The organism is Rhodococcus sp. IEGM 1366, assembly GCF_033142425.1.
Lineage (GTDB): Bacteria > Actinomycetota > Actinomycetes > Mycobacteriales > Mycobacteriaceae > Rhodococcus_F > Rhodococcus_F globerula.
On record NZ_JAWLRZ010000002.1, the window covers coordinates 574,617 to 689,959 of the forward strand.

Annotated in this window: 90 protein-coding genes (2 of these 90 cut by a window edge); 67 read left to right on the forward strand and 23 right to left on the reverse strand. The window is 61.3% G+C overall.

What is annotated here, in order from left to right:
- Positions 1-519 carry the 5' end (the start) of an SMP-30/gluconolactonase/LRE family protein gene (locus tag R4P64_RS08630; RefSeq protein ID WP_317820290.1) on the reverse strand. 1,080 nt of this gene lie to the left of the window's left edge, so the window shows 519 of its 1,599 coding nt (coding positions 1-519); it begins with the start codon at positions 517-519; the stop codon falls past the left edge of the window.
- 705 nt (positions 520-1,224) lie between these two features.
- On the opposite strand from R4P64_RS08630, the gene R4P64_RS08635 reads away from it, so the two are divergent.
- A complete protein-coding gene (locus R4P64_RS08635) occupies positions 1,225-1,383 on the forward strand; it encodes a hypothetical protein (protein WP_165826276.1) in 159 nt (52 codons plus the stop codon).
- Positions 1,384-1,403: 20 nt separating this feature from the next.
- On the opposite strand, the gene R4P64_RS08640 is transcribed toward R4P64_RS08635, so the two are convergent.
- The 3 genes from R4P64_RS08640 to R4P64_RS08650 form a co-directional block, all read right to left on the reverse strand.
- Positions 1,404-1,784 carry a VOC family protein gene (locus R4P64_RS08640; RefSeq protein WP_219111927.1) on the reverse strand — a complete coding sequence of 127 codons (381 nt, stop codon included), beginning with the start codon at positions 1,782-1,784 and terminating at the stop codon, positions 1,404-1,406.
- Complete coding sequence (locus R4P64_RS08645) at positions 1,781-2,191, reverse strand: VOC family protein (RefSeq protein WP_317820295.1); 411 nt, start codon at positions 2,189-2,191, stop codon at positions 1,781-1,783. The genes R4P64_RS08640 and R4P64_RS08645 overlap by 4 nt, the downstream gene beginning before the upstream one ends.
- Positions 2,192-2,282: 91 nt before the next feature.
- Positions 2,283-2,843: an XRE family transcriptional regulator gene (locus tag R4P64_RS08650; protein WP_317820296.1), complete on the reverse strand. Its 561-nt coding sequence runs from the start codon at positions 2,841-2,843 to the stop codon at positions 2,283-2,285.
- A 64-nt stretch (positions 2,844-2,907) separates the two neighbouring features.
- On the opposite strand from R4P64_RS08650, the gene R4P64_RS08655 reads away from it, so the two are divergent.
- Positions 2,908-3,585, forward strand: a complete 678-nt coding sequence (locus tag R4P64_RS08655) for an AzlC family ABC transporter permease (protein WP_287162720.1) — start codon at positions 2,908-2,910, stop codon at positions 3,583-3,585.
- Positions 3,582-3,902 carry an AzlD domain-containing protein gene (locus tag R4P64_RS08660; protein WP_317820301.1) on the forward strand — a complete coding sequence of 107 codons (321 nt, stop codon included), beginning with the start codon at positions 3,582-3,584 and terminating at the stop codon, positions 3,900-3,902. Before R4P64_RS08655 ends, R4P64_RS08660 begins: the two co-directional genes overlap by 4 nt.
- Here R4P64_RS08660 and R4P64_RS08665 read toward each other — a convergent pair.
- Positions 3,888-4,526 (reverse strand): TetR/AcrR family transcriptional regulator C-terminal domain-containing protein, encoded by a 639-nt coding sequence (locus R4P64_RS08665; RefSeq protein ID WP_092800554.1) that lies wholly within the window; start codon positions 4,524-4,526, stop codon positions 3,888-3,890. The two genes, R4P64_RS08660 and R4P64_RS08665, sit on opposite strands and share 15 nt — an antisense overlap.
- 139 nt (positions 4,527-4,665) lie before the next feature.
- On the opposite strand from R4P64_RS08665, the gene bioB reads away from it, so the two are divergent.
- Together bioB and R4P64_RS08675 are read left to right on the forward strand one after the other, a co-directional pair.
- A complete protein-coding gene (gene bioB / locus R4P64_RS08670) occupies positions 4,666-5,694 on the forward strand; it encodes a biotin synthase BioB (RefSeq protein WP_317820304.1) in 1,029 nt (342 codons plus the stop codon).
- Positions 5,691-5,915 (forward strand): hypothetical protein, encoded by a 225-nt coding sequence (locus tag R4P64_RS08675; RefSeq protein ID WP_141484428.1) that lies wholly within the window; start codon positions 5,691-5,693, stop codon positions 5,913-5,915. The genes bioB and R4P64_RS08675 overlap by 4 nt, the downstream gene beginning before the upstream one ends.
- A gap of 18 nt (positions 5,916-5,933) precedes the next feature.
- On the opposite strand, the gene R4P64_RS08680 is transcribed toward R4P64_RS08675, so the two are convergent.
- Positions 5,934-7,100 (reverse strand): TDT family transporter, encoded by a 1,167-nt coding sequence (locus R4P64_RS08680; RefSeq protein ID WP_045070202.1) that lies wholly within the window; start codon positions 7,098-7,100, stop codon positions 5,934-5,936.
- A gap of 121 nt (positions 7,101-7,221) precedes the next feature.
- Between R4P64_RS08680 and R4P64_RS08685 the strand changes: the two genes are divergently transcribed.
- From R4P64_RS08685 to R4P64_RS08695, 3 genes are all read left to right on the forward strand, one after another.
- Complete coding sequence (locus R4P64_RS08685; protein WP_317820307.1) at positions 7,222-7,791, forward strand: DUF2567 domain-containing protein; 570 nt, start codon at positions 7,222-7,224, stop codon at positions 7,789-7,791.
- 50 nt (positions 7,792-7,841) lie between these two features.
- Positions 7,842-9,215, forward strand: coding sequence for a DUF2252 domain-containing protein (locus tag R4P64_RS08690; protein ID WP_411742652.1), 1,374 nt, complete (start codon positions 7,842-7,844; stop codon positions 9,213-9,215).
- Between the two features lie 220 nt (positions 9,216-9,435).
- Complete coding sequence (locus R4P64_RS08695; RefSeq protein WP_317543682.1) at positions 9,436-9,768, forward strand: SDR family NAD(P)-dependent oxidoreductase; 333 nt, start codon at positions 9,436-9,438, stop codon at positions 9,766-9,768.
- 15 nt (positions 9,769-9,783) lie between these two features.
- Here R4P64_RS08695 and R4P64_RS08700 read toward each other — a convergent pair whose 3' ends face one another.
- Positions 9,784-10,512, reverse strand: a complete 729-nt coding sequence (locus R4P64_RS08700; RefSeq protein ID WP_033230933.1) for an NUDIX hydrolase — start codon at positions 10,510-10,512, stop codon at positions 9,784-9,786.
- A 102-nt stretch (positions 10,513-10,614) separates the two neighbouring features.
- Between R4P64_RS08700 and nadA the strand changes: the two genes are divergently transcribed.
- From nadA to nadC, 3 genes are read left to right on the forward strand one after another with little or no spacing between them, the layout of a single operon-like run.
- A complete protein-coding gene (nadA, locus tag R4P64_RS08705) occupies positions 10,615-11,652 on the forward strand; it encodes a quinolinate synthase NadA (protein WP_033230932.1) in 1,038 nt (345 codons plus the stop codon).
- Complete coding sequence (locus R4P64_RS08710; protein ID WP_092800504.1) at positions 11,649-13,223, forward strand: L-aspartate oxidase; 1,575 nt, start codon at positions 11,649-11,651, stop codon at positions 13,221-13,223. The genes nadA and R4P64_RS08710 overlap by 4 nt, the downstream gene beginning before the upstream one ends.
- Positions 13,220-14,092 carry a carboxylating nicotinate-nucleotide diphosphorylase gene (gene nadC / locus R4P64_RS08715; protein ID WP_095886469.1) on the forward strand — a complete coding sequence of 291 codons (873 nt, stop codon included), beginning with the start codon at positions 13,220-13,222 and terminating at the stop codon, positions 14,090-14,092. Before R4P64_RS08710 ends, nadC begins: the two co-directional genes overlap by 4 nt.
- 57 nt (positions 14,093-14,149) lie before the next feature.
- On the opposite strand, the gene R4P64_RS08720 is transcribed toward nadC, so the two are convergent.
- Positions 14,150-14,602, reverse strand: a complete 453-nt coding sequence (locus R4P64_RS08720; RefSeq protein ID WP_033230929.1) for a GNAT family N-acetyltransferase — start codon at positions 14,600-14,602, stop codon at positions 14,150-14,152.
- A 112-nt stretch (positions 14,603-14,714) separates the two neighbouring features.
- Here R4P64_RS08720 and R4P64_RS08725 point away from each other — a divergent pair, with 112 nt between their 5' ends.
- The 3 genes from R4P64_RS08725 to R4P64_RS08735 all read left to right on the forward strand — a co-directional run bounded on the left by R4P64_RS08725 (position 14,715) and on the right by R4P64_RS08735 (position 18,450).
- A complete protein-coding gene (locus R4P64_RS08725; protein WP_317820314.1) occupies positions 14,715-16,601 on the forward strand; it encodes a glycosyltransferase family 39 protein in 1,887 nt (628 codons plus the stop codon).
- 47 nt (positions 16,602-16,648) lie between these two features.
- On the forward strand, positions 16,649-17,833 hold the full coding sequence (locus R4P64_RS08730; protein ID WP_317820315.1) for a hypothetical protein: 1,185 nt from the start codon (positions 16,649-16,651) through the stop codon (positions 17,831-17,833).
- Positions 17,834-17,901: 68 nt separating this feature from the next.
- Positions 17,902-18,450, forward strand: coding sequence for a GbsR/MarR family transcriptional regulator (locus R4P64_RS08735; RefSeq protein WP_084703020.1), 549 nt, complete (start codon positions 17,902-17,904; stop codon positions 18,448-18,450).
- Between the two features lie 28 nt (positions 18,451-18,478).
- Here the strand turns inward: R4P64_RS08735 and R4P64_RS08740 are convergent, their stop codons facing one another.
- Together R4P64_RS08740 and R4P64_RS08745 are read right to left on the reverse strand one after the other, a co-directional pair.
- Positions 18,479-19,513 (reverse strand): iron-siderophore ABC transporter substrate-binding protein, encoded by a 1,035-nt coding sequence (locus tag R4P64_RS08740; RefSeq protein ID WP_045070188.1) that lies wholly within the window; start codon positions 19,511-19,513, stop codon positions 18,479-18,481.
- Between the two features lie 146 nt (positions 19,514-19,659).
- Positions 19,660-20,115, reverse strand: coding sequence for a MarR family winged helix-turn-helix transcriptional regulator (locus R4P64_RS08745; protein WP_084703018.1), 456 nt, complete (start codon positions 20,113-20,115; stop codon positions 19,660-19,662).
- 85 nt (positions 20,116-20,200) lie between these two features.
- Here R4P64_RS08745 and R4P64_RS08750 point away from each other — a divergent pair, with 85 nt between their 5' ends.
- The 7 genes from R4P64_RS08750 (at position 20,201) to R4P64_RS08780 (ending at position 27,686) form a co-directional block, all read left to right on the forward strand.
- A complete protein-coding gene (locus R4P64_RS08750) occupies positions 20,201-21,463 on the forward strand; it encodes a multidrug effflux MFS transporter (RefSeq protein WP_317820319.1) in 1,263 nt (420 codons plus the stop codon).
- Positions 21,464-21,773: 310 nt separating this feature from the next.
- Positions 21,774-22,055 carry a hypothetical protein gene (locus R4P64_RS08755; protein ID WP_033230926.1) on the forward strand — a complete coding sequence of 94 codons (282 nt, stop codon included), beginning with the start codon at positions 21,774-21,776 and terminating at the stop codon, positions 22,053-22,055.
- 39 nt (positions 22,056-22,094) lie between these two features.
- A complete protein-coding gene (locus R4P64_RS08760) occupies positions 22,095-22,508 on the forward strand; it encodes a hypothetical protein (protein WP_033230925.1) in 414 nt (137 codons plus the stop codon).
- A 113-nt stretch (positions 22,509-22,621) separates the two neighbouring features.
- Positions 22,622-23,998, forward strand: coding sequence for an MFS transporter (locus R4P64_RS08765; RefSeq protein ID WP_411742653.1), 1,377 nt, complete (start codon positions 22,622-22,624; stop codon positions 23,996-23,998).
- Positions 23,985-25,499 carry a pyridoxal phosphate-dependent decarboxylase family protein gene (locus R4P64_RS08770; RefSeq protein WP_317820320.1) on the forward strand — a complete coding sequence of 505 codons (1,515 nt, stop codon included), beginning with the start codon at positions 23,985-23,987 and terminating at the stop codon, positions 25,497-25,499. Before R4P64_RS08765 ends, R4P64_RS08770 begins: the two co-directional genes overlap by 14 nt.
- Before the next feature lie 183 nt (positions 25,500-25,682).
- Positions 25,683-26,972: a cyclopropane-fatty-acyl-phospholipid synthase family protein gene (locus tag R4P64_RS08775; RefSeq protein ID WP_317820321.1), complete on the forward strand. Its 1,290-nt coding sequence runs from the start codon at positions 25,683-25,685 to the stop codon at positions 26,970-26,972.
- 21 nt (positions 26,973-26,993) lie between these two features.
- Entirely contained in the window at positions 26,994-27,686 is a 693-nt protein-coding gene (locus R4P64_RS08780; protein ID WP_202025942.1) for a DUF1345 domain-containing protein, read from the forward strand.
- A 15-nt stretch (positions 27,687-27,701) separates the two neighbouring features.
- Here R4P64_RS08780 and R4P64_RS08785 read toward each other — a convergent pair whose 3' ends face one another.
- The gene (locus R4P64_RS08785) at positions 27,702-28,331 is read right to left on the reverse strand and encodes a LysE family transporter (protein ID WP_033230922.1); all 630 of its coding nucleotides are present in this window, start codon (positions 28,329-28,331) and stop codon (positions 27,702-27,704) included.
- 161 nt (positions 28,332-28,492) lie between these two features.
- On the opposite strand from R4P64_RS08785, the gene R4P64_RS08790 reads away from it, so the two are divergent.
- Genes R4P64_RS08790 through R4P64_RS08800 form a run of 3 tightly spaced genes read left to right on the forward strand, consistent with a single transcriptional unit; the run spans position 28,493 to position 30,860 of the window.
- On the forward strand, positions 28,493-29,605 hold the full coding sequence (locus tag R4P64_RS08790; protein WP_317820324.1) for a GGDEF domain-containing protein: 1,113 nt from the start codon (positions 28,493-28,495) through the stop codon (positions 29,603-29,605).
- Positions 29,606-29,661: 56 nt separating this feature from the next.
- Positions 29,662-30,318: a nitroreductase family protein gene (locus R4P64_RS08795; protein WP_317820326.1), complete on the forward strand. Its 657-nt coding sequence runs from the start codon at positions 29,662-29,664 to the stop codon at positions 30,316-30,318.
- Entirely contained in the window at positions 30,312-30,860 is a 549-nt protein-coding gene (locus R4P64_RS08800; protein WP_317820328.1) for a dihydrofolate reductase family protein, read from the forward strand. The genes R4P64_RS08795 and R4P64_RS08800 overlap by 7 nt, the downstream gene beginning before the upstream one ends.
- A gap of 8 nt (positions 30,861-30,868) precedes the next feature.
- Here the strand turns inward: R4P64_RS08800 and R4P64_RS08805 are convergent, their stop codons facing one another.
- From R4P64_RS08805 to R4P64_RS08815, 3 genes are read right to left on the reverse strand one after another with little or no spacing between them, the layout of a single operon-like run.
- Positions 30,869-31,309 carry a nuclear transport factor 2 family protein gene (locus R4P64_RS08805; protein ID WP_095886460.1) on the reverse strand — a complete coding sequence of 147 codons (441 nt, stop codon included), beginning with the start codon at positions 31,307-31,309 and terminating at the stop codon, positions 30,869-30,871.
- Between the two features lie 8 nt (positions 31,310-31,317).
- Positions 31,318-32,604, reverse strand: a complete 1,287-nt coding sequence (locus R4P64_RS08810; protein WP_317820330.1) for a glycoside hydrolase family 1 protein — start codon at positions 32,602-32,604, stop codon at positions 31,318-31,320.
- A gap of 49 nt (positions 32,605-32,653) precedes the next feature.
- The gene (locus tag R4P64_RS08815; protein ID WP_411742661.1) at positions 32,654-35,893 is read right to left on the reverse strand and encodes an arabinosyltransferase domain-containing protein; all 3,240 of its coding nucleotides are present in this window, start codon (positions 35,891-35,893) and stop codon (positions 32,654-32,656) included.
- Between the two features lie 269 nt (positions 35,894-36,162).
- Between R4P64_RS08815 and hisD the strand changes: the two genes are divergently transcribed.
- From hisD to hisF, 11 genes are all read left to right on the forward strand, one after another.
- The gene (hisD, locus tag R4P64_RS08820; RefSeq protein ID WP_033230917.1) at positions 36,163-37,485 is read left to right on the forward strand and encodes a histidinol dehydrogenase; all 1,323 of its coding nucleotides are present in this window, start codon (positions 36,163-36,165) and stop codon (positions 37,483-37,485) included.
- Positions 37,482-38,618, forward strand: coding sequence for a histidinol-phosphate transaminase (locus tag R4P64_RS08825; RefSeq protein WP_045070174.1), 1,137 nt, complete (start codon positions 37,482-37,484; stop codon positions 38,616-38,618). The genes hisD and R4P64_RS08825 overlap by 4 nt, the downstream gene beginning before the upstream one ends.
- Positions 38,615-39,229, forward strand: coding sequence for an imidazoleglycerol-phosphate dehydratase HisB (gene hisB / locus R4P64_RS08830; protein WP_033230915.1), 615 nt, complete (start codon positions 38,615-38,617; stop codon positions 39,227-39,229). The genes R4P64_RS08825 and hisB overlap by 4 nt, the downstream gene beginning before the upstream one ends.
- Positions 39,226-39,375: a hypothetical protein gene (locus R4P64_RS08835; RefSeq protein ID WP_033230914.1), complete on the forward strand. Its 150-nt coding sequence runs from the start codon at positions 39,226-39,228 to the stop codon at positions 39,373-39,375. The genes hisB and R4P64_RS08835 overlap by 4 nt, the downstream gene beginning before the upstream one ends.
- 62 nt (positions 39,376-39,437) lie before the next feature.
- Complete coding sequence (locus R4P64_RS08840; RefSeq protein WP_317820334.1) at positions 39,438-40,592, forward strand: MFS transporter; 1,155 nt, start codon at positions 39,438-39,440, stop codon at positions 40,590-40,592.
- Complete coding sequence (locus R4P64_RS08845; protein ID WP_317820336.1) at positions 40,579-40,875, forward strand: DUF2470 domain-containing protein; 297 nt, start codon at positions 40,579-40,581, stop codon at positions 40,873-40,875. The genes R4P64_RS08840 and R4P64_RS08845 overlap by 14 nt, the downstream gene beginning before the upstream one ends.
- Positions 40,876-40,912: 37 nt before the next feature.
- The gene (gene hisH, locus R4P64_RS08850) at positions 40,913-41,548 is read left to right on the forward strand and encodes an imidazole glycerol phosphate synthase subunit HisH (RefSeq protein ID WP_033230912.1); all 636 of its coding nucleotides are present in this window, start codon (positions 40,913-40,915) and stop codon (positions 41,546-41,548) included.
- The gene (locus R4P64_RS08855; protein WP_033230911.1) at positions 41,545-41,808 is read left to right on the forward strand and encodes a membrane protein; all 264 of its coding nucleotides are present in this window, start codon (positions 41,545-41,547) and stop codon (positions 41,806-41,808) included. Before hisH ends, R4P64_RS08855 begins: the two co-directional genes overlap by 4 nt.
- A 19-nt stretch (positions 41,809-41,827) precedes the next feature.
- Positions 41,828-42,562, forward strand: coding sequence for a bifunctional 1-(5-phosphoribosyl)-5-((5-phosphoribosylamino)methylideneamino)imidazole-4-carboxamide isomerase/phosphoribosylanthranilate isomerase PriA (gene priA / locus R4P64_RS08860; protein ID WP_033230910.1), 735 nt, complete (start codon positions 41,828-41,830; stop codon positions 42,560-42,562).
- 9 nt (positions 42,563-42,571) lie between these two features.
- Positions 42,572-43,405 (forward strand): inositol monophosphatase family protein, encoded by an 834-nt coding sequence (locus R4P64_RS08865; RefSeq protein ID WP_095886456.1) that lies wholly within the window; start codon positions 42,572-42,574, stop codon positions 43,403-43,405.
- Positions 43,402-44,175, forward strand: coding sequence for an imidazole glycerol phosphate synthase subunit HisF (gene hisF, locus R4P64_RS08870; protein WP_033230908.1), 774 nt, complete (start codon positions 43,402-43,404; stop codon positions 44,173-44,175). Before R4P64_RS08865 ends, hisF begins: the two co-directional genes overlap by 4 nt.
- Here the strand turns inward: hisF and R4P64_RS08875 are convergent.
- Positions 44,172-44,801, reverse strand: coding sequence for a TetR/AcrR family transcriptional regulator (locus R4P64_RS08875; protein ID WP_084703054.1), 630 nt, complete (start codon positions 44,799-44,801; stop codon positions 44,172-44,174). The genes hisF and R4P64_RS08875 overlap by 4 nt on opposite strands.
- 77 nt (positions 44,802-44,878) lie before the next feature.
- On the opposite strand from R4P64_RS08875, the gene R4P64_RS08880 reads away from it, so the two are divergent.
- From R4P64_RS08880 to R4P64_RS08895, 4 genes are all read left to right on the forward strand, one after another.
- Complete coding sequence (locus R4P64_RS08880) at positions 44,879-46,360, forward strand: flavin-containing monooxygenase (protein ID WP_092800447.1); 1,482 nt, start codon at positions 44,879-44,881, stop codon at positions 46,358-46,360.
- A 126-nt stretch (positions 46,361-46,486) separates the two neighbouring features.
- Complete coding sequence (locus R4P64_RS08885; protein WP_317820340.1) at positions 46,487-49,819, forward strand: protein kinase domain-containing protein; 3,333 nt, start codon at positions 46,487-46,489, stop codon at positions 49,817-49,819.
- 134 nt (positions 49,820-49,953) lie between these two features.
- Complete coding sequence (locus R4P64_RS08890) at positions 49,954-50,430, forward strand: DUF3558 domain-containing protein (protein WP_411742662.1); 477 nt, start codon at positions 49,954-49,956, stop codon at positions 50,428-50,430.
- A gap of 57 nt (positions 50,431-50,487) precedes the next feature.
- The gene (locus R4P64_RS08895) at positions 50,488-50,826 is read left to right on the forward strand and encodes a hypothetical protein (RefSeq protein ID WP_172936152.1); all 339 of its coding nucleotides are present in this window, start codon (positions 50,488-50,490) and stop codon (positions 50,824-50,826) included.
- 306 nt (positions 50,827-51,132) lie between these two features.
- Here R4P64_RS08895 and R4P64_RS08900 read toward each other — a convergent pair whose 3' ends face one another.
- A complete protein-coding gene (locus R4P64_RS08900) occupies positions 51,133-51,669 on the reverse strand; it encodes a universal stress protein (protein WP_317820343.1) in 537 nt (178 codons plus the stop codon).
- A gap of 130 nt (positions 51,670-51,799) precedes the next feature.
- Here R4P64_RS08900 and hisI point away from each other — a divergent pair, with 130 nt between their 5' ends.
- The 4 genes from hisI to R4P64_RS08920 all read left to right on the forward strand — a co-directional run bounded on the left by hisI (position 51,800) and on the right by R4P64_RS08920 (position 53,577).
- A complete protein-coding gene (gene hisI, locus R4P64_RS08905; RefSeq protein ID WP_033230902.1) occupies positions 51,800-52,144 on the forward strand; it encodes a phosphoribosyl-AMP cyclohydrolase in 345 nt (114 codons plus the stop codon).
- Between the two features lie 25 nt (positions 52,145-52,169).
- Positions 52,170-52,463: a DUF1905 domain-containing protein gene (locus R4P64_RS08910; protein WP_033230901.1), complete on the forward strand. Its 294-nt coding sequence runs from the start codon at positions 52,170-52,172 to the stop codon at positions 52,461-52,463.
- Positions 52,464-52,487: 24 nt separating this feature from the next.
- Positions 52,488-53,114 carry an SRPBCC family protein gene (locus tag R4P64_RS08915; RefSeq protein WP_317820346.1) on the forward strand — a complete coding sequence of 209 codons (627 nt, stop codon included), beginning with the start codon at positions 52,488-52,490 and terminating at the stop codon, positions 53,112-53,114.
- A gap of 73 nt (positions 53,115-53,187) precedes the next feature.
- Positions 53,188-53,577 (forward strand): DUF2784 domain-containing protein, encoded by a 390-nt coding sequence (locus R4P64_RS08920; RefSeq protein ID WP_045070148.1) that lies wholly within the window; start codon positions 53,188-53,190, stop codon positions 53,575-53,577.
- 8 nt (positions 53,578-53,585) lie between these two features.
- On the opposite strand, the gene R4P64_RS08925 is transcribed toward R4P64_RS08920, so the two are convergent.
- The 3 genes from R4P64_RS08925 to R4P64_RS08935 form a co-directional block, all read right to left on the reverse strand.
- A complete protein-coding gene (locus R4P64_RS08925; protein WP_033230898.1) occupies positions 53,586-54,197 on the reverse strand; it encodes a glyoxalase in 612 nt (203 codons plus the stop codon).
- Between the two features lie 128 nt (positions 54,198-54,325).
- Positions 54,326-54,913: a DinB family protein gene (locus R4P64_RS08930; RefSeq protein WP_219111910.1), complete on the reverse strand. Its 588-nt coding sequence runs from the start codon at positions 54,911-54,913 to the stop codon at positions 54,326-54,328.
- Between the two features lie 25 nt (positions 54,914-54,938).
- The gene (locus R4P64_RS08935; RefSeq protein ID WP_033230896.1) at positions 54,939-55,364 is read right to left on the reverse strand and encodes a nitroreductase/quinone reductase family protein; all 426 of its coding nucleotides are present in this window, start codon (positions 55,362-55,364) and stop codon (positions 54,939-54,941) included.
- 103 nt (positions 55,365-55,467) lie between these two features.
- On the opposite strand from R4P64_RS08935, the gene R4P64_RS08940 reads away from it, so the two are divergent.
- From R4P64_RS08940 to R4P64_RS08955, 4 genes are all read left to right on the forward strand, one after another.
- Positions 55,468-55,881: an ArsR/SmtB family transcription factor gene (locus R4P64_RS08940; protein ID WP_092800418.1), complete on the forward strand. Its 414-nt coding sequence runs from the start codon at positions 55,468-55,470 to the stop codon at positions 55,879-55,881.
- Positions 55,878-56,897, forward strand: coding sequence for a cation diffusion facilitator family transporter (locus tag R4P64_RS08945; RefSeq protein ID WP_317820348.1), 1,020 nt, complete (start codon positions 55,878-55,880; stop codon positions 56,895-56,897). The genes R4P64_RS08940 and R4P64_RS08945 overlap by 4 nt, the downstream gene beginning before the upstream one ends.
- A gap of 98 nt (positions 56,898-56,995) precedes the next feature.
- Entirely contained in the window at positions 56,996-60,142 is a 3,147-nt protein-coding gene (locus tag R4P64_RS08950) for a multicopper oxidase family protein (RefSeq protein WP_317820350.1), read from the forward strand.
- 132 nt (positions 60,143-60,274) lie between these two features.
- A complete protein-coding gene (locus R4P64_RS08955; RefSeq protein ID WP_317820352.1) occupies positions 60,275-61,591 on the forward strand; it encodes an HNH endonuclease signature motif containing protein in 1,317 nt (438 codons plus the stop codon).
- Positions 61,592-61,801: 210 nt separating this feature from the next.
- On the opposite strand, the gene R4P64_RS08960 is transcribed toward R4P64_RS08955, so the two are convergent.
- From R4P64_RS08960 to R4P64_RS08970, 3 genes are read right to left on the reverse strand one after another with little or no spacing between them, the layout of a single operon-like run.
- Positions 61,802-62,773: an antibiotic biosynthesis monooxygenase gene (locus R4P64_RS08960; protein WP_317820354.1), complete on the reverse strand. Its 972-nt coding sequence runs from the start codon at positions 62,771-62,773 to the stop codon at positions 61,802-61,804.
- Entirely contained in the window at positions 62,770-65,475 is a 2,706-nt protein-coding gene (locus R4P64_RS08965) for a molybdopterin-dependent oxidoreductase (protein ID WP_317820356.1), read from the reverse strand. Before R4P64_RS08965 ends, R4P64_RS08960 begins: the two co-directional genes overlap by 4 nt.
- Positions 65,472-66,296, reverse strand: coding sequence for an FAD binding domain-containing protein (locus R4P64_RS08970; protein WP_033230890.1), 825 nt, complete (start codon positions 66,294-66,296; stop codon positions 65,472-65,474). The genes R4P64_RS08965 and R4P64_RS08970 overlap by 4 nt, the downstream gene beginning before the upstream one ends.
- A gap of 244 nt (positions 66,297-66,540) precedes the next feature.
- On the opposite strand from R4P64_RS08970, the gene R4P64_RS08975 reads away from it, so the two are divergent.
- The 3 genes from R4P64_RS08975 (at position 66,541) to R4P64_RS08985 (ending at position 95,471) form a co-directional block, all read left to right on the forward strand.
- Positions 66,541-93,390 carry a non-ribosomal peptide synthase/polyketide synthase gene (locus tag R4P64_RS08975; protein WP_317820544.1) on the forward strand — a complete coding sequence of 8,950 codons (26,850 nt, stop codon included), beginning with the start codon at positions 66,541-66,543 and terminating at the stop codon, positions 93,388-93,390.
- Positions 93,391-93,503: 113 nt separating this feature from the next.
- Entirely contained in the window at positions 93,504-94,547 is a 1,044-nt protein-coding gene (locus tag R4P64_RS08980) for an alpha/beta hydrolase (RefSeq protein ID WP_045070131.1), read from the forward strand.
- 93 nt (positions 94,548-94,640) lie between these two features.
- On the forward strand, positions 94,641-95,471 hold the full coding sequence (locus R4P64_RS08985) for a helix-turn-helix domain-containing GNAT family N-acetyltransferase (protein WP_317820360.1): 831 nt from the start codon (positions 94,641-94,643) through the stop codon (positions 95,469-95,471).
- On the opposite strand, the gene R4P64_RS08990 is transcribed toward R4P64_RS08985, so the two are convergent.
- Entirely contained in the window at positions 95,465-95,944 is a 480-nt protein-coding gene (locus R4P64_RS08990) for a carboxymuconolactone decarboxylase family protein (RefSeq protein ID WP_317820361.1), read from the reverse strand. The genes R4P64_RS08985 and R4P64_RS08990 overlap by 7 nt on opposite strands.
- Before the next feature lie 461 nt (positions 95,945-96,405).
- Here R4P64_RS08990 and R4P64_RS08995 point away from each other — a divergent pair, with 461 nt between their 5' ends.
- From R4P64_RS08995 to R4P64_RS09075, 17 genes are all read left to right on the forward strand, one after another.
- On the forward strand, positions 96,406-96,555 hold the full coding sequence (locus R4P64_RS08995; protein WP_317820362.1) for a hypothetical protein: 150 nt from the start codon (positions 96,406-96,408) through the stop codon (positions 96,553-96,555).
- A 552-nt stretch (positions 96,556-97,107) separates the two neighbouring features.
- The gene (gene gabT, locus R4P64_RS09000) at positions 97,108-98,451 is read left to right on the forward strand and encodes a 4-aminobutyrate--2-oxoglutarate transaminase (RefSeq protein ID WP_317820364.1); all 1,344 of its coding nucleotides are present in this window, start codon (positions 97,108-97,110) and stop codon (positions 98,449-98,451) included.
- Positions 98,452-99,066: 615 nt separating this feature from the next.
- The gene (locus R4P64_RS09005) at positions 99,067-100,629 is read left to right on the forward strand and encodes a PucR family transcriptional regulator (RefSeq protein ID WP_317543966.1); all 1,563 of its coding nucleotides are present in this window, start codon (positions 99,067-99,069) and stop codon (positions 100,627-100,629) included.
- A 236-nt stretch (positions 100,630-100,865) separates the two neighbouring features.
- Positions 100,866-101,795, forward strand: coding sequence for an ABC transporter substrate-binding protein (locus R4P64_RS09010; protein ID WP_317820366.1), 930 nt, complete (start codon positions 100,866-100,868; stop codon positions 101,793-101,795).
- Positions 101,792-102,697, forward strand: coding sequence for an ABC transporter permease (locus R4P64_RS09015; protein WP_317543761.1), 906 nt, complete (start codon positions 101,792-101,794; stop codon positions 102,695-102,697). Before R4P64_RS09010 ends, R4P64_RS09015 begins: the two co-directional genes overlap by 4 nt.
- On the forward strand, positions 102,690-103,451 hold the full coding sequence (locus R4P64_RS09020) for an ABC transporter ATP-binding protein (RefSeq protein ID WP_317543763.1): 762 nt from the start codon (positions 102,690-102,692) through the stop codon (positions 103,449-103,451). Before R4P64_RS09015 ends, R4P64_RS09020 begins: the two co-directional genes overlap by 8 nt.
- Before the next feature lie 12 nt (positions 103,452-103,463).
- The gene (locus tag R4P64_RS09025) at positions 103,464-104,912 is read left to right on the forward strand and encodes a UbiD family decarboxylase (RefSeq protein ID WP_317543764.1); all 1,449 of its coding nucleotides are present in this window, start codon (positions 103,464-103,466) and stop codon (positions 104,910-104,912) included.
- Between the two features lie 7 nt (positions 104,913-104,919).
- Positions 104,920-106,392, forward strand: a complete 1,473-nt coding sequence (locus R4P64_RS09030; protein ID WP_394855616.1) for an NAD-dependent succinate-semialdehyde dehydrogenase — start codon at positions 104,920-104,922, stop codon at positions 106,390-106,392.
- Positions 106,393-106,450: 58 nt separating this feature from the next.
- Positions 106,451-107,803: a Rieske 2Fe-2S domain-containing protein gene (locus R4P64_RS09035; protein ID WP_317543766.1), complete on the forward strand. Its 1,353-nt coding sequence runs from the start codon at positions 106,451-106,453 to the stop codon at positions 107,801-107,803.
- Positions 107,804-107,814: 11 nt separating this feature from the next.
- Entirely contained in the window at positions 107,815-108,333 is a 519-nt protein-coding gene (locus R4P64_RS09040; RefSeq protein WP_317543767.1) for a 3-phenylpropionate/cinnamic acid dioxygenase subunit beta, read from the forward strand.
- Positions 108,333-109,487 carry an NAD(P)/FAD-dependent oxidoreductase gene (locus R4P64_RS09045; RefSeq protein WP_317820371.1) on the forward strand — a complete coding sequence of 385 codons (1,155 nt, stop codon included), beginning with the start codon at positions 108,333-108,335 and terminating at the stop codon, positions 109,485-109,487. The genes R4P64_RS09040 and R4P64_RS09045 overlap by 1 nt, the downstream gene beginning before the upstream one ends.
- Before the next feature lie 14 nt (positions 109,488-109,501).
- Positions 109,502-109,822, forward strand: a complete 321-nt coding sequence (locus R4P64_RS09050; protein WP_317543769.1) for a 2Fe-2S iron-sulfur cluster-binding protein — start codon at positions 109,502-109,504, stop codon at positions 109,820-109,822.
- 50 nt (positions 109,823-109,872) lie between these two features.
- Positions 109,873-110,853: a D-glycerate dehydrogenase gene (locus R4P64_RS09055; protein WP_317820373.1), complete on the forward strand. Its 981-nt coding sequence runs from the start codon at positions 109,873-109,875 to the stop codon at positions 110,851-110,853.
- A complete protein-coding gene (locus R4P64_RS09060; protein WP_317820375.1) occupies positions 110,850-112,583 on the forward strand; it encodes a dihydroxy-acid dehydratase in 1,734 nt (577 codons plus the stop codon). The genes R4P64_RS09055 and R4P64_RS09060 overlap by 4 nt, the downstream gene beginning before the upstream one ends.
- Positions 112,580-113,194 (forward strand): UbiX family flavin prenyltransferase, encoded by a 615-nt coding sequence (locus R4P64_RS09065; RefSeq protein WP_317543774.1) that lies wholly within the window; start codon positions 112,580-112,582, stop codon positions 113,192-113,194. The genes R4P64_RS09060 and R4P64_RS09065 overlap by 4 nt, the downstream gene beginning before the upstream one ends.
- 43 nt (positions 113,195-113,237) lie before the next feature.
- A complete protein-coding gene (locus R4P64_RS09070) occupies positions 113,238-113,987 on the forward strand; it encodes an SDR family NAD(P)-dependent oxidoreductase (RefSeq protein ID WP_317820380.1) in 750 nt (249 codons plus the stop codon).
- Positions 113,988-114,067: 80 nt separating this feature from the next.
- Positions 114,068-115,343, forward strand: partial view of an aldehyde dehydrogenase gene (locus R4P64_RS09075; protein WP_317820381.1) — the 5' portion only. 173 nt of this gene lie beyond the right edge of the window; only the first 1,276 of its 1,449 coding nucleotides appear in the window; the start codon lies at positions 114,068-114,070; its stop codon lies beyond the right edge, outside the window.

The following is a 115,343-nucleotide window of genomic DNA, read 5'->3' on the forward strand; positions in this document are numbered from 1 at the left end:
CACCGGGTAGTACAGCTTGCCGTCGGGACCGACCTCCATGCCGTTGGGCATCGGGAGGTTTTCGAGAAGTATCCGGGGCGCGCCGCCGTCGAGGCTCAGTTCCATCAGACGGCCACCGATGCGGCACTCGTTGACGAACAGTCGCCCCTGGTGGAACGTGATTCCGTTGACTCCGGGGAGGTCGTCGCGCAAAAGCCGCGTGCTGCCGCGTGATTCGCGCACGCTGACCCGGCCGTCGTAGTACTCGGTGATGTACAGGTCGCCGGTGGGATCGAAGGCGACGTCGTCGGGCGCAACGATGTCGCTGCCCATGGCGCTGATGGTCTCGAGGTTGCCGGTGTTGATGTCGAGCGCGCTGATCTGGCTGCCTGCCACCTGTGCCACGTAGACGCGGCCGTCCGGTCCGGTGCGGAGTCCGTTTGCGCCGAACAGCCTGCTCGGGGGAGTGAGCCGGGTGAGATTCCAGCCCTCGGCGAGGGTGAATTGCGCTGGGCTGGTGTAGCGGGCCGCCTGTGTCAAGGAGTGCCTCCTGTGGTGAGGAGAGATTTTTGGGGGTGAGTAGACGGGCCTCGACTGACCGATTGGGTCGTGACGTACGCCACTCTTCGTTGATCGTGAGCTAATCACGGAACCCTAAGCATTTCAAGTATTGCAATCCTTAGGAGGATGGAAGTACGATTCTCGCTATATGTGTGTCTGATTTCCGGTTTTGACGCAGCACTGATCGTGGGCAGTACTGATGACCGCCATGTGCGTATGTGCAGTACGGCGGCTTTGTTCGCTGTGAGTCCGGCGCTGCTGGCCGGCGGGCAAGGGGTTTGACTGTCCTTGGTGGACAGCGACTTTCGTTCGCCCTGACTTTCGATCAATCCGGCACACTTCGGCGATCTGCCGGACGGAGGCATGATCGCGACCGTAAGTCCAGGTGCTGATCTGCCCGAAGGCGGGTTAGCGCGCGACTACCTTTGGGCCGGCCTCGGCGTCACGCGATGCGGTCACTGCATTGCCTACATCCGCGAAGGCATCCACGATTCGTGCGTGGTTGGCCCGCTCTGCGATCACTTTCCACGCTCCTCTGGACGCAACCGTGGATACCGTTTATTCCGGTAACGCGATGGCGTGCAAGACTGGTGGATGAACCGCTGAGTCATCCGTTCCGGATAGGTGCCGTTTCTACGGCAATAGGGTGAAAATCGCGGCGGGTGAAAATCACAAGGGTGGCAAATGTACGAATCGAATTTGTTCTCCGACTCCAGTGCGACGGAGTCGGCCGAGATCGAAAAAACTGCAGAGGAATTGGCGTCCGAACGCACCGCATCTGTGGCGGAACGTTCCAACGCCGACACCGCTGAACAGCGCCAGTCGCAACTGTTCAGCGGGTAGTTTTTCGGCGCCGAGACGGGTCAGGATTCTTTCAGGACGGAGATCACGTTTCCGGCCGGGTCGGTAAACCAGGCGATATCGGGGCCGTTGCCTCGCATGATGCCGTTCTCCTCCTGCGGGAAGCCGTCGTATTTGACGAACTCCACTCCGTGGCCGGTCAGTTCGTCGACCGTACTGTCGATATCGTCCACGAGGAAATTCAGGATCGTGTACGACGCGGGTTCGTGATTCGGCTTGGGATAGACGAGTATTTCGGTCCCACCTGCTAGGTGTAGGCGGATAATTCCCATTTCCTCGTCTGTGACCTTCAATCCAAGGGTTTCGCCATAGAATTTCTTGGCCGCGTCAATGTCGTCGACAGAGAATCCGCTGATGGCTTTTGTGCTTCCGAGTGCACTCATTTCTTGTCCTCGCTCATGGTCGACTCCATCTCGGCTCGGGCTGCCTCGCTGAACTCGATAATCTGGATGTAGTTCCCATCGGGATCGATCGCAGTGGCAAACCAACTGCCGCCGCGGTCTTCGAGCGGGGCGAACCAGGCTCCGCCGAGTGCATCGATCCGCTTCGCAATTGCGCGCGCATCGTCGGTCTCGATATTGAGGAACATTCGGCCGGGTTCTTTGTTGGTGCCGCCGATGTCGTCGCGTTTGTCGATCATCACGTAGAAACCGTTGAAGTCGAGGACGTCGTAGCCGGGTTCTCCGGGTGTTCGGTCGACTTTCGGCGCAAATGCCTGCGCATACCAGTCGCGCAGCCGATCTGGGTTGGTGCTGGAGAGCAAAATGCTCCCGATGCTGGATCCGGACATGCTTCCTCCTGCTGGTAGCCGTACGGGCGAGTCGAGAAGGACTGCCTAGATTTATAGACTGCCCACTTCCGCAAAAGTCATCGCACGATACTCAGATATGTTCGGACACCAGGATTGCCGTCGTGCCGGGTTCGAGCGCTCGGAAGATATGTTCTTCGTCGCCGGGGTAGGAGAGGTAGTCACCCGGACCCAGTTCGACGGGGTCAGTGGTCGGTCCGACTTCGGCTCGACCATGACCGATGACAACGTGTTCGGTGGTTCCGCGTGCATGTGGCGTGGAGATGCGCGGTTCTCCCGGCTCGGCGACTATCCGGTAGAGGTCGCGGCGGGCATTCGGCGGGCTGGGAGCCAGAAGCGTCGCAATGTACGACGCGTTTGCAGACCCAATGGCCGGGCCGTCACCGGCGCGAATCAACTGGACGGGGTGCGACGGGGAGTCGACGAGTTGCGCGAATGGAACACCCAGCGCGTTTCCGAGAGCCCACAACGTTTCCAGGCTGGGGTTTCCCAGGCCGGATTCGAGTTGTGAGAGTGTCGATTTGGCGATGTCGGCCCGTCGTGCGACTTCGGAGATGCTCAGTCCGGCTCGGGTGCGCTCTCGTTTGAGCGCACGCGCAACCAGTTGCTGAGGTGTGCTGTCCCCACTCGCCATTGTTCGATGCTCCGATCATTCGTTCGCCTTGACGAACGGTGTCAGTTCGTTCAGCATAGAATACATGCGTTCTCTATGGCGAACACTTGATCGTGACACTGTCCGGGTGGCCGCGTTGATTTGCGCGTCTGTGGCCGTGGTGGGGGTGTCCTACGGCGTCACTGCCGGGTCTGCCGGATTCTCGCTCTGGCAACTACTTGTGCTTGCGATCCTGGTGCTCGGGGCATCGTCGGAGTTTCTGTTCATCGGGATCATTGCCGTCGGCGGAAGTCCGGTCGCGGCGGTTCTTGCCGGGTTGCTGATCAATTCACGAAATTTTGCCTACGGATTATCTGTCGGCTCATTCCTCGGCCAAGGCTGGCGGCGAGTAGTGGGCGCGCATCTGGTCAATGACGAATCCGTGGCGATTGCCACCGCTCAGTCCACTCTCGCGCGAAAGCGAGCGGCCTTCTGGCTGTGCGGAATCGGAATCGCGATCTGCTGGCCGCTCGGTGCGTTGACGGGCGGAATTCTCGGCTCGGTGGTCCGTGATCCGGCGACGCTCGGACTGGACGCCGCGTTTCCGGTCGTGATTCTCGCGCTGGTGTTGCCGGCATTGAAGGAGAGACTCACGTTGATTGCGGCGTCCGTCGGCGCGGTTGTAGCGGTGGGCACTTCGACCTTCTTGCCATCGGGAATGGCCCCACTTGTGGCCTTGTTGGGGATGGCTGCTGTCCTCCCGTTTCGGGAGAACGCCCGATGAGTGCACTGGGCGTGAGTGTTGCGATCGTCGTATTTGCCTGTGGCACTTATGCCTTGAGGGGCAGTGGAGTTCTGCTCCGGGCTCGGGTTGCACTGTCCGCTGGGGCGCTTGCGTCGCTCGATCGCAGTATTGTGTGTCTGCTGGTTGCCGTAGCGTTGACGTCGATGCTGTTCGACGGCAACGATTTTGGTGGGCCCGCACGTGTCGTCGGCGTGAGCGCCGGGGCGATTGCTGCGTGGTTCAAAGCTCCACTGGTTGCGGTGGTGTTCGTCGCGGCGGGCGTCACCGCATTGCTGCGGTTGTCAGGAATTGCGTAGCGCAGCGTGCGGGTTTGTCAATCGTGCGCGTATTCCGTCGATGAACAGGTCGAGGCCGAACTGGAAGCGGACGGTGGGATCGCCGGCGAGGAGATCGTCGTCGGATCCGCCGCCGATGATCTCCGGGGCGTCGGGGGAGATGGGAGCCCTGGTCAGGGCGCCGAATTCTTCCATTTGGGCGCGAGACTGTTCGTCGACGGTATGCCCGAGGACGTAGTACAGGACTGCGTAGGCTGCGAGTTCGGCATGTTCCCGTGACAGGCCTGACGTGAGTCCGGCCGTCACGAAGTTCTCGCGCACCTCGCTTGTCGTCATCCGTGACGCGAAGGTGGCGCTCACCAACTCGGCGCCGTCGCGGTGCGCCAGCAGAGCGGACCTAAGTCTGTGTGCCAGTTCGGAATAGGATTCTTCCCAGCTCTCGGCGTCGATCGGGGTGTCCACGCCCTCGAGGATCTTGTCGACCACCGCGCCGAGCAAAGTCTGCTTGTTCGGGAAATGCCAGTACAAGGCGCCGGGCTGAACGCCGAGAGACGTGGCGAGTCTGCGCATCGTGAGGTCGGCCAGGCCGAATTCGTCGAGGATCGCCATAGCGCCGTCCAGAACGTCTCCGCGTCGCAACTGCACGTGTTTGCCCCTCGTTTTCTGTGGATCGAACCGATGGCCTCATCGGAGCTTGCCTTTGACAGTATTCCACCTCGTCTCTAACGTGAACACCGTTCAACTTGTACGGTGTTCAATTTTCCAGTCTTGAAGGAGACTCCCGGTGACTCCGACCTCGGTAAGCACGGCGCCCGCTTCGATCGACATCCTCGACCTCGCCCGCGAGCAGGTCCTCGAACGCGGCGAAGGCCTGAGCGAAAGCCAGGTGCTCGACGTACTTCGATTGGGCGACGAACGCCTGGAGGACCTGCTGGCCCTCGCCCACGATGTGCGTATGAAATGGTGTGGGCCCGAAGTCGAGGTCGAAGGCATCATCAGCCTCAAGACCGGCGGTTGTCCCGAGGACTGCCATTTCTGCTCGCAGTCCGGGCTTTTCCAATCTCCTGTGCGTGCGGCATGGCTCGATATTCCCAGCCTGGTGGAGGCTGCCAAGCAGACGGCCAAATCGGGTGCCACGGAATTCTGTATCGTTGCCGCCGTCCGTGGGCCGGACGCGAAGTTGCTGGCGCAGGTCGCGGCCGGAATCGAAGCGATCCGCAATGAGGTCGACATTCAGATCGCCTGCTCGCTCGGCATGCTGACGCAGGAGCAGGTTGATCAACTCGCCGCGATGGGAGTGCACCGGTACAACCACAACCTGGAAACCTCGAAATCGCATTTCCCGAACGTGGTCACCACGCACAGTTGGGACGAGCGGTGGAACACGTTGCGCATGGTTCGCGAAGCGGGCATGGAAGTGTGCTGCGGTGGAATTCTGGGAATGGGCGAGACGTTGGAGCAGCGAGCGGAATTTGCCGCGAACCTCGCTGAACTCGAACCAGACGAGGTTCCGCTCAACTTCCTGAATCCCCGCCCGGGTACGCCGTTCGGCGACCTCGAGGTCCTTCCCGCAAGCGAGGCGCTGAAGTCCGTGGCGGCATTCCGCCTCGCATTGCCGCGCACCATCCTGCGTTTCGCCGGTGGGCGTGAGATCACGCTCGGCGACCTTGGTGCCAAGCAGGGAATCCTCGGCGGCATCAATGCCGTCATCGTCGGTAACTACCTCACGACGCTCGGCCGTCCAGCCGAAAGTGACCTCGATTTGCTCATCGATCTGCAGATGCCGATCAAAGCCCTGAACGACACGCTGTGACCGAGTCGGTCACGGACGAGCGATACAACCCGTACACCGGGCGTCGACTCGTCGAGGGCGTCGAAGACCTGACGCCGGCCGCTGCGTCGCTCGGACTCGAACCACCTCGGTTCTGCGAGCACTGCGGTCGGCGCATGATCGTGCAGATCAGCCCAGACGGGTGGTGGGCAAAGTGCTCACGTCACGGGGTGGTCGACTCGATCGACGCAAAGCTCAGGTAGCGCGCGGTAGGTGGCAACTCACGTCGGAGGCGTTGTCACCGGTGGGAATTTGTGTGCCTTGATCGCCCCAGTCGTCGGAGGTGGCAGGAACAGATTTCCGCGAAGGCTGCCGCGGGCAGTCCGGACTGCCACCAAGCACCACGTGCCCAATAGCCCGACGTAGGCGATGGCAGCGGCATATCGGAAGGCCGGCAATTCGGTATGCAACGCCAATTGTGTTGTGCCAGTGACAAATGTTCCGACCGGAAAGGTCAAACTCCACCACGTCAGGGCAAATGGCATTCCTTGGCGTGCGGTCCGGACTGTGAGCGCTGTGGCCAATCCGATCCACAACACGGCGAATCCCCACACGGGAACTCCGAACAGGATCGAAAAGATTCCCATCCCGGATGCCAACTGCGGTGAAACGGCAAGATGCGCATTCGCTCCGAGCAAGCCGACCGCGGTAATGGACTGGCCCAGCGGACCCAGGACGATCCACAGAGTCGGCACACGAGCGGTTCCGGAGGTACCGAAGTGGGCGAGGCGACTCCACACCATCGTGATGATGATGAACGACGCGAACAACGACAGGCCGAACATGGCGTAACAGCCGTAGAGCATCGTCGTGCGTCCGGTGCCGGGCGGCATATGGGGGATGAGCAGCGCGCCGGTCGCGGCGGAGACCATGGGCGGAACGACGGGCATCAGCCACCCGCCGAAGGCCGCGTCCGCTTCGACCTTGTGCTGAGTGAACATCAGGTAAGGGATGGTCATTGCGGTAAATAGTCCGCCGATGGTTCCCATCGTCCACAGTGCCGCGTCGAGGCCGACAGCAGCGCGTTCCCCGATGAGAGACTTTCCGACCAATAGCGCTCCGGCTCCCACTGTCAGAAATGCCATCGGTGCGGCGCCGTAGAAATGCGCCATCTGCGGGTTGTGTGCATGGCTGCGAGCCACCGTCGGATGGCGTACCCAATGCGCCACCACTGCGACGACGAGAACCACGAGCAAAATCGCGGCGAGTGTCCACATCACCTGTGCAAACACTTGCTGACCCCGAACTTGCACGGGGAGTGTTGCTGCTGCCGTCGCGACAATTCCGGTGCCCATGACGGACGCGAACCAGTTCGGCCCGAGATTGCCGAGGATCTGCCCGGGCGATTGCAGTGAGGAAAGTAACCACGGCTGGTGCGGTGCAACCACGATTGCTCCTCGCTCAGGGCGCCAATTGATATGAAATGGTGCGTCAGGTCAGCGTAGCGGCGCCGGCACTGATTCCGAGAGGTTCTCGACTGATGGACAGGGGAAGGTAGCGTCACACAGTGTGATTTCTCTTCGGCGGACTCGACTACGCACTGCCCTTCTCATCGGTTGCTCAACGGCAGCGGTCAGCGCGCTGATCGGAGTGCTGTGGGCGTTCCTGGCGCCGGCCGAGCATCTGTTGGTTGTCGCCGAGGGCCGCGGAATCGCGCTGACCGGGGAGAGTCTTCATCAGTTCGATGCGGTCGCGATCTTTTTCCTGCTTGCCCTGATTCTCGGTGTTCTCACCGGGGTGGCCGCGTGGCTCGCGAGACTCAGCCGAGGGCCGTACGCGCTCGGCGGGTTGATCGTCGGTTCAGTGCTCGGTACTGCACTGATGGCTGCAGTGGGCGCCGGCATCGCGAAGTTGCGATTTCCGTCCGTCGACAATCCGGCGGTGGGGGAGATCATCGCGCGGGCGCCCGGCATCGGCACGTTGCTGGTGCTGATCGTTCAGCCGTTGGCGGCGTGCATCACGACATTGGTTCTTGTGGCACTGAGCCCGTACGACGACCTCGGGGTTGCCGACCATGCGGACGACGCGGACGTCGAGGCTGATGTGTTGTCGGAGCCCGCGACGCAGGAATTGTCCTGACGGTTGGTCTAGCAGGCGCCTAATTGTCCGTTGTCGTTCATACTCAGCGCGTGCCTGTATTCGAAGCTGACATCGCCCGTCCGCGCGCCACAGTAACCACTCCTGAGGTGTTGCTGGGTGGTAGGTCTGCTCGCAAGGTTGTGACCCGCTCGCAACTAGCGCTGTGGAACGACGCCGAGCGGGGTCACGATTCGCTCGCAACGATACTGGCGCAGAACACGATTCGGGCGCAGGACTTGCTGCCGATCCGGCATGGCCGAATGGCGGCATCTCCGTGGACGTACTTCCGGGGCGCGGCCGCGGTCATGGCCGCCGATCTCGGATCGGGGCCGAACACAGGCATCGGGGTGCAGTTGTGTGGAGATGCGCACGTGCTGAACTTCGGGCTCTGGGCCACCCCGGAACGCAACTTGTCCTTCGATCTCCGCGACTTCGACGAAACCCTTCCAGGCCCGTTCGAGTGGGACGTCAAGAGACTCGCGGCAAGCATCGTTGTCCTCGCCCGTGAGAACGGAGTTTCCGAGGGCCGTGCAGAAGCGGCGACGGTGGCAGCAATGAGGGCCTACCGCGACAAGATCGAGTCCTACGCTGCAACCCCCGAAATCGACATCTGGTACGACCGCATCGACGTTGACCGTCTGCTGGGTTACTTCACTCCGGACACTGCCATGCGCGCCGGGAAAATGATCGAAACCAAAGCTCAGCGTCGAACCAGTCGGGGAGCGTCACGCAAACTCACGGATTTGGTCGACGGTCGGCGACGTATCCGTGAGGAGCCACCGTTGCGCACGCACGTCGGCGACAGTCAGGTCGAACTTGTCACCGAGGTCGTGGCCGGTTACAGCACTTCGGTTCCGGACCATATCTGGAGTCTGCTCTCGCGATATCGGGCATCGGACGTGGTGCGGCAAGTGGTGGGTGTCGGCAGCGTCGGGATGCGTGTCTATCTTGCACTTCTCGAAGAGCGTCGGACCGGCGATCCGTTTTTCCTCCAGATCAAGCAAGCCGGGCCCTCGGTGTACGAGGGATACGTCGAACCGAGTCGATACTCCAACTCCGGTGAGCGAGTTGTCCAGGGGCAACGCATGCTTCAGAGTGCGACAGACATGTTCGTCGGGTGGACCAGTGTTGGCGGCATGGATTTCTACGTTCGACAATTCCGCGACATGAAGGTCATTCCCGACGGCGCAACCATCGGACCATACCTCGCCGAATTCGCAAGTGCGTGTGGGGAAGTGCTGGCTCGTGCTCATGCCCGCAGCGGTGACGCGAGCGCGATCTCCGAATATCTCGGCCAGTCGGACAAAGCCGTTGTGGCTTTGGCGAAGTTCGCGCGCCGGTACGCGGATCAGAACGAGCGCGATCACGCACAGTTGGTTGCGGCGATTGCCCGTGGATCGGTGGCGCGTGCTCCCGGTTGGTGACGGTGGACCGCGCGAGCCACGCCGAGGACGCTCAACGGGTATTTTGCGAACTCGCTGCGAAACACGACGTGGCCTTGGTCAGTGGAAGCCAAATGCTACCGATCATTCGTCCTTCCTAGGCCGAATCCCCAGAGTTCTCACAGAATGAGCACAACGGCAGCACAAGATTGTGGGCTTACATAGGAGTCACAGTGATTGATTCCTCGAAGGAGATGCCGCAATGAGTGCTCACACAGTTGATCTCGACCGGGGAGTGGTGTTGGTGACCGATATCGGCCGCGATCACGGAACGCGTGTTGCCGCCGAGTTCCTTGCTGCCGGCTGGAATGTGGCAGTGACGGCTCGCAGCGTCACGGAACTGGTTCGGATCATGTCTGGCAAGCCGGCTCATCGGTTCTTCGCGGTTGTCGCGGACCCGACGGATCGTTGGCAGGCAGATCGTATCCTCGATCGGGTGACGGTGCGTTTCGGTACGATCAACAGAATCGTCGATCCAGCGGGCGTTGTCGCATCAGTCTGGCATATGCGGGAAAACGTCGATGCTGTTGCCTGACAGTGATATTCGCAGTCAGCTTGGTGGTCGTAGAGCCGCAAACTCGTCCGTCACGCGCAGCGTGGAGTCGGTGAAGCGGTAGAGCGCCGGCGGACGGCCACCTGATTTCCCGGACGGCGCCGTGTTTCCGGTGGCCGTGAGCACACCGCGTCGGCAAAGGACTCGATGCAGATTGGTTGCATCCACCTGATATCCAAGTGCAGCGCAATAGATTTCACGCAGAGTCGACATCGCGAACTCGTCTGGAGCCAGGCCGAAGCCGATGTTCGTGTAGGAGAGCTTGGCGGCCAGTCGGTTGCGGGCGTGCCGAACAACAGTGCCGTGGTCGAAAGACATCTCCGGCAGCTGTGACACCGGGTGCCACGCAGTGTCGGACGGAAGTTGAGGGTCCGCGCTCAAGGGAACCAGTCCCAGGAAGGTCGACGCGATGCGGCGCCCACCCGGAACGCGCTGAGGATCGCTGAAAACGGACAGTTGTTCGAGATGTGCGACCTTACGCAGATCGACCTTGTCGGCGAGGAGTCTGCGAGCCGACGTGGTGAGGTCCTCGTCGTCACGCAGGGTGCCGCCGGGCAGTGACCATGTGCCCTTCTGTGGATCGAGCGCGCGCTGCCACAGCAGGACGGCAAGTTCTTCACGTTCATCGGTGCTGTGAGCGCCGTCACCTGCGGTGATGTCAGTGGGAAAGGCTCGAACCTGGAACACCGCTGTGAGCACTTCGTGGGTGGTGTTACTATTGGGCACGTTTTCGATCCTAAGTCGAAAACCTCGATAACGGAAATCCGGGCCAGCCCGTTCGGATTTGAACTGGGTGATGAGCCTGGGTTCACGGTGAAGGAGAACGCCATGACGACCACGACGTTGTGGGAGGGATCGACCTCGCAGATTCACGACGGCCCCGGCGGTTACGCAGGAGTCGAAGCGACCCCCGAGTGGGCTGCCGAGGTCAAACGTCTGGCTCGCGAACGCGGTGCCACGATTCTGGCGCACAATTACCAGCTTCCCGCTATTCAGGATGTCGCCGACCATGTCGGTGACTCTCTTGCCCTCTCGCGTATCGCGGCGGAGGCCCCCGAAGACACGATCGTGTTCTGCGGCGTCCACTTCATGGCCGAGACCGCCAAGATTCTGTCGCCGTCCAAGACGGTGCTGATTCCGGACGAGCGCGCCGGTTGCTCGTTGGCTGATTCCATCAACGCGGAGCAACTTCGCGAGTGGAAGGCGGACAACCCGAACGCCCTCGTCGTGTCATATGTCAACACCACGGCCGAGGTCAAGGGCCTGACGGACATCTGCTGCACGTCGTCCAATGCAGTCGACGTGGTCAACTCCATTGATCCCGACCGGGAAGTTCTCTTCCTCCCGGACCAGTTCCTCGGAGCCCACGTCAAGCGCGTCACAGGCCGCACCAACATGCAGATCTGGGCCGGTGAATGCCACGTCCACGCGGGTATCAACGGTGACGAGTTGACGGCGAAGTCCAAGGCTCACCCCGATGCCGAGCTTTTTGTGCACCCTGAATGCGGTTGTGCCACTTCGGCTCTGTACTTGGCCGGCGAAGGTGCGGTTCCGGCGGACAAGGTCAAGATCCTCTCCACCGGTGGCATGCTCGACGCTGCCCGCGTCACGAAGAGCAAGCAGGTTCTGGTCGCCACGGAAATCGGCATGCTGCACCAGTTGCGTAAAGCCGCACCGGATGTCGACTTCCAGGCGGTGAATGACCGCGCGTCGTGCCCGTACATGAAGATGATCACTCCGGCCGCGTTGCTTCGTTGCCTCCTCGAAGGCAAGGACGAGGTTCACGTCGACCTCGAGATGGCCAAGCGTGCTCAGAAATCGGTGCAGCGCATGATCGAGATCGGTAATCCGGGCGGCGGCGAGTGACGAGCCCCGCCGGGCGCTACGCCTGGGAGGCGCATGCCGATCTTGTTGTGGTCGGCGGCGGCGTTGCGGGGCTCACAGCCGCGCGCGTCGCGTCGATGCGCGGGTTGAAGGTGCTCACTGTCAGCAAGGGCGGTCCGACCGATACGTCGACGCAGTATGCGCAGGGCGGGATTGCCGTCGTGGGCGACTTGAGTACCGATTCGGTGGATTCACATGTCGCCGATACCTGCGAAGCCGGTGTCGGACTGTGCGACGAAGCAGCGGTGTACTCCGTTGTGGAAGCCGGGCACGAGGCAGTCGCGGCACTGGCCGCGCTCGGTGCAGTGTTCGATCGTGGGCGTGACGGCGAAGTGTCCCGTACCCGCGAGGGTGGCCACAGCACCAGGCGAATCATCCACGCCGGTGGAGACGCCACCGGCGCGGAAGTGCAGCGGGCACTCAACGCCGCTGGTCTCCCGGTCCTGTTCGGCGCCGCTGCCGTGCAGGTAGTCACCAATCGGCGCGGTGTGTGCGGGCTTGTCGTGTCCTCCCCGGACGGCCTGGGCGTGATCCATGCGCCTGCTGTTCTGTTGGCGACGGGTGGTCTCGGCCAGTTGTACTCGTGCAGTACCAATCCGCCCGGTGCAACCGCTGACGGTATCGCGCTGGCGCTCGCAGCTGGTGCGTCGGTCGCCGACCTCGAATTCGTGCAGTTCCACCCGACGGTTCTGTTCACTCCCGGCGGCCTCGGTCGACGGCCGCTGATCAGTGAGGCCGTACGCGGTGAGGGTGCAATTCTTGTTGACACCAACGGTGATTCGGTGACTGCAGGAGTTCACCCCCTTGGTGATCTGGCGCCCCGTGACGTCGTCTCGCGGGCAATTGCCGCGCGTCTGCGTGACCTGGGCAGCGATCATGTGTACCTCGACGCTCGAAAACTCGACGGGTTCTCGACGCGATTCCCGAACATCACGGCCTCGTGCCTCGAAGCGGGCATAGATCCTCGGACGCAGCTGATTCCGGTTGCTCCCGCCGCCCACTACTCGTGTGGTGGTGTCGCGACGGACGTCCACGGACGTACCGGAGTTCCGGGACTCTATGCGGCGGGAGAAGTTGCCCGTACCGGTCTGCACGGTGCCAATCGCCTTGCATCCAATAGTCTTCTCGAAGGATTGGTCGTTGGGGAGCGAGCCGGGATCGCCGCCGCGGAGCGACGTGAGGTTCACGCCGAGGTTGTCAACGTCGCCAGCGCACCGCTGCCGATATTGCCCCGCGAGGCCGTTCAGACGATCATGACTACTCACGCATCGGTTGTTCGAGACGGCGCCGGCCTCGAAGCTGCACGCACCGGCCTTGCGAATGCGGAACTCACTCTTGCAGTGAATGCCGAGGAACTCGAGGACGCCGCGTTGACGGTGACTGCGACGGCACTGGTTGCGGTCGCCGCTGCACGTACCGAGAGCCGCGGGTGCCACACCCGCACCGATTACCCGGAAACCGATCCCGATCAGCGTCGCAGCATCCGCATCAAGCGCGGTGCCGATGGCGAGATGGAAATACACGACATGTTGTTGACAGGAGCCCACCGATGACCGCGCAGAAGACCTTGCCGGCCCCCCTCGAGCTTGACGAAGTCCTGACGCTGGTTCGACTCGCTTTGGACGAAGATCTTCGCTACGGACCAGACGTCACCTCCGTTGCGACAGTTCCCGCTGACGCGGCCGCGAAAGCGTCGGTTGTCTCGCGCGCCGAAGGGACGGTTGCGGGAATCGATGTCGGACTGCTTGTCCTCGACGAAGTGATCGGCGCGGGCAACTACGACGTTGTCGATCGTGTTGCCGACGGCACCCGTGTGGTTCCCGGCCAATCGGTGCTAACCGTCGAAGCGCCTACCCGCGGACTGCTCACGGCGGAGCGGACGATGCTCAACTTGGTGTGCCACCTGTCCGGAATCGCCACCGCTACAGCGGCTTGGGTTGATGCCGTTGCCGGCACCGATGCGAAGATCCGCGACAGCCGCAAGACCCTTCCCGGTCTGCGCGCGCTGCAGAAGTACGCCGTCCAGGTCGGTGGGGGAGTCAATCACCGCATGGGTCTCGGTGACGCGGCTTTGATCAAGGACAATCATGTTGCTGCCGCCGGATCTGTCGTCGCAGCACTGCGGGCTGTGCGTGAACTTGCGCCGGACATCGAGTGCGAGGTCGAGGTAGACACCCTCGAGCAGCTTGATCTGGTGCTTGCCGAAAATGTCGAACTTATTCTGCTGGACAACTTCCCGCTGTGGCAGACCCAGATCGCGGTGCAGCGACGTAACACCGCGTCGCCCGCGACCAAGCTCGAATCTTCCGGCGGTCTGAGTCTCGACGTTGCCGCCGAGTACGCGGGTACCGGAGTCGATTACCTGGCGGTCGGTGCCCTTACGCACTCTGTGACGGTTCTGGATCTCGGTCTGGATATGTGACTCTCATGGCCGCCGCCTGTTCGGGGGCGGCCATGAGAGCATGTGTGGGTTCGGCCGTCAGGTCGTCAGGCGAAGCTGGATCAAAACGTGGTCGGTCTCGGCATCGGTGTAGCGTCCCGTTTCCTCGAAACCCATGATGTCGTAGAAGCGTCGTGCCGATCCGTTGAGTTCGTAAACCTCGAGCGTTACCGCTCCGTGCAGTGTCGTTGCATGCTCGACGAGCAGCCGCCCGATTCCGAGTCGTTGAGCCTGAGGTGACACGAACAGGCCGCCGATCTCTGCTCCCAGTAGGCCGAGCAGGCCTACAACCTGCTCGTCGGTTTCGGCAACCCAGTTGTCTGCCTTCACGAGGTAGATGTCGCGCATCTTCGCCTCACGTGCACCTTCGCCCTCGCCGTCGATAAAGGGGTGTGCGAGTTTTGATGCCTGCGACCACAATTCGATGACGGCATCCTCGTCGGAGGGCCGATAGGGTCGAATCTTCACGATGTTGGCGCCTGTTGAGTCCACGGCATCACCCTAGGTCATCTCGAGTTCACAGGAATCTCGCAGCCACTGTGCAGTGGTGTCGCGGGTCCGCGCGCGAAGGTAGTGAATATCACCACCTGTGAAGGGACTCATGATGACCGCAGTTCTGAATCCGGCGCCGCCGCGGCCGCCGGCGCCCCCTGTCCATCACGGCGACCCGTCACAGTCGTGGATTCGTACCCGCGGCGCCGCATCGGCCTTGACTGCGCTTCTCGTAGGCACCGCAGTTCTCTACCTGTGGAACCTGAGCGCAAGTGGTTATGCCAACACCTTCTATGCGGCAGCGGCTCAGGCAGGTTCGCAGGACTGGAAAGCTTGGTTCTTCGGATCGCTGGACACGTCCAACTTCATCACCGTCGACAAACCACCCGCGTCGCTGTGGGTAATGGGGTTGTCAGGACGAATCTTCGGATTCTCGAGCCTGAGTCTGCTTGTGCCGCAGGCGTTGATGGGAGTTGGTTCGGTTGCGCTCGTCTACGCGGCAGTGAAACGCGTCGCGACTCCGACAGCGGGGCTCATTGCGGGCGCCGTTCTCGCGGCAACACCCGCGGCTCCGCTCATGTTCAAGTTCGACAATCCCGATGCCTTGTTAGTGCTCCTGATGACACTGGCGGGTTACTGGGTGGTTCGAGCAGTCGAGACGTCGGTGGGCCGACGCGCCGCGATGTGGATTGCTCTCACCGGCATTGCTCTCGGCTTTGCATTCCTCACCAAGATGCTGCAGGGCCTGATGGTGCTGCCCGCGTTCGGCCTTGCGTATCTGGTTGCCGGACAGGCCAGGTTGCGCGCCCGAGTTCTGCACCTTGCGATCGGTGTTGGTGCGGTGATCCTGGCGGCCGGGTGGTGGGTGCTGGCCGTGTGGCTCTGGCCCGCAGATTCGAGGCCGTACATCGGGGGCTCGACCAACAACAGCGTCATGGATCTTGTCCTCGGGTACAACGGGCTCGGTCGGATTTTCGGGAATTCCGGTGGCGGAGGCGGCGGAATGAGTGGCGGCGCTGCAGGTTCGAGCTTCGGCGGGACCACGGGCCTCGATCGGTTGTTCGGAAGTGAGATGGGAATTCAGATCTCGTGGCTGATCCCCGCTGCGCTGATCGCACTTGTTCTCGGACTGATAGCGCGTGGTCGTGCCCCGAGAACCGATCTGTTGCGGGCGTCGATGATCGTCTGGGGCGGCTGGTTCCTGGTGACGGGGCTGATCTTCAGCTACATGTCCGGCACCATCCATCCCTACTACACCGTGGCGTTGGCTCCCGCGATTGCCGGAATGATCGCAGCCGGCGGCTACGCATTGTGGTTGGAACGGTCGCGGTGGATCGGGCGACTCGGCCTGGCATCAATGATGCTTGCTGCGGGAATCTGGAGTTGGGTTCTCCTGCATCGCAATTCCGACTGGCTACCGGCTCTCGAATGGATCGTACTGGCAGGGACTGTCGTCGGCGCGGCACTGATTCTCCTCGGCGCCAGGAATCGGTTCCGGAAGTTGGTGATCGCGGGGCTGGTCGTCGGATCGTTGGCCGGCATCGGAGGCTCCGCCTCGTACTCAATCGCCACCGCAGCAACAGCTCACGGTGGATCCATCCCCACGGCCGGCCCGGCCGGTGCCGTCTCAATTGCGCCGACCCCATCGGCCGGCACGGGTGCCAACAGTTCCGAGCTGACAGCCATGCTGATCGGCGCAGGCACCCGCTGGTCCGCGGCAACCAACGGTTCGCAGAGTGCCGCGACGTACGAGTTGGCGAGCAAAACTGCCGTGATGGCGATCGGTGGTTGGAGTTCGGACCCAGCACCCACGTTGGACCAGTTCATCTCCTATGTCGCGAACGGCGATGTCCACTATTACGTCGCTGGTGGTCAGGGCGGTGGCCGCGGCGGCGGTGACAGTACGTCGAGCGCAATCCAAGCCTGGGTGGAAGCCAATTTCGAAGGCACAACCGTCGGGAATGCAACGGTTTACGACCTCAGTGGCTACACCGACTAGGCGGGGCAGGTGCCCGGTCGCCGGACACTGTCGGTCATGATCGAACAATGCCTGGGACAGAAGAGCGCCCGCCGAAGGATCGGCGTCAACGATGGACGTGGCGCGACACCGCGTTTATCGCGGTCGTCGTGTTGTTGGGCGCCGGTGCGGCGCGCCTGACGCAGGACGACGGCCCGGCTGCGATTCCCGGTTGTGAATCCGTCGAAGCGGCCGGGGAGGTGGAGAGTTTTCTGGTCGCCACGATCGGGGGTGACGACCCCGGGTACAACGATCCTGACTATCCGTGGTTCTCCAAGTCGAAAGCAGACGCGATGCGTAGGGCGGTGACTGAGGCACTACCGGTGGACGCCAGACTTGAAGACCCGGGATTCGCCTTCATATTTCCGCCAGTGCACAACTTCGGCGAGGCCCGGTCGCCCGAATCGGCGGAGGAATTGACCCTCGGTGGTTCGACCACTGCACTTGGTGACATAGCCCGCGGTGATGCGCGAGCAACGGTCTCGGTGGATGTTCGAGAATGGACAGGACCGATTCCGTCGTGTGTCGAAGGTTCCGTAGATCGGCGTGAAGTGCGTGCCGACGGAACAGTTCTCGACTTCTACGAGGCGAAAGACGCTGCCAGTCCATATGCTCAGGACTTTGTCGTAGTCTACGTCCCCGGTGTCAGTCGCGTCTTCGCCTCGGTAACCGGATTTGACGGATCGGACGCGCAAGTCCTGTCGACGGACGAGTTGGTCGACGTCGCTCTCGCGCCAGGTTTTGCTGTGACAGAAGATATTCCGCCGGCGACATTCTGTGGCATTCTCACGGTGATGGACGAGGGTGGGGTGGACGAAGACGACGTGTCGAGGCTCAACGCCGTACTTGACGAGCGATGGCGGTGGCTCGGAACAACCGGCGTCACGCTTGACCGTCCGTTGGGTTCGCTGGTGCCAGACGACTCGGGCAGCGGCCTGTGCGCGGACGTTGTCGTGAGCGCGCCGGGTGCGGCAGCGAACCTGCAAATCTCGATTACCCGGAACGAATTCCGCTTGCTCGAGAACGCCGTAATCCTGCCCGACGATACGTTGATCAGTCGCACCGAGAACCCCGGCACAAGTTCGGTGGCCGTCCAGCATCCGTCCGGCGAGACTGTTGTTGTGCGAACGGTGACGCACACTGTGTCGCCGCTTGTAATCGAGCAACTCGAGTTGATTGCGACGTCACCCGGTCTCGAAATTGCGCCGAGCTAGGGAAGGTTCGATGGAACTGGCAGAATCAGAGGGTATTTGCCGCTTCGACTAGCTGGAGGCAACAAAAAATGGGCGACGTCAGCCCGGCGCGGGGTGGGGACTTTTCCGCGTGGTTCATCGACCAGTTTGCGACGTATTGGCAGTCGGGCGGTGGTGCTCGCATCGAGGGCCGGATCGCCGGCTATCTGCTCATCAGTGAATCACCGGGAGTCAGTGCCGAGGAGTTGGCCATTGCTCTCGACACCAGTCGTGGATCTGTCTCCAACTACATTCGACGGCTTATCGATCGTGGATTTGTGAAGCTCGTTCGTAAGCCTCGCGATCGAACTCATTATTACGTCATGGATTCCGACGTGTGGGGCGGCTTCCTCGAGAACGAGCACCAGTACCTCGAGAATCAGCGCACGCTCGCGACCGAGGCACTCCAGTATGCAAACCCCAACGGCCCCGCCTACATTCGTGTGCTGAACATGCGCGACTACATGGGCTGGATCATCGACAATCGCATGCTGGGCAGTGAATGGGCTCGATTCAAGGAAGTGCGGGACGGGGCAGTTCAGGACGAGGCAGTTCGGGACGAGGCAGGACAAGATAGAGCAGGGCCCGCACCTGAATAAGGTACGGGCCCTGCGGGTCTCGCCGGATTTATTTGTTCAGTTTTGCGACTGCCTCGTCGATCATCGGTGCGTAGCGCTCGAGTGACCACGGGACGGTCAAGGGATTGATCATCGATGATCCCGTCACAAAAGGCTGGTCCGTCGGGGCGATGATAGTTCCTCGTGCGACGGCCGGAATCTGCTGATAGGCGGGCTGCGCTTCGATTTCGGCCCGGTTCGCGGGATCGGAGTAGAAGGTGAACAGCAGATCCGAATTGTTCAGGAGGTGAGCATTCTCGAGGCCGATCACTGCAGAATCGGTACCTTCGGACTCGGTCAGCGTGTTCACGACTGGATCAACCTGCAAGCCCAGTCCGCGAACCATGGCAACACGCTGCTCTTCGGCGAAGAACACGCCGAGTGTTCCTGGGCCGGTGTTGTAGATGAACGAGAAGCTTACGTCTGCGTAATCGGGATGTGCTGCAGACGATTTCGCGAACTGGTCTTTGATCTTGTCGATCTCGGCGGTGGCTTTCCCGGTTTCGCCCATGGCCTTTCCGATCACGTTGATCTGCTCTTCCCACGTGATGGTCCACGGGCTTTCCTCGTACGCAACGGTGGGTGCAAAGGCGTTGAGGGAGTCGAACTGCTGCTGGGTGATACCGGACCATGGTGCGAGGATCAGATCGGGATCAAGAGCGATGATCGCTTCGATGTTCAGATCGGCTCCGCCGGTGAACTGCTCGGGGAGTTCACCGCCTTGTTCGGTGACTGCCTCGTGAACCCAGGGGAGGTAGCCGGATTCGTCACTGCCCCACGAATATTTCTCGACGCCGACGGGAATGGTACCCAGCGCGATGACTGTCTCGGCGGAACCCATGCCGAGCGTGACGATCCGCTCCGGCTTCTCGGTGATGACTGCCTTGCCGAGAGCATGCTCGATAGTGACGGTCTCGAAGTTGCCGGTATTGGTGTCGGTGGTGTCGCTGCTACTGGTACTGCAACCGCCGATTGCCAGGGCGGCGATGACAAGTCCACTCAGGAGCGCAGACCGGCGGAGGGATCGCACGGGGGCGTATCGCATGAAGAGCCTTTCGGTGTCGAGGCGCCGGAGTGCTCTTGTGGCTCTCGTGGATCACCGAGCAAGATGGACTAGCGCACAGGAAGCATAGTCTAGCCTTCCCTGAACTTTCAAGTCAATTGAAAGTTCAGACCGCCTGCACCGGTTGTTCAGTCCGTCGGCATGGATCCCAGGCGGGCCAGGAGTGGCGCCGCGTCGACAAGTTTGGCCGCGTCGTCGGGATCCATTCCCGCCAAGAGGCTTCGAATGCCGTCGGCCCACATTTGGTCGATCTTCTGGTTGTTGCGGGTGGCCACTGGGGTTTGGTGCAGGCGGAACGAGCGTCCGTCGCTGGGATCGGATCGCTTTTCGAGTAGGCCTTGGTCCACCAGTCGGCGAACCGTTGTGCTGACGTTGCTGCTTTGCAAGTTCAAGGCGCGCGCGATCTCCGACACCGTACTGCCGGGATGTTCCTCGATTACGCGGAGGACTTCGATCTCGGAATGGGGGAGTCGGGACAAGCCTGCCTCCTTCTCGCCGAAGCGCCGCAATGCCCACACCACTGAACGCGCCGTATGCGCCAAGCGCTGGACGTCGTCATCTGTTGCAACCGATTTGTTGGACACGCACCCAGTCTAGACGTTAAGATATATATATATCTATATCTATTTCTAGATATAGCCGTAGTGCAAAACTGGATGAAGGATCAATGTGAAACAGCACGTGCAGGAAGCAGACACCATGGTGGAGTCCGACCCGGTGTCTGTGTCGGACGCGGGACACGCGACACATCTACCCGCCAAGATCATCGCAACATTGGCTCTGTTGGCGGCTGTGGCACCACTGGCCATCGACATGTATCTGCCGGCATTCCCTGAGATGTCGGTGGAGTTCGATACCAGCGCGTCAGCCGTACAGCTGACACTCACAACCTTCCTGGTCGGTCTTGCCCTTGGACAGCTTGTGTTCGGCCCGCTCTCCGATCGGTACGGTCGACGGCCGTTACTTCTCATCGGGACTGCGGCTTGCGCCGTCTTCAGTGCGGGTGCCGCACTGGCGCCGAGTATCGAACTTCTGGCCGCAGCGCGCTTTGTGCAGGGCTTTGCCGGGGCGGCGGGAATTGTCCTGGGCCGCGCAGTGATCTCCGATCGTGCCTTCGGTGCCGCTGCGGCAAAATTGTTCAGCCTGCTCGTGGTGATCAACGCAGTAGCACCGGTAATCGCGCCGCTACTCGGCGGTGTTGTTGTCACTAATTTCGGGTGGCGTGGCGTGTTCTGGGTTCTGACAGTGCTGTCCGCGTTGATGTTCGTGTGCGTCCTTGCATTGGTATCGGAAACGCTCCCGAAGGAATTGCGCACCACCGGCGGCGCTGCCGCGATGCTGGGTGAGGCTCGAAACGTTCTGCGGAACCGCCGGTACGTCGGGTTCACCCTCGCGTACGCCTTCGCTTTTGGTGTCATGTTTGCGTACATCTCTGCGTCACCGTTTGTCCTGCAGAATGTGCACGGACTCTCCACTGCTTGGTACACAGTCGTTTTCACCGTCAACGCGGTCGGCCTTGTGATCTTCAGCGTCGCCAACGGCGGGGTTGTCGCGAAACTAGGTGACCGGCTGACGTTGCGGATCGGTCTCACCTTGCTCGCGGTGTTTTCGACAGTCATGCTGATCAATGCGCTTGCCGGGCCCGTTCTGTGGATCACTCTGATCGCGTTGTGGTGCACGATGGCCAGCCTCGGCCTTGTCATCGCCAACGCCACAACCTTGGCGCTCGGTGAGGCGCGGCAGGCCGCCGGTACCGGATCGGCAGTGCTTGGTGCGCTGCAGTTCCTGCTCGCTGCTGCGATTTCCCCGCTCGTCGGGATCGGCGGGGAGGGCACCGCCCTGCCTATGGCCATCGCAATGGTCGTCAGTGCGCTCATCGCGCTGTCGGCGCTTGCCCTGACGAGAGGGAACGCTTCAGCAGACGCGCAGTAATCTGTGCCGAACTCGCCACAGCCGACCCGGGACACCACCAGTCCCGGGTCGGTTTTTAGGTGGAAGGAAGCGAAATTTCACCCTCGGCGGGTGATGTCCGACCGCCAGTGGCCGGATACATTTCAGCTACCCGTTTCCTCGAAGTAGAAGTGCGCGAAGTAGAAGTGCGCGAGAGAACAGTGCAGGTTGAAGCAAGGCGGTCAGCGGATTTTGCTCAATTCACCGACGGATAAACGGACATATGGGAAAGATTGCGCGAAAGCGTCGTGTTCGGTTCGCGGAGTACGCCTAGCTGAAAGGGCTTTGCCTCATGCTCATCATCGGAATGATCTTGTTCGGAACCGTCATCGGCGCGGGTGCCCAGTTGATCCTCGGTGGCAACACTCGACGATTGGACTGGCCCTTCGCTTTCATCGCGGGAATTGGTGGATCGCTGGTCGGTGGCTTGCTCGTGAGTCTGATTGCGGGTGACGGACTTTCATTGCGTCCCAGTGGAATCATCGGCTCGCTGGTCGGAGCTGTCCTGATCACCGCAGGTTGGCAGTGGTACCGCCGGACTTCGAGCAACGCTGCGCATTCCACCGATCGCTAACTTTCATCGTCGACATCTCCTTCTGCGAGAGGCAAGAATATGACCGACACATCGTCACCGTCACACGCTCATCCGGTGCGCAGTGGCATCGCGACCGGCACAAATTTTGCAGCAGCAGCCCTTCTCTTCATTGTCGGCATCATTTCTCTCCTTCAAGGGATTTCGGCTGTCGCGAACGACGACCTTTTTGTTGTCGGGGTCAACTACGTCTACGAATTCGATGTGACGACGTGGGGTTGGATTCACATTGCCCTGGGCGTCGTTGGCCTAGCGATTGCCATCGGAATGATGATGGCTGCCACGTGGGCGCGTATCGCTGCGATCCTGATTGCAGCGCTCTCGATCATCGCGAACTTCCTGTGGCTTCCGCATTATCCGCTCTGGTCGATCCTGATCATCGCGCTCGATGTCATTGTTATCTGGGCCGTAGCCACCTGGGATGCCGAGGACTGACCGAGCGAGGCTCGAAGCGTCTCGGCAGAAGGTGCCTCGAGGTGTTTTCCGAGTTATTCGTGTCTCCCGGCTTTTGCTCTTGAGGATGCACGTCGCCATCTAGTGTGTGATTGGTGACCACAGAAAAGCCCATACAGGGCAGCGGACGCCGCGCGGGCGGACGGTTGTCGCGGGGGGTTGTTGCCGCCTACGCCGCGGGAAGTGTCGGGACGGGTGGTTTTGGCGTCCTGCCAGGATTGGTACTGGCGTACTACCTCACCGACACCTTGGGCGTCGCGGCTGGTTTGGCGTCGCTGGTAGTAATTGTTCCCAAGATTGCGGACGTACTTGTCGATCCGCTGATCGGCACGGTCAGCGATCGAAGTTCGCATCGAACGGGCACGCGCGTACCCCTGATGTTGGCGGGTTCGCTTGCCCTTCCGTTGCTCTTCGTACTCACCTTTGCTGCACCGGTGTCAGCCGGCCCGGGTGTCGGCGCGGTGTGGGTACTGGTGTTCTTCCTGCTGGCAGCGAGCGCCTACAGCCTGTTCCAAGTGCCGTACATCGCCCTGCCTACGGAACTGACGGGCGACTATCACGAGCGCACTCGATTGGTATCCGTCCGAATAGCGGTACTGGCCTTGGCAATTCTTGTGATCGGTGGCGGGGGACCAGCACTGCGCAACGCTGCTGGAGGTGGGGCTGCGGGCTATCTGGTGATGGCCGTGGGCGTGTCGGCGTTGATGTGCGGGGCAATGCTCTGGGCGGTATTCGGCGCGGCGCGGCGCACGGTGACACGCGCCGATGCCCCGGTGGGCTCATTGCTCTCGCAGTATCGCGACGGATTCGACGCAGTTCGCAGTACGCGATCGTTCCGTTTGCTCGTGATCGTGTTTGTCCTGCAAGCCCTCGCGACAGCCGTGATGTTGGGCGGTGCCCAGTATCTCGCGACGTATGTCATGGGGAACGAAGACGCCATCACGGGGCTGTTCGCGGCGTTGGTCGGCCCGGCGCTGGTCATCATGCCGCTGTGGTACCGCTATTCCCATCGCCACGGCAAGCTTCGCGGATACGTTGTCGCATCGACGGTTTTTGTTGTCGCCACACTGCTTTTGGCGTTCGCTGCAGTTGACGCCGGAGCGTGGATCTACGGTGCGGTCGGACTGGCGGGCGTCGGCTACGCCGGAATGCAGGTATTTCCGTTGGCCATGCTTCCCGACGTAATCGAAGACGATGCCCGCATCGGCGGACGCCAAAGAGGCGGCTCGCTCAGCGGGATCTGGACGGCAGCAGAGACTGCTGGTCTTGCACTCGGACCAGCAGTGTTCCTGCTGTTTCTGGCGTCGACAGGCTTTGTGTCCTCGCAGGCAGGGGAGACGGTTGACCAGCCCGACTCCGCGATCACCGGCATCGCCCTCGGATTCTCGCTGGCCCCGGCCGCTCTGGTCGCGATCAGCCTTGTGTTCCTACGCGCATACAGCAGTGAACAAGAGCACGATGACCGCCAGTGACACCAACTCTTTTCTTGGTAATACCTCGATCGAGCAACGGTCTGCGGAGGTGCTGGAGAGACTCCGCAGCCTGCGTGAACAGGACGCCCCCACACACGGTGGGCGAGTTTTGTCTTACGTGTACGACAGCGGACTGGCAGCGCTTGATCAGTTGGCCATGGACGCAGCGCAATTAGTACAACCCGTCAACGGGCTTGATCCCACGGTGTTTCCGTCCACCGCGGTGATGGAACGCGAACTTGTCGGGTTCGTTCGCGGATTCCTCCACGGAGATGGCGATGTTATCGGCAATGTCACCAGCGGTGGTACCGAAAGTTGTGTGCTGGCCGTCAAAGCCGCCCGCGACCTGCGCGGCCTTCCGCCGGGAAAGGGATCGATAGTCCTGCCTACCACCGCTCATGCTGCTTTCCACAAGGCGGCGCACCTACTCGGTCTCGAACTGATTCTCGTCGCCGTCGATCCCAATTCCGGTCGTGTGCGCGCCGCCGACATTGGATCGGCTCTGCGCAGCGACACGGTGCTGATCGTGGCGTCGGCACCGAGCTATCCGTTTGCTGCTCTCGACCCGATTGTCGAGATCGCGGAGATTGCCCGTACACAGTCGGTTCCGTTTCACGTCGATGCCTGCATCGGAGGGTTTGCCCTGCCCTGGTGGGGTGAACTGCCGGCCTGGGACTTCCAGGTTCCCGGTGTCACCAGTATCTCGGCCGACGTACACAAGTACGGCTACTCGCCAAAAGGTGCGTCGGTTCTTCTGTACCGGGGGCGAGATCTGCACCGTAAGCAGTACTTCGGTCTTACAGCGTGGCCCGGATATCCCGTGGTCAATCCGACCTTGATGGGGTCGAAATCCGTTGCCGCCCTGGCCGGAGCCTGGTCCATCACCCAAGTGCTGGGCGAATCGGGTTACGCCGACCTGGTTGCGCGCGCTCACCGGGCAACTGCCTCGCTCGTGGACACGATTGACGGCATCGACGGTTTGCGCGTCGTCGGAACGCCGGTCGGCCCACTCTTCGCAGTAGCGGCGGATGGGGGAGTGCCGCCGGACCGGCAGGTCGATCCACATCGCTGGGCCACCGCCGTCGGAGTTCGAGGGTTTGTGCTCCAGGGGCAACCCGCGTCGACGCAACCCGACGGCACTGCATTGCCGCGAACCACACATCTCACGATCACACCCGTCACGGACAGTGTGCTGACCGAGCTGACCACGGCATTGTTGTTGGGGGCCGACGATGTTCGCGGCCTTCCCGCGGCCGGGCCGCCGCCCGCGCTGGCCGAGCTGGCCGGCGCGTTCGAGCGCGGTGACGTAAGTGTCGACGACGTTCGCGCATTGCCGAGTGAGGCTGTTGCGGCAGCGCTCGTGTCGGCCGGTCTGGATCCGAAGGGTGCAGGCGACTCGCCCCTCGACATGGCTGCGGTCCTCGCCGCCGTCGAGTCCTTGCCCCGCGAGGTCACGACGCGACTGCTGGTGGAGTTCCTGGCTGGACTCGTGGAACCCTGATTCGGCTGATGGTCCTCTACCCTCTTTTTTGAGCGAAAGGTACATCCATCGCCGTGAACGCGCCGAAAGGTACGTTCGCTCCGAAAGGGGATGCACCAAACCTCACATATGCCGCGAAATTTCGTTGTCCCGGGCGTAGATTTCGAGTATCGGAGGCTGTCGTTTCGGGGAAGGGACGAATGGGTGACTGGTGCCGCAACCAAGGTTCTGACACTGTTCGAGGAATTGGTGGGGATCGAACTCCCAATCCAGGTGCGCTGTTGGGACGGTTCCCAAGCCGGCCCTGCCGACGCAGCGGCTCGGGTCTTTTTCCGGAACCGGCGGGCGCTGCGGAGGGTTCTCTATTCGCCGAACGAATTGGGTTTGGCGCGGGCGTACGTCTCCGGAGACTTGGACGTCGACGGCGATATCTTTGCGCTGCTGGATGTTCCGGAACTTGTTTCGCGGATTGGTGAGCATCGTCTGGCCGGGATGTCGGCACGCACGATTGCCCGGTCGGTGGTGACTTTTGTCGGCTTGGGCGCGGTCGGGCTTCCGCCGTCGCCGCCCGAGATCGAGATGCGCTCCAAACGGGGAAAGCGCCACAGCAAGTCTCGTGATTCGGCGACTGTCTCTCATCACTATGACGTCGGAAATCGTTTCTACGAGCTGTTTCTCGGACCGAGCATGGTGTATTCGTGCGGGTACTGGCCGGACGGCACTGTGTCACTCGAGGACGCGCAGCGAGAGAAACTTGATCTGATCTGCCGGAAGTTGGATTTGAAGCCGGGAATGCGCCTGCTCGACGTCGGGTGTGGGTGGGGATCGATGGCACTGCATGCGGCGCAGAATTACGGCGTCGACGTTGTCGGTGTTTCGCTCAGCCGCGAACAGGTGGAGTACGCCAAGGCTCGGGTAGCGGACGCGGGATTGACCGAACATATCGAGGTTCGGGTGCAGGATTACCGCGACGTGGATGACGGCCCGTACGACGCTATTTCGAGCATCGGTATGTCGGAACACGTGGGTTTGGCGAACCTGCCGGTCTATGCGGCACACCTGCACGGGTTGCTGAAGCCGGAGGGACGCTTTCTCAATCACGCCATTGCTTCGGTGAAGTCGTTGCCGGACAAGGTTGTCGGCGCTCCTGGTTTCATCGACAGATACATCTTCCCGGACGGTGAGATCCTTCCGTTGAGTAAAACGGTTGACGCTCTGGAGCGTTCAGGATTCGAGACTCGGGACAGTGATGCGCTGCGCGAACACTATGCGCTGACACTGCGTGCGTGGGTGGCGAATCTGCGGGAGAACTGGGACGCTGCTGTTGCCGAGGTCGGCGACGCGCGGGTCCGTACGTGGTTGTTGTACCTTGCGGCCAGCGCTCTCGGCTTCGAGGAGGCGCATCGACTGACCATTCATCAAGTGCTGGCGGTGAAACCCGGTGAACGAGGATCAAGTGGCATGCCGCGATCGCGGCGCAACTGGTATCGCTGAGCCGGATCGCGGGCGCGTTCGATGCGTCGATGGTTGACTGAGCGGGTGAACGAGCCATTGCAGGATTTGCCGATTCCGGGAAACCAGAGCGGCTTGGGTGCCGGGCCCGCACTGCGAGTCACCGCGGGACTGGTGCTCGGCATTGTCGCGGGAATTGTCATGTGGATGGTGGGCTTTCCGCGATTCTCCTTTCTGATCGGCTGGAATGTGGCGGCGCTGGTGTTCACGGTCTGGACGTGGATCCTGGTGTGGCCGTTCGACGCTGTGACGACGGCCAGCCACGCGACTCGTGAGGAACCGGCACGCAATGTCGCACACCTTCTCGTTCTCGGTGCAGCGGTGGCCAGCCTGGTCGGTATCGCGCTCCTGCTTGTTGCTTCACCTGACGGCCGTCGATACCAAGTCGTCGCCGCGTCGGTTGCGGTTATCAGCGTTGTCATTTCGTGGATGGCGGTGCACACGCTGTTCGCTCTGGGATACGCCCGGTTGTACTACACAGGTCCGGACGGTGGGATCGACTTCAATCAGGAAGATCCGCCGCGGTACAGCGATTTTGCCTATGTCGCCTATACCGTGGGTATGAGCTTCGCGATCTCGGACACCAATTTGCAGTCGTCGGATATGCGGGCAATGGCGCTCGGCCACGCGTTGCTGTCGTATCTGTTCGGCTCGGTCATCGTCGCGTCGGTAGTCAATTTGATCGCCGGATTGTGAGCTGACACCGGTAGGTCAGGCCGCGGCGCGGCCGATGCTCGACAGGAAGCCTGCCGCCCCGAAGAACAGGCCGGCAAAAACACGGTTGGTGATTCTCTGCTGTTTCGGTGACCGCATGAGCCGCAGGACCCGAGCCGCAAGTCCGGTGTATCCGGTCATCACGACGACATCGACCGCGCACATGGTCGCCGCGATGATCAGGTACTGCGGTACCAGTGGCGCGTTCGGATCGAGGAACTGCGGAAGAACTGCGAGCATGAACACCACGGCTTTGGGATTGCTGGCATTTACCAGGAACCCACGCACCATCATCATCGGACCGGAGCGCCGTGCGGCTTCGGAGTCGGTGGTTATCTCGCTGGGAGCGGACCGCCACTGCCGCACTCCGAGATACACCAGGTAGGCGACGCCCAGCCATTTGATGATCGAGAACGCCGCCGTCGAGTTGGCGAGGATCGCGCCGACGCCGGCCGCGACGATTCCGATCTGCAGGAGAAGTCCGAGTTGCAATCCGAGAATGTTCCAGTAGCCGCGACGGAGTCCGACGGCCAGACCGGAGGACATCGAGGCGATTGCCCCGGCGCCGGGGGACAGACTGATCACCCAGCTTGCGCCGAAGAATGCCAACCAGACGTGCCAACTCATACTTTTGCCTTTCGGCTGGGAAGGTATGCGGCCCGTGATGGTGACGGGACTCCGAAGAAGTGTAGTTGTACGTGTTGGTGGGTTCGGAGTGGTACCGACCGTTCCGGCACGGTACATTCGTTCTTGTTGTCTGAATATTTGCCAGGCGGGGGATCGGCGTGATGAATTTTGGCGGTGACGCAGGACCGCGTTCGTTGATTCGTAATCAGATCGAGGTTTCCGAAACCCGTATGCGTTACGGGATCGCCGTGCTGGTTCCCGTTTTTGCTCTTGTCGGGGTGTGTGCTGCGTTTTCCGATGAAGGTCAGAACACTGCGTTCCGGAGAATTGTTGCGGTGCTGGTCCTCGTCAGTACTCTTCCGGCAGCGTATCTGGTCAGTCGAATTCGATTCGGCATCATCTGGTGGAACCGGGATATGGGGCATCATTCCGTTCCACGGGCGAGCACGTACTTCGTTCTCTATGCAGATTTGGGTGTGACCGTAGTACTGGCGACGTTCGCCAATCACGAATTGGCGCTGTACGGGACAGCTCTGTTTGCGGTGATCAGTGTGTACGTGGCGCATTTTGTCCGGTGGGCAGAGACCGTGGTGCACATGGTCTTCACGAGTTGTGTGATCGCCGTTTTTGCCATTCTCACGTGGCGTCAGGGATACCACGATATTGCGGGAATTCTTGCGAGGGCGGCAACGTCGGTGATCGCTGTCAATGCGACGCTTGTCCTACTCAGGTCGTTCTCGGCGGGCATGCTGACGTCGTACCGCACTCAATTTGCGAATGCCAATCGTGATCCGTTGACCGGACTCCTCAACCGGCGAGGCTTCGAATTGTGGATGCAGATTGCGGAAGAGCGTGAGCCTGGTCGATCCGGCGTGCTACTGCTCGACATCGACAACTTCAAGGCGGTCAACGACGGGTCCGGTCACGACGGCGGTGACACGGTGTTGCGGTTGCTTTCGCGCAGACTCGAACGAGTCGTCGGGGTGGACGCGGCAGTAGCTCGAACAGGTGGCGATGAGTTTGCTATCGCGGTGCGCGGCGATATAGCAGGGCTCACCCGACTTGCAGAAGCGATTCGGGGGGAGGTCGCCGTGCGTTCCGACGACGTTCCGATCACGGTCAGTATCGGTGTTGCACAACTCGCGTCGGGCGCGCACGGGAAACTGACGGGGCAGGAACAGATCAAGGAGGCTTTGTCTCGTGCAGACAAAGCGATGTACGAGGCGAAGTCGGACGGGCGCAATCGCGTCGTGGCTGATGTGTCAGCGCAGTAGTCCACACTGAGCCACATTTCCAGCGCCGCTCGTCCCGTCGATGCGATGATCGATTGATGAGTGAATTTCCGGTTCTCGACCTGACGCCCGACGAATTGTTGACGACAACGCGCACGGTACGAAAGCGCTTGGACCTGACAAGGCCTGTTCCCCTGGATCTGATCAAGGAATGCCTGGAGATCGCGTTGCAAGCTCCGTCGGGATCGAACCGCCAGGGATGGCAATGGGTGGTGGTGACCAACCCCGAACTGCGTCGACAGATCGGCGACATTTACAAAGACGTCACGGAGAGCTATTTGGCGTCGCAGGGGGCTCCTGCGCAGTTGTTCAGTGACGATCCGGATCGGGCTGCAGTCCAAGCGCGTGTCGGAAGTAGTGCCGAGTGGCTCGGCCAACACATGGGTGAAGTTCCGGTGCTGATGATTCCGTGCATCAAGGCGGAGCGGACCTTGCCTGCCGGTAATCAGGCGGGACTCTGGGGATCGTTACTTCCCGCGGCGTGGAGTTACGCATTGGCGGCGCGCGCCCGCGGATTGGGAACGGCGTGGACAACACTGCACCTTGCGCGCGAAGCCGAAGTCGCAGAAATCCTGGGAATCCCGGCGGGCTTCCACCAGGGCGCTCTGGTCCCCACCGCGTACTTCACGGGAGAGACATTCAAACCGGCGGCACGCGAGCCGATCGACAACATTCTGCACCTTGACCGATGGTGAACCTCGAGTACTCGGCGATCTGCTCGCTCGACGGCTATGTCGCCGACAAGGAGGGGAACTTCGACTGGGCAATGCCGGACGCCGAGGTACACGGCTTTGCCAACAACCTCGAACGCGACGTGGGCACGCACCTGTACGGGCGCCGGATGTACGAGATCATGGCGGCGTGGGAAACGATGGCAGATCCCGACCCGATTGCCGAAGACTTCGCTCGGATCTGGCGCCGAGCGGACAAAGTTGTGTACTCGACGACGCTGGCGGAGCCGTCGACTCAGCGAACCCGTATCGAGCGAACCTTTGACTCCGAAGCCATGCGGGCGATGAAAGCAAGCGCGACGCAGGATATTTCGATCGGTGGTCCCACACTGGCAGCGCATGCGCTGGCCGCCGGTCTGGTCGACGAGATTCACCTGTTCCTTTGCCCAGTGATCGTCGGTGGCGGACTGCGCGCATTGTCTGCCGACGTTCATGTCGACCTCGAACTGATGGAGCAGAAGGCGTTTCGGAGCGGAGTTGTCTATCTGCGATACAGAGTGAGGTAGGGACTGAGTCAGGACAGCGATACGGGCATGATATCTGCCACGATGACGTGAATGAGGCCGTCGCGAATCTCGAATGTCTCCCGGATCTCGACCGTCATCAAGCGTGTGTCGGCAACGCCGGCATCGAGGAGATAGACGGCGGTCACGACGTCCCCCTCTTCGGTCATTCGAAGATCACGCACGGACTGAATCACGGTGTACTGCAGACCGTGATCGAGGTCGGCGCTCAACTGAGGGCCCGAGAACCCGGTTTGGATGCCTGCTTCGACGCGCGTGGCGTCCGGCGCGAAGTGCACGTCGGTGACGTCGTGAGAGACCAACGCGTCGATGTAGGCCCGGGCTTCTGCCTCGCGGGGTGAGTCCGGTGCGGCTTGGGCAAGTGAAGCACCGGTAAAAATCATTGCTGCAGAGATGGCTGCAGTGGCGACGGTCTTTCCGAACGTGGACATGAGGGTTCCTATCGCGTGGTGTTGGTGCAACTGAGTGGGGGATCGACAAGCGAGCAGAATGCGGGCGCTTTCACGGGTACGTAATCCGGCCCGACGCCGTTGTCTTCGATGATGTTCCGGTACGTCTCTACGCCGTCGGTGGGGGTACGGGTGAGGGTGGGATCGGTCAGGACGTCGACGGTGTACAGACCGAAACGTGGCCGGTACGAACCCCATTCGTAGTTGTCGGTGATGGACCAGTAGTTGTATCCGATAACGTCGGCGCCGTCCGCGCGGGCGCGTTCCATCCAATAGACGTGGTCGCTCAGATGATTCGAGCGCGTGTACCCGTCGGGGCGAGGATTTCCGTTGTCTGTGGGCATTCCGTTCTCGACGACGTAGAGGGGGAGTTCCGGGTACTTGCGTGAATAGCGCATCAGTGCGTCGTACAAACCCTCGGGCTGTGGTGTGACGTTGTAGAACTCGTCGATCGCGGCGTAGGCCGCGGTCGGGTTGTCCAGTGCCACACCGTAGTAGTAGTCGATACCGAGGAAGTCGAGTTTGTCGCTGACCCGATCGGTGAACACGGAGTCGATTGCCTCCGAGACACCCGGAATGAACGCGAAGTTGCTGCTGACGCGAGCGCCCGGGTCGAGGACGTGGATGCGGTCGTAGATCGATCGGTGCACTCGAACAAGTGCGTCGAACATCAAGGGTGCCTGGGGGAGCGTGATTCCGCCGTACGTCAACTCACGCTGCACGTACACCGTCGGTTCGTTGATCGTGATCCACAATGCGCCGACCCCGGAGTATCGCGCGACCACCTTCTCGGCGTTGGTCAGCCAGTCGGCTTCGGTTTTCGGGTTTGTCCACCCACCTTGATCGACGACCCAACCCGGATATACCCAGTGATCGAGAGTGATCATCGGCGTCATTCCGCGGGCCAGGATATGCGCGACAACATCGTCGTAGTATCCGAATTCGGTCTCGTTCCACGTTCCGGGTGAGGGTTGCACCCGCGCCCATTCGACGCCGAAGCGGAACACCTGCGCGCCCAGATCTGCCGCGCGGTCGATGTCCTCGGTGAAGCGGTGCCGAAAGTCGACCGAGTCGCCGATGATGTCGTGGGTGCGACCCGATGCGGAGTACCTCGACCAGTTGCTGTCGGGGGAGGAACCCTCCGACTGAAAACCGGAAGTGGCAACGCCCCATAGGAACTCCTCCGACGGGGTTCCCGATGCCTGCGCCGGCGATGCCGCCACCCCGATCACGAGGGCGAGTAGGGCGGCGGCAATCGACCGTGACGTGACTCCCATGATGGGAGGTTAGGTCATACAGGTGTCCAGAAAGGTGGCTTTTGCAGGATCAGAATTCAATCGTCATCGGACCGGGAGTCCACATACCCGAACGTTGCACGCGGGATTCGTCGAGTTCCGCGGGTACCGCCGCAGGATCCAGTCGAGTGTATTTCTCGATCGAACCCCAGTCGCGACCCCAGTCGTTGTCGAGATACGACGGTATGGTCTGCGCACTGACGAGGAGATCGATCCACCCGAGCGGACCACCGCCGAAGTGGTCCTGCCACGCTGTGGTCACGAGTGCGCCGCTGTGATCGGGCAGGATGCGGTACTCGGGAACCTCGGCAACGCCGACGCGATGATCGAACGGCCGTTGGCACGGGAAGGCCAGACCCACAGCCCAATCCAACATCACGGGAGCGTCGGAACCGACAACGTCCTGCAGTTTCTGTGTTTGCGGTACACGCGGCGGAGTAACCGCTACCCATTGATCGTCCTTGCTGTCGAGATCGCTGACAACAAGACGAATGGTGTTGGCTTCCACAGGAATCTGGTCGAGAGGAACGCGAAGGTTGCGCCACGACGGCGACGGGCCGATGTCGAGAGGTGCGATCCGGCCACCGATTTCGACGTCATCGGCACCTCGCGCGGTGCCGTATTCGACCTCGACGTTCTGCCCGTAGGTGACGATGCCGTCGGTGTCGACGGATCGGACGCGTCCGGCTGCGGCGATGGAAATGATGTCGCCGCGGGTGCCGCTGTCGCTGAGGTCGGGAAGTTGGTACCACCCACTGGTCAGGGTGCCCGGTGCGGCTTGGCCGTAGCTGCCCATCACCGGAGTTGTGGCGGGATCGAGGCCGAACGGCAACGCGACCGAACTGCCGTTGACGCCGGTCACTCCAGCGCCACCACCGGTTCCGGCGGAGTTTCCGGCCGTGGTCTCGTCGCTGTCGACAGTGTTGGCACCACCGGTGGCGGTCGCTTCCTCGTCGGCGCTGAGGTCGCCGGCAACACCGTTCGGATCAAATCCGGTGGCGCCGCCGGCTGAAAGTGCGGTTGCGATGTCGCCGGACAACGGTGCCAGCATCGATGCGTTCGGATCTGTTTCGAGCAGGACGTCGTTGGCTAGTCCACAGGGTTGTCCGAGCACCGCGTCGACGTTTGCTCGGCCCACCGAGTAGGCCGGGTACTGGCTGATCACGCCCTTGGACATCGAGAGAACTTCGAAGAGAACCATGGCACCGGCCGCGACGGTCAGCGGTGAGATGGCCAGCAGGCGAGCCTGACGCGGCGACATCTCCTTGCCGACGGTGTACGGCTCACGGAAGAAGAACCACGCGGCGACCCCGAGCATCAGCACGGTCAGCCCGAGGAGAACGGTGCTCGCGCCGAGCCCACTGATCGATACGGGTTTGTCCCACCAGGGAACGCTGTAGCTCGAGACGTAGTAGTAGCTGTTGCTGCCGGTGAACGCCACTGCGAGCAGGAACAGCACGCCTGCGGCGAACAGCGCGCGATTGCGCGGGGAACGCAGAAGGGTGGTTCCGACCGCAACTGCCGTCATCATTGCGAGAATTGCTGTCAGCCCCGCGAAGATTCCGAAGTGGTGCGTCCACTTGGTGGGCGAGAACATCAGCAGCGGCAGCGCGCCGATGGTGAGACCGACAATTCGCCGCGGCGGGCCGGCGGCCAATCCGGGGATGCGGCCGCCTTTGCGGAGCATCATCGCGGTGCAGACTCCAAGGCACAGGAACATGACAAACACGCCGAAGCGCCGTGTCAGTGATCCGTCGACGGAGATGTTGAGCAGGTACTGGTAGCGCAGATATTCGTCGAACCACGGGGCGTTCGGTGAGATCGAGTGAACGCGCTGCATTTCGATGACGGCGGCCAGGCTCTGATCGCCGAAGGCGGGGATGAGAATCGACAGTCCTGCAGCAAGAAGCGGTCCGACGGCAGCGAGGTAACCGGTGGTCCGAGCGCGTTCGACGATGATGCCGATGACGGGACGGATGCCGGCGATCAGCGCGGCGAAGCAGATCAGCCCGGACGGACCTGCCGTCAACGTGAACCCGGCAATCAGAATTGCGACGGCAACCGGCAGGAGTCGACGTGTCGCGATGGCGCGTTCGATCGAGCACCACGTCAGGAGAACGCCGAGTGCAACAATCGGTTCGGGGCGCAATCCGTTGTTGAACGGGAGCCAGAATGCGAGAAAAACGAGCGCGCCGGTCCAGAGAGCAAGACGGTTTCCGCGGATTGCTGCGCCGAGGCGCGGGGCGACCTCACGACTGATGACAAGCCACGCGACGACGCCGGCCACCAGTGCCGGTAGCCGGACCCACGGGCTTGCCGGACTGATGTGCGCGAGTAGTCCGAGGATGTTGTAGTAGGGAGTTCCGAACGGTGTTTCCGGGACGGCGAACCAGCGGAAGTAGTTCGACATGTACCCGGATTGCTCAGCTGCCCTGGCCATCGTGAACTGGTAGCCGTCGTCGGTTGTCGTGGCTCCGATGAAGTGCCACAGCACCAATGTTCCGATGACAACACCGTCGACGCGGGTGAATTTCCACCACCTCGTCGGCAGAAATTTGCGGCTGTGACGGCCGTCGAGATTGTCGAGGCGGTGCAACGCGACGAGCGAGATGATCGCGGTCAGCGCACCGAGAATCATGGCGAGCGTTTTGATCGTCGACGGGCTCGACGTGAATCGGGAGTCGGAGACTATCGAGACGTCCAATCCGGCGGCAGCGGTGTTCAGGTCGCTGAACACGCCGACAACTTGCGGCCGGTGGTCACCATCGAGAATCCGTGGCTCTGACCCGGTGACGGAGACCGTCGTCCGGGTGGGCTCGGCGAGCACCGTCAGCGCACAACCGCCGGGGAGTTCGTCGAGCGGTCCCGAGAACACAACCTCGTCCCGCAGGATCGCGTCGACGCGTGCGGGTGCGTCTGCCGATGCGGGCGACACCGTAGCGACAAACCCGTAGCGACGCGCATCGGCGGCGCTTGCGGGCGCGGTAGATACGAGGGTTCCACCCGTTGCTGCCAGCTCGTTTATCGACGCGCACGGAATGGAGGCCTCGAACCGCTGCGGTGTGTACGAGACGAGGGGGGCTTCGACGCTGGTCGTCGAACCGGCCTGTGGCCAGTTGATGCCGGCCGTGTCCTGCTGGATAGGCAGGAACGGTATGGATACACACGCGAGGATTCCGAGAATGGAGGCAACGATTGCCACCATCCTTGCGTGCGACTGCCGTGCGGCGCGCTGCGGAATCGGCGGGTTGGGAGGTGCGGCCACGGCCACGTCACTGTCTGTCACGACTTTCGACCCTAGCGGTGCGTGACGCGTTTGTTATAAACACAGCGACCTTCGAAATGTCGGATGTGGAATTTGCCTAATCCCGCGACGCCGATCGACCGTGACCGCCGCCACTGGCGGCGATGGCGGGTGGTCGCTGAGCGCCGCAGGTGGACCGGTGCTTAACAGGGTGCGACTATCCTGAATAATTGACGTCAGTTCTGTGTTCTCTCTGCGAGACACAGGTCCCCCGTTTGCGTACGAGAGGAACTCTCATGCTTGCCCGCACCGACCTGCGTGGTCGTACCCCATCCACGGCCGAACTTCGTGCCGCGCTTCCGCGAGGTGGAGTGGATGTGGATGCGGTGCTGCATCAGGTTCGCCCGATGGTCGAGGCCGTTCGCGATCGCGGCGCAGAAGCTGCTCTCGAGTTCGGCGAGAAGTTCGACGGCGTTCGTCCCGGGTCGGTTCGTGTGCCCGCAGCTGAGCTCGAGCGCGCACTTCGTGAACTCGACCCGGCAGTCAAGGAAGCCCTCGAGGTTGCGATCGAGCGCACTCGCAAGGTGCACGCCGATCAGCGTCGCAAGGACACCGTCACAGAGGTCGTTCCGGGTGGCACGGTCACCGAGCGTTGGGTTCCGGTCGAGCGTGTTGGTCTCTATGTTCCCGGCGGCAATGCCGTGTATCCGTCGAGCGTTGTCATGAACGTCGTCCCGGCTCAGACCGCCGGCGTCGGATCGTTGGTTGTCGCTTCGCCGCCCCAAGCTGACTTCGGCGGATTGCCGCACCCCACCATTCTTGCCGCAGCAGCCATGCTCGGCGTCGACGAGGTGTGGGCCGTCGGCGGCGGGCAGGGCGTCGCCCTCCTGACCTACGGCGGAACCGACACCGATGGAACCGAGCTTGTCCCGGTCGACCTCATCACCGGTCCCGGCAACATCTACGTCACTGCGGCCAAGCGTCTGTGCCGCGGACTGGTCGGCATCGACGCAGAAGCCGGTCCCACCGAGATCGCGATCCTCGCCGACCACACCGCTGACCCGGTCCACGTTGCCGCCGACCTCATCAGCCAGGCCGAGCACGACGTGATGGCCGCCAGCGTCCTTGTCACGACCAGCGTTGAATTGGCCGACGCGGTCGACAAGGCTCTGGCCGCGCAACTCGAGATCACCAAGCACCGCGAGCGCGTCACCACCGCCCTCACCGGAAGCCAGTCCGGAACCGTTCTGGTCTCGGACGTCGCAGCTGGTCTCCGCGTAGTCAACGCCTACGCAGCCGAGCACCTCGAGATTCAGACCGAAGATGCCACCGGTGTCGCAGCTCAGGTCACCAGCGCCGGAGCGGTTTTTGTCGGTCCGTGGGCGCCGGTCAGCCTCGGCGACTACTGCGCCGGCTCCAACCACGTTCTGCCGACGGCCGGCTGTGCACGTCACTCGTCCGGACTGAGTGTGCAGACGTTCCTGCGCGGCATCCACGTGATCGACTACTCCGAATCGGCATTGAAAGATGTTGCCGGACATGTCATCACGCTGGCCAATGCTGAAGACCTGCCGGCTCACGGTGAGGCTGTGCGTCTGCGGTTCGAGGCTCTGCGATGAGTGCCGCTCCCGGAGCGTCGATTTCGGTCGACGCGCTCCCGATTCGCGAGAACCTGCGCGGTAAGTCCGCGTACGGCGCTCCGCAGTTGACGGTTCCCGTACAGCTCAACACCAATGAGAACCCGCATCCGCCGACGCAGGCGCTCATCGATGACGTCGCCGAATCCGTGCGTGAAGCGGCCAAGGAACTGCACCGTTACCCCGACCGCGACGCTGTGGCGCTGCGGACGGATCTTGCTGCGTACCTGTCGAAGCAGACGGGTGTACCGGTCACCGTCGACAACCTGTGGGCGGCCAACGGATCGAATGAAATCCTGCAGCAACTACTCCAGGCCTTTGCCGGTCCTGGACGCAGCGCGATGGGATTTGTGCCCTCGTACTCGATGCACCCGATCATCGCGGACGGCACCGATACCGAGTGGGTCGAGGTCTTCCGTCGGGATGACTTCGCATTGGACGTGGATGCTGCCGTCACCGTGATCGCGGAACGTCGACCGGATGTCGTGTTCGTGACCAGTCCCAACAACCCGACCGGCCACAGTGTCGGCATCGCGGAACTGCGACGCATCCTCGAGGTGGCGCCGGGCATCGTCATCGTCGACGAGGCTTACGCCGAGTTCTCCGCCGCCCCCAGCGCGATGACGCTCATCGACGAGTTCCCCACCAAGATCGTGGTCACGCGCACGATGAGCAAGGCGTTTGCGTTTGCCGGTGGCCGACTCGGCTATCTGGCTGCCGCCCCCGCGTTCATCGATGCATTGCTGTTGGTGCGCTTGCCGTATCACCTCTCGGTGGTCACGCAGGCTGCCGCGCGCGCTGCGCTGCGTCACGCCGACGAGACCCTCGCCAGCGTTCACGCATTGTCAGCCGAGCGTGATCGGGTATCGAAGGCATTGGCGGACACCGGTTTCCGAGTGATTCCCAGTGACGCGAACTTCATCTTGTTCGGTCAATTCACCGACAGTGCGCAGGCGTGGAAGGAGTACCTCGATCGAGGTGTCCTCATTCGCGACATCGGCATCCCCGGATATCTGCGGGCGACGGTCGGACTCGAAGCCGAGAACGACGCGTTCATCAAAGCCAGTGACGAGATCGCCGGTACAGAACTCATCAACGCAGGAGAAACGGCATGAGCGATCGCATTGCGCGGATCGAACGAACGACGCGAGAATCCAGCATCGTCGTCGAATTGAACCTGGACGGGACCGGCATTGTCGACGTTTCCACCGGCGTTCCGTTCTTCGACCACATGCTCACCGCGTTGGGTACGCACGCCAGCTTCGACTTGAGTGTTCAGGCGAAAGGTGACGTCGAAATCGACGCTCACCATACCGTCGAGGACACCGCCATCGTTCTCGGTCAGGCGTTGGGTCAGGCATTGGGGGACAAGAAGGGTATTCGCCGATTCGGTGATTCCTTCATCCCGATGGACGAAACCCTCGCGCACGCGTCCGTCGACGTGTCCGGCCGTCCGTACTGCGTGCATACCGGGGAACCGGATTACATGGTGCATTCCGTCATCGGCGGGTACCCCGGCGTTCCGTACCACGCGGTGATCAACCGCCACGTCTTCGAGTCGATCGCGCTCAATGCTCGTATCGCCCTGCATGTTCGGGTTCTGTACGGACGCGATCAGCACCACATCACGGAGGCCGAGTTCAAGGCTGTTGCTCGCGCTCTGCGTGAGGCCGTCGAGCCGGATCCGCGCGTGAGCGGCGTGCCTTCGACGAAGGGCACTCTGTGAGCGTCCTCTTTACCTATCTGTTGTTCATCGGCGCGGGAATCGCTGTGGGCGGGGCCTACTCGATGTTCAAGGTGAACAAATTGGCGTCGGGAATCCTTCTGGCACTGGCAATTCTTGCAGCGGTAGCCGGCGCGCTGCGCATCTGATGGTCGAACGCACATCATCCCCGGGGTTACTCCGAACCCCGGGGATGATCAGTGTCCTGGTCATGGCTGCTGCCGCCTTTGGTGGCTGGTCGTTACTGCTTCCGGTTGTTCCGTTGGTGGTGGCGCAGTCGGGTGGCTCCGACGCCTTGGCCGGGGCCGTGACGGGCGTCTTCATGGCGGCTACTGTGCTGACACAGTTGCTGGTGCCGCGCTTGTTGAGGACTCGCGGCTATCGTCCTGTACTCACTGCGGGGTGCCTGTTGCTCGGGCCACCGTCGCTGGTGCTGTTGATGTTTTCCGATTCGATTGCGGCGTTGTCGGTGTCGGCAGTGCGCGGTGTCGGATTCGGTTTGCTCACGGTCGCCGGCGGCGCATTGGTCGCGGAATTGGCGCCCAGGCGAATACTGGGCCGAGCTACCGGAGCCCAGGGCATCGCGATTGCAGCCTCTCAAATGGCAGGGTTGCCACTGGGTTTGGCGATAGCGGCAAGATGGTCGGCCACACCGGTCTTCGTTTTGGGCGCCGTGGTTCCGGCGCTCGCGGTAATCGCCATCACCCGCTTGCCGAAATTGCGCGCTCAGCCAACCGGCACGTCTGCGCGAGTGAGTGTGTTCACGGTGATGGTCCCCGTGGTCGCGCTTGCGTGCGTGTCAGCGTCGTTCGGCGGCTTGTCCTCGCTGTTGCCCATCGCAATTTCGGATCGTGCCGCGATCGCCGGCGTGGTGCTGGCGACGGCCAGTGGGTCCATGCTGGTGGGTCGATACTCAGCGGGATTGATCTCCGATCGATTCGGTAGCGGCAAGATGCTCGCACCGGCCTTGGTGTCGGCGACAGTCGGTCTCCTCCTGTTCGCCCTGAGTGTCGACGACGGTGCGAATGTGGTGTTGATCGGCGCTGCAGTGCTTTTCGGGTTCGGATTCGGTGCTGTGCAGAATGAATCCTTGGTCATGGCTTTTTCGGCTGCAGGTCCGAAACGCATCGGATCGGCCAGCGCGATCTGGAACATCGCATACGACGCCGGAACTGGAATCGGCGCGATTGCGCTGGGATTTGTGGCATCGGTGTCGGGATACACGTGGGTATTCATCGTCTCGGCAAGTGTCGTCGCGTTGATCCCGGCACTCGCTGTGGCCGGCACATCGATCGGCCGACGGGGCGATCCGAAACCGGACAACCACACGGCAGGTTCTAAGATCCGGAGCTATGACAACCTTTGACGACACGGTTATCGCCGGTGTGACCGCTCATATGAATGCGGATCACACCAGCGACAATCTGATGATCGTTCGGGCTTTCGCGGAGCCGACCGCGACCAGCGCGCGAATGGTGGGCCTCGATTCGGTTGCGGGCGAGTGGGTTGCCGATGTCGACGGTACGGAAAAGCTCGTGAAGGTTCCGTGGCCCGAGCCGGCAGTGGACCGCGCCGCCATCCGGACGCAAGTGGTTGCTCTGTGTATGGACGCGTACAACAAACTTGGTGTCGCGAGGCCTGAGCACTGATCGCAGTAGCGTCAGACGTGCCCGATAGAGTTGGGGCATGAGCGCTTCCACGATTGCCGTCCTCGACTACGGCTCCGGCAACCTGCATTCGGCCACCCGCGCATTGGCGCGCACCGGCGCACAGGTGGAGGTAACCAGCGATCCCAAGGTGGCGCTGGCCGCAGACGGCCTGGTCGTTCCCGGCGTCGGCGCTTTTGCTGCGTGCATGGAGGGCCTGCGTGAGGTTCGGGGTGAGCGGATCATCGGTCAGCGCCTCGCGGGCGGACGGCCGGTTCTGGGCATCTGTGTCGGTATGCAGATCCTGTTCGAGCGCGGCGTCGAATTCGGCGTCGAAGCCGAAGGGTGCGGCGAGTGGCCCGGCACTGTCGAGCGCTTGAAGGCCGATGTGTTGCCGCACATGGGATGGAACACCGTCGAAGCACCCGAGTCCAGCACGCTGTTCAAGGGCATCGACGCGGACACCCGTTTCTACTTCGTCCACTCGTACGGTGTGCAGAACTGGGAACTGCCGCCGTCCGAGCACATCGCTGCTCCCAAACTGACGTGGGCCGATCACGGCGGAAAGTTCCTCGCTGCCGTCGAGAACGGTGCGCTGTCCGCAACGCAGTTCCACCCCGAGAAGTCGGGCGATGCGGGTGCTGAGTTGCTGAGCAACTGGGTGCAGAGTTTGTGACCGGACCTTCCGGCAAGTACAGCGGAGACAACTTCTCGTTGGCTCGTCTTGCGCTGTTCTCGCTCGGCGCCGCCGTGGCTGTTCTGGCAGTCACGACGGTGATCGTCGTTCTGGTGGATCCGACGCCTGTCGTAGGGCTCGTGATCGGCCTCGTCGGGGTTGGTGCGGCCATCGCGGCGATGGGCGTCGTGTCGAAGCGGATGACGCGAAATGCCTTCGGCGACGGTGATCAAGACCCGACACACGGTTCAAGGTCCTGACCGACTAGGGTTATCGCACGTGAGCCTGGTCCTTTTGCCTGCTGTGGATGTTGTCAACGGTGAAGCTGTTCGCCTCGTGCAAGGAGAGGCGGGAAGTGAGACCGGTTACGGGTCGCCCCGCGACGCCGCCCTTGCGTGGCAGAACGACGGTGCCGAATGGGTACATCTTGTCGACCTCGACGCCGCCTTCGGGCGCGGATCCAACAGCGAACTGCTGGCAGGCGTCATCGGTGACCTGACGGTCAAGGTCGAACTGTCCGGTGGAATCCGTGACGACGCCTCCCTCGAAGCTGCACTGGCCACCGGCTGTGCTCGCGTCAACCTCGGCACCGCTGCCATCGAAGATCCCGAGTGGTGTGCTCGTGCATTGGCCAAGTACGGCGACAGGATTGCCGTCGGCCTCGATGTGCGTCTGGTCGACGGCCAGTACCGTACCCGCGGGCGCGGCTGGGTCACCGACGGCGGAGACCTCTGGGAAACCCTCGCTCGTCTGGACCGTGACGGCTGCACGCGTTACGTCGTCACCGACGTATCCAAGGACGGAACCCTCACCGGTCCCAATCTCGAACTTCTGAGCCAGGTGTGCGCCGTGACCGACGCCCACGTTGTTGCATCCGGTGGTGTTTCAACCATCGATGATCTGCTGGCCATCTCCAGCCTCGTTGATCAGGGCGTCGAAGGCGCGATTGTCGGCAAGGCGCTGTACGCCGGCCGCTTCACCCTTCCTGAAGCACTTGCTGCAGTTTCCGGTTAGATTCGCTTGATGAACCCGCCGCGTGACCTCGACGAACTCCTCGCGATTGCCGGTGGGCTGCTTGACGGCGTTCACGATCAGTTTGTTGCCGGTGTGGGTTCGCCGAGCGCAGTCCGTAAGGGTTGGGCCGATTTTGCCACCGAGGTGGACCTCGCGCTCGAGAAGCGGTTGTCGTCGGAGTTGTTCGATCGCACCGGGATTGAAGTGCACGGCGAGGAATTCGGCGGGCCCGACATCGAGTCCGGGCTCGTCTGGGTTCTCGATCCCGTCGACGGCACGTTCAACTACTCGGCCGGGCTCCCGCAGGCCGGAACTCTGCTGGCATTGCTCGACGACGGCGTTCCGGTCCTGGGGTTGACCTGGTTGCCGTTGATCGGACATACCTACGCGGCAAAAGCAGGCGGCCCGTTGCTGGTGAACGGCAGTGCTGTACCACCCTTGGAATCCACTGATCTGGCGTCGTCGATCGTTGCGCTGGGTGCGCTCAACGTGAAGAGTCGCGGACGAATTCCCGGCAGCTATCGGCTGGAAGTACTGGCCGAAATCAGCAAGGTGTCTTCCCGTATCCGTATCCACGGCAGCACGGGAGTTGATCTGGCCTTCACCGCGGCAGGCATTTTAGGCGGCGCAATCGTCTATGGGCACAATGCGTGGGACAATGCGGCGGGCGTTGCCCTTGTACGCGCGGCAGGTGGGGTGGTCACCGACCTCGCCGGTAACCCGTGGACCGTAGAATCGGGTTCGGTACTTGCTGCCGCTCCCGGTGTTCACGGTGAAATTCTCGACATCCTTACATCGCTCGGTGATCCGCGCGCTTCGTCCTCAGGAGGACCAACGTCATGACCCTCGCAGTTCGTGTGATCCCGTGCCTCGACGTCGATGCCGGACGAGTGGTCAAGGGTGTCAACTTCGAGAACCTTCGCGACGCGGGCGATCCGGTCGAACTGGCCGCAGCGTACGACGCCCAAGGCGCCGACGAGCTGACCTTCCTGGACGTGACCGCGTCGACGTCTGATCGTGGCACGATGCTCGACGTTGTAAGTCGTACTGCCGAGCAGGTTTTCATTCCGCTGACGGTGGGCGGCGGTGTACGCACGGTCGAGGACGTCGACCGCCTGCTGCGCGCCGGAGCCGACAAGGTCAGCGTCAACACCGCAGCCATCGCACGTCCTGAACTGCTCAAGGAATTGAGTGAGCGTTTCGGTTCGCAGTGCATCGTCTTGTCCGTCGACGCAAGGACGGTTCCGCAGGGCCAGCCGGACACTCCGTCCGGCTGGGAGGTCACGACGCACGGTGGCAAGCGCGGAACCGGCATCGACGCGGTCGAGTGGGCCGAGCGCGGCGCAGAGTTGGGCGTCGGAGAGATCCTGCTCAACTCCATGGACGCCGACGGCACCAAGGCCGGTTTCGACCTCCTGATGATCCGCGCTGTCCGTGCCGCTGTTCACGTTCCGGTCATCGCCAGCGGCGGCGCCGGTCTGGTCGAACATTTTGCGCCTGCCGTCGAAGCAGGCGCCGACGCAGTCCTCGCGGCGAGTGTCTTCCACTTCGGTGACCTGAGCATCCCGCAGGTCAAGGATGCCATGCGCGCCGAAGGGATTGTTGTCCGCTAGGTGTTTTCTGCTCGGATTCCGTCGAACATCATCCGGGTGATCGCCTGATTGAGGGCGGTGCAGTCCACGGACGACTCGGCTCGCAGTCCCTGTATGCCGCTGGCCAGCATCATGCCGTTGACGGCCTGGGCCGTATTCGCGATGTCGAGGTCGGCGCGAAGGTATCCGCATTCGACGCCGTGACTGAGATATCCGGCAGTCAGTGCGGCGGCCTGGTCGAGTAGGTCGAGCATCCGGCCCGTCAGGTCGGCGTCGACCCCCGTTGTCTCGAAGAGCAGCACCCGCGGGATCCGTGGGTCGTCGAAAAAGATACGGGGGAGTACATCCGCGATGCGGGCTACCTGAGCTCGGTACTCGTCCAAGGTGTTGGCTGCGTCCGGCGCATTGTCGGTGGCCAGTGCGTCGATGATCTTGGCAATCAGATCGTCGATGACGTGATCGATGATGTCGCGTTTGTTCTCGAAGTATCGGTAGAACGTGCCGTGGCCGATACCGAGAGTTGTTGCAATATCAGCGATTCCGGTGGCGTGATAGCCCCGTTGGGCAAAACACTCGAACGATGCGTCGATTATCTCGCGGCGTAGTTCCGCCTTTTTTCGCTCCGCTCGGGTTATGGCCTTCGTCACGCTGAAGATGATACCGTTTTCCATAACGGAATGACGTGTCAGTTTCTGATGTGCGGTTCACGAGGGGATTTCAACTGATGGCAGTGCAGTACGACGCAGTAGTGGTCGGGGCGGGCTTTGGCGGAATGGGCGCAGCCATTCAACTCAAGCGGTTGGGCCTGAACAACCTGGCGATCCTCGAACGCGAGGATGATCTGGGTGGAACGTGGCACGTCAATCGCTATCCGGGATTGGCGGTCGACATCGCGTCGGTCACCTACTCGTATTCGTTCGAGCCCAATCCGCACTGGTCGCGGCTTTTTGCGCCAGGTGCGGAGTTGAAGAAGTATGCCGACCATGTCGCGGACAAGTACGACCTACGGCGCCATATGACGTTCGGCGCCGTGGTGAACGGCGCGCGGTGGGACGAGGACGAGGCGCACTGGGTGGTGTCCGTGGACGGGCAGCCTGAGATCACCGCGACCTATCTACTGACGGCGACGGGCTTTCTCTCTCAGCCGCATCGGCCGGATATCTCCGGCATCGACGAATTTGCGGGCAAGATCATTCACACCACGGCGTGGGACGATTCGTACGAACTTGCCGGTACAAAGACGGCAATCATCGGAACCGGCGCTACTGCAGTGCAACTCATTCCCGAAGTTGCGCGCCAAGCCGCGGATCTGACCGTGTACCAACGCACGCCAATCTGGGTTGTTCCCAAGCTCGACGTCCCCATTCCGTCGGCCGTCCAGAAGCTCTTCTCCCGAATTCCGTTGACCCAGCGGATCGCGCGAGCTGTCAGTTCCGGAATTCTGGAAATGATCATGGTGAGCGCTGTCTTGCACTACAAGCAGGTGAAGTTGCTCAACAAGGGCGCCGCAGCAGCATCGCGTGCCTTCCTGCGGTCGCAGGTCCGCGACGCGGCGCTGCGTAAGCAGCTCACTCCCGACTACGATTTCGGATGCAAGCGACCTACCTTCTCCAACAGCTACTTCCGTACATTCACCAAACGAAACGTTCACCTCGAGACCACGTCGATCGACCACATTGCCGCCGACGGTATCGTCACGGTTGACGGTCGTAAGACCGAGATCGACACTCTGGTGCTGGCTACTGGGTTCAATCTGTGGGACGTCAACTTCCCGGCCATCGAGGTTATCGGCCGAGAGGGCAGAAATCTCGGAAAGTGGTGGCGTGACAACCGTTTCCAGGCGTATGAGGGAGTGTCCGTCCCGCATTTCCCTAACTTTCTCACCCTCGCGAGTCCCTATTCGTACAGCGGGCTGTCCTACTTCACGACCATCGAATCGCAGATGCAGCACATCGAGCGACTGTTCGGTGAACTGAAGCGGCGAGGAGCCGACACCTTCGAGGTCACCGAGGCCGCCAATACCGAGTTTCTCGACCGAATGACCGAAAACCTGGCGGACTCCGTTTTCTACGGCGGCAGTTGCCAGACCGCGCGAAGCTATTACTTCAATCAGCACGGTGAGGCGGCTATCCTGCGGCCAACATCGACGCGCAACGCATTTGTCGAGGCGAAGCGCTTCCCTCTCGAGGCCTATTCGATCTCCTGAGCTTTCCTGCGCTTGTTTCCTGGCAAAGGGCGACGGTGCGCTGCGGCAAAAAGGGATATCCTGATTTTGGGCTTCTCGAGATCAGTGCCAGCGAATCTTCGGGGAGGGTTGGTTGGTGCAAGGTTGATGTCGGAAATCGATCCGTTTGGTACGCAGCGTGCTGATCCGTTCAGCACGGCGCACGATACGTCGAACGTCGTCTCCGAACTGGAGATGTCGGGGCTGGAGGACGCCCGCGAGATCGGGCGTGGAGGCTTCGGCGTCGTCTATTGCTGTTCGCAGCCGCGCTTGGATCGCATCGTTGCTGTCAAGGTCCTGACCGCGAGCGTTGAACAGGAAAACGATGCTCGCTTCGTCCGTGAACAACACGTGATGGGGAGGCTGACCGGCCACCCGAACATCGTCAACGTTTTGCACGTCGGCACCACGGCAAGCGGTCACCCGTACATCGTGATGCCGTATCACCCGAGAGGATCTCTGGAAACAAGAATTCGTTCGACGGGTCCGCTGTCGCTGAACGAGACTCTTCGGCTCGGAGTGAAAATTGCCGGCGCCCTCGAAAGTGCTCATCGACTCGGGATCCTCCACCGAGACGTCAAACCTGCGAACATCCTGTTCACCGACTATGGCGAGCCGGCGATCACGGACTTCGGTATCGCGCACATCGTGGGCGGATTCGAGACGTCCACCGGTACCGTGACGGGATCGCCGGCGTTCACGGCACCCGAAATTCTCAGCGGAGAGCCGCCCAGCGTTGCGGGAGATATCTACGGCCTCGGTGCAACATTGTTCTGCGCTGTGTCCGGGCACGCGGCATTCCAACGTCGCAGCGGCGAGGAATTGATCGCGCAGTTCTTGCGCATCACGACCGAGCCGATTCCCGACCTCCGTGAACTGGGAATCCCGGAAGGGATGTCCGCGGTGATCGAGCACGCGATGAATGGCGACCCACTTCGGCGGACTGCGTCTGCCCGCGAATTCGGCGAAGACCTTCGGAAGATCCAGTCGGTTAAAGGTTTTCCCGTTACCGATATGGCGCTGCTGGCAACCGAAGCGGGTGAGGAAAGTCAGCAGAACTCCGGAGCGTCAGATGGCAATGTCCTCGTCAGATACGCAGGCTCGTCTGCGACTACCACGTCCCCGCCCCCTTCCGGCAATTTGCCGTTGGAACTGACCAGCTTCATCGGTCGGCGGCGAGAGTTGACCGAAACCAAAGCGAAGATTCTCGAATCTCGGCTGGTCACATTGACGGGTATCGGTGGCGTAGGAAAGACTCGGCTGGCGGTCAGAGTCGCAGCGGATCTGCGACAGAAATTTGACGACGGAGTGTCCGTAGCCGAACTGGGCGAACTGCAGGACGCGTCTTTGCTTGCCGATCTTGTTGCGTCCTCGCTCGGGATCAGAGACCGCACCGGCCCTCTCGACGACGTATTGGCTGACTTTCTGGCCAATCGGAACGTTCTGCTTTTGCTGGACAACTGCGAACACCTGGTTGATGCAGTAGCCGATCTGGTCACGTTTCTTCTGCGTGTGTGTCCGGAACTTCGCATTCTCGCAACCAGTCGTGAACCGCTCGGTATCGGTGGCGAGACTGTCCTTCGGGTGCCGCCGTTGTCCGTGCCCGCCCCCGACCGCGAAACGTCAATTCACGGTTTGTCCAGATTCGACGCGATCACGCTGTTCACTGATCGGGCCGCCGCGGCATTGCCTGGATTCGAGCTGACTGAGGGAAACAAGGTCACGGTTGCGAGGATTTGTCAGCGACTCGACGGATTGCCCCTACCCATCGAATTGGCTGCAGCCCGATTGCGTTCGATGTCCGTCGAACAGATCCTGGATCGGTTGACCGACCGGTTCAAGCTTCTCACACTCGGTAGTCGTAATGCGCCGTCCCGTCAACAGACCTCGAGGTTGTGTATGGACTGGAGTTACGACCTCTGCACCAGGTGGGAACAGCAGTTGTGGGCGCGGCTGTCCGTTTTTGCCGGTGGCTTCGAACTCGATGCAGTGGAAAGCATTTGCTGCGGCGATCACAGTGCGGACGAGTTGCTCGACGGAATGGCCTCGCTGGTCGACAAGTCGATCCTGATCCGCGAAGAATCGGAAACGGTCGTGCGTTTCCGGATGCTCGATACGCTCCACGACTACGGCCGCGAGAAGGCAGAGGAATCCGGCGACTACGGTTTGTTGCGGCGGCAACATCGCGACTGGTATCGAAAGATGGTGCTGGAAGCGGAAACCGAATGGATCAGTGCCCGGCAGAAGGACTGGATTGATCGATTGGGGAGAGAACAATCAAATCTCCGCGACGCGATGGACTACGCGGAGTCGACGCACAGTGACGACCGCCTCGGGCTGCAGATCGCCGGCGCACTCTTCCCATTCTGGCTCTCGCGTGGACTTTTCAGCGAGGGGCGCTATTGGCTCGACCACCTCCTGGACATCGATGTCGAGCATCCGACCGTCGACAGAATCAAAGCGCTATGTGCCAGTGGCGTTCTCGCCGAAATCCAGGGTGCGCTCGATGTCGCGGCGGCGCGTGTTGCCGAAGCGGTCGAGCTGTCCCAAAAGCTGGATGTGTTCGATCACCTGGACTTGTCCGAGCATCTCGACGAGTGGACCTCGCAGGCTAGGGTGATCCAAGCGCAAGGCTGCCTCGAACTGTTTCTCGGCGACACTGCGCGCGCGTGTGACTACCTCCGGAAGGCGTTGGACCTGGTCGGCACCGGCGATGATCTCGCCTTGCGGGTGTGGATTCTGAACACGCTCGGGATGGCGTACGAAGCCAATGGTGAGACGGACCAGTCGATCTCCTGTCATGAGCAGGTTCTTGCGATCACGCAGCGCACCGGCGAATCGGTGTACCGGTCCTACTCGCTGTGGTCGATGGGCGTCGCGGTCTGGCGTCAAGGAGATCTCGCTTACGCAGCGGACCTTGTCAAACAGGCATTGCGTATCGCCGAACGCGTCGAGGAACCGCTCACGGCGACGGTGTGTTTGGACGCGCTTGCATGGATTGCCGGCGCCGAACACGACGAACGTCGCGCCGTGGTCTTGATGGGCGCCGCCGAGGCGATCGTCGACATGGTGAACAGTTCTCCGGTTCTGTTTCCGAGCTTGGGAAACTATCGGCAGCGATGCGAGCAGGAAACGCTTCGTGCGCTTGGCAGCCAGGCTTTTCGCAGTGCCCGGAATCAAGGGCACGCCCTGGACTTTCACGAGTCCGTAGCCTTTGCGCTGCAAGAGAATCCGTCGGCTACAGGCCAAGAGGCCGGATTGAGTGCGCGCGAACAACAGGTTGCCGACCTCGTCGCTGTCGGCCTGGATAACAAAGCCATCGCGGATAACCTGGCAATCTCGGTTCGGACCACGCAACGGCATATCGAGCACATTCTGACAAAGCTCGGTTTCACCTCGCGCACACAACTCGCGGCGTGGGAGTTGGAGCAGCCCTCGTAGCGCTGGGGATCATGACTTGTCGCAATGGATGGAGTCGGGCGGAACCGTGCGGTACTCCCGTGCGTCCAACTGGGTGAAGCCAATGGACAAGGGGGAGTGCTGTGAGGCCGTGGGGCGCTTGTCTGTCGGTTTCTGTGGTCGCTCTACTTGGGGGATGTTCCTCGACGGTTGTGGGTGAGGCTTACCCGGTCGATTCGATCGGAATGTTCGATCCGTGCGCAGTTCTGAGTCACGATGAGCTCTTGAACTTGGGTGTTGATCCCGGCACGCAGCGTGTGGACCTCCTAAACACCCACATCGATGGATTCAACGTGTGTAGCTGGGAGGGCTCGTGGTTCTATCTCGGACTCACGTCAGCGGATCGTTCACTCGATGCTGTGGAAAGAAATTCCACGATTCGAGATTTGCGTCGAGACGAAATCGCGGGACGAAGCATTCTTGTGTACCAGGAACAGGGCGATGACGGGGATTTGGCATGCAACGTAGCCTTCGCGACAGCTCAGTCAACCGCGATGGTTCGTGTGGGTGCAAAGTTTAGTATCGACCGGCCTGAAACGCCATGCGCACTAGTAGAGCGGGCGGCGCAAACTATCGTTCCGCTGCTGTCCTGAAGGGGTGGGATTTTGTCTTGACCGAAAATCGAGTTATTGAGAGTGAGTGTGAGATCAGTGTCAAATTCGGATCAGGTTTTCGGCGTTGACCCGAATGTTGCAAAACCGCTGGCGATTGCATGTGAGGTACTGATCGCCGAGTATCGATCGTTAGTAAACGATGCCCAACACATCAAGCAGTTTGGAGGTTTCGGTACTCTGAACTCCGGTCTTGCTCTCCAAGGAAAATTTCAAGAAAAGGCATTTGGTAGTCCAGACTCATTGGTGAATGCGTTGGAAAGTCACATCGCCGCAGTCGATGGCATGCGCGCGTACTTTCAGAAGTGCATCGACAATGCAGTAACACAAGAGCAAACCAATGTTGACTCTCTCAGAGGTGTGGGTCAGACCAACTGAATTATGTTCATTATCGGACGGGATTGACACATATTGCCATACTATGTTCAACAGCTATCAATTGCAGTTCCTGTTGAACGAATTATCAATGGTCATTCCGAAGAACGAGCAAGAAGAACAATCGATCGCCGATCTGAAAACTGCGGCGAAATCTGCAATCCGTCGACACGGATATCTCTGGTTCGTTGGAGATTGAGTGTGGTCGCGCCCTGTTAGATTCGAGAGGTTACGACCTGCGCAATCGTCGGGCGGCAGCAGTTGGTCTGAAGGGAAGCGAGCCTGAAAGTGCAATATTGCCGGCGATAGTTACGTCACCTTATGCGTCCATGTCGTCGACTTCACCCCGGCAGGAACCATGACAATCGGGTATCTGTTCTGGCGGTCCAGGCGCGAGGTGACAGAACTGTGCAGCAACTGACTCATCGCGGAAATCGGACCTCGTCGCGGCGCCCCGATCACGATGGTGAACGCGTCGTACTTCTCCGCCGTCGACACGATGAGATCTGCCGGGTCATCGTGCTTGCAGTCGTATGTCCAGTTGCCGGGGTGAGATGTCAAAGCAGAGAGTGCGCGTTCACGTTGAGTGATCATCGCGGAATTGAGGCGTTTCTCGAACTGAGGTGAATCGGTTTCCACGGGTTGGTCCTCGGCATCGATGCAGTGAACGACATGAAGTGATGCCATTTCCGCGGTGGCCAGCGAGAGGGCAAAGTCCAGTACGTCACCGCCCGACGGTTCGCTGCCGATGCCCACCACGACATGGCGTGGATTGACGATGCCTGTTGCTGGGCTCTCGAGGTGGAAGGTGTGCTCGGGGTGTGGTCCGTCATGATGATTCTTCATCGCGAGTTCTCCTTCACCAGGGCGATCGAATCTACGAATTTGGAACCTTGACAACTACTTTACGGCTGTCGCCACTGAGTTTCCCGAGGCGGATTCCGCAGGCGAGGCCGTGGGACGGTATAAACGTCCTATGAGTCTTGACCCCGCGATTGCAGCAAAACTGAAGCGAAATGACGCCGGACTGTTCAGCGCAGTCGCGCAGGAAAAGTCCACAGGCGATGTGTTGATGGTCGCGTGGATGGACGACGAAGCACTCGCTCGCACTTTGGAAACCCGTAAGGGAACGTACTATTCGCGTTCACGTCAGCAGTACTGGGTCAAGGGGGAGACGTCGGGCCACACCCAGTATGTCCACGAAGTTCGCCTCGACTGTGACGGCGATTCAGTCCTTCTGATCGTCGATCAGGAAGGCGCTGCGTGCCACACCGGCACACACACCTGCTTCGATACCGACGTACTGCTCGCTGCAGAGTAGGAAAACTTCACCGAAGGGGAGCATTATGGCCGCGACGAAGACTCCGCAACCGCTCGACTATTCGTTTACCTCTCCGATCGAGAAGGACGGCGCGTTTGCGACGTATCTGACCGTGCCGGGGTCGGCGGACTTGCTCGGTACCCGGCGAGCAGTCAAGGTTGTCGGCACGCTGGACGGTGAGCACCCCTTCGAAGCGACCTTGATGCCCTCAGGCGACGGACCGCATTGGTTGCCGCTGCGGGTAGCACTGTGCAAAGCGATCGGTAAGAGCGCGGCAGGCGAAGAAGTATCGGTTCACCTGCAGCAGCGTTTGAGCTGACTTTTGCCTTGATGAAGGAGCGTCATGGTCGCTGAAGCAGTTGACTCTTTGCCATTGGTAACCCGGCGCCTGAGTGGGGGCAGTGGCGACGAGGGGGAAACGCGATCGCTCCACATGTCGCGTGAACTCGCGGCTCCGATCACGACGCTGTGGTCGGCAATAGCCGACTTGGATCGCATTCCACAGTGGTTCATGCCTGTTTCAGGCGACGCCCGACTCGGTGGTCGCTATCAACTCGACGGCAATGCCGGTGGTGAGATTCTGGCGTGCACCGCGCCGCACACACTGAAGATCACCTGGGAATACGGCGGTGACGTCAGCTACGTGACGATCAAATTGATCGAAACCTCCAGCGGGGAAACACTATTCGATTTCGATCACACCGCCGATGTCGACCCGGATAGTTGGAGTGAATACGGGCCAGGTGCCGTCGGGGTCGGATGGGACATGGGATTGCTGGGATTGGCGCAACACGTCGAACAGGGAACCAACACACCGCTGGAGACGCCGGAGTGGTCGGCAAGTGACGAAGCCAAGGCATTCATGGCAGCCAGTAGTGAATTGTGGGCTGACGCCGCGATTGCTTCCGGCGACGATCCTGCGCAGGCGCGAGCCGCCGCCGCACGAGCAACCGCTGCATACACCGGGTAGAGATCATCTCCGCGGACTAACATCGGAATAGTCTGGTTGTTGCGGGACTTCCGCGCCACGAGCGGAGACGACGATGGTGTACCGGCTCATCGAAAGTGCGACGGTATTCGTTCACTTCAGCTTCATTCTCTACGTGGTCTTCGGTGGTTTCGTGGCGTGGAAGTGGCGTCATACAATTGTTTTTCACCTCGTCGCAGTCGCGTGGGGTGCAGGTTCGGTCCTGATCGGATATGACTGCCCGCTCACGCATCTCGAGAACTGGGCCCGTCGGATGGCGGGAAGTTCCGAATTACCGTCCGCAGGGTTCATCTCTCACTACATTGCCGGCGTTTTCTATCCGGTCAGTATCGAAGCGATTGTCCAGGGCGTTGCCGCGACAGTGGTCGTGGGTTCCTGGGTGGGATACGTGTTGCTCGGACGGCATGTGAAGTCTGCGTCGGTAGGGGCGCAGCCACGCCGTTGATTGTGTTTTCAGGCGAGTCCGGTCTCCCACGTGAAGCCGTCCGGATCGGTGAACGGCGCCCCGTCACCAGTGATGATGATTCGACTCGATCCGCTGCCTTCTGGGGCGACGCCCGCATCCTTGGCCAGGGCCTTCCGGCCGTACAGCGCAACCGTGAGCTTTTTCGGGGGAGCTGTGAACTGGACGTACTTGCGTCCGTAGCTTTTCGACACCTCGAGACCGTGATCGACGTAGAACTGCTTACTGGCCTTGACGTCCTCGACACCGAGCAACAGCACGAGATCTTCGATCTCCCGGGTCGCTGGGCCGGTGTTCTTCTTCGACGACGTTGCCACTTTCCAGATTGCGCCGTCGGGTGCCTGTACAACACCGCCGTATCCCCAGAACGATTTCTTGACGGGCTTCAACACTGTGGCGCCGGCTTCGAGGGCCGCATCGACGAAGGCATCGACGATGTTCGGCTGCGACACGACAAGCGAAAGCGTGTGGCCGCGGAACCCTGTTGTCGGTGTCTCCGACGCTCGTACACTCACGCGGTCTCCGACGCCGAAGGCATCGTAAAAGGATTGGGCGGCTGCGGTATCGGGGACTTCGAGGATCACGGACTCTGCGGTGGTCATCTTGGCGCTCCTCGTTGATATGCGAGCGGACTGGGTATCACGTGGTGAATTCATGTCTGTAACGGTAGTTTCGGTGCGGCAACCAACGCTTCTCGATTCCTGATCGGTTTTGTGCGCGCTCCGGGCTGCTACGGGTTTGCCTGGATATCAACAGATCTGGTGTGGGTGTAGAGGTCGCGCAGCAGGGCGACCTCGGACAGATGATGGATCAGCTCGCGGTGGATGTGCAGCACCAGATCGGCCATCGCCAATTCGGGGTAAGGCTCCTTCGCTCCGACTAGTTCCCGCAGGCCGCTCTCGCCGAGACTCCGGACTCCGGCGAGCCAGATATCGAGCTGCGTCTGGAGTTGCTCGAGTGCCTCGGCCCCGGTGCCGGCATACTCCCAGGTCTCGTACGACGCGGCGGCAGCGCCGAAGTGTGAAGCATTCCGCGCGGCAAGCACACCGACAATGACGTGGCCGAGTCGCCACGCGATTGTCGTGAAAGGCGGTGGGACTGGCTCGGGAAAGGCGAAGTCGATCGCGAACTCTCCAGCGCCGACATGCATCGGTGCCGTCGACTGGCCGCGAGGACGGATGCTCCAGGCATTGGGCACCGGGGACCAGAAATACTCGTCGTCGGTGAGACCGTCGAGTCGAGTTTTGATCTGATGGTTCCAATGAAATTCCCACTGCTCGCGGAGCGTACGATTCCAGTCGAATTCAGTTGCGTTCATGTACTCACTCTGCCTGCGTCGCTAGCTACGTGCGTCGGAGAGCAATCACGGGAATAGTGCGGATTCCAGCCGTCTTCTCTGCGTACTCTGCAAAACCGGGATACCGCTTGGCCTGCTCGTTGAAGATCTTGTCGCGTTTGTCGCCGGTCACGTCGCTGACAGCAACCGAGTACTTTTCGGTGCCGACTTCGATTTCGGCGTGGTCCGTTGCAGTGAGGTTGTAGTACCAATCCGGATTGGTGGGGGCGCCGGCTTTGGACGCAAAGACGTAGATGGTGTCGGGGTCTTCCTCATCGGCCAGGTACATCATCGGGCTGACGAATTCACGTCCGGACTTTCGGCCTCGATGGTGGACCAACACCATCGGTGCGCCTTCGAAGGGGCCTCCCACGTGACCTTGATTTTCTCGGAATTGGGCAATGATGTCTGCGTTCCAGTCGTCAGTACTCATCGTCGTCTCCTGGTTAGGACTGTGGGGGTTTCGATAACAAAATCTTGGCACACCTTGGGATGCGAGGGGTTGTGTTCAGACATACTTGATCTATTATCTACGCATGAACGCAGATAGTCAGGTTTGTAGGCGGAAGCTTCCCGACGATCAGGTGGACCTCGTCGTCGAGGTGTTTCGGATGCTCGCTGACGCGACGCGTGTGCAGATTCTCTGGGCGTTGGTCGATCGAGAGTGCTCGGTGAACGAACTGGCGGAGCGCGTCGGAAAGCCCGCGCCGTCAGTGTCGCAGCACCTGGCAAAACTACGGATGGCTCGATTGGTGCGAACCCGTCGTGAAGGCACCACTGTGTTCTACCGCCTCGAGAACGACCATGTGCGCCAACTGGTTACCGACGCAGTCTTCAATGCCGAGCACGCCGGTCCAGGCTTGCCGGGGCATCACCGCACCGCCGGAGAACTCCGTGAGATACATCCTGAGCGCGTGCCTCGCGGAAATGAGGAGGAGGGGGCGTCATGACGCACGAACCCACTGTTGGTCACGGTCACGGCCACGGCCATGGCCATCCTCGCGGTGGTTTCCGGTCTGCCGTGCGTGATGTGTTTGCGCCACACAGTCATGACGCGGCAGACAGCGTCGACGACGCTCTCGAATCGAGCAGGATCGGTATCCGGGCAGTCAAGATCAGCTTGGTGGCGTTGGGAATCACTGCTTCGGTGCAAGTGGCGATCGTTGCGGTCTCCGGATCGGTGGCGCTGCTGGCGGACACCATTCACAACTTTTCGGATGCGCTTACCGCGATCCCGCTGTGGATTGCCTTTGCTCTTGGACGACGAGCGGCAACGCGTCGATACACGTATGGATTTGGCCGTGCCGAGGACTTGGCGGGACTGTTCGTCCTGGCCATGATCGCTCTCTCTGCGGTGATTGCCGGTGTCGAGGCAGTTAGGCGGCTCATCAATCCGATCGAGATCGATCATCTGGGATGGGTTGCTGCCGCAGGTCTGGTGGGCTTCGTCGGCAACGAACTTGTGGCGTTATACCGGATCAGGGTCGGTCGGCAGATCGGTTCCGCCGCTCTGGTCGCTGACGGATTACACGCTCGGACAGACGGATTCACGTCATTGGCAGTTCTGCTCGGTGCCGGGGGAGTTGCGTTGGGGTTCCCGCTTGCAGACCCGATCATCGGACTTGTCATCACCGCTGCCATAGTTGCCGTGCTCCGCAGCGCTGCGCGTGACGTGTTGCGACGTCTCATGGACGGCGTCGAACCGGAGTTGGTGGACGACGCTGAAACCGCTTTGCATGCGGAACCCGGCGTTCTCGGGGTTCGCGGCTTGAAGATGCGGTGGATCGGTCATCGGTTGCACGCAGATGCCGAACTCGATATCGATCCATCTGCGAGTCTTGCGGAGGCCCACGCGATTGCGCACAGCGCCGAACACACATTGACGCACGCGGTTCCGAAGCTGTCCTCAGCGTTGGTTCATGCGTACCCCGCTCACACTACGCTCGACAGGCACACAACAACATGACCACTTTGTTCTGAATATCCTGTTCACTAGGGGTTTCCTCGGTACGCTACGAAGCGTCGATCGGATGTATCTCACGCCGCCACGGAACGGGGAAACCAGTGATCGCTCGGTACAGAAGGTCGCTCGTCGCCCTGGTAGTGGTGTCATTGACGGTGGCCTTGGCTGCCTGCGCAACGGGTGATCCGGTATCTGGTGCCGGCGCCAATTACGGATCGGACGGGGCGCCGGCCGACTTCCGGGAACCGATCAAACTCAGTAGCGTGGACGGTGTTCTCGAGGTGCGATTGTCTGCGCACCAGGGATCGGTGCCGCTTGATACTGCGTCGGGAACAGTGTCGGACTTCTTGCTCTTCGGATACGACGTCATTCGTGGCGCAGCGTCTGATGGGTCGAGTTCCGGAACCGATGTGTATCCCGCTCCGACATTGCGGGTTAATCCTGGCGAGCGTTTGATTGTCCACTACGACAACGACTTGCAAGATCTCACGATCGAGGACTTCTACGATCCCGCATTCACTCCGGCGGGTGGTGAAGTACCGATCTATCCTCCGGTGCTGACGTCTGCGCCGCTCAATCTGCACACTCATGGCGTGCACGTCAGTCCGGACGGTAATGCCGACAACGTGTTGCTCAACATTCCCGCCGGGCAGGGGAATGTTTACGACTACGCGATTCCCGGAACGATGCCCAACGGTTTGTACTGGTACCACAGCCACCGTCACACGCTCACTGCTCAACAGACATATATGGGACTCGCGGGACTGCTGGAAATCGGCCGCCCCGATGGGAATTTGCCGATAGTGACGGCCAATGACATACCAGTTCGCGATATGGCACTGCAGTACAACTTCATTTTTGACCGCAAAGGCCTGGGCCGAAAACTCAATGACGCGATGTGGCCACAATTTGTCAGCACTTTGGATCCGCCGACGGGTCAGGAACTTGCCGACGGCTCCTACCGCCCGAGTCTCGCGCCGGTGAATTTCTCGGAAACCACGGAGGGCTCACAGTATTTCACCAACTGGTACAGCGGGCCCTTGTCACCGGCCAACCATCGTGGGCAGAATCAGTTTGTCCCCGCAAATCTGCAGAGTTTCGTTGGCGAATCGACGAACGTTCCGGCCGATCTGTCGCTGCCGGACAATCAACGCGATGTGCAGTACACCGTGAACGGGCAGTTCCAACCTTCGTTGAAACTGAAGCCGGGTCAGACCGAAATCTGGGTGCTCGCCAACATCAGCGACTTCGCGTACCTGCCGGTCACGTTGACGGAAACCGCGACGGGTAACCATCCGCGGTTCGCGATAGTGGGTCAGGACGGAAACCCGTTCTCGGAGGTCAGGCCGCCGGTGGATGGTGACGGAACCAGGCTCGTGATTCCGCCGGCGTCGCGATACGCGATTGCGGTCACGATGCCGGAGTCCGGTGATCTGGTGCTGGAAATGCCGCCGCTCGACGGTGCACAACCGGTGAGCAATCCCGGCATTCTCTACACCAACAATGGCACCGATAGTCCGCCTGCTGAACTCGGAACCGTCACCGTCGATCCGTCGGTGATCAGTTACGCCGACGGATTCTTCACCTTCCCGACCCAGCAGCTGATTCGGGCAACGCCAGGCGAAGGTGAAGGCAAGACAACACCTTTCGAGTTCGGTCAGAAACTTGATGCCTACACGTCGTTCGTGGATACCGCAGCAGTGAGTCCCGATGTGACCCGCAACCTGACTGTCTCTGGTGGATTCGGAAACAACAAGGCCAGTAACAGTGACCCGAAAGCCTTCACATATGAGTTCGCCGACAACACCTTCCCGAACATCCCCCTGATTCAGCCGCGGCTGAACTCCGTCGAGGAATGGACAATCACCAACCTCAATAATGACGAGCATCCAATGCATATCCACGTCAATGACTTTCAAGTGATGGAGGTTGTGGATCCTGTTGCCGGGACCACAACCGGGGTGCAGCAGTGGGGGATCGACAACGTCAACGTGCCTGCGCCTGTGACGGACGAGAATGAGAACGCGCTCGTACCGGCGTCGGTGACGCTGCGTACCAAGTTCACCGAATACACGGGGACCTTTGTGATCCATTGCCATCGCCTCAATCACGAGGACAACGGTTTGATGGCGACGGTGAACGTGATTCCCGAAGTGTCGACGTATGCGGTTGCGGTGCCCGGCTCTCCCGGCGTGCCTGCAACAGTGCAGATCTTCGACGCGAACGGCGATACGTTGCTGACAACCGTGACGCCATTCCCGTCGTTCGAGGGAACCCCGAGCGTGGCGATGGCAGACGTCAACGGTGACATGGTGCTCGACCTCATCGCTGGAACCGGAGGTGGAGTGGCACCGGAAGTCGTGGCGTATAACGCGGTCGACGGGCCACCGTTCACCGACGAACTGGCACGGTTTGCTCCTTTTGATGCGGGTTTCCGTGGTGGTGTCAACGTCGCCGGCGTCGATATCGACGGAAATGCATTGGCGGACAACATTATCGTGGCCTCCGGCCCGGGTATGGAATCGCAGGTCAAGATCTACTCCACCGTACTGCCGACGGACAAGAAGTCGGCGCCGGCCGAATTCGGATCGTTCATCCCATATCCGGGTTCGAGCAGCGGAGTCACCATTGCCACGGGAATGGTCGACGCGCATTCCGGCCGGGCGAGCATCGTGACTGCTCCCGGACCCAGCGACGAGCCGTTGGTGAAAACGTTCCGGTATGACCTGTACGAGCCGACAGCAGCCGCCGGAAAGACCGACGAACATGAAGGACACACAGGTGGGCCGGTGGCGACCTCGCAGTTCTTGGCATTCGATCAGAGCTATCGAGGTGGGGTATCACTGTCGACCGGTTGGGTGGCCGGTGCGGAAGGCGGCGCGAAATCCATAGTCGCCGGGATGAGCGGCGGAGACGGAACGGTGCGAATCTTCTCGAGCGGATCACGCCTCGACGGATCACCTGAGATGTATCTGGAAAGCCCCGACCACCACTCAACCGACGTTGCCTTTCGGGAGATTGCGTCCTTCGATCCGTTCGAGGGGCTCTCCGGCGTGAGCGTTGCGACTACCAGCACCACAACGGGGGCGGATTTGCTGATCAGCGGTAGCAGCGGAGCGAGTGCCGAAGTTCGGAAGTTTTCTCTGGGACGTGCAGATCCGTCTGCGATGACGCTAACGCCGAGCCTGATCGGAACCATGCCGCCGTATGTGAATGGGATCGGAGTGTTGCCGCTAGGAGGTCGCTAGTACTTCGGTCGAGCGTCGAATGCTGTTGTATGTCAGAAGTTCTCGAGCGTAGATCTCCGGAAACCTGTCCGGAATGCCCCTTGAATCGAATGTTTGTTCGAGTATACTTGTGTCAAGGGTGGGGAGGCCTTGATGACGACGGTTTGTGATTCAACTTTGGTGGGGGATGTTGTCGCTGGTTCGGCGGCGGGTGTGCGTGGCAGGTTGTGGCGGTTACGTCCAGCCGAGGTTCGTGACGTTGCAGTCTGTGTTTCTGCGGAAATTCTTCGGTTGGAAGCGATTCGGGTTGCCGCTGTCGACGCGTTGGCGCTCAATCCGGATGAGCAGGTGCTGTGCTACCGCGGTGTGGGGCGGTGGCTGGCGGCGAACACGATGCTGCAGAATGCGGCCGGTAACAAGATCGCCGCCCTCGGTGCTGCACTGCGGGGGTTCCCGGACATCGCTGCGCAGTTCGAGGCCGGTGATCTCTCGCTCGATCATGCGGCAATGATCGTCGCGTTCTGCGAATCGCCACCAAAAGGAATGCCGGACAGGGCGTTACCTTCCTGCATGAAAACCCTTCTCGCGGCGGCATCCGGTGTGGAGGCGACCACCATCAAACTCCGCTACGCGATTGCAGTCCTGGAGCGGATTTTTGAATCGGATGAGATCCCGCCTGGTGAGGACGACGATCTCAACGTCTTGCGGATTTCGCCGACGTTGAACGGTCGGGTCGCGATCAAGGGCGATTTCGACGCGTTGACCGGCGAAATGTTGTTGTCGGCTCTCTCGGGTTTGTCGATGCCGAAACCGGCCGCTGACGGAACCCCGGACCAGCGATCGGCTGCCAAACGCACTGCCGACGCCTTCACGGAACTGATCCGCCGGTATCTCGACAATGCGGTCACCGGTGTTGATGGTGGGCAGCGTCCGCATGTGAACGTGCATATCACCGCGAAAGATCTTGCCGAGCATCGCGAATGCGCCGCTACGCGACCGAGCAGGGACGCAGAGCTTGATGTCGGATACATGCCATGGATGGGTCCGCTCAGTGCGAGCCTGACCCGGATGCTCGCGTGCGATTGCATGCTCTCCACCGTCCTGATGGACGGCAAGGGTGCACCGTTGGACGCAACGCCGCACAAACGCCTCGTCACACCCGAGCAGCGGACTGCGTTGATTGCCCGGGACAAAGGCTGCGCCTTCCCGAACTGTGATGCCGTACCTGCTTGGTGCGACGCGCACCATATAGAACCCTGGTCAACCGGAGGCTTGACGGTGATGGACAACCTCACCCTCCTCTGCCGTAGCCACCATCGGTTGATTCACAGCACCAGCGGGTTCCGCGGAATCTGGGAAATCAAGATGGGCGACGATCACAAACCTTGGTTCATCCCACCAGTTGCGATCGACCCGAAACAACGACGCCGCCGCTCCACCACCCGCCAAGGTCCAGTTCACCGAGACTGAATCCGGCTCTGCCGGAACTGAATACCGTGTGAGAGCTTCGCATCACCAGTCAAGACGATGCGAAGCCAACACGCATGCGCAGCTCCTGAAGCAAACACGCACGGGTTCGCACGGCATATTCGTGGCGAGGGCCAAAGCGGGTAAGTAGGATTCCGCTGATGATGGGGAGGCACCGCGTTGCGATCAGTACTGCTGCGTGGTGCTGTGCAATCAGGGCAGCGACCAGATCTGTGTAGTGACCAGATAGAACACCACAACCCAGAACACTGTCACCGCTGCGACGATCGCCAAACCCTGAGCATTTATCTTCGCCGCGGGAACATCGGCCGGCGGACGCAACCAGCGACTCAGCAGACGGTTCACGTAATAAGGCATCGTGAAGAAACTCATGATGAAGCTCGAGAGAAGGTTTCCCACCAACAACCCAAGCCAGAGCGGCATTTTCAGTGGTGACAATGCCAAGGTCAGCAAGACGACAGTCGGGTACAGGCCAACCCACACCGCGATCGCAGTCTTGGTGTCCGATGGTGGTGGGGCTTCGTTGCCGTTCTCGTCGAACGCAAACCAACTGCCGAATGAATTGTCGACGGTGCGCAATTCGAAATCGTGGAACCTACGCCCCTCGGCAAGGAGTTCCTGACGTTCGGGGGAGGTCAGCCAGGTATCGAGATGGGCAGCGCTGTCGAAGCGGTAGAGAGTGGTCCATTCGTCTTGGACACCGTCGACGGGTCGAAAAAGTTCGGTGCCGCGGAATCCCTCGAACGTGCTTTCCACCTCGCGCAGGCGGTCTTGCCAGGCAAGGAATTCCTCGATGTTGTCATCACTGACCCGGTGTGACACAACAACGGTGAGAAGTGGATCGGGTGGTTTGATCCCGCCACTCACTACCTGTTGGGTACCGGGTCCATCGAAGAATTGGCGGCCGCGCTCGAGGAAATCCTGACGCGTCGCGCTGTTGATCCAGGCCTGAACATGGGCGATGGAGTCGAAGCGATACACGATTACCCACTCCGGGTGGATGGACGTCGGCGCGGACACTTCGGTGCCCAGAAATCCGGCGTAGCCCGCGGCAGCCCGGTTGAGGTCCTTTTGCCAGACTTCGAACTGCTCTGCCATTCCGGCGTGTACCCGCTGACCGATGATGACTGTGGCGATGTTGTCGGCGGATGTTTCCGCGGTCATCGGTTCAACCCCGTGTAGATCCGTTCAGGAGTGAGGGGAAGCGACCGGAATCGGGTGCCGGTCGCGTTATGCACAGCATTCGCCAGGGCCGGGGCGACCGGGTTGATGCAGCACTCCGCCATGCCTTTCGAGCGGAGTGGGCCGACGGAATCAGCCGAATCGACCAATATCACCTCGGTGCGAGGAACATCTGCATACGTGGGAATGCGATAGTTTCGCAAGTTCGGGTTCATCATCGCGCCGGCTGCGTCCACATGAAAGTTCTCGGTGAGAGCAAAGCCGATTCCCTGCGCGACGCCACCTTCGATTTGCCCTCGAACTTGTGCAGGATTGATGATCACACCAGCGTCGGTCGCATGAACGCTGGAGAGTATCCGGATTTCGCCGGTTATCCGGTGCACCGCGATGCGGAAGCCGTGAGTATTGGACACCACGCTCCGCGGCGATCCGTAGGCCTTGCGGGCCACGGTAAATCGGATCCCGCGTTGCCTCGCGGCGTCGAGAACTTCCTGCAGAGTCAATCGTGTACTTGCGCAGACGATCTTGTCGTCGTCCATCGAGCACTGATCGACTGCAACGCCAGTGTGGTGTGCGGCAAAGGCAAGTAGGCGATCTCGCAACGCATTCGATGCTCGCAAGACAGCGTTTCCGGCTACAAACAGGCCCGCACTGGCAAAAGCGCCTGTGTCGAAACCGGTACGGTCGGTGTCCGACTGGATGATTCGCACGCGGGACGGTGTGGTTCCCAACTGATTCGCGGCGATCTGGACGTGAGCAGTGGACGTTCCTTCGCCGAATTCGACTGTGCCGATGGCAAGTTCGTACATACAGTCGTCGCCGAGCGTGAGCCACGCCTCCGAGATGTGCTCAGTGGGTGGGGCGGTCTCGTGTAACGAGCTGGCCGTGCCGGTACCGATGAGCCAGTCCTCGCCGAGAGATGGGACCGGCGTGCGATCCAAAGCGGAGTCCACCAGGTCGATGCACTGGCCGAGTCCGTCTTCGGTGAAGATGACGTCATCGGGTCCGTCCTCGAGCGCCACAAGTGAATCGCCTGGCCGCACGATGTTGCGTCGGCGCAGTTCCAGCGGGTCCATGTTCAACGCGAGTGCGAGTTCGGTCATCGCGGACTCCACGGCAAATGCGGGCTGAGTCATCCCGTAACCGCGCAGGGCTCCACTCGGAACGTTGTTCGTGTAGACGGAATACGCGTCGAACTTCTTGTTTGCGCATCGGTACAGCGAGACGGCAGCTCCGCCGGCGAACAACGTTTCACCGCCGTGGTTTCCGTAGGCGCCGGTGTTGGAGATGTTTCGGTACTGAAATGCGGTCAGCGTCCCGTCCGCCGTGGCGCCCAATTTGATGTTCAATTTCATCGGATGTCGCGGAGATGCGGTGGTGAACTCCTCTTCGCGCGTGAACTCGAGGCTGACGGGTCGGCCCGTGTCCAGTGTTGCCAGTGCAACGAGGTCTTCCGTGATCACCTCTTGTTTTCCGCCGAATCCGCCGCCCACCCGTTTGCAGAACACGCGAAGCTGATCCGGGCGCAGATCGAACAGGTGGGAGAGTTTGACCTTGGCAATCGACGGCGACTGCGAGCTGGTGCGCACGTGCAGGCGTTCGTCCTCCATCCAGGCGATGGAACCGTGTGTCTCGAGGTGCGCATGTTGGACCCGGGGCGAGAAGTATGTGCCTTCGTGGATCACGTCCGCCGCTGCGAACCCGGCGTCCACGTCGCCGACATGCCCATGGATCTCGAGCAGGATGTTGTGCTCGGGGTCGCGGACAAACGGGTCGTCCGATCCATGCAATGCCGGGGCGCCGTCGGCCATCGCCTTCTCTGGATCGAAAACAGCCGGGAGAACCTCGTACTCGACCACAACTTTGCGACGACCTTCTTCGGCTGCGGCAATGGATTCGGCAAGTACGGCTACCACCCGCTGCCCGACGAAGCGCACCACGTTGTCGAGAATGTAGGTGTCGTCGGGATCCACAAGGTGGTCGGTATGGATAGCCGTCGTGAAACGCTTGCGCGGCACGTCTTTCCAGGTATAGACGCGGTGCACTCCGGGAACGGCGAGCGCAGCAGCAGTGTCGATCGAGACGATTCGCGCGTGGGCGTGCGGTGAATGTAGCACCTTCAGATGCAGCATCCCGCCCGTCGATGTATCGATCGTTGTATCCATCGTGAACTCGGCGCGGCCGGTCACGATATCGGTAGCGGCGGGTGCGCCGACGCTTGTCCCTACTGCTTGCCCGGGTAGTGCAACCTCGATCGCGCTGACTCCGTTGACCGCGTCCTCGATCGCTCGATAACCGGTGCAGCGGCACAGGTTTCCCTTCAGGGCGCGCGGCAGGTCGTCCTTCTGATCGTCGGTCAATGCTGCCGCCGTCATGATCATGCCGGCGGTGCAGAAGCCGCACTGAAATCCAGGCGCGTCGCGGAACTGCGCCTGCATCGGGTGCAGATTCTCCGGAGTGCCTAGGCCTTCGATAGTCGTGACATCGCGACCTTCGGCTCGAAAGGCGGGGGTGATGCAGCTGTGGATCGGAGCGCCGTCAAGCCAGACGGTGCAGGCTCCACAATCGCCCCCGTCACATCCTTTCTTGACGCCGTGATGGCCGAGTGTCCGGAGGAATGTGCGTAGACACTGCCCCGCGAATGGCTGCTCGCTGAAGATCCTGCCGTTCACCACGTAGCTCATAACCGGTCCTCGCTCAGTTCCAGGCGCAGTTCCTCGGCGTAATGCCGGGCGAGGTGAAGGCGGTGGTCAGGGGTGCCGTTGGGGTCGTCAAACCAGGCAGCTTCAGGAATGGCATTGATAACGTGCTGCAGCGAATCGCGGTCCGGGATGGTGGCAAACGACAGTTGGATCGGTCGGGTTGTTCCGGCGGTGATGGTGAGCAGGAGATCAGTAGTGCCCGGTGTCCGAGTAGCGATCATGAAGATGGTGGAACGGCCGAGGTGGGTGAGACTGAATCGGCGGTGGGCGTGACGTTTGGTGAGCGCGTGAATCGGAATGTCGATGCTACGAAGCACCTCTCCCGGTTCGAGGATGTTCTGGTGGTCTCCGATCACAAAATCGGCGGCGTCGACGATTCGTTCGGTGCCGTCGGTGGACCACAGCGTGTATGTCGCCTCGAGTGCGACGCACAGCGTGATCATCGGGCCGGCGGGCAGCGACATGCAGATGTTCCCGCCCACCGTTGCGCTGTTCCAGACCTTGAACGAGGACAGGAAGTACTCACAACTGATACGACAGAGTTGAGCGGCCGGCCAATCACCCGGCGCTACAAACGTATACAGGTCATGGATCGTGCAGGTTGCGCCGATGGTGAGACCGGTCGCGTGTGTTTCCAGCGGCGTCCAGCCCAGCGTTGTCAGATCGACAAGGCGATCCAGATCGGGCTGTTCTGCTGAAAACAGCCATGTACCACCGGCAAGCCACGCGTCGCCGACCCGCCAGATCGCACCGGGGCGATCCGGTGGTCGCCGAACTACGTCGTTGATGGTGGTGAGGTCCATGCGTCGTGCTCCCCTCGGGGAAGTGACATACCGGACTGCGACATTACCGAGTACACGAAGCGCATTCACATGTTTCGGGTATTTCAGACCAATCGGAATTAAGTCCAACTGGTCGGTGCATGCGATTTCAGATTTTGGGTACGTCTGAGTACGGGGCGGGTTCCGCCTCTTGCATTTTGCGAGCTCGGATACGGACGTGGCTACGCATTCGGCGGCTGCGGAGACCCAACAGGGTGGCACTATTGTGAAACGCTTCGATGTCAGGCAACAGCCCACTCGAGTTTCGGACGTAGAGCTGTTTCCTCTCTCCGCCGCGCAGCGTGCGACCTGGTTTGCGCAGCAACTCGAGCCGAAGGTGCCGATTTCGATAGCGCACTACGTCGAGTTGCGTGGAGCTCTCGATGTCGACCTGCTGCGCAGGGAAACCCGGACGGTCGCACGGGAGTTTCAGTCGCCCTTGCTCAAAGTGCTCGAGGTCGACGGCCAGCCGATGCAGTACGTGGACAACTCGATGGAGATCCCGGTCGAGCTCATCGATTTCCGTGACTACGACGATCCGATGGTCGCTGCACACGAGTGGATGCAGCGGGATTATCAGACCACTCTTGATCTCGGAATTGATCGACTGGTCGAGACCTCGGTGCTCTGCGTGGGTGAGCTGCACTATTTGTGGTACAGCCGAATTCATCATGTCGCACTCGACGGATTTGGTGCGATGACGCTGATGAATCGTATTGCGCACCGATATTCGGCAGCAGTCTCCGGAGGCGAACCGGATCCGAATCGCGCTGCGCCACTACGCAAGCTGTACGACATCGACAGTCGCTACCGGTCGTCGGATCGGTTTGCCGCCGATCGCGAGTACTGGGCGGAGAGGAACTCGGGCGGTACCGGTTCAGCCCTGGCGGCCGGGCACGAACCGGCAGTCGCTGCGAGCAAACTCCAGAGCGCTGTGCTGTCCGGGGAATCGTCTGCCGAACTCCTGGAATCCGAAGGTCAGGCGGCTACGATCATCGGAGCGCTGGCCTGTTATTTGGCACGTCTCACTGCGAAAAGCACTGTCCTGGTGCAAGTTCCGATGTCAGGCCGGACGACGGCGGTACTGCGCGAGTCCGGCGGCATGATGGTCAATGTTGCGCCGCTGTCCATCTCGGTCGACGAAGGGGGTACCGTCGCCGAACTCGTGTCCCGGGTTCAGCGTGAGTTGATGGGCGCACTACGCCATCAGCGCTGCAGTCTCGAAGACATTCGCCGCGACATCGGTGTCAGTACAAATGGTGTCAGTACAAATGGTGTGAGCAGTGACGACGCATTGGCCGGGCCGATGGTCAACGTCATGATGTTCCGACAAGAAGTTCAGCTCGGCGCGATGGTGGGTGAATACCACATCGTCACCTCGGGACCGGTGGAAGATCTCCTGGTCAACGTGTATCCGAGCGCGGATCAACTGTTCGTCGACTTCCGGGCGAATCCGAACAGGTACGCGGATTCGGTGTTGCGTATGCATCACGGTCAGTTCGTCGAACTGCTGGAAGAACTGATCGCGGCGGCTCCGGATGTGCTGCTTGCGACCATTCACGACCGCTCCTTCCGCACCGGTGTCAAACTGCGGCTTGAAGCCGAGCAACTCGAGTACTGGAAGAACCAGCTCGCGGGGATGCCCGAACTGCTGAGTCTCCCGTCCGACCGAATTCGACCCGCGGCGCAGTCGTTGAACGGCGATCGGGTTGACGTTCGGATCAGCGCTGACACACATCAGCACCTGATCGCGCTGGCTCAGGAACACAACACCACAATGTTCGAGGTGCTGCACGCTGGGTTCGCGCTCTTGACGAGCCGCCTGTCCGGTGGGCTCGATGTAGCGGTCGGGACGCCGGTGTCGGCAGGATCGAACATCGTCGTGTTGCGCAACCAGGTGGCACCGGATAAGTCCTTCTCGCGACTGTTGGGCCAGTTTGTCGAGGTCGACGCGGAAGCGTTCGAGCGCGCCGATATACCGTTTGATCGGTTGGTGGGGGAGTTGGAGGTCAGTGAATCCCCTGCGTATTCGCCTGTGGTTCAAGTGTTGTTCGAGAGCGGCCTCGGGCGCGGCCTCGAGACCGGCCTCAAGACCGGCACTGCCGCGGAGGAGACTGGCAACGGTATCGGCCGATTCGACCTTCGGGTATCTGCGGAAGAAACGTTCAGCGACGACGCCGCACCGTCCGGCATCAATGTGACGCTGGGGTTTGCCACCGATCTGTTCGATGCCGACACTGTGGCTCGTCTCGGAATTCGATACCGAACAATTCTGGAGGCGGTCACCGCCGACCCTGAGACGGTAGTCGGTGACATAGGCATTCTCTCCGAGGACGAACGGGGAGCGCTCCTTCCGGTCCAGGCCGCGCCGGGACGTTCGCAGCGCACCCTGCCGGAGTTGTTCGATGCGGCGGCGCGGGCGCATCCCGACGGTATCGCGCTGTCGTATCAGGGCGCCTCGGTAACCTATCGAGAACTCGACGAACGTTCGAACCAGTTGGCGCGCGTGTTGGCTGCCCGCGGTATCGGATCGGAAGATCGTGTGGCGCTGGGTATGACACGCTCGGTGGAGTCGATCCTGGCCATGCTCGCCGTGGCAAAGTCCGGTGCGGCATTTGTTCCCGTGGATCCGACGTATCCGACTGAACGAATTCAACACATGCTGGTGGACTCCGGCGCTGTCGTGGGGTTGACAGTTTCCGCTGAGCAATCGTCATTGCCGAATTCGATTCCGTGGATGACTTTCGATGACAACACCTTTCGTGATCATTGCGCGGCGATGCCGATTTCGGCAGTCACCGACGCCGAGCGAGCGCGACCACTTCGCCGCGAGAATCCCGCGTACGTGGTCTACACCTCGGGTTCCACGGGGCGACCGAAAGGCGTGTCGGTCACCCACACTGGACTGGACGGCTTTGCTGCTGAGCAACTTTCACGGTTCGGTGCTACACCGAACTCTCGAACGCTGCATTTCTCGACCCCGAGCTTCGACGCGTCGATCTTCGAGTATCTTCAGGCGTTCGGGGCCGCAGCGACCATGGTGATCGCTCCGCGCACGATCTACGGCGGCGAGGAGTTGGCCCGCTTCCTGAAAACCGAACGGGTCACCCACGGATTCATCACCACCGCCGCACTCGGATCAACACCCGCCGACGGCCTTCCCGACTTTCAGGATGTTGTGTTCGGCGGTGAGGCGTGCCCGCCGGAGCTGGTGCAGCGGTGGGCCCCTGGTCGCAGGTTGTGCAATGCCTACGGGCCGACCGAGGCCACCGTCATGGCGAATATCAGTGCGCCGATGTCGCCGGCGGGACCGATCACTCTGGGTGGCCCGCTTCGCGGGTGCGTCGAAGTTGTCCTCGATTCGAGGTTGAATCCCGTCCCGGACGGTGTTGCCGGTGAGCTCTATATTTCCGGTGAGGCCCTCGCTCGCGGGTATCACGGAAAACCGGCATTGACCACAGAACGGTTTGTGGCCAGCCCCTTTGGCCATCCTGGTGACCGGATGTACCGGACCGGAGATGTGGTGCGCCGTCGCGGCGGCACGCTCGAATACGTCGGGCGCAGCGACTTCCAGGTGAAGGTCCGCGGGTTCCGCATCGAACTGGGTGAAATCGACACTCTTCTGCTTGCTCATCCGCGGGTGCGGACTGCTGTAACCGTGGCACGAACCGCGCCGTCAGGCGATACGGTGCTCGTCTCGTATGTTGTGCCTGCCGACGGGCAGGTGCTGTCGCCCGCCGACCTGACGGAATACGTGGGGGAACATCTGCCCACGTATATGGTGCCGGCGGCGATCGTGTTGCGCGACGAGTTGCCGATGACGCCGGTGGGGAAGCTTGATCGTGCGGCGTTGCCGGCGCCACAATTTCTGCGCGGCGCCGGCGAGTTCCGTGCTCCGCTCGACCCGCTGGAGCAGGTTGTTGCACAGATCTTCTCCGATGTCCTCGGGGTTGAACGGATTGGCCTGGGCGACAGCTTCTTTGATCTCGGCGGAAACTCCCTTGTGGCAACCAGGCTGATCGCTCGGGTCAACGCGGCAGAGGGGGTCGACCTTGGTGTACGGAGTCTGTTCGAGGCTCCCACCGTTGACGCGCTGGCGGTGGAAATTCGCGGTGCGCGGACCGCCGCTCGCTCCGGCCGTCCGAATCTGAAAGCGCAACCTCGTCCCAGCAGAGTCCCTGTTTCGCTTGCGCAACAACGTATGTGGTTCGTCAATCAGTTCGACGTATCGTCGGCCGCGTACAACATTCCGATGGTGGTGCGGCTGGCAGGAACGTTGGATGTAGATGCGCTCCGGGCCGCAATGACAGACGTGATCAACCGCCACGAGTCGCTCCGCACCGTGTATCCGGCGTCGGTGGACGGTCCTCTTCAAGTTATTGTTCCGCCGGCGCAGGTGATCCCGGAGTTGATTCCGCTTGTCGACATCATGCGCTCCACGTTGGATGCGCGGATTTCCGAACTTGCCGGTCGGGGTTTCGACGTGAGTGCCGATGTGCCCGTTCGCAGTGCGTTGTTTCGGATCAGTCCCGATGAGCATGTCCTGGTTCTTGTGGTACACCACATTTCGGCGGACGGAGCGTCACTGGCACCGCTCGCCCGCGACCTCACGGCGGCATACGCGGCGCGAGCGGCGAAGCAGGATCCGAATTGGCTCCCACTACCGGTGCAGTACGCGGACTACAGCCTGTGGCAACAGGGTGTTCTCGGCCTCGACAACGATCCGGGCAGCGTCATGTCCGCACAATTGGGGTACTGGAAGTCGACGCTGGCCGGCGTCCCCGCCGCTATCGACTTACCGCTGGATCGGCCGCGGCCGGCGCAGCGATCGCTGCGCGGTGAGACCGTCGAGTTCTCGGTTCCCGCGGAATTGCACAGTGAAGTCCTCGAACTTGCGCGCCGGCACAACGCCACAGTGTTCATGGTGATGCATGCTGTGCTTGCGGTGATGTCGGCGCGGCTGAGCGCATCGGCAGACATAGCAATCGGGACACCGACAGGAGGTCGTGGTGAGGAGGCACTCGACGACCTGGTCGGGATGTTCGTCAACACACTGGTGCTGCGGACGGCCGTACATTCTGCCGCGACCTTCGAACAAGTACTGGCCGGCGTCCGTGAGGTGGATTTGGCGGCGTTCGGCCACACGGAGGTGCCCTTCGAGAGTGTCGTCGAAGCATTGGCTCCGGAACGCTCGACGTCGCAATCACCGCTCTTCCAGATCTTGCTGGAGTTCCAGAACACGGTCGCGCCCCACCTGGAACTCCCGGGCCTCACAGTGGACGTCGTACCGGTCGATTCCGGCGTCGCCAAATTCGATCTGCAGTTGACGCTTGCGGAACGCCGTGACGACATGGGGTCGGCAGCAGGCTTTGCGGCGTCGTTCACGTACGCGTCGGACATCTTCGATCGGGACACGGTCGCAGGCTTCGGGGAGCAGTTCGTTCGAATTCTGAGCGCTGTAGTAGCGGATTCGAACACCCCTGTCGGTGATGTAGACGTGGTCGATTCGCGTGAGCGCGACGTGGTTGTGGGGGTGTGGAACGAGACGGATCGACCGATTCCGTCGGTGACGTTGGCTGATCTGTTCGATGGGCAGGTGTTACGGACACCGAATGCGCGAGCTGTTGTGTTCGACGGAACGGTGCTGTCGTATCGGGAGTTCGGTGAGCGGGTGAATCGGCTGGCCCGATTCCTGATTTCGGTGGGTGTTGGTCCGGAATCGCGAGTGGGTGTCGCCATTTCTCGTTCGGTGGAGTTGTTGGTAGCGGTGTATGCCGTGCTCGAAGCAGGTGGGGCGTATGTCGCGATCGATCCGGGCCAGCCACCGGACCGGGTGGGGTTTGTGGTGGGCGCCGCGGATCCCGTGGTGGTGCTGACAACTTCGGGTGAAGGTTCGGTATTGCCCTCCGGTGTGTTCGTTGTCGAGTTGGATCATGTTGATGTGAGAGAGTTTTCGAGTTCACCGGTGACAGATTGTGACCGGCTCACTCCACTGCGGCCGGAACATGCGGCGTATGTCATGTTCACGTCGGGATCGACGGGTCGGCCGAAAGGTGTCGTGGTTCCGCACGCGGGAGTAGTCAACCGCCTGCTGTGGATGCAGGATCGCTACCCTTTGGACGCCGGTGACGTGGTGCTACAGAAGACGCCGGCGACGTTCGACGTCTCGGTGTGGGAGTTGCTGTGGCCGTTGCAGGTTGGTGCGCGGTTGGTCATCGCAGAACCGGGTGGGCATCGTGATCCGGCATATCTCGCGGGCGTGATTGTCGACCAGTCGGTGACAGTGGTGCATTTTGTGCCATCGATGTTGGAGGTGTTTGTTGCCGAGGCGTCGGCGGCGCGGTGTTCAGGTATCCGGCGAGTGTTTGTATCGGGTGAGGCGCTGCCGCCGGGGACTGCGCGGCGGATGCGTGAGTTGATTCCCGGTGCCGGGCTACACAACTTGTACGGTCCGACGGAGGCGTCGGTGGATGTGACGTTCCATGAGGTCAGCGATGTCGACACGACAGTAGTGCCCATCGGTGCGCCGGTGTGGAACACCACGGTGTACGTGCTGGACGGGCGCTTGCATCCGGTTCCGGTGGGGGTTGTGGGGGAGTTGTATCTCGGTGGTGCGCAGTTGGCTCGGGGGTATCAGGGCCGGGCTGATTTGACGGCGGATCGGTTTGTGGCGGATCCGTTCGGGGCGAACGGTGAGCGGTTGTATCGGACTGGGGATCTGGTGCGGTGGGTGCGGCGTGGCAGTTCTGCTTTGGGTGAGTTGGAGTACGTCGGACGTAGTGATTTCCAGGTCAAGCTGCGTGGTCAGCGGGTAGAACTCGGAGAGGTCGAGGCAACGCTGGCCCGGTACGACGGGGTAGCGCAGGCGGTAGTGGCACTGCGGTCGGGGGTCGCGGGCGATTATCTCGCCGGGTTTGTGGTTCCCCAGCCAGGGGCGACAGTTGACGAGCGAGTGATCTTGGAGCGGGCCGCCGCCGAGCTTCCGGGGTTCATGGTGCCGTCAGTGCTGGTGGTGATGGACGAGTTGCCGGTGACGGCAAATGGAAAGTTGGATCGGAAAGCGCTGCCGGAAACAGATTTCGAATCCGGTGCTGCCGGATATCTTGCACCGCGCAATCCGATCGAGGACATTGTCGCCACTGTATTTGCGGATCTACTCGGAGTCGCGAAAGTAGGTACGCACGACAATTTCTTCGACCTCGGCGGGAACTCGCTGATCGCCACGAGGTTGGTCGCGAGGATCAATGCCGTGGTCGGGGACAGGATAGGAGTGCGGGACGTATTCGACGCTCCGACCGTCGCGGATTTGGCGGCGTTGGCGCAGTCGAATGACGGTGTGGAATCCAGACCGCCGCTGAAGCCGCGGGGTGGTACTGCGGAAGTCCCACTGTCGCTGGCGCAACAGCGGATGTGGTTTGTCAATCAGTTCGACACGTCGTCGTCGGCGTACAACGTCGCGTTTGCGTTGAGGTTGGACGGCGCGCTCGATATCAGTGCGCTGCAGGCAGCTTTTGGTGACGTCGTCGAACGACATGAGGCAGTGCGCACAATCTTTCCGCTCACCGATGACGGCCCACACCAAGTGGTCGTGCCTACTGCGAGTGCAGTGCCTGACCTTGATCCCATCGCAGTGTCCGGTGACGCAGAGCTTCGCGAGAAGTGCGTGCAGGTGCTGGCCGAAGGCTTCGACGTGACAGAGCAGGTCCCGCTGCGTGCCGCTCTGTTCCGGCTCGAAGGAAAGGCGGCTTCTCATGTCCTGGCAGTTGTGGTGCACCACATTGCTGCCGACGGTTTCTCGATGGCGCCGCTGGCCCGAGATGTCATGGGCGCGTATTCGTCACGTGTGCTGGGTTCGGCACCGGACTGGGCACCACTCGAGGTTCAGTACGCCGACTACACGTTGTGGCAACGCGAGTGGCTGGGTTCGGAATCCGATGAACAGTCGCTGATGTCGACGCAGCTGGCGTATTGGAGCAACACGCTCTCTGACCTGCCCGAGGTGTTGGAGATTCCCACCGCCCGTCCGCGTCCCGCTGTTCGTTCGCTTCGCGGCGGACACGTCCCGTTTTCGATAGATCCCGAGGTTCATGCGGGCGTGGTGGCGCTGTCGCGGGAATACAACGTCACGGTGTTCATGGTTGTGCACGCGGTGTTGGCGGCAATGTTGGCGCGGTTGACTGATTCCGACGATATCGCCGTCGGCACACCGATCGCGGGTCGTGGTGAGAGGGAGCTCGACGACGTCGTGGGCATGTTCGTCAACACGCTTGTCCTGCGCACCACGATCGACACGGGCGCGACATTCGCCGAATTGCTCCACACCGTCCGGGAAGCTGATCTGGGTGCATTCACGCATGCGGAAGTTCCCTTCGAACGTGTTGTGGAAGTGGTGAATCCCTCACGGTCGACCGCGCATTCTCCGCTCTTCCAGGTCATGCTGGAGTTCCAGGACATCGAGCGTCCGACCTTGGAACTTCCCGATCTGCAGGTCAACAGTGTCGATGTCGAGATCGACACCACCAATTTCGATCTGCAATTGACAGTGTCGGAACGCGTGGACGCCGACGGTGACCCAGCCGGCATGGATGCAAAGTTCGGTTATGCCACAGACCTTTTCGACAGTGATTCTGCCTTGACGTTTGCGCGGCGGCTGCAGCGAATCCTCGTCAGTGTCACCGCTGATCCATCTGCAAGGGTCGGAGATATCGATATCCTCGACGTTGGTGAACGTGACGACCTGACCCCGGTTCGAGGTAAGGAGGGAGTGGACCCGCACACGCTGCCGGATCTGTTGGCAGCCGCAACCGCTCACGATCCGAATGCTGTTGCGCTGATCTATGACACGCGTGAGGTCAAGTACCACGAACTCGACAAACGCTCGAATCAATTGGCCCGCATGCTGATCGAGTACGGTATCGGGCCCGAGAACGTAGTTGCACTATGCGTGCCGCGATCCGTCGAGTCCATCCTGGCGCTGTGGGCTGTGGCCAAGACGGGTGCCGCGTTCCTTCCCGTCGATCCACATCATCCCTCTGCGCGGATCGAATACATGCTCACCGACTCCAGCGCAGTGTGGGGCGTGACCGGGGCGGCGCACCACGCCACCCTTCCCGCTGTCGTGCCCTGGTTGGTACTGGATGAACCGGGCTTCGACGAACGACTGTCGTCCTACCCGTCGTCGGGAATCAGCGATGAGGAGCGGACATCGACGATTCGGATCGATAATCCGGCGTACTTGATCTATACCTCCGGGTCGACCGGCACACCCAAGGGCGTCGTTACGACACACCGTGGTCTGCACAGCTTTGCCGTTCAGGAGCGCGAAACATTCGGAAGCACAACGCAGTCGCGGACACTGCACTTTGCGTCGCCCAGCTTTGACGCATCGATCCTCGAATTGTTGTTGGCGACCGGTGCCGGCGCCACGATGGTGATTGCGCCGCCGTCCGTGTACGGCGGAACCGCTTTGGCGGAACTGCTCGAATCCGAGCGGGTCACGCATTGTTTTGTCACTCCGGTGGCACTGGCGTCGGTTGAACCGGCAGGTCTGTCTTCGCTCGAATGCGTGGTGACGGGTGGGGAGGCTTGCCCGCCCGAACTGGTGGCACGATGGGCGCCGGGTCGGCGGATGTTCAACGCCTACGGACCGACCGAGACGACAGTAGTGTCGAGTATCAGTGCGCCCCTTGCGCCCTCGGACCCGGTCACCATCGGTGCCCCCACGCGCGGTTTCACTGAAGTTGTGCTCGATTCGCGGCTTCAGCCGGTGCCGGTGGGTGTTGCCGGCGAGTTGTATCTTGCCGGTCCGGCTCTTGCACGTGGTTATCACGGGCGGTTCCGCCTGAGCGCCGAACGTTTTGTGGCCGACCCCTTCGGCCCGGGCGGAACGCGCATGTACCGCACGGGTGATCGGGTGCGGTGGTCGTCAGATGGGCAATTGGAGTACCTCGGGCGCACTGATTCACAAGTGAAGATTCGTGGTTTCCGCATCGAACTCGGCGAAGTCGAATCGGCGCTTACTGCGCATGAGGACGTGGCTCAGGCCGTTACCGACGTATGGAACGGTGACGGCAGCGGCGACCGGTTGATCGGTTACGTGGTGCCCGAACCTGGCGCGATAGTCGACTCGAAAGAAGTTCTCGATGTCGCCGCTGGGCGACTGGCGTCGTACATGGTCCCGGCGACGCTGGTGATACTCGGATCTCTTCCCCTCACGGTTCACGGGAAACTTGACCGCGCGGCGCTGCCGGAGCCTGACTTCTCGGCCGCGGTGACACCGGATCGACCACCGCGAACCGAGACCGAGGCGTTGCTTGCCGGACTGTTCAGCGAGGTACTCGGACTGGAATCGGTGGGCGTCCACGATTCTTTCTTCGCGCTCGGCGGGGACAGCATCATGTCCATCCAATTGGTAGCCCGCGCAAAGGCTGCCGGTGTGATCCTGAGTCCCCGAGATGTTTTCGATCACAGAACCGTTGCAGCGCTTGCCGAATCGGCGCGTTTCGACGGTGACGACGCGGATGCCCTCGACGAGTTGCCCGGTGGCGGTGTCGGTTTCCTGCCCGTTACCCCGGTCGCGTCGTGGATGCTCGAACGCAGCGGCGGCCAACTCGACCGATTCTCTCAAGCCTTGCTGCTGGCAGCGCCCGCCGGCCTCACGCAGAACGTTCTTGCTCTCGCAGTCCAGGAAGTGCTTGACCACCACGACATGCTTCGGGCGCGTCTGATCGTGGACAACAGTGCACACCGGGACATGGCAAGACCTGGCATGGAGGTGCTGCCGCCAGGTTCGATCACGGCGGACACGGTGATCAGTCGAGTACTCGTCGACACGGTTGACGGGGATGATTTTGCCGCCTTGGCTTCCACGGAACTCGAGGCCGCTGCCGACCTTTTGGATCCGGCCACCGGCGGCCTGCTGCGCATTGTCTGGTTCGACGCCCCGAATGCCAACGGCCGACTCCTTGTGGTGATTCATCACCTCGCGGTAGACGGCGTCTCGTGGCGCATCCTCGTCGCGGATCTTGCGTCGGCAGTGGGACAAGTCCAGGCCGGTGAAACGCCTTCTCTCGCGCCCGTGGGTACGTCGATGCGACGCTGGTCTCATGGCCTGCGCGAACGCGACCGCAGCAGTGAAATCGACCTGTGGACGAGCATCCTGGACGGCCCCGATCCGTTGATCGGGTCGCGTCCACTCGATCCCACTATCGACGTCGAAGCGAGTGTTGGCACCGTCACCGTCGACGTGCCGCCCGCCGTTACACGTAGTCTGCTCACCACATTGCCGACGGCTGTTCACGGCAGCGTTGGCGACGGGTTGCTTGCCGCCGCGGCGCTGGCTCTCGTCAGTTGGCGGCGTCAACAGGGCTCTGCGCGTCAAGAGGGCACTGCGCGTCAACAGGGAACTGCGCGTCAAGAGGGCACTGTTGCGGCAGACGCGCTGATCACACTCGAGGGACACGGCCGCGAGGAAAATGCAGTCCCCGGCGCGGAGCTTTCCCGCACCGTCGGATGGTTCACCACCGTGTATCCGGTGCGGCTGAGTCTCGCCGGGATCGATGTCGACGATGCGCTGGCCGGTGGTCGTGCCGCCGGGCAGTCGGTCAAAGCCGTCAAGGAGCAGTTGCGTGCGATCCCGGATCACGGCATCGGCTACGGAATGCTGCGATACCTCGACGGCGAGGGATCGTCGCTCAGCCAATATGGTTCTCCTCAAGTCAGTTTCAACTATCTGGGACGAGTGAGCACCTCCGACGGAACGCAAGACTGGCTACCGGTCGCGGGCAGCAGAGAGCTCGGTGGGACGCAGAACCACACCATGCCGGTCGCGTCCGTGATCGACATCAACGCTGCCGTCGAGGACGGTCCGGACGGTCCGCATCTGACCGCGACGTTCACCTACCCGACCGGTGTGATCAACGAGGACGAAGTCGCGGTGTTTGCCGAACTGTGGCGTCGTGGCCTCGAAGGACTCGCTGCTTACACGTCACTGCCGGGAGCGGGTGGGCTCACCCCGTCCGATGTTCCACTTGTGTCGGTGAGCCAGCAGCAGATCGAATCTTGGGAGGAGCGATTCCCCACAGTGCGCGACGTGTGGTCGCTCTCGCCGCTGCAGGAGGGGTTGCTCTTTCACGCCGCGGTGGCCGCAGAAACCGTGGACGTATATACCGCACAGCTGTGCATCGAGTTGGAAGGTTCCGTCGATGCGGGGCGCCTGCGTTCCGCTGCAGCAGGTTTGATGGCCCGTCACCCGAATCTGCGTACCGCGTTCGTCTACGGAAGCGACGGTGCTGCCGCTCAAGTGGTTGTCGACGACGTGGAGATTCCGTGGCAGGAGGTGGATCTGACCGGATACGGATCGGCCGCCGACGAGGAATTGCGACGCTACCTCGACGCGGATCGCAGTGCCCGGTTCAATCTCGACTCACCTCCGTTGCTGCGTCTGACTCTGCTGCGAACTGCACCCGATCGATCAGTGCTTGCGGTGACAAACCATCACATCATCCTCGACGGTTGGTCGATGCCCTTGCTGGTGCGCGAGCTTCTGACGCGGTACGCCGCCGACGGAACCCCGGTGGATCTGCCGGAGTCTGCTTCGTACCGCAATTATCTGACCTGGTTGGCACATCGGGATTCCGAAGCGTCAGCACAGGCGTGGGAACGTGCGCTGCGCGGTGTCACCGAGCCGACGATGCTGGCGCCTTCCGCGCCTGGCGGGCACCGGGCTGTGCCGGCCGAGGTCGACATCGACCCGCCCGCTTCGGTGCTCGATGCCCTGACTGCCACGGCCCAGCGCAGCGGGGTCACGATGAACACAGTGATTCAGGCTGCGTGGGGTGTTCTACTGTCCCGCTTACTCTCTCGTGATGACATAGTATTCGGCGCCACTGTCTCGGGGCGATCACCGGAACTGCCCGGTGTGGAAAACATGCTGGGGTTGTTCATCAACACGTTGCCCGTGCGAATGCAGGTTGATCCTGACGAGACCTGCGCACAGTTGCTGGTTCGGATGCAGGAGGAGCAGGCCGCTCTTCTCGATCATCACGAGGTGGGGCTCGGTGAGATTCAGGCCCGCGTCGGTGTGGGCAACCTGTTCGACACGCTGTCGGTATTCGAGTCGTACCCTGTCGACACATCAGGGCTCGATGATGACGTGGACATCGCCGGTATGCGGGTGACGGGGTTGGATGCTCGCGACGCGACGCACTACCCGCTGACCGTGCTCTCGATCCTCGAACCCCGGTTGCGTCTGAGCCTGCGCTATCAACCATCGATCTTCGGCTCCGCGACAGTCCACCTGTACGCCGATCGGTTGACGAGGATTCTCGAAACGATTGCTCTCGACGACTCAACACCGGTCGCTGAAGTCGACATCTTTGCCGACGGTGAGCGGGAGTTGGTGCTGGATGAGTGGAATGCGACGGAGCATCGCGTGCCCGCTGCGACCTTGGTGGATCTATTCGACGCACAGGTGGCACGCACTCCGGACGCTGGTGCGGTGGTGATAGATGGCTCAGTGTTGACGTACGCGGAGTTCGATGCGCGCGTGAACCGACTAGCGCGGCTGCTGATCGGTGCAGGCGTGGGTCCGGAGTCGCGGGTGGGTGTTGCGGTGTCTCGGTCGCTGGAGATGCTGGTCGCAATCTACGCCGTGGGGAAGGCAGGCGGGGCGTACGTCCCGATCGACCCCGATCAACCTGCGGAGCGCGTCGCATATGTGGTGGGAGCGGTCGATCCGGTGCTGGTGCTCTCCACTGCTGCCGAGCGGGCTGTGCTGCCCGGGGCCATGACGGTCGTGGAGCTGGATCATGTTGACGTATCGGAGTATTCGCCGGACACAGTACTCGAGTGCGAGCGGATTTCGCCGCTGCGACCGGAGCATCCGGCGTATGTGATGTTCACATCGGGATCGACGGGCCGGCCGAAGGGTGTGGTGGTTCCACACGAGGGTGTGGTGAATCGGTTGCTGTGGATGCAGGATCGGTATCCATTGGACGCCGGTGACGTGGTGCTACAGAAGACGCCGGCGACGTTCGACGTCTCGGTGTGGGAGTTGTTCTGGCCGTTGCAGGTTGGTGCTCGACTGGTGATCGCCGAACCTGGTGGGCATCGTGATCCGGTGTATCTGGACCGGGTGATCCGCGACGAGTCGGTGACGACGGTGCATTTTGTGCCGTCGATGTTGGAGGCGTTTCTCGCCGGCGCAGATGTCGGCGGTTGTGACACGCTGAGGCGGGTGTTTACCAGTGGTGAGGCGCTGGCAGCATCGACCGCGGCGCGTCTGCTGAGGTGCAGTGATGCAGAATTGCACAACTTGTACGGTCCGACAGAGGCGTCGGTGGACGTGACGTCCCACGAGGTCAGCGATGTCGACACGACAGTAGTGCCCATCGGTGCGCCGGTGTGGAACACCACGGTGTACGTGCTGGACGGGCGCTTGCGTCCGGTTCCGGTGGGGGTTGTGGGCGAGTTGTATCTCGGTGGTGCGCAGTTGGCTCGGGGGTATCAGGGCCGGGCTGATTTGACGGCGGATCGGTTTGTGGCGGATCCGTTCGGGGCGAACGGTGAGCGGTTGTATCGGACTGGGGATCTGGTGCGGTGGGTGCGGAGTGGTATTGCGGGGTCGAGCGGAGTGAGGGGGAATGTTGCTGCTTTGGGTGAGTTGGAGTACGTCGGGCGCAGTGACTTCCAGGTGAAGTTGCGGGGCCAGCGGATCGAATTGGGGGAGATCGAGGCAGTATTGGCGCGCCAGGATGGGATGGCGCAGGCGGTGGTGGTTCTCCGAAGCGGCGAAGCCGGGGATTTCCTGGCTGCCTATGTTGTTGCCGCGCAGGGTATAACGCTGGTCGAACGAGAAGTGCTCGACGCGGCAGCACAGGATCTACTTGCGTACATGGTGCCGTCTGTGGTGACAGTGCTTGCGGCACTACCGGTGACCGGGAACGGCAAGCTGGACCGAAAAGCCCTGCCGGAACCGGAATTTGCCGCAGTGGTGTATCGAGCTCCGAGCACACCGGCGCAGGAAGTAGTCGCGCAGGCTTTTGCCGACGTGATCGGCGTTGATCGCGTCGGCGCCGACGACAGTTTCTTCGCACTCGGCGGCGATTCGCTCAGTGCTACCCGAGCAGTGGGACGGATCAACAGTGCGTTGAACACCGAATTGGGCGTGGCCGGGTTGTTCGACACACCAGTGGTTTCCGCGCTTGCTGCCAGGCTCGAGTCGACTGCACGAACCGAACTCACCCAACCTGCACTCGCGGCGCGGGCGAGGCCCGATCGAATCCCGTTGTCTCTCGCTCAGACCCGGATGTGGTTCGTCAACCAGTTCGACACGTCCTCGTCGGCTTACAACATCCCGGTTGTCCTGCAGTTGGACGGCGCACTGGATGTGGAGGCTCTGCGTGCGGCGCTGGGCGATGTGCTGGACCGGCATGAGTCCTTGCGTACAGTGTTCCCGGGTTCTGCGGACGGACCGCGTCAGCTGATACTCGAATCCTCGGATGTCGCGCCGGACCTTCGTCCGATTCCCGCACTCGATCAGGAACTTCACGATGTGATCGAGGGCTTCATCGGCACGGGATTCGACGTCACCACGGATCTTCCGATCCGAGTGCAGTTGCTGCGACTGGCTCCCGAGCGGCACGTTCTTGCCATTGTCGCTCACCACATCTCGGCTGACGGATTCTCGATGACACCGCTTGCCCGGGATGTCATGCTCGCGTACACCGCTCGCGCGCATGACCAGAGGCCCCACTGGGCGCCGTTGTCCGTGCAGTACGCCGACTACAGCCTATGGCAGCGGGAGGTTCTGGGCACGGAGCAACAATCGGAGTCGGTGGTCGCCGATCAGCTCGAATACTGGACCGCAGCGTTGGCAGGCATCCCCGAGGTCCTGCCGTTGCCCTTGGATCGCCCGAGGCCGATTAAGCGGTCCACCGAAGGTTCCGTGATCCCGTTCGACATTCCTCTCAGCGTGCATCGTGAACTGGTCGAGATTGCGCACCAGAGTAATTCGACGTTGTTCATGGTGATGCACGCAGCGCTGGCAGCGCTGTTGGCACGGTTGTCGGGCTCGGGTGACGTTGCGGTGGGGACGCCGGTCGCAGGCCGGGGTGAAGCATTGCTCGACGACGTGGTGGGGATGTTCGTCAATACGCTGGTGCTTCGAACCCCGGTATCGCCGGGATCTTCCTTTGCAGACGTGCTGAGTGCGGTGCGATCAGTGGATCTCGGGGCGTTCGGGCATGCGGATATCCCCTTCGAGAGGCTGGTGGACGAGCTTGCACCAGAACGGTCTACGTCGCATACGCCTCTGTTTCAGGTGGTCATCGAATTCCAGAACGCCAGCCACCTGCGACTCGAACTACCTGAGTTGACTGTCCGCGAACTCGACGTGGATCTGGACGTGGCAAAATTCGACTTGCAACTCAGTCTCATCGAGCGGGTCGACGAGCACGGGTCGCCGACCGGGATCAGCGCCGGGTTCCGCTATGCGAGTGACGTTTTCGATCAGGAATCGATTCAACGTATGGCAGAGCGATTTGAGCGTGTGATCGCAACCGTGGCCGAGGACCCCTCGGTTGCGGTAGGTGATATCGACATACTGCTGCCGACAGAACGCGAGCGTGTGCTCCTGGACCCGAACCGCCGGGGCGTTGATGTCGGACCGATGTCACTGGTGGATCTGTTCGATCAGTCGGTGGCGTCGGCGGGTGATGCGGTTGCGGTGAGCTGCGACGGAAATGCGGTGACGTACCGCGAACTCGACGGGCGGGCGAACCGACTCGCGAGGCTGTTGGTGGCGCGGGGAGTGGGCGCGGAAACTCTGGTAGCCGTGGCTATGACGCGATCTGTCGATCTTGTTGTGGCACTGCTGGCTGTAGTGAAGGCGGGTGCGGGCTACCTCCCGGTGGATGTGGCTTCTCCGGCGCAGCGACTGGAATTCCTGTTGAGTGATGCCGCGCCGGCCTGCGCTCTCACCACGATCGAAGACTGCGGCGCATTGGAGTCTTCGATTGTCCCCATGATCGTGGTGGACAGCGACGATACTGTGACTGCGCTGCAACAGTTTTCGCCCCTTCCGGTCACGGATGCCGACCGCCTGCGTCCGTTGCATCCCGATTCGGTGGCGTATGTGATCTATACGTCGGGCTCTACCGGACGGCCGAAGGGCGTGCAGGTAGCGCACTGCAACGTGGTCACATTGCTGGCAAACACCCAGGCGCTGTACAAATTCGGCGAAAATGATGTATGGACGATGTTCCATTCCGCCGCGTTCGATTTCTCGGTCTGGGAAATGTGGGGTGCCCTTGCCCACGGTGGCCGCCTGGTATTGGTCGACTACTTCACTGCCCGCTCGCCGGAGGCGTTCCTCGAACTCCTGCAGCGCGAACGCGTCACCGTGCTCAATCAGACCCCGACGGCCTTCTACCAACTGGCGCAGGCAGACCGCCTGGCCGGCGAACCCGACTTGTGGTTGCGGTACGTGATCTTCGGCGGGGAAGCCCTCGATTTCGCGCAGTTGGAACGCTGGTACTCGCGACGCGGCGACACCGCCCCGACTTTGGTCAACATGTACGGCATCACGGAAACGACGGTGCATGTCAGCTACCTACCTCTGGATCACGGCCTTGTGCGCGACGTATCCGCATCGGTGATCGGCCCGGCATTGCCCGGCCTCCGCGTTTACGTGCTCGATGATCGGCTGCATCCGGTGCCACCGGGCGTGGCCGGCGAGATGTACGTCTCGGGCACGCAGATCTCACGTGGTTATCTCGGTCGGTTCGGACTCACGTCGGCACGATTTGTGCCGGACCCCTTCACACCTGGGGCGCGTATGTACCGGTCCGGCGACCTGGCGCGATGGAATGCGCAGGGCCAGTTGGAGTATCTCGGCCGCAACGATCAACAGGTGCAGGTGAAGGGTTATCGGATCGAACTCGGCGAGGTCGAGTCGGCATTGCTCGCCGGCGCTGGGGTGGCGCAGGCTGCGGCGGTGGCACGCGGTGACCGGTTGGTGGGCTACGTTGTGCCCGAAGCCGGCGCGGTGATCGACCCGGTTGCGCTGCTCGATCAGGCCGCGGAGGGTTTGGCATCTCACATGGTGCCGTCGGTTGTCGTGGTCCTGGATCAACTGCCCCTGACCGGGAATGGGAAGCTCGACCGAAAAGCTCTACCGGAACCAGACTTCGGGCAACAGGTGCGGGTGAGTCGAGCTCCGGGTTCCGAGAACGAACGCATTCTCGTCGACCTGTTTGCCGAAGTTCTGGGACTAGGCACAGTAGGCGTCGACGATTCGTTCTTCACCTTGGGCGGCGACAGCATCATGTCGATCCAGTTGGTGACCCGGGCCAAGGCAGCCGGAGTTCTGATCACACCGCGAGACGTGTTCGAGCGTAAAACCGTTGCGGCGCTGGCCCAGACAGCGCGAACGAGTGGCGACGAAGTTGTTCTTGACGAACTGCCAGGCGGCGGTGTCGGCGAGATCGCGTTGACCCCGATCGCGGCGTGGATGTTCGAGCGTGGCGGCGATTTCCGCCGATACTCGCAGTCTGCACTCTTCACGGTTCCGGGGAACATGGATGAAGACACTTTGACGACGGCCGTGCAGGTAGTCCTGGACCGGCACGACGTTTTGCGGTCGCGGCTACACCGCACCGAGCACGGCTATTCACTAGAGGTAATGGGCCAAGGTTCGGTGAAGGCATCCGCGGTGGTGCGGCGGGTACCGACAGCCACTGATAACAGCGCGACGGATACAGCGAGGGAACTTGATGCGGCTGTAGGGCGGCTGGACCCGGAGTCGGGTGTCATGGTGCAGATTGTGTGGCTCGACGCCGGTCCGGATCGAGAGGGCCGCTTGTTGTTTGCCGTCCATCATCTGGTGATGGACGGCGTGTCCTGGCGAATATTGATCCCCGACCTTGCCTTTGCTTGTGCTCAGGTTCAGGCAGGTGTCGAGCCGACCCCAGCGCCGGTGGGAACGTCGATGCGCCGGTGGTCGCATGCACTGGTCGACGCCGCCCACGATCCGCACCGCGCTGGTGAACTCGACTTCTGGCGACAGACACTCACCGGTCCCGATCCAGCGCTGGGTACACGGGCACTGACACCGCGGGACACCGGAGCCAGCGTCGCGGATATCGAGGTGCGAGTGCCCATTGCGTTGACCGAGAGCCTGCTCGTGGCGGTGCCGCAGGCATTTCACGGCAGTGTTGCCGACGGATTGTTGACTGCGCTGAGCCTGGCATTGATCCGGTGGCGTCGTGACCGCGGTATCGCACATGCGGACGCATTGCTCAATCTCGAAGGTCACGGCCGCGAAGAGCACGTCGTACCCGGTGCAGATCTTGCCCGCACTATCGGATGGTTCACGACGATCTTCCCGGTTCGTCTCGATCTGAACGGCGTGGATCTAGACGACGCGTATGCCGGCGGTCCGTCCATGGGCAATGCGATCAAGACGGTGAAGGAACAGCTTCGCGCAATTCCCGAGCGCGGCATCGGTTTTGGGTTGCTCCGATATCTGAACAGTGAAACGGCAAGTCAGCTTTCCCCGCTACCCGACCCGCAGATCAGCTTCAATTACCACGGACGGCTAGGCAGTACCGGCATGGATAGTTCAGCCGGCTGGGCGCCGATTGACGATGGTGGACTGCGCGACGCTACAACGGCAGACCTGCCGCTGGCTGTTGCCGTCGATATCAATGCGATGGCTATCGAGACCGACGACGGTACGGTGCTGAGCTCCACCTGGACGTATCCTCCCGGCGTGCTCACCAGCGAAGACGCACAACAACTTACCCAGCTGTGGTTGGAAGCGCTTGCTGCGCTCGGTGCGTACGCGGCATCGAGTGGTGGGTTCACCCCGTCCGACTTCGATCTTGTCGACCTTCGACAGGATGCGATCGAAGACCTCGAAAGGCGTTGCGCGGACCTGGCTGACGTCTGGCCACTCTCGCCGTTGCAATCGGGGCTCCTCTTCCATGCCGAACTGGCAGACGAGTCCGCCCAGGATCTCGAGTCAGCCCACAACCACGAATCTGTCGACGCCTACCTGGTGCAAGTGGCGCTCGACCTTGTAGGCGACGTGGATTCCGATCGGTTGCACCGTGCCGCTGCCACACTGCTCGACAGGCATGCCAACCTTCGCACCGCTTTTCTGCACGACGTGGACGGACAGGCCGTGCAGGTCGTTGGGCGCCATGTGCCACCACCGTGGCGCGAGGTTGATCTCACGGCCGGTGGCGAGCAGAACCTCGAACAGGTTCTGGCGCAGGACAGGTCGACGCCGTTCGACATGACACAACCGCCGCTGATCCGGTTCACACTGATCAAGATCACAGCGAGTACGTACACGCTGGTGATCACCAACCATCACATCCTGCTCGACGGCTGGTCGATGCCGTTGCTGGTCAGAGAACTGTTGACGTTGTATGCCGTCGACAGTGACGCGTCGGCACTGCCACGCACCCGCGGATACCGCGATTACCTCGAGTGGATGAGTCGCCGCGATCACGGTGACTCGCGAGACGCCTGGGCCCGGGCTCTCTCCGGGGTGGACGGCCCAACCCTCCTCGCTCCCGTGGATCGGGCGCGTCGGCTGTCCACCATGACAGCGGAGTGGGAGTTCGATGTCGGCGAAAAGGGGACTACGCGTCTGCGCGATGTTGCGCGTTCGCGCGGACTGACGATCAACACGTTGGTGCAGGTGTCGTGGGGGATCGTTCTTGCCACGATGACCGGTCGTGACGACGTGCTGTTCGGTGCCACAGTGTCGGGCCGGCCGCCCGAATTGGGTGGCATCGAAACGATGATCGGACTGTTCATCAACACACTTCCCGTTCGGATCAGTCTGCGCACCGACGAGACGCTGGGTGAATTGCTCGATCGGGTTCAGGTTGAGCAGGCAGCGTTGTTGGATCATCACTACCTCGGACTCGCGGAGATCCAGGACGTCGGTGGTCCGGAGATCGGATTCGACACGTTGACCGTGTTCGAGTCGTATCCGGTTGACCGCGAAGGATTGTCGACCGACACCGATATCGCCGGAATGAGAGCTACCGGTGTAGAGGCCAAGGACGCCGCTCACTATCCGCTGAGTCTGGTCGCGTCGGTCGACACCAAGTTGCACCTCAAATTCGAGTACCTTCCCGACGTTTTCGGTCCGGATGCAGTCGAATCCATGGCGCGGCGCCTGCATCAGGTGCTCGACGCGTGTGTTCGCCCAGACCTACCTCTGGCCGCCGTATCGTTGTTGACCGACAGCGAGCGCAGCGAACTGGTGCCGGTCCGTGGCTCCAGTGGCGGTTCGATTCGCACTTTGCCAGAGATCTTCGACGACGCCGCCACGCGTGATCCGGACGCGCTCGCAGTCGTGTCGGAGGACGGCGACATGAGCTTCGAGGAGTTGGACCGACGCTCGAATCGAATTGCCCGAGTGCTGATCTCGCGTGGCATCGGACCGGAGAACGCTGTGGCGGTGGGGATTTCGCGCTCTCTCGATTCGGTGCTGTCGATAGTGGCGGTGGCAAAAACCGGCGCCGCGTTTGTGCCGATCGATCCGAACTATCCGGACGAGCGCATCTCCCACATGCTCGCAGATTCGGGAGTGAGCCTGGGTGTCACCACTGCCGATCATCACGATCGTCTCCCGGGAACCGCGCGCTGGCTGGTTCTCGACCACCCCGATTTCGTGGGCGAATGCGAGGAACACTCCGGGGCGCCGGTGACAGATGCCGACCGAATCCGTCCGATCAGGATGGATAGCGCCGCCTACGTCGTGTACACCTCAGGGTCCACCGGCTTGCCCAAAGGTGTGGTGGTCACGCACCGCGGTCTCGACAACTTCGCCCGTGATCAGATCGACAGGTTCTCGGCGGGCCCCCGATCTCGAACCTTGCACTTCTCGACGCCGAGTTTCGACGGGTCGCTGTTCGAATATCTGCAGGCGTTCGGCGCGGGCGCGACGATGGTCATTGCGCCACCAGACGTCTACGGCGGTGAGGAACTCGCCCGTCTGTTGGCCGAGCAGGACGTCAGCCACGCATTTATCACCACCGCGGCGCTGGCATCCCTCGATCCGGCGGGGCTCGAACATCTTTCGGACCTCGTGGTCGGCGGTGAGGCCTGCCCGCCCGACCTGGTCGCTCGCTGGGCGCCAGGGCGTCGGTTGCACAACGCGTACGGGCCGACCGAAACGACGATCATGTCCAACATCAGCGCACCGATGGTGCCTGGCGACCCGATCACCATCGGTGGACCTATCCGTGGCGTGAGTGAACTCGTACTCGACGCTCGGCTGCAACCGGTGCCAGTGGGCGTGCCAGGCGAGCTCTACCTGGCCGGGGCCGGATTGGCGCGTGGATATCATCGGCGACCAGGGCTGAGCGCCGAACGTTTTGTTGCCAATCCCGCCGATCCGGGAGCGCGCATGTACCGCACCGGAGATATCGTGCGCTGGACTCCGGAGAAGCGCATCGAATACGTGGGTCGCAGTGACTTCCAGGTCAAGGTTCGTGGTTTCCGCATCGAACCTGGTGAAATCGACGGTGCCCTCATGGCGCAGCCCCAGGTCGGATTTTCGGCCACGATCGCGCACCGTGGCTCAGCCGGCGACACCCTGCTCGCCTCGTACGTCGTACCGACCGCTGGAGGTGCGCTCGACGGCGAGGTTCTCACGCGGGCGTTGTCCGCGAGCTTGCCCTCGCACATGGTTCCCTCCTCGATCACAGTGCTGGAGCGCATTCCGCTGACAGCAGTGGGCAAGCTCGACCGTTCAGCCTTGCCCATCCCCGACGCCCTGTCACGGACCAGGCCCTTCCGAGAGCCGACGGGGCTGGTTGCGCAATCAGTAGCGGAAGTCTTTGCCGATGTACTCGGCCTCGAACGGGTGGGTGCCGACGACGATTTCTTCGAACTCGGCGGCAATTCGCTCAGTGCAACTCGGGTCACGGCCAGGCTCCGGACTGGAATCGGCGTCGACAGCGGAGTGCGGGATCTCTTCGAAGCGTCGACCGTCGACGGTCTGGCCTCGCGCATCGAGCAACTGCGTACAACTGAGCCACTGGGTACTGCAGAATCCGGGCGTGCGCCCCTTGCTGGCCGCACCCGGCCGGGAGACATTCCACTCTCGTTCGCTCAACAGCGAATGTGGTTTGTCAATCAGCTCGATACCAGTTCTCCCGCATACAACATTCCGATCGTGGTCCGGTTGAGTGGCAAACTCGATGTGGCGGCGCTTGATTCGGCGGTGTCCGATCTGGTTGCCCGGCACGAGTCGCTGCGAACGATGTTTCCCATCCGCGGCGCTGCACCCGTCCAGCAGATACTCCCGACCGAGAATGCGGTGGAGACTCTGCTGCCTCACCGCGTTGCGGACGAGCACGAACTGCATGACGAGCTTGCCCGTCTGGTATCGGCGGGATTCGATGTCACCGCGCGTATTCCGTTGCGAGTCGCCCTGTTTGAGCTCACCGACACCGAACACGTTCTGGCCGTTGTGGTACATCATATTTCGGCCGACGGTTTCTCGATGTCCCCGCTTGTTCGGGACGTGATGACGGCGTATCAGGCGCGCACCAGCGGTGCCGCGCCGGACTGGGCGCCGTTGCCGGTGCAGTACGCAGATTACGCGTTGTGGCAACGAGAGGTACTCGGTGATGATGACGACCCGGAGTCGATAATCGGAGAGCAGCTTGCCTATTGGCGCGACGCGCTGGCCGGTACCCCGGATCTTCTCGAACTGCCGCTCGATCGTGACCGGCCGGCGCAGCAGACCTTCCACGGCGCTCGTGTGCACTTCACTGTTGGACGCGACCTTCATCGCCGCATCCGGGAACTGTCGCGTCGGCATCAGTCCACCGAGTTCATGACCGTGCATGCTGCGCTCGCGATCCTGCTGGCGCGTCTCGGCAGCACTGACGACGTGGTGATCGGAACGCCCATCGCCGGCCGGGGGGATCGCGCTCTCGACGACCTGATCGGCATGTTTGTCGGCACGCTGGCTCTGCGAACAAAAGTCGAACCGGCGCACTCGTTCCGCGCGCTGGCAGCGCATTGCCGTGAAGTTGATCTCGGTGCCTTTGCCCATGCAGATGTCCCCTTCGAGCGAGTGGTCGACACGATCGGTCCGAGCAGGTCGACGGCGTATGCACCGATTGCCTCGGTGTCGCTCGAATTCCAGAACAACGATCGGCCGGTGCTGACACTGCCGGAGTTGGAAGTCGGAGGACTCGACCCCGAGCTCGACGTAGTCAAGGTAGACCTCGAATTCCTGCTGGCGGAGGAATTCGACGACGATGGTGCGCCGACGGGGATGAGCGGTGCCGTCGACTTCGCCACAGACCTTTTCGACACGGAGACCGTTGCCGGGTTTGCCGACATGTTCGTGCGCATTCTCGAATCCGTCACCGAGAACCCGGACCTGCCGATCGGCGATATTCCGCTGCTGGGCGAGATGGATCGTCGCATGATGGTGCCGGCGCTCGGAGAACCGGCAGTGCAACCTGAGTTGTGGCCCGAGTTGCTCACGAGCGCCGCGGCGTTCGACCCGGATTCGGTGGCGTTGACCTACGAAGGTCGCCACGTCAGTTATCGCGAACTCGACGAATGGTCCAACAGGGTGGCCAGGGTCTTGCGAGCGCGTGGAGTTGGTCCGGAAACCTTTGTGGCATTGGGGATGCCGCGGTCGATCGAATCCGTCGTGTCGATCTGGTCGGTGACAAAGGCAGGAGCGGCGTTTGTGCCTGTCGATCCCGCATACCCGCGCGAGCGTATCGACTACATGCTCGCCGATTGCCGTGCTTCGGTCGGGCTCACAGTAGCGGGCAGTCGAGGTCGACTACCCGATACGGTTCCCTGGCTGGTGCTCGACGACGCGGATTTTGCGGAGCGTGTGGCCGCGGAGTCGGCGGACGAGGTCACCGACCGGGATCGGACGTGCCCGCTGCATCTCGAACATCCGGCCTATCTCATCTACACCTCGGGTTCGACCGGAAAGCCGAAGGGTGTCAACGTCACTCATCGCGGGTTGGCGAACCTTACCGCTGAAACGCGGGAACGATTCGACGTCACTCATGATTCGCGGGTATCGCAATTGGCTTCTCCGAGTTTCGACGCGTCGGTGTTCGAGTTGATGATGGCCTTCAGTGCGTCGGCGCGTGTGGTGATCGTTCCGCCCGCAGTGTTCGGCGGCAGTGAATTGGCCGACCTCCTTCGCGACGAGGAGGTCACCCATGCCACCATCACGCCCACGGCGCTGGCGGCATTGGGTGACAACGGCTTCGAGTCGCTGCACGTCCTCGATTTGGTGGGGGAGGCCTGCCCGCCAGATGTAGTTGCGCAATGGGCGCCAGGTCGTAGCCTGCACAACGGGTACGGACCGACGGAAACGACAGTTCAGGCCAGCGTCAGCGCACCGATGCGGCCAGGAGAAGGGGTGAACATCGGGGCGCCTGCGCTAGGTTTCGGCTTCCTTGTCCTCGACGAGCGACTGCAGCCCGTCCCGTTGGGTGTTCACGGCGAGTTGTACATCATCGGACCTGGCATGGCGCGCGGTTACCACAATCGAACCGTCCTCACCTCGGAACGGTTTGTCGCGTGCCCGTACGGTGAGCCGGGGCGCCGGATGTACCGAACCGGAGACGTGGTCCGGTGGCGCGAGTCGGCGAACGGCGGGACGGGAAATGGAGTTGGCCACACGCTCGAGTACATCGGACGTAGCGACTTCCAGGTCAAGGTTCGAGGGTTCCGTATCGAACTCGGCGAAATCGATGCCGTTCTCGTGCGTCATCCGTCGGTGGACTTTGCCGCCACCATCGGTCATACCGCTCCATCGGGTGACACCGTTCTCGCGTCGTACGTGCGAGCAGTGGACGGGTACCAGGTGGAGCCCGCAGACCTACGCGCCTTCACCGCGGAGCGGTTGCCGTCGCACATGGTGCCGTCTGCGGTGGTGGTACTCGATCGCATCCCGATGACGCCGGTGGGTAAGCTCGATCGAAAAGCCTTGCCTGCACCGGAATTCGGGTCGATCGGTGCCGAGTATCACGCACCGACCACTAAAACCGAACACGCCGTCGTGGACGCTTTTGTCGAGGTTCTCGGAGTAGATCGGGTGGGTACCGCCGACAGTTTCTTCGACTTGGGCGGTAATTCGCTCATCGCGACCAGAATAGTTACCGCCCTGCATGCCCGATTGGATCGCAGGATTCCGCTTCAATGGATGTTCCTCGACCCCACGCCGGCGGGGATCGCCAGACGCCTCGATATCCCGACAGCGAGCAGCGACCTGGAAGAGGCTCTTGCCGTGGTGATTCCGCTACGCGCCGAGGGGAGCGGTAGGCCGTTGTTCTGCGTGCATCCCGGAATCGGATTGTCTTGGGGTTACGCAGGTTTGGTGCAGTACCTACCGCCAGATCGGCCCGTGTACGGGTTGCAGTTGCCGACGATCAGCGACGACGGCGACTACCGGTCGATCGAACAACTCGCGAACCGCTATGTAGAGGAAATCGAGGCCATCGCGCCCAACGGTCCGTACGATTTGCTCGGCTGGTCGCTCGGCGGGGTCATCGCACACGCCATGGCTGTCGAACTTCAATTGTCGGGTCGTGAGGTCGCCACATTGGCTGTCATGGACAGTTATCCCGACAACGGTGAGGTGGCACCGCAGGGCGGACTCGATGTTCGAGATCTGTTGCGCGGACTCGGATTGGAGATCGAATCGGGAGGTGAGATGACTTTCGAACACGCCGCTGCACTGTTGGACGAGTCGCTCGGGACCGAGACCGGGATACGCGGAAAAGACCTCGAACGGATTGCCGCGGGATACGAGAACTCGCAGCGGATCGGTCATCAATTCGTCCCGCAAGTGTACGACGGGAACCTGCTGATCTTTCCGGCCACAGGTGATGGGGACAGTGATACTCGGGAGCGGTCACCGCAGGAATGGAAGCCGCTCGTGACCGGGAGGATCGACGAGATACCTGTCGACTGCTCCCATAACGAGATGATCGAACCGCAGGCCATGACCATCATCGGGCCGGCACTGGCACGCGCGCTTTCCGCTGATTCCTGAACCCGTGTGCATACGGTACTGATCGGGTGATGTTTTCGGATTGGACTGTGGGGGAATGACACAACAGCGACCATCCCGTTTTCGGGCACCGCAATCGAGCACGAGGAGCGGCAATGAGAAGGATCAGACACAGTCGGGCACTACTGGTTGGCGCACTCATTGCGTCGACGGGATTGTTCGGTGAAGTAGCGCTGGCGTCTGCCGATCAGTCTCGATCTCTTCCCCCCGGCACACCGACATCGGCAGACGGGTCTGCGCTCGATCGCATCGAAGTGGTCAACGACCGCCAACTGACGATGTACGTCCGCTCGGCGGCGATGGACAAAGTGATACCGCTCGAGGTGATCCTCCCAGCAGATGCGAGCGCGCCACGGCCGACGCTCTATCTGCTCAATGGAGCCGGCGGCGGCGAAGACTCGGCGACGTGGCAGACCCGGACAGACGTCGTCAATTTCTTCGGTGACAAGAACGTCAACGTCGTCAATCCCATCGGCGGTGCATACAGCTACTACACGGACTGGCAGCAACCCGATCCCGTTCTCGGACTCAATAAATGGACGACCTTCCTGACCGAGGAGCTTCCCCCGATCGTCGACGCAACGCTCGGAACGACTGGGGAGAATGCCGTCGCTGGTCTATCCATGGCCGGCACATCGGTTCTGAGTCTGGCCGAAGCGGCGCCGTCGGTGTATCGCGCCGTGGGAGCGTTCAGCGGATGCGCTGAGACGAGCACCCAACCGGGTCAGGACTATGTGACCTTCGTGGTCAGCTTCCGCGGCGGCGACGTCAACAACATGTGGGGCCCTCCCGGAAGCCCGGCCTGGGTGGCCAACGATCCGGTTGTCAACGCGGAGAAGTTGCGTGGCATCGACCTGTACATCAGCAACGGAACCGGTTTACCTGGCCCACATGAGACCTTGGCGGGGCCGATGGTGAATGGAGATCCGGGCGTCCTCGCTAATCAGGTGATCGTGGGCGGCGTCATCGAGGCGGGGACAAATCAGTGCACGCAGCGTCTCGCGGATCGCCTCAATACCTTGGGAATCCCGGCAACGTACGACTTCCGGCCGACCGGCACTCACTCGTGGGGTTACTGGCAGGATGATCTGCACAACTCCTGGCCCATGATCGCCGACGCGATCGGTACCCAGCGATAGGTACCGGTCAGCCGGTGAGTTATTGCTCACTTCTCTCGCATCGTTCGAGATCTGACTAACCTAGATGCTGGTCAGCGCGGTTATCATCACCGGGTGAGTTCCGAAACGCGCAGCGTCGAAGCAGCCGAAGACACTGACGTTCTTGCCCGTCGATTTGCGTGTCTGGGAGATCCCGCGAGGCTTCGAGTATTGCAACTCGCTGCAGTCGGACCAGTCGAGATTGCCGCACTTGCAGGTGAAACCGGCATCGAACCGTCGACACTCGGAACCCATCTCGAGGCGCTCGCGAACGTGGGCTTCATCGATGTCGACGTCCAAGGCGGGACTTCCGTGATCCGCGTTGCGGGTTCGGTGTATTCCGACCTCATGGACGCGGCAAAGATCGTCTCGCCGCGGGCGCAGGTGCGCGACACGCTGGGGGCCTTGCCGACAGACGTCACGCTCCGCAGAATGGCCGAGAGTGACTGGGACGGCGTGCGATCGATCTACCGCGAGGGAATCGACACCGGTACAGCAACATTCACTACGTCGGTGCCTTCCGCGCTGAAGCTGGACGAGCAATGGTTGCCCGATCATCGGTGGGTAGCCCAGATCGACGGCCGCGTCGTGGGTTGGGCGACCCTCAGTCCCACGTCATCGCGCGACTGCTATCGAGGTGTTGCCGAGAACTCCATCTACGTCGGAGGCGCAGCGCGTGGCCGCGGCGTCGGGAAACTGCTCCTTCGTCATCAAGTTCAGGCCGCCGACACAAGCGAGATCTGGACAATCCAGTCGTCCATCTTCCCTGAGAATCGAGCGAGCATTGCTCTGCATCAGGCCGTCGGATTCCGGATTGTCGGCACCCGCTCACGGATCGCCCAGCTGGGTGGACAGTGGCGTGACACCTTGTTTCTGGAACGACGCCGTGAGTCCCAGCTTCACTGACCGGGCAGTGCGCAGACCGTGTCGAGTCCGAGGACGTGATTGAGCCGACCGGACGTGATCCACGATCCGATGCTGATCGAGAGTTCGACAATTTCCGCTTGGCTGTACTGCGCGCTCATCCGTTCCCAGAATGCGTCGTCGAGGCCGTGGTGATCCAATGCGTACCGCTGCGCGTATTCGGCGGCCAGGCGGGTGCGGTCGTCGAAAGCGTCTGTGGTTTCCCAGTTTTCAACGGCTTCGCCAAAAGTATCTTCAACTTTTACTCCGTCGCGTTCGGTGCGCCAGTCCATACACACGATGCAGCCGTTGATTTGCGCGATCCGCAACCGTGCGGCCTCGAACTCGCGTAGGCCGAGAGTCGACTTCGTGGTGACCGCGCGTGAGAGTCTCGACGCCGCCCGCCCGATCTCGGGAACCAGGTCACCCCACACGTATTCGATGGGATCTTTACCCTCGGGCACAGTGATGTTCATCGTCGACTCCATCTCGTGTGGTTTCTTTCTCCGACGATAGCGGCGCGAACCTGCCAGGCCGCTGTGCGAGTCCCACTGGTCGGCATGAGAACCCCGTTGTGAGCATGTGTGGGTGATGCAGATGCGGCGGGTGTGGGCGCGGCGGCGTGCGAGGTATGCCACTTCGTTGGGGCTCGATCGCCGCAGTCGATGCTTGAGGCGGGTGATGTGTGGGGGGTGAGATCCAGTTAACGGGGTGTGCGGAGAGTATGGCCAGGGCGGCCCAGGCGACGTTGCCGTTCGAGGGGGCGGCTTCGGTGTCGGGTGGTGTGTGCCATGCGGAGCACCGAGGCGGCGTTGAGGAGTATTGATTTGTGCGTACGTCTCATGCCGGTGCCGCATGACCCCGCAACCCTCGCAACGCCCACGTCCACGTTTACGCCATAGTCAACGTTGGTGCGGTAGCGGCTACAGCAGTGGGGGTGGGAGCGGCATGGATGCTCGGCTACAGCACCACCGTTGCCATCTGGATTGTGATGTTCGATGGTCTCGTGAACAGCCGTCCGATCTCGGTGCTGCCGAGCGCTGTCACAGTGCGCCGGAGCGCCGGCTTGGACCTTTCTGTCGCTTAATCCGTCACGGGGTTGTCGATCCGGGCGATTGTGAGATGCGACGCGCACCGTCGACGATCAGCCGGGAACTTAAACGCTGTAACGTCTCGGCGAGGGGATATATGCCTCATGCGGCGCATCGGCTGGCGGTGAAGCATCGGGCCAGGCGACGGCAGGCGAGGCTGGTCGCAAATGCCGAGCTTCGTTCCTACGTTCAGAGGAAACTGGGAAAGAGGTGGTCGGCGCAGCGGATCAGTCAACGGTTGGTCAAGGACTCCCGGCCAATCCGCAGATGCGTGCGAGCACCGAGACGATCCGTCAAGGAAATCTGTTCACGCCCGAGGCGAACTCGCACGAGAACTCGGTAAGCAACTGCGCCGCGGTCGAATTGCTCGTAAGCCACATAAGCAGCCCGGCGCCCGCCGACCGAAGTTTCGTCGACCCGATGAACTTCATCAGCTGCTGCACCAGCCTGTCATCTCGTATAAATGTCGACTCATGTACGTACAACTTGGACAGTCGGGGTGAGGTCCGCGACTCTTACAGTTGCGGTGACCAGATTTGGAGGAGATCATGACCATGATCCATGCCCCGAGCGGACCGAACCTCGAGCAGGTTCGGCGCATCGTCACTGAGATCCCGGGCCCTCGGTCGCGAGAACTCGCGGCGCGACGTAGCAGTGCACTGCCAGCTGGCCTTGTCAGCGGGTCCGACGTCTACGTCCGCGCCGCCGGAGGCGCTGTAGTCGTGGACGTCGACGGGAACTCGTTTATCGATTTCGGTAGCGGTATCGCAGTGACTACAGTCGGTAATTCTGCACCACGGGTCGTCGAACGAGTGATACAGCAGCTTGACAGTTTCACGCACACGTGTTTCCTGGCCACCCCGTACGAGCTCTATCTCGCTGTGGCAGAAGAACTTAATGCACTGACGCCCGGTGATCACGTGAAGCGAACCGCACTGTTCAACACGGGGAGCGAGGCGGTGGAGAACGCGGTCAAGTACGCCAGGGCGTTCACCGGCCGCCCATCGGTGGTGACGTTCGATCATGCGTTCCACGGGCGCACACTGATGACGATGACCATGACAGCGAAGAACCGTCCCTACAAGCAATCGTTCGGTCCCTTTGCTCCCGAGGTGTATCGAGCGCCGATGCCTTATCCGTACCGGTCACCGGGCGGTGCGGACGAAGCTTTCGCGCAGTTCGAGCTTCTCGTGGACAACCAGTTAGGTGCTGACTCGATTGCATGTGTCATCGTCGAGCCCATCCTCGGCGAGGGTGGGGTCATCGTGCCGCCATCAGGTTTTCTGAAACGTATCGCAGACGCATGCCGAGACCGCGGAATTGTTTTCGTCGCGGATGAGGTCCAAACCGGAATCGCACGGACCGGAGCGTGGTTTGCGTCGGAGCACGAAGGGATCGTGCCCGATCTGGTCGTGACGGCGAAGGGGCTTGCAGGTGGGTTGCCTCTTGGCGCGGTGACAGGACGCGCCGAAATAATGGATGCCGCTCCGACCGGTGGCATTGGTGGTACGTATAGCGGCAATCCCGTCGCGTGTGCGGCCGCGTTGGCGGTGCTCGACACGATCCGTGAGGAGGGGCTTATCGACAGAGCTCAGCAGATCGGTTCCAAAATGAGTAGCGAATTAAATAGTATCGCTGCCGCTACTGAGGTGATCGGCGATGTGCGCGGTCGTGGCGCGATGATCGCGATTGAGCTTGTTCTTCCCGGGACGCACATTCCTGATCCTGACGCGACCGCCCGTGTCAACCGCTACTGCCAAGCCCGTGGATTACTCACCCTCACTGCAGGAACCTACGGCAATGTGCTGAGGTTTCTTCCCCCACTGTCGATTTCGGACGACCTTCTCGCCGAGGGGCTCGGTATTCTGCGCGATGCGATAGCCGTTTTGTAGCTTCGACTGGACCGTGGCCCTCATCGGGATTAGGTCGGAACGGATGAGGTTCACCAGCAGGTGTTGGCGGATTCAAAGGGCCGGTTGCGATACCAGTGATCATTTCACGATCTGTACGGACAATTCTCGGCCGGGCATTCCGGCCGAGAATTGTGCGTGTTGCGCATTGAGTGCTCGAGCGACGCGCGTGAGTTCGCCGAACCCATTGTGTGCTGTATTAGTGTTGAAGGGGGAAATGCGGCGTGATCCCGCCTTTTTCAGGGTCGACGTCGCGATAATTGGCTAAACCCCTGTGTTGCAGTACCTTCGGATTTTGCGCTCCCGTATCCAGTTGTCTCTAGGGCGTACACGGGTTGATGGTTCCCCCGGTGTATGGTGCTCCGTCCTGGTGTAGCTGGACGGATACTCCTCCACCTCTGTCAAGATCATCGAATTCGTGGACATGTCAGTTTGTCTCGACGTGTTTTCCGCTGAATGGGACTTTGGTCGACGAAATAATCTCGGGTGTTGCGTATCTCACGTTTGGATTGTCAAAAATGCTGTGAGAAAACAACATCCGATCGTGCGACAAAGTGCTCGTCCGTGGATAGTCTCCCAGGTATGGGAAACGAAGGGATGGCAGTGGATTCGACTTTACGGAGTATCGTCTCAAACCGATCGTTAAGGATTCGGGTTCTTGTCGGCGCGGATTTGCTTGACTCGGAGATCGTCTGGGTCGCGACGAGCGAGCACGAGGATCCGAGTCAATACCTCAATGGTCGCGAGATTCTGTTGACGACGGGTATGCGATTTTCCCAGGAACAGGATTTTTACGGTTATGTCGAGCGCCTCACCAAGGTTGGCGTAGTCGCGCTGGGTTTCGGGCTGGGGCCGGCGCACGATACCGTACCTCTCGGACTGGTCGCGGCGGCGGAACAGTGGGGGATGATCCTACTCGAGATCGCCTCGCCCACTCCGTTTATTGCGGTTACCAAAGCGGTTGCCGACCTGATCGCAAATCGTGAGCACGCGGCCGAGTCGCGGGACAACCAGATCCGGCAATCACTCACTCGTGCGGCGCTGCGAGGTGGGGCCGATGCATTGGTCGAGGCGCTCGCCAAAGAGAGCGGATCGTGGGCGGCATTGTTGTCGCCTGTGGGTATCGTCCGCCAAATCACACCCAGGCGTGCTGGCGTCCGACTTGATGACATTCGCGATGTGCTTGTGCGCACACGTGAGTCCGGATCGTTCGGGAGTGCTTCGGTGATAGCGAACGGGGAGCGCATTGAAATTCTCCCGGTTGGGCGTCGGTCTCGTCAGTTGGGCACGCTTGTGGTTGGCAGTACGGGTGAGGTGCGCGGCCAACGTTCGCGGTTCGGAATAATCGCCGCTGAGGTGCTCGGACTCGAACTTGAACTCGAATCTACCCGTAAGCTCGCCGAGCGCCGCAGGCTCGACGCGCTTGTGATGATCCTTGACAACCAACTGTTGCCGATCGATCAGCTCACTGTGCTCTTTGGTGACCCACTGACGTCCGGGCGTATCGCGATCGCGGTGGTCCATGTGCCGAAGTCCGAGCGGGACGAAATACGTGGTGAGTTAGAAGCATACAGGTCGAATGTCATTGTCGCGCAGTATAAGAGTCGGTTGGTGATGTTCATGAGTGAACGGCACCTGGACGTGGAGGCGATCGAGCGGAGTTTAGTCAATGCCAGTACGCACGCCGTGGGTATTGCGGTAGCCCGCGGTATCGAGCACGCAGAGCGTGGCGTCAAACAGGCGGACCGTGCGGCAACTGCGGCTGCGGCGACGAATATGGGTGTGCTGCAAATCGGTTCGCAACTCGGCCCCACCTACTCGGCGATGTTGGCAGCTGCGGACGAGGGGGAGATCGCGGCGAGTATCTTCGCGTCGATCGAGACGGCCGACGAGAAGCGTGCCGGTGATCTGTGTCGCACTGTAATAGCGTGGCTGGGCCTCAACGGCCAGGTGGAACCCACTGCAGGGCTCCTTGGGGTGCACCGGCACACACTGCGTGCACGGGTGCGGCGGATCGAACGACTGATCGGGCAGCCGCTCTCAGATCCGACGACTCGGGCCGAATTGTGGTTTGCAGCGCTCCAGCGCTATCCGCAACTATCCGAACAGGCGACAGATTGGCGGAGGAATTGTACAAGCGGGAGTGTGCAGTCGGTCTAATTCACCTCATATGGTTGACCAACGACGGCACCCAGTGACCATTCCACAGCAAGCCGTCGACTCCTGGATCATGCGAAAACTATTCGGCGAAAACGAATTTCGCCAATACGAGGCTTCATAGTCCGGAGAAATGTGGCAACAGTCAACCGGTCAGGAAAGGGCCCCTCATGGCTCCTGAGAACAGGACTCCTGTCAAACATAAACTGCTAGCACTCGGTATTGGAGTCGTACTGACTTTGGCTGCGACGTCGTGTGCGTCGGGATCAGAGGAATCCGACGGACCGAAGGTCGTGGTGGGTGGATCGGATGTCGGGATCGCGGCATTGATGGTCCCCGCACTCAAACGGGCCGGCGACGAGTTGGGTGTCGAGGTGGAGTACAAACCGATGGCACAGAAGACCGCTCAGATCGCTTTGACCAACGGTGATGTGGACATGGGTTTCATGAGCATCACCAACCTCGCGTCTGCCCAGGAACAGGGCCACGATGTCATCGGACTTGCGCCCACCTGGGCGGCGAACACTTCGTTGGTCGTGAAGGAAGATTCGCCATACAAGACCGCAGAGGATCTGAAAGGGAAGGCGGTAGGTTCGCTCAATCGGACGGTCAGCGTGTACGCGGAGTCCTACTTTGTCCTTGCGGACATGGGCATTGACATGGAGAAGGATTACCAGCTGATGCTTGCCGACTCGGGTGGTCTCCTCCAGGGGCTCCTTGATTCCGGTCAGATGGAAGCGATTACACAGTACGAACCGAATACGACCCGCATGCTGAATCAGGGTGGGTACCGCGAGCTCTTCCATACGTCGACCTACTGGCAGGACCAGGGTCGTCCACTTGTCCCGTCCCAGAACTGGGCGGTTCGGAAGGAATGGCTCCAGCAGAACGACCAAGATCTGATGCTGCGGCTCACCGAGCGCGCAACCGAGATCGTGAAGACTGATTCGTCGGTCTACGAGACCAACGCTGCGGCAGTGAACCTGCCGACTCCGGATGGCACCCAACTTTTGTTCGAGCGCTTTGCACCACTGTTGTTGCTCGGGTACACCACCGAGAACCTCTCGTACGCGCAGGAAGAGTTGGACCAGGGCAAAGAACTCGGGCTGCTCAAGGACAGTCACAACATCAGCGATCTGGTCTTTCATGAGGGAGAGGAGCGAAAGTGACGAACGTCGAGACGGCCCCGAAACCTATTGCGAACCGTCCTGATCGCAGTAGGGTCACCGATGCTGAATCTGCGCCGTCGATGCGAGTCCGAATCGCGGGTTCGCCGTTGGTGTTCCGGCTCGCATTCCTCGTGACGGTGCTGGTGCTGTGGATGATCGCCAGTTCGACCGTGCTCAGTTCGGTATTGCCGAGTGTTCCGGACACGTTTTCCGCGCTCGGTGATCTCCTGACGGGGAGTCAGTTCTACGACCAGATGTGGCTCACTGTCCGACGTGTACTCGGCGGATTCGCAATTGCATACGTGGCGGCTTTCGCGATCGGCACGGCCATGGGGCGGTCGAAGAGGTGCGAAGCTTTCTTCGAACTTTTCGTCGTTACGGGAATGTCGCAGCCCGGCATTTTCATCGCGATGATCATCCTCATCGGCCTGGGTCTCAAGGAATCCAGTGCCATCATCGCGATTGGCTACTTGGCCATTCCCATGGTCACGGTCAACATCTGGCAGGGGACCAAACGGCTCGATACGGACCTGCAGGAGATGTCACAGGTATTCGGATACTCACGATTCGCTCAGTTCCGCCACGTGATTCTGCCGCAACTCGCTGGACCCGCAATCACCGCAGCGCGACAGGCATTCGGTGTCGCCTGGAAATACGTGGTGATGATCGAACTCCTCGGACTCTCCGATGGTGTTGGCTACCAAGTGAATCGCGCCTTCCAGCTCTATGACCTCACGTCCGTTATCGCATGGACGATCGGTTTCATGATTTTTGTCGCCCTCTTCGAGTACATCGCTCTCAGACCCCTCGAACGATGGGCATTTCTGTGGCGTGAGCGTCCGATGGGCAAGTTCGTCGGAACCAAAAAAATTGTGAACGAGGACGGAGCCGACCATGCCTGACCCCATCATCGCACTCGAAAACGTCTGTAAGAGCTACGACATCGCAGGCGGCGAATCGCTCACGGTGCTCGACAACATCTCGTTTACCGTCGGCGAAGGGGACTTCGTGGCGGTAGTCGGCCCGTCCGGCAGTGGAAAGTCTACGCTGCTGAATATCCTTTCCGGACTGCAGAATCCGACAAATGGGAGTCTCGAAGCGCCCGCTCCCGAGGAGATCGGGTTCGTCTTCCAGCGTGCTCGCCTGCTGCCCTGGCGGACAGTTGAAAAGAATCTGTCGATCACACGCGAGGCGCGAGCAGCGAATCGTCGCGAGCCGTTCAAGCAAGGGGTCGGGGACTATCTCGAGGCGGTTGGGCTGTCCGACTACGCCGACTTTTATCCGGCGGCGCTGTCGGGGGGTATGCAGCAGCGTGTATCCATCGCACGGGCCCTTGCCACTGAACCGGCAATGCTCCTCATGGATGAGCCGTTCTCGGCACTCGACGAGATGACTGCGCGTACGCAGCGCGCCTTCCTGCGCGACTTATGGCTCGAGCGTCGGCCGACGGTCATGTTCGTCACGCACAACGTCATGGAGGCGATCTCGCTCGCGACGTCGGTTGTCGTGTTGTCGTCGCGGCCTGGGCGGGTGCTCGATCACATAGTGATCGATGCCGAATATCCACGCAGCCTTACCGATCCCGCCGTCGAAGCCGTTCACGAGCGCGTCATGGAACTGCTCGGTGTCCCGGCATCCGACCGTGTGGCGCTCTGAGTGAGTGAGACGATGACCGCCGTAGGTTCGCTCCGCGAACAGATACTCCGCCTTACCGCCGTAGGGGCGCTGGGGACGGTCGATCGGGCTGTTTCCCCCGTGCACGAGCTCGCCGCGATCGCTCACAAAGCTGATCTCTCCGGCGGACCTGCACTGCTGTTCCGTAATGTCGGCAAACACTCCGCGAGGGTGGTAGTTGGTACCGATTCGTCCCGGGAGCGGGTGGCGTCCGCGTTGGGTGTTGAGCTCTCGAAGCTGACGGAGCGGTATGCGAGCGCCCTGACTTCGCCGATCACGCCGACGGAGATCTCAGTCGGTCCGGTTCACGAACGTGTGTTCATCGGTGACGCTGTTGACCTTGGTGAGCTGCCGATCCTCACTCATTTCGAGCATGACGGCGGTCCGTACATCACGTCAGGGATTGTGACTGCGGTGCATCCGGTGACCGGAGAGCGCAATCTGTCGTATCACCGCATGCAGGTGAAGGGACCTCGAGAGCTACGCATGGTGATCGTGCCGCGGCACCTGCACCGGATCTACGAGGCCTACGAGGACTCGAACCAACCGATGCCGGTTTCGATCATCCTCGGCGTGGACGCGCCGCTGCGCTTTGCCGCCGGTACCTCAGGTTCTGCGATACCATTCGGGGCTGACGAGTATGGAATCTCGGGCGGATTACGTTGTCGCCCAGAGGAACTGGTGCGTGGTGTGACTAACGATCTGATGGTTCCGGCGCACGCCGAGATCGTCATCGAGGGACATGTCATGCCACACCTACGCGGAGATGAGGGTCCGTTCGCGGAGTTTGCTGGATTCTACAAAGGCACAAGCCCCCGGCACGTCGTGCATGTCGATGCGGTGACGCACCGTACCGATCCGATCTATCAGGGGTTGCTGTCGGGGTCGATGGAGCAGCTATTGCTCATGGGACTACCGAATGAGCCGGCGATGTTGACCGCGATGCGCGGAGGTATCCCTGAAATCCGGGCGATCAATGTGACAGGGGGCGGGTTGAACAAGTTTCACGTGGTCGTCGCGCTTGAAAAGAAACACTCCGGCGACGGCAAGGATGCGATCGTCGCAGCGTTCGCCGCGCATCGAGATGTCAAGCTCGTGGTCGTAGTGGATCACGAGGTCGACCCGTTCGATCACGTAGCTGTCGAACGTGCGATCGCGACGCGGTTCCGAGCCGACGAGGATCTCGTAGTGATCTCGGGCGGCCGCGGAAATCCGGTGGACACTTTGCTGACGAGCGTCGGTACAACGGCCCGAATGGGGATGGACGCGACCGCACCGCTCAAGGGGCAAACCGACCTGCCTGAGCGGGCCATGATTCCCGGGGCTAGCGAGGTAGATCTCGCTGAATGGCTGAGCTGTTCAACTGATTCGACTTCACACGACGAGGACCAGACTGCGGTCGACGCAACGACGCGAACGGCCGAAAACACTAAGGACAACTAAAGTGACACTGACAGAAATATCTCACATAGGTGTCGATCTGGCCGCCGAGTCGCTCGACAAGGCATTTGTCGGCGGCGAATGGGTCGGTGCGGACTCCGGCGTCACGGTCGCCGTCGTCGATCCAGCGACCGGACGGAACATCGGGTCGGTTCCGAACATGGGACGGGCAGAGACTCACCGTGCGGTCGAGGCAGCTGCGGCGGCGTGGCCGGTTTGGCGCGCATTGCCCGCAGGCGAGCGCTCGACAATTCTGCGGCGGTGGGCCGACCTGATCACGTTCTATCAGGATTCGTTGGCGGAGTTGCTCACCGCCGAGCAGGGTAAGCCGCTCGCCGAATCGCTCGGAGAGGTCGGTGCGTCCGCAAAATTCCTCACCTGGTTCGCAGAAGAAGCCAAACGTTCTTACGGGCAGACGATTCCGACGGACCGAGTTGACCGTCGACTGCAGGTGATTCGCCAGTCGGTAGGTGTGGTCGCGGCAATTACGCCCTGGAACTTTCCCAGTTCGATGATTGCCCGCAAAGCCGGCCCGGCGCTGGCTGCTGGCTGCACGATGGTCGTGAAGCCGTCGGAGGAAACCCCGCTGTCGGCGCTGGCGCTCGCACGACTCGCCGAGGCCGCGGGGGTACCGGCAGGCGTGCTCAACGTCGTTACCGGTAACGCTCGGGAGATCGGGGAGGTTCTTACCGGTAGCCCGCTGGTCCGCAAGCTCACCTTCACCGGGTCCACCAGGATCGGCAAGTTGCTCGCCGAGCAGTCGGCCGCGACGGTCAAGAGAGTCTCGCTGGAACTGGGCGGCAACGCCCCGTTTATCGTGTGCGATGACGCCGATCTCGATGCCGCTGTCGACGGCGCGATCAAATCGAAGTTCCGCAACGCCGGTCAAGCTTGCGTCGCAACCAATCGAATCTACGTGCAGGACGGTATTTTCGACCGATTCGTGGCCGCATTCATCGAGGGCGTCCGCGCGCTCGCCGTCGGAAACGGAGCAACTGCTGGCACCGATGTCGGACCGTTGATCAACTCGGGCGTCGGCACACAGATGGCGGCTCTCGTCGAGGACGCGGTCGCGAAGGGTGCTTGCGTCGCCACGGGCGGCGAAACGCACGCGCAGGGAGACGCATTCTTCACCCCGACAGTTCTGCTCGACGCGTCCGACGAGATGGCCTGCTGCCGTGAAGAGACTTTCGGTCCTATCGCACCGATCATGCGTTTCATCGACGATGGCGAGGTGGTGCGCCGCGCCAACGACACGTCGTACGGTCTGGTCGCGTACTGCTACACCACTGATTATCGTCGGCTGAACCGGTTCTCCGAAGAGCTCGAGTTCGGCATGGTCGGAATGAACGATTTCTCGGTCTCCACCGAGTCCGCACCTTTCGGTGGTGTGAAGGAATCCGGAATCGGTAGGGAGGGATCGCATTACGGTCTCGACGAGTACACGGAGATCAAGTACGTGTGCGTCGGAGGCCTGAGTTGAACCGACGGGCCAGTTGCAGCGGATTGCTCAGTCACGCAAGCGTCTTCGAGGAGCGAGAATGAGTAAGTCAATCGACGAATTGGTCGATGTCGATATCGAGGGCACTGTCGCCCGCGAAATCTTCGTCGACGAGGAGATTTTCGAGAAGGAACTCGAGCACGTTTTCGGCCGGGCATGGCTGTTCGTCGGTCATGTCGATCTGGTTCCGAAACCGAATGACTACTTCGCGTCGCGGATGGGGACCGATCCGGTCATCCTCACCCGAGATCACAAGGGCGAGATTCACGTTCTGCTCAACACGTGCACCCATCGCGGTATGAAGCTGTGCCGATCAGATCAAGGGAATACCCGCACGTTCACTTGCCCGTACCACGGGTGGAGCTTCTCGACCGATGGAAGGTTTGTCGGGCGGCCGGGTGGGCTCGTTGGCGTTCCGGGTCTCGAAAAGAACTATCACGACGAGCTGGACAAGAACGAATGGGGACTGATCCCAGTACCTCAGGTCGAGGTCTACAAAGGCACGGTATGGGCCACGTGGGCCGAGGACGCTCCGACTCTGGAGGAGTATCTGGGGGATATGCGGCTCTACCTCGACTACGCCCTCGACTATCGTGATGGCCGCCCCGATGGTGCCGAGGTCTTCGGTGGCATCCAGAAATGGCGGGTGAAGGCGAACTGGAAGATGATCCCGGAGAACTTCATCGGCGATCTCTATCACGATGTCAGCCATCGTTCGGTGGACGCGGTTGGAATCGGCCCAAGCGGTAAGGGGCGGCGCGACACGTTCGCCAACCGCATGACTCTGTGCTTTCCCCAGCACGGGCACGGCGTGATCGGACAGCTGCCGTTCTACGAGGAGTACGAGGGCGTATCCGGCGCCTGGGGCGACAATCCGGACGTCAAGGCATACTACGAGCAGGTCCACCAGGATCGGGTCGAACGTTTCGGTGACTCCCGGCGCGTATCGATGAGCGTCGGAACCATCTTTCCGAGCATGTCTTTCCACGGACGACAGCCTCGCACCATCGCGTGGGTACATCCGATCAGTGCCACCGAGACCGAGATCTGGCGCATCTATCTCGTAGACAAGGACGCACCTGAGCCGGTCAAGGACGAGGCGCGGCGGTACTACCTGCGCTACTCCGGGCCTGCCGGCATGACCGAGTCCGACGACATGGAGAACTGGGCCTACGCAACTCGAGCGAGCGAAGGGTGGCGTGCGAAGCAGCTGAAGTTCAACTACCAGATGGGCCTCGGGCACGCGAAAGCGGTGCCGGACCTCGAGCACGCCGTCGAGAACGGCGAATACAACGAGGAGAACGCTCGCGCCTTCTATCGCCGCTGGGCGCAGTTCATGAATGCGTCCTCCTGGAAGGATATTCCGATGCCGGTAGACGAGGCCGAACAGTGATGGGGGCCGCTATGCCGCATGGCGATGTTCTGCTGCGTGAGCTCGAGGGCGTCTACTATCGCGAAGCCGACCTGCTCGACGACCGGGAGTTCGAGCAGTGGCTCGAGATGCTCGATGACGATCTTGTCTACTGGATGCCGCTGGTACGCAACGTATCCAGTCGAGAATCCGGTGAATTTTCGCAGCAGGGAACCGATATGAGCTGGTTCGACGAGGACAAGGTGACCCTCGGCAAGCGTATCGCTCAGCTGAAGACCGGCATGCATTGGTCCGAGGAACCTGTCTCACGCGTGACCCGGATGATCTCGAACATCCGGATCGTCGATGAGCGGGACGAGGGGCGGGAAGTCACTGTTCGGTCCAAGTTCATCCTGTATCAGAACCGGCAGGACGATGAGGTCAACATGTTTGTCGGCAAACGTCGCGACACGTGGCGGCGGCGTCCGGCTGGCAGTTGGGGACTGGTCCGACGCGACATCATCTTGGATCAGAATGTTCTACTTGCCAAGTCTCTTTCGGTGTTCTTCTGATGGCCGGGCAACAGGGTGTCGTCATCGTCGGCGGCGGCCAAGGCGGTGCCGAGACAGCCTTCGGGCTGCGTGCGAAAGGGTACGACGGTTCCATCACGCTGCTGTGCGCGGAGACGCACCTTCCCTATTCGCGCCCGCCCCTGTCGAAAGGCGTCCTCGAAGGCGGCGTCGATCCGAAGAGTTTGCTTCTCCGATCAGCTAATGCCTACGCTGCCAAGCAGATAAACGTGCAACTTGGTGTTCGAGTCACCGTCATCGATCGATCGACGCGCACGGTTGCCACCGATTCCGGTGAAAGTCTCGGATTCGAATTTCTGGTGCTCGCCACCGGCGCCGAGGCTATTCGGCCGGCTTGGGCAGACGCCCCGAGGGTTCATTCGATCAGGACTCTCGACGACGCCCAGGCTGCGTCGGCTTGTCTGGGCGAGCGTGCCGTGGTCATCGGTGGTAGCTTTCTGGGACTCGAGGCGGCTAGCTCACTGTCGAAGACCGTCGACTCGATCACCGTGGTGGAATCGGCCGAACAAGTACTGCCAGGGCGGGTTTCGCTGCACACCTCGGAGCGGGTCCGCCGGATGCACGAGGAGCGAGGCGTCCAGTTCATTCTGGGCGAGGGAGTCAAGACCATTCGCCCTGGCGCCAACGGTCTGGAAGTCGAGTTGCGCACGGGTGCGTACCTCGAAGCAGATTTTGCGGTACTGGCGATCGGCGCTCGTCCGCGAGATGAACTCGCCAGCGAATGCGGCATCGAGACGTCACGCGGGGTGTTGGTCGACGCACAGTGTCGTACGTCGGATCCGCACGTATATGCCGTCGGGGACGTTGCCGTCGAGCGGCGTGACAACGGAACGATCTTCGGCATCGAGTCTGTTGCCAGTGCCATGGCGCAAGCGAGGACGGTAGCCGCAGTCATTGCGGGAGTAGATATTCCGCTTCGTAGGCCGGAGACATTCTGGTCCGAGCAGTTTGGCACGGAACTTCGGATCGCCGGTGTGGTCGACGCTGCTCATACCGTGGTCGACAGATTTTACGAACCCAGCGACGGCGGCTTCGTCGTCCGGCGGACCCGCGGTGAGGCGCTCGTGGCCATCGAGGCATTCGGAAATCCGCGAGAGTTCGCGCTCGGACTGCGGGAACTGACAACCATCCACTAAAGGAGGTCGCTGATATGAAGGTCACGTTCAAGTACAAGACCGGCGAAGGCCCGGTCACTCTCGACGTCGAGGATGGATTAACCCTCATGGAAGCCGCACGGCTGGAGGGCGTGGACGGAATTCTCGCCGATTGTGGAGGCGGTGCGATTTGCGGAACCTGCCACGTAGTCGTCGACAGCGTGTGGTTCGACAAGTGCGGACCGCTCGACGCAACCGAAGACGTGTTGCTGGGACTGAGCCCCGAACGTGAAGGGACCAGTCGCCTCGCCTGTCAGATAGAGGTTGTCGATGCAGTCGACGGAATATCCGTGACCGTTCCCGAAAGTCAAATCTGACACACGCCACCACTTACATTCGCACACAAAACTATTCAGGAGTTATCAAGATGACAAGCAAATCCAAGGTTCTCGTGTCGACAGTGCTCCCCTCCGATCTCCTCGCGCGCATCGAAGCCGAGTACGAGGTAGCGCAATTTCCGTCCTCACATGTGTTCACCGCCGACAGTATCGGCGACCACTCCGACATCGTCGGGTGGCTGACCACCGTGAAGCAGCCGGTGAACGCCGACATTCTTTCGCAACTCCCTTCTCTGACAACGGTATCGAACTACGCCGTCGGCTATGACAATGTCGAGGTGGGGGAAGCGACAGAGCGTGGGGTCCAGATCTGCAACACTCCCGGCGTACTCGACAACGCGGTGGCCGAAGTCGCGGTGGGTGCGATACTCAGCTCCGTCCGCGGACTCTCTCGCGCTGAGCGCTTTGTGCGGGCCGGGGAATGGGCGGGCGGCAACGCGTTTCCTCTGACCACCGACGTACACGGCAAGGTCCTCGGAATCCTGGGCATGGGCCGCATCGGCAAGCGCATCGCCCCGGTGGCGCAGGCCCTCGGAATGACTGTGCTGTACCACAACCGTACTCCCATCGCCGGGGTCGTCCCAGGCGACGCCACTCATGTCAGCCGTAGCGAACTCCTCGAACGGTCCGACGTCGTGCTGCTGCTGGTGCCGTTGACGGAGGAGACCAAGGGCTTTATCGGGGCGGACGACTTTGCGGCGATGAAGGACACTGCGTTTTTCGTGAACCCCGCGCGCGGTGCATTGGTGGATGAGGACGCACTGATCGCTGCACTGCAAACCGGCGTCATCGCCGGCGCCGCACTCGATGTCATGACCATCGAACCGCTCCCTGCTTCGAGCCCGCTGATGGAACTCGACAACGTCGTGCTGCTTCCGCATATCGGCAGCGCAACCGTCGAGACCCGTCGTGCCATGGCCGACTTGGCTGTCGACAACCTGCTCGACTCACTTGCCGGCTCCCAGCCGCGTGGGGCTGTCAACAACCCGTCGGTGGGAGCTCCGGCATGAGTCCGTCGGAGGTCCCGCCGCGCCCGCCCGGCACTGGATTCGATCGCGATCTGACTCACTATGGTGATGTCGGCTTCGCGTCCTACCTGCGACGCACCTTCACCAAGTCGATGGGCTACACCGAGGACAGCCTGAGTCGACCGACGATCGGAATCGTTACCTCCGAAAGCGGTTTCAACAATTGCCATCGGCAGATGCCGGAGTTGGTGGAGGCCGTCAAACGTGGCGTCATGCTTGCCGGTGGACTACCTATCGCCTTTCCGACGATCTCGCTCGGTGAGGCCTTCCTCTACCCGACGTCGATGAAGTTCCGAAACCTCATGGCGATGGACGTCGAGGAGATGGTGCGGGCGCAACCAGTCGACTCTGTCGTCCTGGTCGGTGGCTGTGACAAGACGGTTCCCGCCCAGCTCATGGGTGCGTTCTCGGCGGCCAAGCCGGCGATCCAGTTGGTCACCGGTCCGATGATGACCGGTAGTTACCAGGGCGAGCGTCTGGGTGCGTGCACCGACTGCAGGCGGTTCTGGGGGCGCTACCGTTCCGGGGAGGTCACTCAACCGCAGATCAATGCGGTCGAGGGTCGTCTGGCCACGACGGCGGGAACATGTGCCGTGATGGGGACTGCAAGCACAATGGCATGCATTGCCGAGGCGCTGGGCATCTCGATTCCCGGATCGGCAGCAATTCCGAACGTGCATGCAGACAGGCTGCGTGCGGGTGAGCACAGTGGCGCGCTCGCAGTCGATTTGGCGCGGACGGGTGTCGCACCCAGCGAGATCGTCACGAAAGACTCGGTAGTCAACGCGCTTCGGGTGTTGTTGGCGATCGGTGGGTCCACGAACGCGGTGATCCACCTGACGGCGATGTCCCGCAGGCTCGGACTCTCGTTCAGCGACGAGGAGTTCAACAGTCTCAGTGACTCGACGCCGGTACTGGTCGACCTCAAGCCCTCCGGCGAGCACTACATGGAGGACTTCCACAATGCCGGCGGCGTGCCGGCAGTGTTCCGGGAACTCGGCGATCTGATGAATCTGGATTGCACCTTGGTCACAGGACAAACGTGGAGACAGGTACTCGACGACTGGGATGATTGGCGCGACGAATCGGTGGTTCACTCACTAGCCCAACCGGTCTCGCCCGTAGGAGGAATCGTTGCGCTCTCGGGAAACCTGGCTCCGCGCGGTGCGATTCTCAAGCGCTCGGCTGCCAGTGAGGAACTCTTCGAGTCGGAGGGGCGTGCGGTGGTGTTCGAATCGCTCGACGATCTGGCCAATCGCATAGACTCTCCGGACCTTGATGTGGAACCCGACGACTTCCTGGTACTCAAGAACGCCGGACCGGTGGCCGCTGCGATGCCCGAGGCTGGGTACATTCCGATTCCGAAAGTGCTCGCCGAACGCGGTGTCAAGGACATGGTGCGGATGTCCGATGCCCGAATGAGCGGCACTGCGTACGGAACGATCGTGTTGCACATTGCGCCCGAAGCAGCAGCGGGTGGCCCTCTCGCCCTCGTACGGAACGGTGACCGGATACGTTTGTCGGTCCGATCGAAATCATTGGATCTTCTCGTGGCCGACGATGAACTGGACCGTCGTCGTCGTGCGTGGACACCTAGCGAGCAGGAACCGGACCGCGGATACTCGTTGCTGTACCGCGAGCACGTGACCCAGGCGGACCAGGGGTGCGACTTTGACTTCTGCATCCCCTCGGACGTTGGGGGCCCGGCGTGAACTCACCGCCTCGCATCGTCGTCGGCATCTCAGGCGCTTCCGGTGCTGTTCTCGGTATCCGAGCCCTAGAGGTGTTGCGCGAGCATGGTATCGAAACGCACCTGGTGATTTCAAAGAGTGGACGAGCGACAATCGCTCAGGAAACCGATTACTCCATCGCTGACGTGACAAGTTTGGCAACGAAGTCGTACTCGGATAATGATGTGGGCGCGGCAATTTCGAGCGGTTCCTTTCGGATCGACGGCATGCTTGTCGCACCATGCAGTGTCAAGACTCTCTCAGGAATCGCGAACTCGTATGACGAGAACCTTCTTGTACGGGCCGCGGACGTCACGATGAAGGAACGGCGACGTCTGGTACTCCTATTGCGTGAAACACCGCTGCACGCCGGTCACATTCGACTCATGGCGCAGGCCACCGAGTCCGGAGCAATCGTGATGCCACCGATGCCTGCTTTCTACACTCGCCCGCAGACGGTTCAGGACATCATCGACCATTGCGTTTACCGGGCGCTCGATCTTCTCGGCGTACACGTCGAGAAGATCGAAAGATGGAGTGGTTGGAAGAGCTTCGATCATCGAGATCCGATGCTGCCCAGGCTCGGAGGTTGAATCCTGTGGCTTGGTTGTCTCTACGCGTTGCAAAGGAAGAATGATGACGGATCTAGTAGGCCGGGTCGTAATTGTGACCGGTGGAGCTGTGCACCTCGGGAAAACTTATGCGTGTGCCTTGGCCGATCGAGGCGCGAGCGTTGTCGTCGCAGATCTGTCGGGCGCAGCATTAGTAGCAGAATCGATTCGCGGGAAAGATGGCCGCGCGATAGGCGTCGACATCGACCTGCGAGACCCCTCGAGTCTGGAAGCGATGGTGGCAAAGGCCCACGACGAATTCGGTGCCGTCCACGCACTGGTGAACAACGCCGGACACTTCCGAAACATCTTCAGAGGGCCGTTCGAGGACATCCCCGAAAGTGACTGGGATGCCTGCTTCGACATCAACGTCAAGGGCACCTGGAATGCGATCCGAGCAGTTGTGCCCGGGTTCAGGAAGACAGGCGGCGGACGGATCGTCAATGTCTCGTCGTCGACCGCATTCAAGGGACTCGGCAACGTAGTTCATTACGCCGCAGCAAAAGCCGCCATCGTGGGGATGACTCGGTCGTTGGCCCGCGAGCTAGGGCCCGACAGCATCTGTGTCAATGCAATTGCCCCTGACTATGTACCTGATGACGATCTTCACACTCGCAGCCCGGCCGCACGAGGACGTGCAGTGCAGGGACGCTGCTTACAACGCGATCAGACCGCTGATGATCTTGTCGGTGCTGTCACCTTCTTGGTGAGCGAGGATTCCGCATTCGTCACCGGCCAGACGATTCACGTCAACGGCGGCTCCTACTTCGGTTGATCAGTAGTACTTCCGGTGATCCTCAGCATTTTTCATTTCCCGCGTCCGTGGAGGCGCATTTCCAAAGGAGTATCGCAGTGATGAACTTCGCGCATATCGACGGCGTCGTCGTCAGTACTGATCATTGGATTAACGGCGAACGGATATCGTCGAGCCGCCGTTTCGACGACCATTCACCCACCGACGGTGGTTTGCTCGCGCAGATATCCCGCGGAACGCAAACAGAGGCGGATCTAGCTCTCGAAGCCGCAGCCAAGGCGTTTCCCGAGTGGGCGGCCACGCCGGTTTCCGAGCGGGCGAAGATCCTGCAGCGCATGCACGACCTTATTGTTGAACGCGCAGACGATTTCGCTCGCGTCGAATCCGCCGATCAAGGTGGACTGCTCAGCTATTACCTAGGGGAGCGAGGCATCCGGCGGTCGGCATCGAATTATTCCGCCTTTGCCGAAATGCTTTTAGAGCGAACCGATTCAACCTTTGTCGACAGTACTTTCCACAATCAGGTCAGCCTTTCGGGTGCCGGTCCCGTCGTCCTGATCAACCCATGGAACGGGCCGCTTCTGCTCGAGTCATGGAAAATCGCGCCGGCGCTCGCGAGCGGGTGCTCTATAGTGCTCAAGCCTTCGGAATGGACGCCGCTGACGGCTTCGATGCTTGCCGACGTCTCGGCGGAAGCCGGACTTCCTCCCGGTGTCCTCAACATCGTTCAGGGTTTCGGTGAGGAGATCGGTGCGCTCCTCGTCAGCGATCCACGGGTCCGCCGGATCAGTTTCACCGGGTCGGCGGCTACGGCCCGCGCCATCGCCGCGGCTGCCGCACCGAACCTGACCCCCTGCTCGTTTGAACTCGGAGGTAAGTCACCGCTTCTGGTTTTCGAGGATGCCGATCTCGACATCGCCGTACAGACCGCCAAACGCCAATACTCGAACGCCGGCCAGGTGTGCCTGATCGGGAGCCGGCTCCTGATCGCGGAGCAGGTGTACGAAGAATTTCTCGACCGCTTCGTGCGCGCGATGGAAGGTTTCGTGGTCGGTGATCCGCGTGATCCGACAACCGATGTCGGCCCGCTCATCCATCACGAGCAGTTCGAACGGGTGGACGGGTTCGTCCAACGGGCGAAGGCGGACGGTGCCCGCCCGGTCTTCGGTGGTGGACCACTTCGAGACGACGGCAGTCTCTACTATCAGCCGACACTGCTCGTCGATATGGAGGATGGATCGGAGATCGTTACGGAAGAGGTGTTCGGTCCGGTTCTCACCGCCCAATCTTTCGCATCCGAAGATGAGGCGATCAGGATGGCGAATGCGACCCGCTACGGACTTACCGCGACCCTGTTCACCAGCGACGAGCAACGAG

Bases quoted from the DNA above. Each gene is read 5' to 3' on its own strand.
- R4P64_RS08635 (WP_165826276.1), top strand. From the start codon at position 1,225: ATGTACGAATCGAATTTGTTCTCCGACTCCAGTGCGACGGAGTCGGCC.
- R4P64_RS08640 (WP_219111927.1), bottom strand. From the start codon at position 1,784: ATGAGTGCACTCGGAAGCACAAAAGCCATCAGCGGATTCTCTGTCGAC.
- R4P64_RS08645 (WP_317820295.1), bottom strand. From the start codon at position 2,191: ATGTCCGGATCCAGCATCGGGAGCATTTTGCTCTCCAGCACCAACCCA.
- R4P64_RS08650 (WP_317820296.1), bottom strand. From the start codon at position 2,843: ATGGCGAGTGGGGACAGCACACCTCAGCAACTGGTTGCGCGTGCGCTC.
- R4P64_RS08655 (WP_287162720.1), top strand. From the start codon at position 2,908: ATGCGTTCTCTATGGCGAACACTTGATCGTGACACTGTCCGGGTGGCC.
- R4P64_RS08660 (WP_317820301.1), top strand. From the start codon at position 3,582: ATGAGTGCACTGGGCGTGAGTGTTGCGATCGTCGTATTTGCCTGTGGC.
- R4P64_RS08695 (WP_317543682.1), top strand. From the start codon at position 9,436: ATGAGTGCTCACACAGTTGATCTCGACCGGGGAGTGGTGTTGGTGACC.
- nadA (WP_033230932.1), top strand. From the start codon at position 10,615: ATGACGACCACGACGTTGTGGGAGGGATCGACCTCGCAGATTCACGAC.
- nadC (WP_095886469.1), top strand. From the start codon at position 13,220: ATGACCGCGCAGAAGACCTTGCCGGCCCCCCTCGAGCTTGACGAAGTC.
- R4P64_RS08725 (WP_317820314.1), top strand. From the start codon at position 14,715: ATGACCGCAGTTCTGAATCCGGCGCCGCCGCGGCCGCCGGCGCCCCCT.
- R4P64_RS08730 (WP_317820315.1), top strand. From the start codon at position 16,649: ATGCCTGGGACAGAAGAGCGCCCGCCGAAGGATCGGCGTCAACGATGG.
- R4P64_RS08735 (WP_084703020.1), top strand. From the start codon at position 17,902: ATGGGCGACGTCAGCCCGGCGCGGGGTGGGGACTTTTCCGCGTGGTTC.
- R4P64_RS08740 (WP_045070188.1), bottom strand. From the start codon at position 19,513: ATGCGATACGCCCCCGTGCGATCCCTCCGCCGGTCTGCGCTCCTGAGT.
- R4P64_RS08755 (WP_033230926.1), top strand. From the start codon at position 21,774: ATGCTCATCATCGGAATGATCTTGTTCGGAACCGTCATCGGCGCGGGT.
- R4P64_RS08760 (WP_033230925.1), top strand. From the start codon at position 22,095: ATGACCGACACATCGTCACCGTCACACGCTCATCCGGTGCGCAGTGGC.
- R4P64_RS08770 (WP_317820320.1), top strand. From the start codon at position 23,985: ATGACCGCCAGTGACACCAACTCTTTTCTTGGTAATACCTCGATCGAG.
- R4P64_RS08780 (WP_202025942.1), top strand. From the start codon at position 26,994: ATGCGTCGATGGTTGACTGAGCGGGTGAACGAGCCATTGCAGGATTTG.
- R4P64_RS08785 (WP_033230922.1), bottom strand. From the start codon at position 28,331: ATGAGTTGGCACGTCTGGTTGGCATTCTTCGGCGCAAGCTGGGTGATC.
- R4P64_RS08790 (WP_317820324.1), top strand. From the start codon at position 28,493: ATGAATTTTGGCGGTGACGCAGGACCGCGTTCGTTGATTCGTAATCAG.
- R4P64_RS08795 (WP_317820326.1), top strand. From the start codon at position 29,662: ATGAGTGAATTTCCGGTTCTCGACCTGACGCCCGACGAATTGTTGACG.
- R4P64_RS08800 (WP_317820328.1), top strand. From the start codon at position 30,312: ATGGTGAACCTCGAGTACTCGGCGATCTGCTCGCTCGACGGCTATGTC.
- R4P64_RS08805 (WP_095886460.1), bottom strand. From the start codon at position 31,309: ATGTCCACGTTCGGAAAGACCGTCGCCACTGCAGCCATCTCTGCAGCA.
- R4P64_RS08810 (WP_317820330.1), bottom strand. From the start codon at position 32,604: ATGGGAGTCACGTCACGGTCGATTGCCGCCGCCCTACTCGCCCTCGTG.
- hisD (WP_033230917.1), top strand. From the start codon at position 36,163: ATGCTTGCCCGCACCGACCTGCGTGGTCGTACCCCATCCACGGCCGAA.
- R4P64_RS08825 (WP_045070174.1), top strand. From the start codon at position 37,482: ATGAGTGCCGCTCCCGGAGCGTCGATTTCGGTCGACGCGCTCCCGATT.
- hisB (WP_033230915.1), top strand. From the start codon at position 38,615: ATGAGCGATCGCATTGCGCGGATCGAACGAACGACGCGAGAATCCAGC.
- R4P64_RS08840 (WP_317820334.1), top strand. From the start codon at position 39,438: ATGGCTGCTGCCGCCTTTGGTGGCTGGTCGTTACTGCTTCCGGTTGTT.
- R4P64_RS08845 (WP_317820336.1), top strand. From the start codon at position 40,579: ATGACAACCTTTGACGACACGGTTATCGCCGGTGTGACCGCTCATATG.
- hisH (WP_033230912.1), top strand. From the start codon at position 40,913: ATGAGCGCTTCCACGATTGCCGTCCTCGACTACGGCTCCGGCAACCTG.
- R4P64_RS08865 (WP_095886456.1), top strand. From the start codon at position 42,572: ATGAACCCGCCGCGTGACCTCGACGAACTCCTCGCGATTGCCGGTGGG.
- hisF (WP_033230908.1), top strand. From the start codon at position 43,402: ATGACCCTCGCAGTTCGTGTGATCCCGTGCCTCGACGTCGATGCCGGA.
- R4P64_RS08880 (WP_092800447.1), top strand. From the start codon at position 44,879: ATGGCAGTGCAGTACGACGCAGTAGTGGTCGGGGCGGGCTTTGGCGGA.
- R4P64_RS08885 (WP_317820340.1), top strand. From the start codon at position 46,487: ATGTCGGAAATCGATCCGTTTGGTACGCAGCGTGCTGATCCGTTCAGC.
- R4P64_RS08900 (WP_317820343.1), bottom strand. From the start codon at position 51,669: ATGAAGAATCATCATGACGGACCACACCCCGAGCACACCTTCCACCTC.
- hisI (WP_033230902.1), top strand. From the start codon at position 51,800: ATGAGTCTTGACCCCGCGATTGCAGCAAAACTGAAGCGAAATGACGCC.
- R4P64_RS08910 (WP_033230901.1), top strand. From the start codon at position 52,170: ATGGCCGCGACGAAGACTCCGCAACCGCTCGACTATTCGTTTACCTCT.
- R4P64_RS08915 (WP_317820346.1), top strand. From the start codon at position 52,488: ATGGTCGCTGAAGCAGTTGACTCTTTGCCATTGGTAACCCGGCGCCTG.
- R4P64_RS08920 (WP_045070148.1), top strand. From the start codon at position 53,188: ATGGTGTACCGGCTCATCGAAAGTGCGACGGTATTCGTTCACTTCAGC.
- R4P64_RS08925 (WP_033230898.1), bottom strand. From the start codon at position 54,197: ATGACCACCGCAGAGTCCGTGATCCTCGAAGTCCCCGATACCGCAGCC.
- R4P64_RS08930 (WP_219111910.1), bottom strand. From the start codon at position 54,913: ATGAACGCAACTGAATTCGACTGGAATCGTACGCTCCGCGAGCAGTGG.
- R4P64_RS08935 (WP_033230896.1), bottom strand. From the start codon at position 55,364: ATGAGTACTGACGACTGGAACGCAGACATCATTGCCCAATTCCGAGAA.
- R4P64_RS08940 (WP_092800418.1), top strand. From the start codon at position 55,468: ATGAACGCAGATAGTCAGGTTTGTAGGCGGAAGCTTCCCGACGATCAG.
- R4P64_RS08945 (WP_317820348.1), top strand. From the start codon at position 55,878: ATGACGCACGAACCCACTGTTGGTCACGGTCACGGCCACGGCCATGGC.
- R4P64_RS08955 (WP_317820352.1), top strand. From the start codon at position 60,275: ATGACGACGGTTTGTGATTCAACTTTGGTGGGGGATGTTGTCGCTGGT.
- R4P64_RS08960 (WP_317820354.1), bottom strand. From the start codon at position 62,773: ATGACCGCGGAAACATCCGCCGACAACATCGCCACAGTCATCATCGGT.
- R4P64_RS08965 (WP_317820356.1), bottom strand. From the start codon at position 65,475: ATGAGCTACGTGGTGAACGGCAGGATCTTCAGCGAGCAGCCATTCGCG.
- R4P64_RS08970 (WP_033230890.1), bottom strand. From the start codon at position 66,296: ATGGACCTCACCACCATCAACGACGTAGTTCGGCGACCACCGGATCGC.
- R4P64_RS08980 (WP_045070131.1), top strand. From the start codon at position 93,504: ATGAGAAGGATCAGACACAGTCGGGCACTACTGGTTGGCGCACTCATT.
- R4P64_RS08990 (WP_317820361.1), bottom strand. From the start codon at position 95,944: ATGAACATCACTGTGCCCGAGGGTAAAGATCCCATCGAATACGTGTGG.
- gabT (WP_317820364.1), top strand. From the start codon at position 97,108: ATGACCATGATCCATGCCCCGAGCGGACCGAACCTCGAGCAGGTTCGG.
- R4P64_RS09005 (WP_317543966.1), top strand. From the start codon at position 99,067: ATGGCAGTGGATTCGACTTTACGGAGTATCGTCTCAAACCGATCGTTA.
- R4P64_RS09020 (WP_317543763.1), top strand. From the start codon at position 102,690: ATGCCTGACCCCATCATCGCACTCGAAAACGTCTGTAAGAGCTACGAC.
- R4P64_RS09025 (WP_317543764.1), top strand. From the start codon at position 103,464: ATGACCGCCGTAGGTTCGCTCCGCGAACAGATACTCCGCCTTACCGCC.
- R4P64_RS09035 (WP_317543766.1), top strand. From the start codon at position 106,451: ATGAGTAAGTCAATCGACGAATTGGTCGATGTCGATATCGAGGGCACT.
- R4P64_RS09040 (WP_317543767.1), top strand. From the start codon at position 107,815: ATGCCGCATGGCGATGTTCTGCTGCGTGAGCTCGAGGGCGTCTACTAT.
- R4P64_RS09045 (WP_317820371.1), top strand. From the start codon at position 108,333: ATGGCCGGGCAACAGGGTGTCGTCATCGTCGGCGGCGGCCAAGGCGGT.
- R4P64_RS09050 (WP_317543769.1), top strand. From the start codon at position 109,502: ATGAAGGTCACGTTCAAGTACAAGACCGGCGAAGGCCCGGTCACTCTC.
- R4P64_RS09055 (WP_317820373.1), top strand. From the start codon at position 109,873: ATGACAAGCAAATCCAAGGTTCTCGTGTCGACAGTGCTCCCCTCCGAT.
- R4P64_RS09060 (WP_317820375.1), top strand. From the start codon at position 110,850: ATGAGTCCGTCGGAGGTCCCGCCGCGCCCGCCCGGCACTGGATTCGAT.
- R4P64_RS09070 (WP_317820380.1), top strand. From the start codon at position 113,238: ATGACGGATCTAGTAGGCCGGGTCGTAATTGTGACCGGTGGAGCTGTG.